Source organism: Lentzea sp. NPDC036949 (genome assembly GCF_055608075.1).
In genome coordinates this window covers 505,736-618,425 of sequence record NZ_JBVJRA010000004.1, presented here as the reverse complement: position 1 = coordinate 618,425, position 112,690 = coordinate 505,736, and the positions used below count along the sequence as shown (strand labels likewise).

Here is a 112,690-nt window from a genome sequence, read left to right as displayed (position 1 = left end):
TGATCGCGCGGTCGATGGTCAGCCAGCACATGACCTTCGAGTACACGTGGTGGCGCGGCGCGTGCCGTTCCTCCCAGATGCCGTGGTCGGGCTCGTGCCAGCGCCGCGACACCGCTTCGGCCATCGCCTGGACCATCGTCCAGTCGGCGTCCGACAACGACCCGCGGGCCGAGGCCAGCTGCACCACCAGGTCGACGACCGGGCCGAACACGTCGAGCTGCACCTGCTGGTTCGCGAGGTTGCCGACGCGCACCGGGCGGGAGCCCGCGTAGCCGGGCAGTGTGTCGATCACGGCCTCGGCGCCGAGTTGCGTGCCGTGCAGCGTGTAGAGCGGGTGCAGGCGCTCCGGGCCCGGGATGGTCTCCAAGACGCCGTGCAGCCAGCCCAGGAAGCCGTCGGCCTCCGCGAACGAGCCGACCGACACCAGCGCGGCGGCGGTCATCGCGCCGTCGCGCAGCCAGCAGTAGCGGTAGTCCCAGTTGCGGACGCCGCCGAGCTCCTCCGGCAGCGACGTGGTCGCCGCTGCCATGATCGAGCCGGAGTCCTTGTGCACCAGGCCGCGCAGCGTCAGCGCCGAGCGCAGCACGAGGTCCGTCTGCACCTTCGGCAGGTTCAGGCCCGCCGCCCAGTCCGACCAGTAACCGGCCGCGCGGTCGCGGCGGACCGACTCGCCCAGCGCGTGCTCGGAGATGTCGTCGGTGCCGCAGCGCAGCTCCAGCAGCACCGGGGCGCCCTCGCGGGGGCGGACCACGGCGCGTGCGGTCTCCTGCACGCCGTCCGAGGTGATCTCCCAGTCGACGCCGGGGGAGCGCAGCACCATCGGGTCGGAGGTGCCGACCACGCGCAGGCCGTCGCGTTCGCGGATGAACCTGACCGGCACCTGGCCGAACTCCGGGCGCGGGGCGAACGTGATCACCGCGTTCGTCGAGCCGGAGATGCGCCGCACCAGGTCGGTGCGGTGCGAGGCGAGGTCGTGCTCCAGGTAGTCCGTGACCAGCAGGCGCGACCAGCGGGTCTCCACGATCATCGTGCCCGGCAGGTAGCGCTGGCCCAGCGGCAGCGACCCGTGCTCCGGCTTGATCGAGAAGTGGCCCGCGGCCGGTCCGCCGAGCAGGTCCGCGAAGATCGCGGCCGAGTCGGGCTCCGGGTGGCACAACCAGTTGATCTTGGCGTCCGGGGTCACGAGGGCCACGGAACGCTCGTTGGCGAGCATGGTCAGGCGCTCGATCGGCACGGCCTGGTCGCCGTGCAGCCACGCGCGCCGTTCCTCCAGCAGGAACGCCAGCACCGTGGCCACGTCGGACGGGTCGTCGACCAGGTACTGGGCGAGCGACTCGCCGGCGCCGACGCGGATGCCCACGTCAGGGCCGGTCAGGCGGGCGAACGCCTTCTCGTCGGTGACGTCGTCACCGAGGAAGATCGCGGCGGTCGCACCGACCTGGTGGCGCAGGATGTCGAGGGCGTGGCCCTTGTTGGTCTCGACGACGGCCAGCTCGATGACGGCCTTGCCCTCGGTCACCTGCACGCCGTCCCACGTGCACGGGCCGGAGCGCACGGCGTCGAGGACGGCCTCGCCGATCTCCTCGGACGCGGCACGGCGGACGTGCACGGCGACGGAGGCCGGTTTGACCTCCAGCTGCACGCCCTCGTGGCCGTCGACGATCTCGTCGAGCTCGGCCTCGATGCGCCGCAGCAACGCCTTGGCGTCGGCGTCGAGCGCGTGCACGAAGCCGACGTCGAACTCGGAGCCGTGGGACCCGACGAGGTGGACCTCGCCGGGCAGGCGGGACAGGGTGGCCAGGTCGCGCAGTGCGCGACCGGAGATCACGGCCGACGTCGTCTCGTGCAGCGACGCGAGTGAACGCAGCGCGTTCACCGACTCCGGCAGCGGACGGGCCGCCTCCGGGTCGCTCACGATCGGCGCGAGTGTTCCGTCGTAGTCGCTTGCGACCAGCAGTCGCGGGGTACGGGCCAGCTGCACGATGGCGCGGCGCAGGTCGGCGGGGAGGGCCTCGGCGGTCAACGCCCCTCCTGGAGCACTCGATGGGTCAAGGGGATCTGAAAGGATTCAGACCGAGGTCTGCGTGCCCAGCGCCTCCAGGAACGACCTTGCCCAGCGGTCAACGTCGTGGGTGAGGACTTGGCGGCGCAGCGCGCGCATCCTACGGCGGCCTTCGGCGGGATCGATGTCGAGGGCGGCCTGCAATGCGTTCTTGACACCGTCCAGATCATGGGGGTTCACCAGGAACGCACTGGTCAGTTCAGCGGCTGCACCGGCGAACTCGCTGAGCACCAGAGCTCCACCAAGATCATATCGGCAGGCCACGTACTCCTTGCAGACGAGGTTCATGCCGTCCCGAACGGGCGTGACGACCATGACGTCCGCCGCGCTCATGAACGCGACGAGCTCCTCGCGGTTCACCGACTGGTGCAGGTAGTGCACGACGGGCTTGCCGACCCGCCCGAACTCGCCGTTGATCCGGCCGACCGACTGCTCGATGTCCTTGCGCATCGTCACGTAGTGGTCGACCCGCTCCCGGCTGGGCGTGGCCAGCTGGACCATCGCGACGTCCTCCGGGTCGACCCGGCCGTCCGCGATGAGCTCGTAGAGGGCCCTGATCCGGACGTCGATGCCCTTGGTGTAGTCGAGCCGGTCCACGCCCAGCAGGATGCGCTTCGGGTTGCCGAGGTCCTCGCGGATCTGCTTCGCGCGGGCCTGGGTCTCCTTCTTGCGCGCGACCGCGTCGAGGCCGGCGCTGTCGATGGAGATCGGGAACGCGCCCACGCGCACCGTGCGGTCACCGACCTGGACCACACCCGGCCGGGTGCGCACGCCGACGGTGCCGCGGCTCGGCTCCAGGCCCACCAGGCGCCGGGCCAGCCACAGGAAGTTCTGCGCGCCGCCGGGCCGGTGGAAACCGACCAGGTCGGCGCCGAGCAGCCCGCGGATGATCTCCGTGCGCCACGGGAGCTGCATGAACAGCTCGACCGGCGGGAACGGGATGTGCAGGAAGAAGCCGATCTTCAGGTCGGGCCGCTGCTCGCGCAGCATCGCAGGGACCAGCTGCAGCTGGTAGTCCTGCACCCACACCGTCGCGCCCTGGGCGGCCACCTTCGCGGTCGCGTCGGCGAACCGCTGGTTGACCTTCACGTAGGCGTTCCACCAGTGTCGGTGGAACGCCGGCTGCGCCACGACGTCGTGGTAGAGCGGCCAGAGGGTGCCGTTCGAGAACCCCTCGTAGTAGTCCTCGACCTCCTTGGCCGACAGCGACACCGGGTGCAGCAGCAGGCCGTCGTCCTCGAAGGGCGACACGTCGGCGTCGGCGACCCCCGGCCAGCCGACCCAGGCGCCGCTGTGTGAGCGGAGGAACGGTTCGAGCGCGCTGACCAGCCCGCCGGGGCTGTGCTTCCACCGTTCGGTTCCGTCGGGCAAGCGCTCCAGGTCAACCGGCAGCCGGTTGGCCACGACTACGAATTCCGCCCCGTTCTCGCCAATGTCCATGCTCACATTTCTGAGGCTAGTGCGGTCGCGCTCCCTCGGCGTGTCGTGTAACCCCCGTCACATCGGGTTTCACTCCAACCGACGCTTCGTGGGTTTGAGCGGACCGGACATGCGCGGACCAGCGAACTTGCGCTCCAAACGGCCCAGTCCGGTGCGCACCGGCTGCGCCAGGTACTCGCCGAACACCACCCCACCGGCCAGGGCGAGAGCAATGCCACTCGCGAACACGAGCGTGCTCAGCCCGGCCGGGTCGCCCTCCGCGGTCAGCTGGAACAGGCCGCGGTAGGTGGTCCAGCCCGGCAGCAGCGGCACCACGCCCGCCTGCACCACGACCAGCGTCGGAATGCGCAGCCTGCGGGTCATCGTCGCGCCGCCGAACCCGGTGATCGCGGCCGCCACCGCCGACGCGAGCAGCGCGTCCACCCCGAAGCTCGTGGCGAGGCCGTAGGAGGCCGTGCCGATCGCACCGGACACCGCGGCGGCCACCAGCGCACGCGGCCGGGCATAGCAGGCGAGCGCGAAGAACGCACTGGTCGCCGCGCCTGCCGCGAACTGCATCGGCACCGCCGAGATCAACGCGGGCAGCGGGTCGCTGAGCCGGATGGGCAGCCCGAAGTGGACGGCCGTGCGGATGGCCAGCGCGACGCCCGCGATCAGACCGGCGCTGAGCAGCACGGTCTCGACGGTGCGCCCGGCGGCCGTGACGTTGTAGCCGGAGATCGCGTCCTGCACGGTGCTGACCAGCGCCAGCCCGGACAGCAGCACCACGATCCCGACCGCGACCAGCAGACTCGGCCGCACCGCGGGCAGCAACCCGGTCCAGTACACGGTCAGCGCGGCCCCCGTGGCGAGCGCGCCGCCGACCAGCTGCTGGAAGAAGAACGGCAGCGCGCGCCGGTTCAGCACCCGGCCGACCCGGTCGATCACGGCCGTGACGACGGCCGCGGTGATCACGAGCGACAGCCCGCCGCCGACCAGGAACGCGACCGAGGCCGCCATGCCGGCCCACGCGGCCGTGGCGACCCAGCGCGGGTACGGGTGCGGGGCGTTGGTGATCTGCTCGAGCTCCGAGTGCGCCTCCTCGATCGGCCCGAGGTTGCGCACCAGGTGCTCGACGGCGGCGAGCCGGGTGTAGTCAAGGCTGCGCTGCCGCACGACGCGGACGGCGGTGATCGGTGGTGCGGCCGTTCCCCGGTGGCACGACACGCTGATGGAGGTGTAGATCACGTCGACCTCGGTGTGCGGGAGCCCATAGCTCTCCGTGACCGAGAGGATCGTGGCTGTCACGTCCGCCGCGCCGGCTCCGCTGGCCATCTGGACCTCGCCGATCTTGAGAGCGAGATCGAGTACCAGGTGAACCGTGGTGTCGTCGGGCAATGAGGGACCGTGCAGGTTGTTCGGGTAAATCGCGCGCACCTCCGTCGTGTGATCGTGGGAAGTTCTCGTGCCGTTGCTGTGGCGTCGGCCACCTCCGATCGGGCGACCCGAAAAGGAGGACATGATCACTGTCCGTTGGTTACCCTCCTGACCTGGTCAAGGCGAGCGGTTCGGCGCTTTGCGCCACTCAGTTGGTTGGTCCGCCTCCGGTCGGAGCAATCCGATCACACTGAGAGCAGACCGTTCGCCGCAGGTAGCTCCCGCAACGGGCGCTTACGATGTTCGCGAACACGAGCCAGGCCGGCGTAGCTCAATCGGCAGAGCACTCGCCTTGTAAGCGAAAGGTTAGGGGTTCGATTCCCCTCGCCGGCTCTTCGACAACGGGGGTTCGCCCAGGTGGGCGGGCCCCTGTCGCATTCACGGGAGGCACTTCACCGGCTATTGCGAGCGGGTTCGGTAATGGCTCCGGCACACAGCGTGGCGAACCGCCGATTGCGGTTCCGCATGCCGCCGACGGCCTGGTCCGTTCGCCAGTTCGGCGCCTGGTGTGCCTTCGGGGCGCGGGACGGGAATGGCGAGATCGGCCGCAAGACTGATCCTGTTCACCGGTGAACAGGCCGTGACCGCCCATTCATGTCCTGCTCCGTCCTACTGGGACGTGACATTGTGAGCATCATGTCCTACCTCGCGGATAGCGCGCGCTACGACCAGATGACCTACCGGCGCACGGGACGCAGCGGCCTCAAGCTGCCCGCCATCTCCCTCGGCCTGTGGCACAACTTCGGCGGCGACCGGCCGTACGAGTCCGGCCGGGGCATCGCGCGCAGGGCGTTCGACCTCGGTGTCACGCACTTCGACCTCGCCAACAACTACGGACCTCCCTACGGCTCCGCGGAGATCACGTTCGGGCAGATCCTGAAGGACGACCTCCGGCCGTACCGCGACGAGCTCGTCATCTCCACGAAGGCCGGCTACGACATGTGGCCCGGCCCGTACGGCGAGTGGGGCAGCCGCAAGTACCTGCTGAGCTCGCTCGACCAGTCGCTGACCCGCATGGGACTGGATTACGTCGACATCTTCTACTCGCACCGGTTCGACCCGGAGACGCCGCTGGAAGAGACCATGGGCGCGCTCGTGTCCGCGGTGCAGCAGGGCAAGGCGCTCTACGTCGGCATCTCGTCGTACTCGCCGGCCAAGACCCGCGAGGCGGCCGAGCTGCTGCGCAGCGCGGGTGTGCCGCTGCTGATCCACCAGCCGAGCTACTCGATGCTCAACCGCTGGATCGAGCCGGAGCTGCTGGACACCCTGGAGGAGGTCGGCGCCGGCTGCATCGCGTTCTCACCGCTCGCCCAGGGCATGCTGACCGACCGCTACCTCGACGGCATCCCCGAGGGCTCGCGCGCCACGCAGGGCAAGTCGCTGTCCACGGACCTGCTCTCCGAGGAGAACCTCGGCCGCATCCGGTCGCTCAACGAGATCGCGAAGTCGCGCGGCCAGTCGCTGGCGCAGCTCGCGCTGACGTGGACGATCCGCGACCCGCGGGTCACCTCGGCGTTGATCGGCGCGTCGTCGGTCGGGCAGCTGGAGCAGAACCTCGCCGCCCTGCAGGCCCCGCCGCTGACCGACGACGAGCTCGCCGAGATCGACAGGTACGCCGTCGAATCGGGCATCGACCTCTGGGCCCCTTCGTCACAAGCCGAGTGATCCCCCGGCACGCGGGACTCCCGCGTGCCCCTCTGGGCGCCGAGCTCCCAGGCCGAGTGACCGAACCGCACGCGGGGAGCTTTCGTACTCTCTGAGAGTGCGAAAGGGCCCCGCGTGCCGTCAGCGGTGGCGGGGGAGGCGGATTGTGAAGATGGTCGAGCCGGGGCGGCTGGCGAGGGTGATGGTGCCGCCGTGGGCGTGCACGAGCGACTGGACCACGGCGAGGCCGAGGCCGGAGCCGCCGCGCTGGCGGGTGCGGGAGTCGTCGACGCGGTAGAACCGGTCGAAGATCCGCGCCTGGTCCGCCTCCGGAATTCCGGGGCCGGTGTCGGAGACCCTGATCACCGCCGAGCCGTCCTCTGCCGTCACCCGCAACGACACCAGCGTGCCGGGCGGGGTGTGCACGGCCGCGTTGGTCAGCAGGTTGTCGAGCACCTGCCGCAACCGGGTCGGGTCGGCGGCCATGGTCACGGTGTCCGCGTCGACCTCCAGCCCGTGCGTCGGACGGGCCGCCCGGAACGCGTCGGCGGCCGCGTCCGCCACGACCGCCAGGTCAAGCTCCTCGACGCGCAACGGCGGCTCGGTCGCCGCGGAGTCCAGGCGGGCCAGCAGCAGCAGGTCGTCGAGCAGCACGCTCATCCGCGCCGCCTCCGACCGCAGCTTCTCCAGGTGCTGCTCGCGTTCGCCCGGCTCGTTGGCCGCCGCGTACCGGAAGAGGTCCGCGTAACCGCGCAACGACGTCAGCGGCGTGCGCAGCTCGTGCGAGGCGTCGGCGATGAACCGGCGCAGCCGCTGCTCGGCGGCCGTGCGCGCGGCCAGCGACGAGTCGATGTGCGCCAGCATCGTGTTGAACGCCTCGCGCAGCTCCTCGACCTCGACCCCGCCGCCGGCGCCGTTCACCCGCACCGCCAGGCGGTTCGAGTCGGTCAGGTCGTGCGAGGAGATGTCGTGCGCGGTGTCGGCCATGTCCGACAACGGCCGCATGCCCTTGCGGATCAACGCCTGACCGCCCACGACCAACGCGACCAGCGCGGCCAGGAACGCGATCACGCCGACCGTGATGAGCTGCGACAGCGTGCCGTCCCTGTCGTCCATCGGGGCACCGCTGACCAGCACGATCTCGTCCTTGACGATCTGGCACGCGCGCAGCCGGAACTTGCCGTCGCCGCGCAGGTACTCGGTCTCGAACGTGTCCCCGTCCAGCGCCTTCCGCGCGAGCGCGTCGAACTCCGCGCGGTCGGCGGGCTGCTGGTCACCGGGCTGGGGCCGCAGCTCGCCGTCCTGCTTCACGTAGACGACCGCGTACCAGTCCGGCGGGATCTTGCCGACCCGCCAGTGCGCCTTGACCTCGTTGGCAGCGCCCTGCTGGCTGATCGCCATCTGGTCGTCGAGCCGCCGGTCGAGGAACGTCTGCATCGAGGCGACCATGACCCAGCCGACGATCACGAACACCGTGAGCGCCAGCGCGCCGAGTGCGAGTGCGAGGCGGGTGCCCAGCCGCCACCGGCTCAGCGGCTTCATTCCGCTGCTCGGCGCAGCACGTACCCCACGCCGCGCACGGTGTGGATCAACGGTTCGCGGCCGTCGTCGAGCTTGCGGCGCAGGTGCGAGATGACCAGCTCGACCACGTTGGACCGGCCGCCGAAGTCGTACTCCCACACGTGGTCGAGGATCTGCGCCTTGGTCAGCACGGCGGGGGAGCGCCGCATCAGGTACCGCAGCAGCTCGTACTCGGTCGGCGTCAGCGTGACGAGCTTGCCGCCGCGGCGGACCTCGCGGGTGTCCTCGTCCAGCACCAGGTCGGCGACCTTCAGCACCGACCGCTTCCACGACGGCCCGGTGGAGCGCCGCAGCACCGCCCGCAGCCGGGCCATCAGCTCCTCGACCGAGAACGGCTTCACGAGGTAGTCGTCACCACCGCGGGTGAGGCCCGCGACCCGGTCCGCGGTGCCGTCGCGCGCGGTCAGGAACACCACCGGCACCATCGCACCGGCCGACCGCATCCGGTCCAGGACCGTGAAGCCGTCGAGGTCGGGGAGCATCAGGTCGAGCACGACGATGTCCGGCTGGAACTCGGCTGCCGTTCTGAGCGCGTCCTCGCCGTTGTGCGCCGTCGAGGCCGTCCAGCCCTCGTAGCGCGCGACCGTCGCGACCAGGTCAGCGATGTGCGGCTCGTCGTCCACGACGAGCAGTCGAACCGAGTTGCCCTTGTCCACGTGCTCATGGTGCGTCACCTGGTGCCCCGCCCGCTCGATCGACAGGAAGTCGACAGCCCGGGCAAAGCGGGGCCACAGCTCGGACGCTGAGGATCGAGGAAGACCACCGAGATCGACGAGACCGCCCGACCGAGGAGCCCACCGTGACGACCACCCTGCAGCCTCCCGCGCGGCCGGCCGCTGCCGGGCGTGCGACGCCGCACAGGGCGCTGGCCAAAGCCGGCCTCTACGTCTTCCTCCTGGCCAACGCGGCGTTCGTCACCTACCTGTTCAACGCGGCCGGCGTCGGCTCGAACAAGCTGGTCAACCTCGGCCGGCTGACCGGGCTGTACGGCGCGCTCGCGATGGCGTTCCAGCTGCTGCTGATCGCGCGGCTGCCGTGGCTCGACCGGCGGCTCGGCATGGACAAGCTCACCTCGTGGCACCGCTGGGTGGGCTTCACGATCTTCTGGATGCTCGTCGGGCACCTGACGTTCATCGCCTTCGGCAACGCGGGCCCGGACGGCCCGGTCGCGGAGGTCGTCCGGCAGGCCACCGAGCTCGAAGGCATCCTCCGCGCGCTGGTCGCGTGGGTGGTCATCATGGTCGTCGGCGTGGTGTCCGCCCGGTTCGCCCGGCGCCGGATGGCCTACGAGACCTGGCACTTCATCCACCTCTACACCTACGTCTCGATCTTCCTCGCGTTCACGCACCAGGTCGCGGTCGGCAGCACGTTCCGCAAGTCCGAGCTGGCCACCGCCTACTGGTGGGCGCTGTGGACGTTCGCGATCGGCGCCGTTGTCGCCGGCCGGCTCGTGCTCCCGCTCTGGCGCAACCGGCGCCACCGGTTCCGCGTCGCCGCCGTGGTGCCCGAGGCGCACAACGTCGTCTCCGTCTACGTCGAGGGCAGGGACCTCGACCGGCTCGGTGCGAAGGCGGGCCAGTTCTTCCTGTGGCGCTTCCTGACCAAGGACCGCTGGTGGCAGGCCAACCCGTTCTCGCTGTCCGCGGCACCGAACGGCAAGTACCTGCGCCTCACCGCGAAGGCACTGGGCACCGGCAGCGCCGACCTCCGCAACGTCCGGGTCGGCACCCGCGTGTTCGCCGAGGGCCCGTACGGCGCCTTCACGACCATGCACCAGACCAGGCCGAACGCGCTGCTCGTCGCCGGTGGCGTCGGCGTCACGCCGATCCGCGCGCTGCTGGAGGAGATCAAGGGCCACGTCGTGGTGCTGTACCGGGTGAGCGACCCGCGCGAGGCCGTGCTGCTGCGCGAGCTCGAAGGCCTCGCCCGCTCCAAGGGGGCGGTGCTGCGGCTGGTCACCGGTTCCTCCGGGACCACCACCGCCAACGGGCCGCTGCTCGGCCCGGAGAACATCGCCGCGCTGGTCCCCGACGTGGCCGACCGCGACGTGTTCATCTGCGGCCCGAACGGCATGACCGACGCCGTCGTCCGCAGCCTCGACGAGCTGGGAGTGCCGTCGGGTCAGGTCCACGCCGAGCGCTTCGCGCTGGCCGACTGAGAGGGTTGGACGTGAAGAGGGCGATCCCCGCACTGGTGCTCAGCGTCGCCGGACTCGTGCCGGTGTGGCTGTACCAACCCGGCGCGGCGCACGAGGGTGAGATCAACGAGGCCGCCGCCGCACCGGAGACCCCGGCGCAGGGCCAGGCCCCGCCGACGACGACCGCACCCCGGTCGACCGCGCCGCAGACCGGGGCGCCCAGGACCTCCGCCGCCGCGCCGACGACCCAGCCGCAGCAGCAGGACCAGGCCAGGACCGTCTCCGGGCCCGCGGTGCAGACCGACGAGGGCACCGTGCAGGTCCAGGTCACGTTCCAGGGCACGAGGATCACCGACGTGAAGGCGGTGCGGGCACCCAACTCCAACCCGACCAGGACGGCGCTGCCGATCCTGCGCCAGGAGGCGTTGAAGGCCCAGAGCGCCGACATCGACACGGTCTCCGGTGCCACCGCGACCTCCGAGGGCTACAAGCGGTCGCTGCAGGCCGCGCTCGACTCGGCGAGGTAGGGGTGCGAACCCTGCGACGCGTCGAGCAGATCATGGGCCTGCCGATCTCGGTGGACCTGCGCGACGGTGACGACGAGCTGGCCGAGCTGGTGTTCGCCTCACTGCGGGATGCGGACGCGCGGTTCTCGCCGTTCAAGCCGGACAGCGAGGTCTCGCGGCTCGACCGGGGCGAGCTCACCGCGCGGGAGCTCACCCCCGACCTCGTCGAGGTGCTCGACCTGTGCGACTGGTATGAGACCTCGACCGGCGGCGCGTTCACGGCGCGGGTGCCGGGCCGCGGCCTCGACCCGTGCGCGGTCGTGAAGGGCTGGGCCGTGCAGCGCGCCGCCGACCTGCTGCGGGCCGCCGGGGCCGGGCGGTTCTGCATCAACGCGGGCGGCGACGTCGTGGTCGCCGGCGAGCCGGAACCCGGAAAGCCTTGGCGCGTCGGCGTTCGGCACCCCGACCAGGCCGACGCGCTGTGCGCTGTGCTCGGCGTGCGCGACGGAGCCGTTGCCACGTCGGCGTTGTACGAGCGCGGGCAGCACATCCTCGACGGCCGCACCGGCGAGCCGGTGCGCGGGTTGCTTTCGGTCACAGTCGTCGCGGCCGACCTGGCGATCGCGGACACCACCGCCACCGCGGCGTTCTCCCTTGGGAGAGAAGGGATCGAGTGGGCTGCCGCGCAGCCGGACTGCGAGGTGCTCGTCGTCGACGAAGATCGGCGGGTGCACCGGAGTCCTGGACTTCCGGTACACATCTGTTAACATCCCGGCACAACGGGGCTTTGATCTCCGGGGCACATTTCGTTGATCAAGAGCTGACGCGGGGCTCGCGCTCGGGGTGAGACCAGGCCAGCTGTCGACCAACACTCGTGCGAAACGGTCTTGGGTACGCGCTATTCGGGAGCGCGCACCCAAGACCTTTTCTGTGTTCGTCGGCGCTCGCTCGCTCGCGCGGCGAGTTCGTCGAGAAGCCGGTCGTCCGCCCGACTCGCTCGCACCGAAATGGGCTTCGCCGATTCCGGCACGAGCGGGTGACCGGACGACCGGCACGAACTCGCACAACGTTTCCGGTCAGACGTAGCGGTGTTCGTCGAACTCGGCGTTCACCGCGGACCGGCCGAGGTCGCGGCCCATCGTGTCCAGCACGTCCACCAGCTCCAGCCCGACCAGCCAGTCCCGCGGCAGCGCGTCGGTGCCGTGCAGCGCGCCGAGGACGTTCCCGGTCAGCGCCGCCGTCGCGTCACTGCCGCCGGAGTGGTTGGCCGCGGCCCGCATCGCGTCGACGAACTGCACCGGCTTCGGGTGCGTCAGCACGGTGTAGACGGCGATGGCCAGCGCCTCGGGGCCGGTCCAGCCGCTGCCGAGCCGGTCGACCCGCACCGGGGTGGCGCCGTCGTGTTCCTCGGCCAGCACGACCGCGCGGGTCAGCACCGTCGCCGTGTACGTGTCGTCGCGCAGCACCCGGCCGATGACCTGGTCGATCGCCTCGCGCAACGGGCGGCCCTTCACCGCGAGCAGGTGCACCAGCAGCGCCAGCGCGCCACCGGAGACCCAGCCGCCGGTGCCGCCGTGGGTGAGCGCCGCGAACCGGCAGCCCAGGTCGTAGGCGATGGCCGCGGACGGCGCGAAACCGGCGGGCGCGGTGCGGGTGACGCCGTTGCAGCCGGAGGACTCGTTGTGCGGGTTCTCCGGAGTGGACGGTGTCTCGGCGGCCAGCGCGCGCAGGCACGTCAGACCGGGCGAGCGGCTCTCGTAGAGCCGTTCGTCCGCCAGCAGCCCCACCGCGTTGTGCTCGGGGGCCGGTTGCTGCTGGGTGACCAGCCAGCGCCGGTAGCTGTGCCAGACCATGTCCGACGGCTGCCACTCGCCGGTGTGCTTCCCGCGCACCCAGGCGCGCAGGTACCCGTCGGCGGTGAAGAGCGTCAGCTGGGTGTCGTCGGTGACCAGGGCGGGCTTCGGCGGCGCCAGTACGCCCTCGGTGCCGTGTTCGCGCTGGATGTCCGCCCAGCCCAGGTACTGCACCGGTGCGCCGAGCGCATCACCGAGAGCGCCGCCGAGCAGGCACCCGGCGCCGCGGTCAACCACGGAGTTCGGATCTCGCGGCACGGGTGAACAGTAGCGTCCCGCCGACTCGGGCCGCACTTGTATCTGAGACCAGCGGCGGCCCACCTGTACAAGCAACGAGGTCAGGAGCACTTGAGGGAGGGGCATGCGGAGCAAAACCGGACTCGAGTTCGGCGTGCTCGGTCCACTCCAGGTGCTCGCGGACGGCCGGGTGGTCACGCTCGGCCGCCGCGGCATGCGCGGTCTGCTCGCGATGCTGGTGGTCGAGGCGAACCGACCTGTCTCGATCGACCAGATCGTGGACGCGCTGTGGACGGACGCGCCGCCGGCCACGGCCCGCACGATCGTGCACGGCTACGTGTCACGGCTGCGCAGGGTGCTGGAGGAGGCCGACCCGTCAGGCTCCGCGAAGATCCGCACCACGCCGACCGGGTACCAGCTGACCGTCGACCCGTGGCGCCTCGACCTGCACCGCGCCCGGCAGCTCGTGGCGTCGTCGCGCGGCAAGCCCGCCGCCATCAGGGCGGGCTTGCTGCGCGAGGCCCTCGGGTTGTGGCGCGGGCCGGTGCTGGCGGACGTGCCGGGCGACCCGCTGACCTCCGACCTGGAGGAGCTGCGGCTCTCGGCGCTGGAGGAGCGCATCGAGGCCGAGCTGGAGCTGGGCCGCCACCTGGAGCTCGTCGGCGAGCTGCGCGGGCTGTGCACGGAGTTCCCGTTCCGCGAACGGCTCGTCGCGCACAGCATGCGCGCCCTCTACCGGTCCGGGCAGCGGGCCGACGCGCTGGAGGCGTACCAGCGGTTCCAGCGCCGCGCGGTGGACGAGCTCGGTCTCGACCCCGGACCAGAGCTGCGGCTGCTGCAGGAGCAGGTGCTGCGCGACGACCCGGCGCTCAGCCTCCTCGGCGCGGTCGACAGCCGGCCGGTGGCGCCCCGCGCGGGCATCGTCGCACCGGCGCTGCTGCCCGCGTCCGCGTCGCGCCTGTTCGGCCGGGACGACGACCGCAGGTGGCTCGACAACGTCTGCGCGACCAGGAACCTGCTCGCGACGACGGTGGCCGTGCTGACCGGTCCGCCCGGCGTCGGCAAGAGCGCCCTCGCGATCACGTGGGGGCACGAGAACAGCGAGATGTTCCCGCACGGCGTGCTGTTCGCCTCGCTCGGCGACGCCGAACCAGGCGAGGTGCTGACCCGGTTCCTGGTGGCGCTGGGCGTGCCCGCCGACGGCGTTCCCGTCGCCGTGGAGGACCGCATCGGGCTCTACCGCTCCCTGCTCAACCGCCGCCGCGTGCTCGTGGTCCTCGACGACGCGACCGGGTTCGACCAGGTCCTGCCGCTGCTGCCGCCGGGCTCCGGCTCGGTGGTGCTGGTGACCTCCCGCAGCCGGATGGAACGGCTCGTCGTCACCAACAGCGCGCGGGTGCGCAAGCTCGGGCCGTTGGCAGAGGAGGCCGCACGCGCACTGCTCGACGACGTGCTCGGCCGGCCGCTGTCGACGGAGGACCCGGTCGCCGCGCGCAAGCTCGCCGAGCTGTGCGGCGGTCTGCCGCTGGCGCTGCGGGTGGCCGCGGCCAAGCTGGTGATCAGTCCTGGGTGGACGGTCGAGGAGCTGGTGGGGGAGCTGGCCGACGACGGCCACCGGATGCGCGGCCTGGACCTGCCGGAAGCGGGCGTGGGGGTGTCGCGGGCGCTCGACCTGTCGACCCGCGACCTGCCCTCCGAGCTGAGCCAGGTGTTCACCTCCGTCGGCCTCGCGCCCGGCCGCTGGATGTCCTCGCACGCCGTCGCCGCGCTCACCCGCATCCGGGTCGAGTCGGCGCGGGACCGGCTGGAGCGGCTGGTCGAGGTCAACCTGCTGGTCGAACCGTGGCCGGACGGCTTCACGATGCACGAGCTGGTGCGCCTGTACGTGCGCGGCTCCGGCCGCGCGGACGTGGACTCGTTGCGGCGCCTGGTGAACTACTACCTCGTCGCCTGCGACCACGTCCGCCGCGCCATCCGGCCGGCCCGCGACGGCCTGGACTTCGCGCTGGGGGACAACGGGTCCACGTCGCTGCCCGGCTACGACGACCCGGTCGCGTGGTTCGACCGGGAGTGGCCGAACATCGTCGCGGTCGTGCACGCCGCCGCCGAGTCCGGCCTGCACGACCAGGTCTGGCAGCTGGTCCGGATGCTGCACCCCTACGCGACCGTGCGCGCGTTGACCGGCGAGTGGCTCGCGCTGGTCGGTTTCGGCACGGCCGCCGCCGAGGTCACCGGCAGCCGGCTCGGCCAGGTCCTCATGCTCGACACCACCTACGTCACGAACGCCCGGCTGGGCCGCCCGGTGCTGCTGCCCGACGCCCGCCGCGCCCACCGCCTGGCCACCGAGCTGGGTGAACGCCAGTACCTCGTGCTGACGCTCGCGCAGCTCGCGGACGTGCTGTTCCGGCTCAAGCAGCACGACGAGGCACTGCTGCACTTCTGGGAGTCCGTGCAGCTCGCGCAGCAGTCCGGTGACCTGGTCGGCGAGGGCCACGGCCTCAACAACGTCGCCCAGGTCGAACAGGCCCGCGGCCGCGTCGACGTCGCCCTGCGGCACCAAGCGCACGCCGTGGACGTCTACCGCCGCTCCGGCGACCAGCCCGCACTCGTCGACGGCCTCGCGAACCTCGCGGAGCTGCACCTGCAGGCGGGCCACCTCGACGACGCGGAGGCACTGGCCCGCCAGGCCGTTGACCTCGCCGCCGCCGCGGCGATGACCTACACCGAGGGCTTCGCCAGGCAGGTGCTGTCCGGGGTGCTGCTCCAGCGCTCGGAATGGGGTGCGGCCTCAGCGGAGCTGACCGCGGCGCTGCGGCTGTTCGCGCAGGTCAACTCGGCCCGCGTGGTGGAGGTGCGGGCCGCCCTGGACGCGTTGTCGTCCGAGGTTTAGCGGGCGTTTAGTCGACTGGTCCCAAAAAATGGGATGTTGGACGTGCAGGCCGCCGAGTGGGGGAATCACCGAGGGGGCGGCGCCTGCACCGAAGAGGGCCGACCGGCATTCGGGGGAGAGTGCCGGTCGGCCCTCGACGTCACTGCAGGTTCTCCTCGGAGCAGCGGACCAGCGGCAGCAGCTCCGGCCGCTTCGGCGCCAGACCGTCCCCCATGGACTCCCCGCGCAGCTGCCGCCCGATCCACGGCACGACGTGCTCCCGCGCCCACTTCAGGTCGGCCTTGCGCTGGGTCACCCAGTCCGCCTGCTCCAGCACCGGCCACGGCACGTTCCACGCGTGGTCGTCCGCGAGCCCCAGCACCTCGTACGCCTTGAGCGCCACCCGCTGGTGCCCCTCCGGTGACAGGTGCAGCCGGTCCGCGCTCCACGCGCGACGGTCGTGCAGCACGTGCATCGCCCACAGGTCCACCATCCGGCAGTGGTACCGCTCGGCGATCGACCACAGGTGCGTGTTGTAGATCGCGATCTTGCCCCGGATGCTGCGCAGCAGCGGGGTCGACCGCGTGTCGAACCCGGTGAAGATGACGACGTCGCTCCCGGCGGCCCGCAGGTCGGCGACGGCCACCTCGTACACCTCGGCCAGCGCGTCCGGGTCGCTGTTCGGCACGAGGATGTCGTTGCCGCCCCCGCAGAACGTCACCAGGTCCGGCTTGAGCGAGATCGCGAGCGGCACCTGCTCGTCCACGATCTCCTGCAGCATCTTGCCCCTGATCGCGAGGTTGGCGTACCGGAACTCCGGTGCCCGACGGGCGATCATCCCCGCCAACCGGTCCGCCCACCCGAGATAGGTGTCCCCTGGACCGGGATCGTCCATCCCCTCGGTGAAACTGTCCCCCAGGGACACCAGACTGTTCCAGCGCAGCACAACAACCCCCTTTCACCCGCGGCTCCCGTTCGCGGCGACTGGTCAGCATGCACAACCGGCCACCGGTTACGCCACCGTCGGTTGCGGCAGCCCGGGACTCGACGCAGTGGGTGATGATCCTTTTACCACTCGATCGAGCGAAGCTTGAGGCGGTTCAGGGGGATTCGTCTCTTCCGGTCGCTAGCTTCTGCCGGGTGCGTTCGGTTTTGCCGCTTCCGTCCGTCTCCCTGGGTGTCGCACTCATCACAGCCGCGATCTTCGCCGCAGCGGTGCTGAACCCGGCCCAGGAGACCGCCACACCCCCGTCCGCCCCGGAGGCCGCCGCACCGACCGAGGGCGGCACCCGGCCGCCGATGGAGTTCACGCCCTCACCGGCCGCGACCACGCGGCCCGCTCCCGCACAGCCCACCACCGCCCGGCGTGCCCCCGCGCGGCCCGTGACGCCGCCACCGCACTCCAACCCCGTGGTGCGTCCCGTGGCCCCCACCGCGCGCAGGGCCGTGCCCACCGTGCTGCCGTCGGTGGCGCTGCCGCCGCTGACCTCTCCGCCCGTCGCGCCCTGGCGGCGGACACCGGCTCCGTCGCGGCGCTGACCGTTCCCGCGGCCGGAGCCGGGAACGACGACGGCCCCCGCGGCGACATCGGCGCGTGACGCCGCTGCGAGGGCCGTGGGCCTTCCCGAGGAGAAGCGCCGCCGCCGTTGTCAGCTCCCCCTCGGGAAGGGGTCTTGGGACCGTCTCAGGGGGCGCCGCCGCCGGTCCGCCCCCTGAGACGGGGTCTAGTGGCCGCCCACCGCGACCGCGGAGTCCACCGCGGGCAGGTGGTCGTCGTACGCCGACCGGAGCCGCAGCTCCGCACCCGGTGAGGCGCCGATGGTGTCCAGTCCGAGCAACGCCGCCCCGACGACCGGCGGCAGGTCCACGACCCGCACCTGCGCGAGCGGCGCGACCTCCAGCACCCGCGACCGCACCGGCCCGAGCACCGCCTCACCGGTGCCTGTCATCACGCCGCCGCCGAGCACGACGTCGACGGGTTCGCCGAGCAGGTCGAGCTTGCGCAGCGACACCGTCGAGAGCAGCACGATCTCCTCGACCAGGCGGTCCACCACGGCCTGCGCCACGGCGTCACCGCCGCCCGCCACCTCGAACAGGATCGGGCAGAGGACGTGCGGGTCGAACTCGACCTCCTGGAAGTGCAGCTTCTCGACCACGGCGGCGATCGACCGCTCGCCGTAGTGCGCGAGCAGCGCGGGCAGCAGCTCCGTGCCGGCACCGCGACCGTCCTCTGCGCGCACCGCCAGCCACAGCGCCTGCTCACCCAGGTGACCGCCACCGCCCCAGTCACCGGAGATCTGGCCCAGCGCGGGGAACCGGTGCGTGCGGCCGTCGGCCGCGACGCCCACCGCGTTGATGCCGGCACCGCACACGACCGCGACACCGACACCGGAGGCCGTGCCGGAACGCAGCAGCGCGAACGTGTCGTTGCCGACGACGACGGACTGCGACCAGCCCCGCTCGGTGATCGCGCGGGTCAGGTCCTCCTCCTCGCGCGGCAGGTCCGCGCCCGCCAGGTAGGCGGCTGTGTGCGTGGCGATCGGTTCGTCGGGGTCGAGGCCCGCCAGGGCCGCGGCCTCGCGTGCCAGACCTTCGAACACGTCGAGTCCGCGTTTCATGCCGACGGTCTGCGGCGGCGCACCCGGCCCGCGCACCTGCGCGAGCACCCTGCCGTCCGCGTCGACCAGCAGCACAGCGGTCTTGCTGTTGCCGCCGTCGATCGCGAGCACCCGGTCCGTCATCGTCGTCAGGCTCCCTTCACCCACGGGAGCAGATCGCGGTTCTGCGCGATCAGCTCGTCGGCCAGCCGGTCCGCGATGGCGTGCTGGCCGATCAGCGGGTGGGCGAGCAGTGCGTTCGCCACGCGGTCGCGGCCACCGCGGACCGCGGCCTCCAGCGCCAGGTGCTCGTAGGCGGTCACGTGCGAGATCAGGCCGGAGATCGAGGGCTCCACCGGCCGCACCGGCAACGGCGTGCCACCACTGCCGTCCACAGTGGACGACACCTCGATCACGGCGTCGTCGGGCAGGAACGGCAGCGTGCCGCGGTTCTGCACGTTCACCACGTGCCTCTCGGCACCCGCGCCACCGGTCAGGGCGTGCACGAGCTGCACGGCGGCCTCCGAGTAGTACGCGCCACCGCGCTGCGACAGCTGCTCCGGCTTCGTCACCACCGACGGGTCGCCGTAGATGTCGAGCAGCTCCTTCTCCACCGCGGCAACGACCTCCGCACGCGGCGGCGAGTCGAGCTGCTTCTGCACCACCGCGTCGTGGTTGTAGAAGTAGTTCAGGTAGTACGACGGCACCATGTTCAGCCGCCGCATCAGCGCACCGTCGATGCCGATGTGCTCGGCCAGCCCGTCGACGTGGTCGGCGAGCAGCTCCGGCAGCCGGTCCACACCGTCGACGAAGACGCCGCGTTCCCACGTGAGGTGGTTCAGGCCGACGTGCTCCAGCTCCACGGTGGCCGGGTCCACGCCGAGCAGCGCGGACGTCCAGCGCTGGAACGTGATCGCCACGTTGCACAGGCCGATCGCCTTGTGACCCTCCTGCAGCAGCGCGCGCGTCACGATCCCGACCGGGTTCGTGAAGTTCACGATCCACGTGTCGGGCCCGGCGATGCGCCGCACCCTGTCCGCGATGTCCAGGACCACCGGCACGGTCCGCAGGGCCTTCGCGAGGCCTCCCGCGCCGGTGGTCTCCTGGCCGACGCACCCGCAGGTCAGCGGGAACGTCTCGTCCGAGGCCCGCGCCGTCTGCCCGCCCACCCGCAGTTGCAGGAGGACAGCCGACGCGCCCTCGACGCCTTCTTCGAGCGACGAGGTGGTGCGCACCTTCGCCGGGTGTCCCGCGTGCTCCAGCAGCCGCTGGCTGAACGGGCCGACGAGGCCGAGGCGGTGCTGGTCCGGGTCGACGAGGACGATCTCGTCCACCGCCAGGCTGGTGCGACGGCCGGCGATGCCGTCGATCAGCTCCGGTGTGTAGGTGGACCCGCCACCGACGACGGTGAGTTTCATCCCTTGACCCCCGTGAACGTGATTCCCTTGACGAACGACTTCTGGGCGAAGACGAAGAGGACGACGGCCGGGACCATCGTCAGGAACGTCACCGCCATCGACGAGTTCCACTGCACGATGTGCATGCCCTTGAACGTGGCCAGCGCCAGCGACAACGTCCACTGGTCCTTCACCTCGCCCGTGTAGAGCAGCGGGCCGAAGTAGTCGTTCCAGGTGAAGAGGAAGCAGAACAGCGCGGTGGCCGCGATGCCCGGCTTCGCCATCGGCACGATGATCCGCACCAGCGCCTGGAACTCCGAGCAGCCGTCCACCCGTGCCGCGTCCACGTAGGACTGCGGGATCGTGAGCATGAACTGGCGCAGCAGGAAGATGCTGAACGCGTCGAACAGGAAGTACGGCACGATCAACGGCCACAGCGTGCCCGTCAGGCCCAGCGACGACCACGTGTCGTACAGCGGCACGGCCACGACCTGCGGTGGCAGCATCATCGCGCCGATGACCAGGATGAACGCGACGTTCCGGCCGCGCCACTGCAGCTTCGCCAGCGCGTAGGCGGCGGGGATCGACGAGATCAGCATGCCCGCGGTCGCGAGCAGGGAGTACGTGAGGCTGTTGACCAGGTACTCCAGCAGCGGTGCCTTGTCGAAGACCTCGACGAAGTTCTCCCAGTGCCACTCGCGCGGCCACAGGTTCGAGGTGAACGCCTGGTCGTCCGACATCACGGCGGTGAGGAAGACGAACACGACGGGCGTGGCGAACATCAGGCCGAGCGCGAGACCGATCGCGTGGGTCGCGACCCAGTTGAGGAAGCCCCCGACGTCGCGCTTGCGGCGCGGCTGCTCCGGTTCCGCGGTGACGTCGACCGGCGGTGTGGCCAGTGTGGCGGTCATGCTCCCGGACCCCCTTCCTCAGCCGTGGAGTTCTTGCGCATCCGCTGGACCAGCACGATGGTCACGGCGAACGAGATGATGAACAGGACCGTGGCCATCGCGGCCGCGTAGCCCATGTCGAAGTAGCGGAAGCCCTGCGTGTACAGGTAGACCGGGAACGTCAGCGTGGAGTTGTCCGGGAACCCGAGGTACTTGGTCGACCCCGTCGCGTCCGCAGCGCCCGAGCCGGCCGACCCCGCGACGACCGCCTGCGTGAAGAGCTGCAGCGCGAGGATCACCGAGTTCACGACGCCGAAGAGCAGCACCGGGGAGATCGTCGGCAGCGTGACGTGCCACCAGCGCCGGACCGGGCCGGCGCCGTCGAGCTCGGCGGCCTCGTACTGCTCCTGCGGCACGTCGAGGATCGCGGCCAGGATGATGATCATCAGGTCGCCGGAGATCCACAGCATGATCGCGGTGATGCCGGGCTTGGCCCACGCCGGGTCCGAGAACCACAGCGGCGAGTCCAGGCCGAACCAGCCGAGGACGCTGTCCACCGGGCCGCCGTTGGGGCGCAGCACCATGAAGAACACGAGTGTCGCGGCCACCGGCGGCGCCAGCGAGGGCAGGTAGCAGAGCGTGCGGATCAACCCGACGCCCGACTTCAAGCGAGCGATGACCGACGCCACGCCCAGCGCGAACACGGTCCGCGCGACCGTGAGCACCACGACGAACCACAGCGTGTTCGTGATCGCCTTGACCAGCAAGGGGTCCTTGAACATGAACGCGTAGTTGTCGAGGCCGTTGAACTCCGGCGGGTTGATCAGGTCGTACTTCGTGAACGAGAACACGACCGTGGCGATCAGCGGGTAGCCGAAGAACAGGACGAAGCCGATGAGGGCCGGGGCCATGAACCCGAGCACGGCCAGACGGTGGCGGGCACGGGCCCGCCCCTTGCCGGGGGCGGGCCGGGCGCCGAGCGTGGCGGTCATCTCGTGGACCCCTACTTGCCGCTCTTGGCGATCTGGTCGTCGATGTTCTTGTCGACCTCCTTGAGGCCCGCCGCCAGGTCCGCGACCTTGCCGGACTGGTAGGAGACCGAGAAGTCGGTGACGGCCTTGATGTGCGCGTCACCGATGGGGGTGACGGGGTTGCCCTTGAGCTTGTCGCTCCTGGCGAGCTCGATGAACGTCTTGAACTGCTCGTCCACCTGGAGCTTCGGGCTCTCCATGGCGGCCTTGGTGCTCGGCACGTTCTTGATGGCGTTGGACAGGTCGACGATCGTGTCGGTGTCGAACGTCAGGTGCTTGATCAGCTCCCACGCGGCGCCGGGGTTCTTGGCGCCCTTGGGGATGCCCATGATCGTGCCGGTGGTGAACGCCGTGCCGTAGTCGGCGGGCTTCCACGTCGGGAACGGGGCGGTGCCGAACTTGATCTGCGGTGCCTGCGCCTTGAGGAACGCGGTGCGGTACTCACCGTCGATCATGATCGCGATCTTGCCCTGGTGGAACGCGTGGTCGGCCGAGTACTCCTGGCCCAGGCCTGCGCGGAACCGCTCGAGGGCGTCGTAGCCGTAGAAGTCGACGAGCTTCTTCTGGAACGTCATCATCTCGGTGAAGCCGGGCGAGGTCGAGAGCGCGGACTTGCCGTCCTTCTCCCACTCCGCGCCGAACGACGGCGCGAGGATGGTCGGGCGGTTGGCGTAGAAGCCCATGGTGGGCAGGTAGCCCGCGACCTCGATGTCGCCGTTGGGCGCCTTCTTGGTCGCCTTGACGGCCGCGTCGTAGAGCTCGTCGAGCGTCTTCGGCGGGTTCGTGACGCCGGCGTTCGCCAGCAGGTCCTTGTTGAAGTACATGGCGTACACGTCGGTGAGCATGGGCATCGCGCAGCGGTTGCCCTTGTACTCGGTGTACTCCTGGACCGCGGGGGAGAGCTGGTTCAGGTCGACCTTGTCGCGGTCGATGTAGGCCTTCAGCGGCTGGAACGCGCCGGAGGAGCAGAACTGGCCGATGTTGTCGGTGGTGAACGACAGCGCGACGTCCGGCGTGTTGCCCGACCGGATGCCCGCGGTGATCTTGTCGTCGTCCTGCGAGCCCTCGTGCTTGATCTCGATGTTCGGGAACTTCTTGTTGAACGTCTTGAGGGCCTTCGTGACTTCTTCGAGCTCGCGGTCGGAGTAGTTGCTCCAGACCGTGAGCGTCAGCTTGTCGTCCTTGCCGGGAGCAGCTGCGGCGTCGGAACCGGCGCCGCCACCCTTGCCCGCCGCACATGCGGTGAGGGTCAGCGCTGCGGCGACACAGAGCAAGGCAGCACGGGTGTGCTTGCGCATGTGCACTCCTTCTCGATCAACGTGGGGACCCGGCGACCACGGGGCCGCGGAATGGTGCGGTGGTGGCTGCCGGCAGGCCGAACACCTGCTCGCGCGCGACGGCCAGCGCCGAGTGCAGTGCGCCGGAGCGCACCGGCTTCCCGGTCACCAGCGCCAGCTGCACAGGGGTCCTGGGCACCACCAGTTGCCGCAGCTCCGCGGCAACGAGGTCGTTCAACGTGGTTCCGCCTGCCTGGGCGATGTCGCCGGACAGCAGGACGAGCTCGGGGTCGAGCACCGCGACGACACCGGCCACACCCGTGGCGATGCGCCTGGCGAGGTCGGCCAGGAACTCACGGCCCGCGGGACCGGCGGCCAGCGCCTTGCGCACGGCACCGTGACCGTTGCGCGCGGCGAGCCCGTGGGCCTTGGCGAGCTTGCAGATCGAAGCACTGCTGAGCAGTTCGCCGTACGTGCCGCCGGAGCGGTCGGTGTCGGTGTCGGCGGTCGCGCGGTCGGGGATCATCAACCCGTCGATCTCGCCCGCGCCACCGGAGGCGCCGCGCAGCAGCACCCCGTTGATCACGACGGCGGCACCGACGAGGTCGGCTGGCCAGATGACGACGAAGTCGCGCACCTCCGTGGCCCGCCCGGCGACCATCTCCTCCAGTGCGACGAGGTTGACGTCGTTCTCGACGCTCACCGACGTCCCGAGCCGCTCGCGCAGCCGGCCGGGCACGTCGAAGCCGTTCCAGCCGGGCAGGTGCGGTGCGTACGCGAGCTCGCCGGTCGCGGGGTTCACCGCACCCGGACAGCCCACCACGACGTGCAGCAGCTCCTCGGGACCCAGACCGGCCTGCGCGCACGCGGTGCCGACCGCGCCGGCGAACGCCTCCACGACGCCGTGCTTGGCGGGCATCGGCGCTTTGTGCTCGGTGAGCACGGCACCGGAGATGTCCGCGATGGCGACGTCGACCGACTCGGGGGTGAGGTCGACGGCGGCGATGTGCGCGAGGGTCCCGTTGACCGACCACAGCTGGGCCCGCGGCCCCCGCCCGCCCCCGCGCAGTCCGTTGCGGACGACGGTGTCGGCGGTTTCGAGCCGGGTGAGCAGCTGTGCGGTCGCCGGCTTGGAGAGACCGATGAGGCCCTCCAACTCCGACCGGGTCAGCGACCCGTTGCGCAGCAGAGCCTCGATGGCTGCGCGGTCGTTGATCTCCCGCAGCAGTCGTGGGCTTCCGGCACGCATTGGGTCAGCTCCTGTCTGTTAACTTTCCAGACGATTTCGTGGAGACGGTAGTGACCTGGTTCACCGCGGTCAATCCCCGATACAGCTCCGTTACCTGACTTAGGCTGACCTAAGGCAGTCTGGGAACATGACCGACGTGCGCCAGGAGTCGCTCGCATCACTGCTCGGAGGCCGAGGCGGCGCCCTCGACGCCTCCCTGCCCCCACTGGCGTTCGTCGCGGGCTGGCTCGTCTGGGGCCACTCGATCGGAGCAGGCGCTGTCGCCGCGGTGCTGTGCGGCGTCGTCATCGGCGTCATCCGCTTCGTGCGCGGCGAGAAACCCCGCGCCGTGGTGCTCTCCGTGCTGCTGGTCGTGGCCGCGGCCCTGATCGCCCTGTACACGGGCCGCGTCGAGGACTTCTTCCTGATCCAGCTGCTGTCGAACGTCGCGTCGGCGCTGGCGTGGGCCGGGTCGACAGCGGTGCGCTGGCCGTTGCTCGGCGTGGTGGTCGGCACCCTGCTGGGGCAGAAGACCCGGTGGCGGCGCGATCCTGCCCTTTTGCGCGCCTACTCGATCGCCTCCTGGCCGTGGGTCGCCCAGTACGTGCTGCGCGTGGCGGTGTTCACGCCGCTGTGGCTCGACGCCCAGGTGTTCTGGCTCGCCACGCTGCGCGCGGCGCTGTCGTGGCCGTTGCAGGTCGTGTGCATCCTGGTGTCGGGGTGGGTGCTGCGGAAGGCGCTGCCTTCGGGGCATCCGGGGTTCCGGCACCCGCAGGTGCCGGAACCGGGTGCTCAGCCGGGGTCGGGCAGTGACCGCGCCCGCAGGTAGGACGCGTGGAGCGGCTCCGCGCTCCGCACGACCTTCCCGGTGGGGGTGCGCGGGAGCGCGTCCATCACGTGGATGTGCCGGGGCAGCTTGAACTCGGCGAGCCTCTCCGCGCACCACTCCGACAGGGCGCGCGCGGTGAGCGTCGTGCTCCGGGTGCTCACGTAGGCGCGGATCTCCGGCTGGCCCAGCGCGATGGCCTCGGTCACCTGCGGGTGCCCGCACAGGACCTTCTCCACCTCGGTCAGGTCGACGTTGAAACCGCGCACCACGACCAGCGAGTCGGAGCGGCCGAGCAGGCGCAGTTCGCCGTCGGGCGTGAACTCGCCCCGGTCGCCCGTGCGGAACCAGCCGCCGGAGAAGCGCGACGGGCCGTCCTCGGACAGGTAGGGGGTGGCGGGCAGCGCCACCTCGACCAGGCCGTCGCGGACCCGTGCGGTGACGCCCGGCATCAGCGGGCCGACAGACGGGCGGACCGTACCGCCGACGGCCATGGTCAGCGCGCCGGTCTCGGTGGTGCCGAAGCACTCGCCGACCGGGATGCCGTAGGTGGCCTGGAAGCGGGAGGCGACGTCCTGCGGCATGAGCTCGCCGCCGGCGAACGCCCCGCGGGCCGTGCGCAGCGCGGAAGGATCGGGGGAGGCGGCGAGCAGGTCGAAGTGGAACGGCTGGCCGGTGACGAAGTCGACCTCGAAGTCCCGCGCCTGCCGGAGGATCGCCGCCGCGGTGGGCCTTTCCGCGAAGACGAGGTGCACGCCCGCCGCCAGCGAGTGCAGCAGGCCGCCGACCATGCCGAAGCTGTGAGCGGGGGAGTTCAGCAGCAGCAGGCGTTCACCGCGGCGCACCATGCCCTCGGCGGCCTCGAACCGCGCGACCTCGTCCGCCAGCGACGACGTGCTGCGCCCGATCACCTTCGGCCGGCCCGTCGAGCCGGAGCTGAACTGGACCAGCGGGTGGTCGGTGGCGGCGGGCAGGCCGTCCGCGCGGGTGGTCACCAGGTCGTACCGCTCCTGGAAGCCGGAGGCGGCCGCACCGCTCGGGTGCACGAGGAACTCCGGGCGGGTCAACGAGTGCAGGACGTCGGTCTCGGTCGGCGTCAGGCGGTGGTCGATCGAGATCACCTGCGCACCGGTGCTCCACAACGCGAGCACGGCTTCGAGCTGGCTGAAGCTCGGCGGCACCTGGACGGCGACCGCGCTGCCCTCCCCGATTCCCGCAGCGGCGAAACGACGGGCCTGAGCGGTGACATCGGCGCGCAACAACCCGTGCGTGACCGTGCTGCGGTGGCTGAGGAACGGCACCTCGTCGCCGTGGCGGTGCAGCAGGTCGGTGATGAACGCGCGCATGTCAGGACTCCTTGCAGAACTCGCCGATCGGCAGGCCCACGTGCCGTTGCTCGGTGGCGACGTGGCCGAGGAGTTCGTCACCGGGGCGGAGCTCGGTCACGTTCAGCACCTTGCCACCGGGGCCGAGGACGCGGACGTGCCAGTCGTCCTGGACCATCAGGTCGACCACGACGCCCTCCGGTGAGCGCGCGGTGATCGTGAGCATCGGGCGGGACTCCAGCTTGGCGCGGCCCACGGTCAGCTCGCGGGTGCGGCCGTCGGCGTTGACGGCGAGGACCTTGCTGCCGGACCGCAGCTCGGACAGGTAGTTCGTGCGGTTCGCCGGTCCGAGGACGTACGAGTGCAGCGCGCCCGCGTTGACGCGGAACGGTCGCGTCGGCATGTACGGCAACGGGTGCGTCTCGCTGCAGCACAGCACGAAGCCGGACGAGAAGGAGCCGACGAGGATGCCCTCGTCCTCGGCGAAGTGCGAGGCGGTGTCGACGCAGACGCGGTCGCCCAGACCGTTGTGGGTCAACGCCTCCACGGTGAGCGTGGTCAGCGTCAGCGGCGGGGACGTGGCTTCGAGCAGCCGGGCGAGCTTGAACACGTCGGTGGCGTCGGCGGGGGCCATCAGGACGCCGTCGGAGCCGTGTTCCAGGCATTCGAGGACGATCGCGGCCTCCACGAGGTCGGAGACCACCGTGACCAGCTTGCCGGGGGCGCCGTGCGCGGCCGCGATCACGATCTCCAGGGGGATCTTGGTCGGGTCGGTGAACGTGACGACGGTGTGGTCCAGGCGCTCCGCCGCGGCGCAGGCGAGCTTGAGCGTGCGGTCGTCGCCGACCGTGACGGACGCCGACCGCGTGGGCAGCCGGTCGAGCTCGTCCTGCTCGTCCACCGGCACGACCACGAGGTGCGGGCTCTCGACGGGCTCGTTCGCCAGCAGCACCCGCGTCATCGTGGGAGGGAGGTCGTCGAGCAGCGCGGGATCGTCCGCGACGACTCCGGCCACGCGGCTGTGCACGGCGGCGTCGACCACCGCGGTGCGCTGCGCTTCCGGGACGGTTCTGAGGTCGATCCAGGCGAACTTCACCGGTTCTCCAAGGCTGTCAGTGCGTCGATGAGGCTGGTGTCGGTGGGCGTGTGCACGATCGCCGCGAGCTCCGCGACGAGCTGCATCGGCGTCGGTGAGGCGAAGACCCGCCGTCCCACCGCGAGGCCCGCGCAGCCGGCGGCCATCGCGGCGCGCGCGTGCCCGGCGAGGCTGTGCGAGGAGGCGGCGCCGCCCGCGACGAGCACGGGGAGCGGGCAGTTCGCGACGACGTCCGCCATGTTCTCCGCAGGGTGCGCGAGGTTGGTCTTGACGATGTCCGCGCCCAGGTCCGTCGCGATGTTGACGACGTGCGCCAGCAGGGCCGGGTCGCGCGGGTCTCCGATGCGCGGTCCCCTGGCGTAGATCATCACGACCAGCGGGACGTTCCAGGCGTCGCACGCCGCCGCGACCGTGCCCAGGTCGGCCAGCTGACGCGCCTCCGTGTCGGAGCCGATGTTGACGTGCACGCTCACCCCGTCGGCACCGAGCCGCAACGCCTCGTCGACCTCACCGACGAGCACCTTGGCGTTGACGTCGGCCATGTGCGCGGTGCCCGCGCTGAGGTGCACGATCAACCCGCAACCGCCGAGCACGGCCGGGTCGATGGTGCGCACGCGTCCTTTGTGGACTATGACCGCGTCGGCGCCGCCCTGCACGACGGCGCTGATCAGGTCGTGCCACCGGTCCCTCGGCACGACCGGGCCGTCCGAGACGCTGTGGTCCAGCGGTACGAAGAGGTACCTGTCGTCTTGCTGACGGGAAAGGCGTCGCAGCCGCAACGCTTTCCTCATGGCCTCACCCCTGGTGTCATCCGGTGGTCGACAGCAGCCTGAGGCAGCCGGTGCGCGCAGCGGTAGGTGTGAGGTTCCGATAACTCCCGGTTTATCGGCCGAACGGAGCAATCCGAGGGTCGGCGCGGGCCGCAGAAAGGTCATTTGGTGACACCCGCGTGGCCGTGTTTGTCGCTCCTCCACTGCCCTAGGCTTCGTCAGTGCGAATGGAGCTCAGACATCTGCACGTGGTGCTCGCCGTGGCGAGTGCGGGCAGCATCACCAGGGCCGCCACGCAGCTGAAGATCGCGCAGGCCGGACTGACAGCCCAGGTGCGCAGGATCGAGGCGAGCCTCGGCGGGCCGTTGTTCCTGCGTCGCACCGACGGCGTCGAGCTGACCGAACTGGGCCGCCACGTCGTGCTGCGGGCTCAGGACCTGGTCGAACGCTTCGACGACCTGATCGTCACCTCGCACCGGCTGGTGCGGCGGGGTGACTCGGGCATCCGGCTCGGTGGCGTGGCGGGGTCGCCCACCGGGCTGCTCGTCGGGGCCGTGCGCGAGGTGCTGCCCGGCTTGCCGCAGACCACGCACGTCGAACGCGGCGGCGACACCGTGCTCGAGCTCGTGTGCACGGGCGAGCTGGACCTGGCCCTGGTGGTGGAGTTCCCGCGCAGCCCACTGCGGTTTCCCGAAGCGATCGGCCTGCGCGGTGTCGTGACGGAACGCATGCTGATCGGCGTCCCGGTGGGCCACCGGCTGTCGGGCCGCAGCGAGGTGCGGCTGTCCGAGCTGGCAGGGGAGGAGTGGGTCGTGCCGGACGAGAACCACGGCGGCCGGCTCAACCTCGAACAGGCCTGCGAGGCCGTCGGGTTCACGCCCCGGTGCGCGCACTTCGGTGCCGATGCCGCGGTGGCCGCCGACCTGGTGCGGTCGACCGGTGCCGTGGCGGGGTTCTTCCCCGGCCAGGACGCGCCGGGCGTGCTGCTCAAACCGATCACCGGCAACCCGCTGTACCGCCGGATCACGCTGGTGTGGAACGACGACGCCGCCGAGCACGTGGACGACGTGCACGCCGGGCTGCTCCGGGCCTACCGCGAGCGGACACCGCACTCGGGCAGGCTGCTGGCCTCATGACCGGCTGGGCCGCGGCGCGTCCGGGCCCAGCACGTCCACCGCCGCCAGCCAGGCCGCCCCCACGGCCCCTTCCGTCGCCATGATCACCTCTGCACCGCACCGCCCCTGCAGCTCCTGCTTCAGGTGCACCCCCACCGGTGTCTTGATCAACGAACCCACCAGCACGATCGGCGACGTGTCCTCCGGCGCGCGCACCGCCGAGGCCATGTCCGCCAGCAACCGCGCCGCCGACGCCACGATCGACAGCGCCGCCGGGTCCCCGTGGTGGTAGGCGGCCGACACCAGCGGGGCGAAGCGCGCGAGGGCGATCGGTGGCGAGGAGTTCACCGCGGTGATCAACGCACCGCGCCCGCGCACCCCCGCCGTCGTCAGCACCGCGGTGGCCAGCCCCTCCAGCGGCGCGTCCAGGTCCAGCAGGCGCACCGTGGCGCGGACGGCCTCGCGGCCCAGCCAGAACGCGGAGCCGTCGTCGCCGAGCAGCCAGCCGTAGCCGCCGGACTGGCCGACCATGCGGTGGTCCACGATGCGGCCCGCGATGGAGCCCGTGCCGGCGACCAGCACGGTGCCGTCGGCGGAGGAGGTGCCCGTGGCGAACGCCGCCTCGCAGTCGGTGACCACGCGCATCGGGCAGTGCAGGCCCGCGCGTTCCCAGGCCTCCTCGAACAGGGCCGACACCGCCGGGTCCGACATCCGGGAGGCGCCTGCCATGCCCAGGACGCCGGAGCGGACGCGGCGGGTGTCGAGGCCGTCGAGGGCCTCCTTCAGGGCCTCGCCGATGTGGGCCGCGGCGAGGGCGGGTGGGTGCGAGTTCGGGTTCGCGCCGCCGGCGAGGCCCTGGCCCAGCCGGGCGCCGCCGAGGTCGAGCACCACTGCCCTGGTGGACGTGCCACCGGCGTCCAGACCGACCACGAGATCCATGACGACCGAGTATGCCGAGGTCAGGCCACCGGTGGCACGCCCAACCGGGTGTCACCCGGCCAGTGCGCGGTCACCCGTCGCGTTGTGGTGGAAGAACACCAGGGTGCCCGGCGGAACTCGATCACCCGGATGGATCACAGTGGACAGTGAAGGGACCTCGGTCCCGTAGGCGAAGACGGCAGGCTCGGTCACGTCCACGAGCTCGTCGGCATCGGCGGGCGCGGGGTAGCGGCTGGCCACCGCCACCGTGTACGTCACCGGGCCGGTCGGCAGCACCGAGCGCGACACCGGCAGCACCACCACGTCGCTGTCGAAGAGGTTGGTGTCGGTGGAACCGGCCAGGCCGTTGAGGGGCTGTTCGTCCACCACCTCGTCAGAGGCGACGTCGGTCGTGCGCGCGAGCCACACGTCCGCCGTCACGGTGCCGTCCGCGGCCTCCTGCTTGACCGCCTCGGTCAGGAACTCCTTGCCGCCCACCGTGAACCGCACCCGCGGCCGGGTGTTGCCGCCCTGGTTCTGCCACGTGTCCCAGGTCGCGACGCCGAACGCCAGCAGCTCCGGCGTCGCGGTCGCGCCGGCGTACCGCAGGTCGGCGCCGCGGGCCGTCCGGTTCGCGGTGCAGCCGTCGCGCACCTCCGGGGTGCACGCGGGCAGCCGCGGTGAGCGCGCGCCCAGTTCCAGCACGGTCATGCGCGCGACGAACTCGCCCTGGTCCAAGCCCTGCCCGGTGACCCGGCCGGACGACACCGACAGCCGCGACACCGGCTTCGGCGCCGCGTAGACCGGTACCTGCAACGACCGGTCGCCGGTGAACCGCACGAGCCCGGACGCCTCCGCCAGGAACTGCCGGCCGTCGGCCAGCGACACGCTCGGGTCCGGTGTCTTGCGCAGCGCCGCCGGGTTCGTGATCCGCAGCTGCACCCGCACGGGCGCCGACCCGCCTGCGGGCACCACCACGAACGGCGACACGGAGAACGCCACCCCCGGCACCTTCGTGATCGGCTCGTAGAACGGGTTCAGCCGCACCGGTTCCGTGCCCTTGTTGACCACCCGCAACGTCCGCGTGGCCTGCACCGGCCCGTCCACCTCGACCGTGCCGAACGACGCGTCGCCCAGCACCAGCACGTCCGCGCCGAGCGCCGCCAGCCCGTCCACCCGGCCGGAACCGACCCGCATCGGCGCCTCCCGCACGCCGGACGCGGACCGGACCACCCCGGAGGCCGTGTTCACCAGCGCGGCGCGGATCTCCTCGACCGTCCACCGCGGATGCGCCTCGCGCAGCAGGGCCGCGATGCCCGCCACGTGCGGCGACGCCATCGACGTGCCACCCATCGACACACCGTCCGAGGCGGTTCCCGAGGCCGCGGAGAAGATCGTGTCACCGGGGGCGGCCACCGAGATCGCCGACCGCGACCGCGACGACGAGGGCGTGATCGTGTCCTCGATCTCCGGCGTCACCGACGGCACCGCGCGCTTCAGCGACGACGCCAGGCGCACCGTCAGCGTCCCGGCCTCCAGCGCGGGCCGCAGCGCCGTGGTCGCGGCCGCCGTCAGCTGGAACGCCGGGATGTGCGCGTTGCCCGCGATGCCGGCCGCGAACGCCGGCAACGTCGTCGGCAGCAGCACCCCGGCCGCGCCGGCCTGCCACGCGTTGTCCGTGCGCGGACCGGAACCGCAGGCGCGCGTCGCGTCGTCGTCGTCCCACTCCAGCCAGACGAGCTTGCCGGCCAACGGCTCGCTGATCGGCTCGCAACCGTCCACGCCGGACTTCAGCCGCACCACCGGCAGCGTCAGGTCGATCGGGTCCTTGTAACCGATGCTGTACTGGCCCGGCCACCGCTGTCCCAGCGCCTCGACGCCGTCGAGCACCTCGCCCGCGTCCCTGCTGTTCGCCACGGAGATCACGCCCGGCGCGTTGCCCGGCGACCCGGACACGTCGTAGAGGTCGCCGCCGTTGCCCGCCGCCGCCACCACGACCACGCCGTGCTCGACCAGCTTGCGCACGAACAGCGAGTCGGGGTCGTCCGGTGCGCCGAAGTTGCTGCCCAGCGACAGGTTCACCACGTCGAGCTTGTCGGAGAAGTCGCCGTCACCGTTCGGGTCGAGCGCCCAGTCCAGCGCCTTCGCGGTCAGTTCGGTGGAACCCCGGCAGCCGAACACCTTCAGCGCGTACAGCAACGCCCGCGGTGCCGTTCCCGGTCCGATCCGCATCGAGTCGAGGTCGACCGACGAGTACGAGCCGCGGTAGGTCGAGCCGTCGGCGTTCACGCCGAACCCGGCCGCCGTGCCGGCCACGTGCGTGCCGTGGCCCTGGCAGTCCAGCGGGTCCGCGTCCGGCACCGGCGGGGCCTTGCCCGCGGTGTAGGCGTCGCCCGCGAAGTCGTACCCGCCGACCACCTTGGCCGTCGGGAACGTGCCGCCGCCGAAGTCCGCGTGCCGGTAGTCGATGCCCGTGTCGATCACGCCGATCCGGACGCCCTCGCCGAGGCGGCCGAGCGACCGCCAGACGTCGGAGGTGCGGGTGAGCCGGACGGCGGAGGCGTTGGACGGCTCCTTCGGGACCATCCGGTGGACCGCGCGGACCTCGGGCATCCGCGCCAGTTCCGACAGGTGGGAACGGCCGACCGCGAGGACGACGCCGGGCACCGCGTTGGTCGTTCGCGCAACCTCCTTCCCACCGGACCGAGATACGACCCGCGACACGTGCTCCGAGATCCGCTCCCGTGCGGAACGCGCCTGAGAAGCGTCCCTCGACTCGACCGCCGGGGCCGAGGTCAGCTCGACGAAAACGGTTACATCCGGCGGCGAAGCAACGGGTGTCAGCAGCGCGCCCACCAGGAGTGACGCGATGGCCAAATTCATGATCAACCTCTCCTAGTCATCGGACGACTTCACGTCAGGGCCTAGACGCGAGTGCCTCGGCAGGGCTATACATCCGATGTATTTCGTGCGGTGTGAGCAGAGGAGGAACCGCCGTGCAGCTTCTGCGGCTCGGACCGGTCGGCGCTGAACGTCCCGCGGTGAGGACCGGCGACGGGACGACGTACGACCTCCTGCCGATCACCCCCGACATCGACGGCGGCTTCCTCGCCGACGGCGGTGTCGCCCGCGTCCGCGCCGCCCTCGACGCGGGCGAGCTCCAGGCGCTCGACACCGAGGGGGTGCGGGTCGGAGCGCCGCTCGCGCACCCCGGCAAGATCATCTGCATCGGCCTCAACTACCGCGACCACGCGGAGGAGACCGGCGCCGACATCCCCGGCGAACCCGTGGTGTTCCTCAAGACGCCGGACACGGTCGTCGGACCGTACGACGAGGTGCTCGTGCCCCGCCGGTCGGTGAAGACCGACTGGGAGGTCGAGCTCGGCGTCGTCATCGGGCGCACCGCCCGCTACCTGGAGTCCGAAGAGGACGGCCTGGCGTGCGTCGGCGCGTACGTGCTCTCGCACGACGTCTCGGAACGCGAGTTCCAGATCGAGCGCGGCGGCACCTGGGACAAGGGCAAGAACTGCGAGACGTTCAACCCGCTCGGCCCCTTCCTCGTGCCCGCAGACGAGATCGCCGACCCGCAGGACCTCGCGATGCGGCTCTGGGTGAACGGCGAGCTGAAGCAGAACTCCACCACCAAGAACATGATCTTCCCGATCGCGGAGGTCGTGCGCTACCTCAGCCAGTTCCTCGTCCTTCGTCCGGGTGACGTCATCAACACAGGTACACCCGCTGGGGTGGCGCTCGGCCAGCCCGAGCCCAAGCCGTACCTGCGCGCCGGCGACGTGGTCGAGCTGGAGATCGAGGGCCTCGGCAAGCAGCGGCAGACCCTCGGGCAGGCCTGAGCCCATGCCCACGATCACCGCACTGGACGTGCTCGACATCCGCTTCCCGACCTCGCGCGAGCTCGACGGCTCCGACGCGATGAACCCCGACCCCGACTACTCCGCCGCCTACGTCGTGCTGCGCACCGACGACGGACCGGAGGGCCACGGGCTCGCGTTCACCATCGGCCGCGGCAACGACGTGCAGGCCGCCGCGATCAAGGCACTGGCCCCGCACGTCGTCGGCAAGGCCGTGCCGGAGACCGCGCAGGCGCTGGGCGAGCTGTACTTCGAGCTGATCGGCGACTCGCAGCTGCGCTGGCTCGGCCCGGAGAAGGGCGTGGCGCACATGGCGATCGGCGCGGTCGTCAACGCCGCGTGGGACCTCGCCGCCCGCCGCGCCGGGCTGCCGGTCTGGCGGTTCCTCGCCCGCATGACACCCGAGGAGGTCGTCGGGCTCGTCGACTTCCGCTACCTCTCCGACGCGCTGACACCGGACGAGGCGCTGCGGCTGCTGCGCGCGGTCGAGCCCGGCAAGGCAGAACGCGCGGAGTCCGTTGCCCGCGACGGATATCCGGCCTACACGACGTCACCGGGCTGGCTCGGCTACTCCGACGAGAAGCTCGCGACGCTCGCCCGCCAGGCCCTCGCCGACGGCTTCGACATGATCAAGCTCAAGGTCGGCGGCAGCCTCGACGACGACGTGCGGCGGATGAAGCTCGCCCGCGAGGTCGTCGGCGACGAGGTGCGGGTCGCGGTCGACGCGAACCAGCGCTGGGACGTCGGCACCGCGGTCAGGTGGATGCGCGAGCTGGCACCGTACGACCCGTACTGGATCGAGGAGCCCACCTCACCGGACGACGTGCTGGCCCACCGCGCCATCGGCGAGGCGCTCGCCCCGATGAGGATCGCCACCGGCGAGCACGTGCAGAACCGCGTGGTGTTCAAGCAGCTGCTGCAGGCCGGTGCGATCGACGTGCTGCAGCTCGACGCCTGCCGGGTCGCCGGTGTGAACGAGAACATCGCGATCCTGCTGCTGGCCAAGAAGTTCGGTGTGCCGGTGTGCCCGCACGCCGGCGGTGTCGGCCTGTGCGAGCTGGTCAGGCACCTGTCGTTCTTCGACTACGTCGCCGTCTCCGGTGAGGTCGGCGAGCGCGTGATCGAGTGGGTCGACCACCTGCACGAGCACTTCCTCGACCCCGCCGTCGTCGAGAACGGCCGCTACCTGGCACCCACGGCGCCGGGGTTCTCCGCGCAGCTCAAGGACGAGACGCTCGTCGACTACGCGTACCCCGGAGGTCCCGTGTGGACGGAACTGGAGCGCGCGGATGACTGACTTCGAAGGCCTCGTCGCCGTCGTCACGGGCGGTGCGTCCGGCATCGGCCTCGCCACGGCGACCCTGCTGAGCAGCAGGGGAGCGACCGTCGCGGCGCTGGACCTCAACCCGGACGTGCCCGAGCCGCTCACCGGCATCCGCGCGGACGTCTCCGACGACGAGAGCGTGCGGGCCGCCGTCGACGAGGTCGTGCGGCAGTTCGGGCGCCTCGACGTGGTCGTGAACAACGCCGGCATCGGCGCCCAGGGCGACGTGGCCGGCAACTCCGACGAGGAGTGGCTGAAGGTCCTGAACGTCAACGTCCTCGGCATCGTCCGCGTCACCAGGGCCGCGCTGCCGCACCTGCGCAACTCGCCGGCAGCGGCGGTCGTGAACACCGGCTCGATCGCCGGGTGGTCGGGGCTGCCGCAGCGCGCCCTCTACTCGGCCAGCAAGGGGGCGGTGCACGCGGTGACCCTCGCGATGGCCGCCGACCACCTCCGCGAGGGCATCCGCGTCAACGCGGTCGCCCCCGGTACCGCGGACACCCCGTGGGTGGGCCGCCTGCTCGACTCGGCACCGGACCCGGCCGCCGAACGGGCCGCGCTGGAGGCCCGCCAGCCGCACGGCCGGCTCGTCTCCGCCGACGAGGTCGCGGGTGCGATCGCCTACCTGGCGAGCCCGCTGTCGGGTTCCACCGCCGGCACGGTCCTCGCCGTCGACGGCGGCATGTACGGCTTGCGCCTGCGTCCCCAGCAGCAATGAAAGGCAGCTCAACGATGAAGCGTCGCAACCTCACCGCCGCGGTGTGCCTCGCCCTCGCCGGTGCCCTGACACTGTCCGCCTGCGGCGGTGGCGGCGCCGGCGGTGCGGGAGCCGGTGGCGTCGGCCCGATCGGCGCCGACCACCCGCGCGCCGACACCGACTTCTGGAACTCCTACATCAAGTACTTCCCGGAGAAGGCCAAGGACCTCGGCGTCAACCTGCTCAACCCCACCAACTCGCAGAACAAGGTCGAGAACCTCGTCGCCAACGCCCAGTCACTGCAGTCGCAGGGCGCCAAGGCGATCATCATGGCCCCGCAGGACACCGGTGCCATCGCGTCCACCCTGGACCGGCTGGAGAAGGCGAACATCCCCGTCGTCACCGTCGACACCCGCCCGGACAAGGGCAAGACCTACATGGTCGTGCGCGCGGACAACAAGGCCTACGGCGAGAAGGCCTGCAAGTTCCTCGGCGAGAAGCTGGGCGGCAAGGGCAAGGTCGTCGAGTTCCAGGGCGCGCTGTCGTCGGTCAACGGCCGCGACCGCTCCGAGGCGTTCGCCGCCTGCATGAAGGAGGACTTCCCCGGCATCACCGTGTTCGAGGAGCCGACCGACTGGGAGGGCGCCAAGGCGTCCGCGGCCCTGCAGACCCGGCTGAACCAGCACCCGGACATCAACGGCATCTACCTGCAGGCCGGCGGCGCGTTCCTCACCCCGACGCTGCAGGTGTTGCGGCAGAAGAACCTCATCGTCCCGCCGACGGACCCCAAGCACATCTTCATCGTCTCCAACGACGGCATCCCGCAGGAGCTGGAGGCGATCCGCAAGGGCGAGATCGACGCGACCGTCTCCCAGCCGGCCGACCTCTACGCGCAGTGGGCGCTCTTCTACGCCAAGGCCGCGGTCGAGGGCAAGACGTTCCAGCCGGGCAAGACCGACCACGACTCGACGATCGTCGACACCGGCGGCGGCCGCATGGAGGACCAGCTCGCGGCACCGCTGATCACCAAGGACAACGTCGACGACAAGGCCTTCTGGGGCAACCAGATCGGCGGATGAGCGAGCTCGCAGCCACCGCGCGTGGCGTCACCAAGCGGTTCGGCCGCACCCTCGCCTTGGACGACGTGGGCATCGAGGTCCGCGCCGGTGAGTCGCACGCGCTCGTCGGGCGCAACGGCGCCGGCAAGTCGACGCTGGTCTCCGTCCTGACCGGCATGCAGGTACCGGACGCGGGCGAGGTCGCGTTCTTCGGCGAACCAGCGCCCCCGGTCGCCGACCGGGCGGCCTGGCGGCGGCACGTCGCGTGCGTGTACCAGAGGTCGACGGTCGTGCCGGAGCTGTCGGTCGCCGAGAACCTGTTCATCAACCGGCAGGACCTCGGCGGCGGGCTGATCAGCTGGAAGAGGCTGCGCCGCGAGGCGGCCGAGCTGCTGGAGACCTACGACGTGGCGGTCCACCCGGACGCGCTGGTCTCGGCGCTGACCGTCGAGCAGCGGCAGCTCGTCGAGATCGCACGGGCGCTGTCGATCGGCTCGCGGTTCGTGATCCTCGACGAACCGACCGCGCAGCTCGACGGCCCGGCGATCGAGCGGCTGTTCGCGCGGATGCGGTCGTTGCAGGCCAAGGGGGTGACGTTCCTGTTCATCTCCCACCACCTGCAGGAGGTCTACGAGGTCTGCCAGACGGTGACGGTCTACCGCGACGCGCGGCACGTCGTCACCGCACCGGTCGCGGAGATGTCGAAACCCGCCCTCATCGAGGCGATGACCGGTGAGGCGGGCGGGCTGAACGTGCCCAGCGGCGCCGACCGGCCGTCGTCGGCCGAAGCCGTGCTGACCGTGTCGGCGCTGAGCGGTGACGCGTTCTCGGACGTCACGCTGTCGGCGGCGCGCGGCGAGGTGATCGGCTTGGCCGGCAGCGCGTCGTCGGGCAAGCACGAGTTCGCCGAGACCGTGTACGGGCTGCGCAAGCCGTCCGGGGGAGCGATCTCGGTGGACGGAACCGCGGTGCGCGGCGGTGACGTGCCGTCGGCCCTGAAAGCCGGAATCGGTTGCGTGCCACGGGACCGGCACCACCAGGGGCTCGTGCTCGACCTGTCGATCGCGGAGAACGCGACGCTGAGCACCGCCGGCGCGTTCGTGTGGCCGCGGGCCCAGCGGGCGGCGGGGGCGACGGCGATCGCCTCCTACGACGTGAAGGCCGCGGGACCGGACCAGCCGGTGTCGGACCTGTCCGGCGGCAACCAGCAGAAGGTCGTGATGGCGCGGGCCCTCGCGGGCGACCCGGCTGTGCTGGTGCTGATCAACCCCACCGCGGGGGTCGACGTGAAGTCCAAGGAGTCGCTGCTCGGCGTCGTCGACGCACAGGCACGCCGGGGCAAGGCGGCGGTCGTCGTGTCCGACGAGCTCGACGACCTGCGGGTCTGCGACCGTGTTCTGGTGATGTTCCACGGCCGGGTGGTGCGGGAGTTCGCCCGCGGCTGGCGCGACCAGGAGCTCATCTCTGCCATTGAAGGAATGAGTGCGGAATGACCAAGGCCATGACTCCGCCCGTCCCGGCGCCCACACCGCCGGGGAAGCAGAAGTTCCAGTTCGCGCGGTACCAGGACCTGGCGCTGGTCCCGGTGATCGTGCTGCTGCTGGTCGTCGGCTCTGTCCTGTCGCCGATCTTCCTCACCTCCGGCAACCTGATCGCCGTGCTGACCCAGCAGAGCGAGCTCTCGCTGCTGGTGCTGGGCCAGGCGATGATCCTGGTCGTCGGCAAGATGGACCTGTCGCTCGAGTCGACCGTCGGCCTCGCGCCCGCGCTGGCCGTCGCGTTGATCATTCCGGCGTCGTCCGGCGGCCTCGGCGTCGGCCTGGCGGCCTGGCTGGCACTGCCGCTGTGCCTGCTGATCGGGGTCGTGATCGGCGGCCTGAACGGGTTCCTCATCCTCAAGGTCGGTCTGTCCGGGTTCATGGTGACCCTGGGCATGCTGACCATGCTGCGCGGCCTGCAGCTCGCGATCACCGAGGGCAAGTCGCTGATCGACGTGCCGGAGTCGTTCCTGTACCTGGGTTCCACGACGTGGCTCGGGCTGCCGGCGGCGGTGTGGATCTGCATCGTCTGCTACGCCGCGGGGATCTTCGTGCTGAAGTACCTGCGCGCCGGGCGGTCGCTGTACGCCATCGGCGGCAACTCCGAGGCGGCACGCGCGGCCGGCATCCGGGTCGACCGGGTGGTGTGGCTGGTGCTGGTCATCGGCTCCGTGCTCGCGGTCGTCGCGGGCATCCTGATGACCGGGCGCCTCGGCTCCGTCGCCGCGACCCAGGGAGAAGGCATGATCTTCCAGGTCTTCGCGGCCGCGGTGATCGGCGGGATCTCGTTGCAGGGCGGCAAGGGCACGCTGTTCGGCGCGCTGTCGGGCGTGCTGATGCTGGGGCTCGTGGAGCAGATCCTGCGGCTGCAGGGCGTGTCCGGGTTCTACATCAAGGCGTCGTACGGCGCGGTGATCATCCTCGCGCTGATCGTGACCAGGTTCGCCACCGGCCAGAAGCAGGAGTGACGCCCGTGAAGGTGCCCGTTTCCCGTCTCGGCTTCGGTGCCGCGCCGATCGGCAACCTCTACCGGGAGGTGTCCGACGCCGAGGCCTTCGGCGCGGTCGAAGCCGCCTGGCAGACCGGTGTCCGCTACTTCGACACAGCGCCGCACTACGGCCTCGGCCTGTCCGAACGCCGCCTCGGCGTGGCGCTGTCCGGCCGCCCGCGTGACGGGTACGTGCTCTCCACGAAGGTCGGGCGGGTGCTGGAACCGTTCGACGGCACCAGGATGGACGACGAGGGTTTCGCGGTGCCGCGCCACTTCCGGCGGATTCGCGACTACTCGGCCGACGGTGTCCTGCGGTCTCTTGAGTCCTCTTTGGAGCGTCTGGGGACCGACCGAGTGGAGATCGTCTACATCCACGATCCCGACGAGCACTGGGACGCGGCGTTCGGCGAGGCGTACCCGGCGCTGGAGTCGTTGCGGTCGCAGGGGGTCGTGGGTGCCATCGGCGTCGGCATGAACCAGTGGGAGATGCCGGAGCGGTTCGTCCGCGAGACCGACATCGACGTGGTGATGCTGGCCGGCCGGTACACGCTGCTGGAACAGCCCTCGCTGCCCACGTTCCTGCCGCTGTGCCTTGAACGCGGCGTGTCCGTGGTGGCGTGCGGTGTCTTCAACTCCGGGCTGCTGTCGAAGCCGGTCGTGCCGGCGGACGCCAGGTACAACTACGAGGAGGCGCCGCCGGAGCTCGTGGCCCGCGCCCGCGCCATCGCCGAGGTGTGCGGGCGGCACGGCGTGACGCTGCCCGAGGCGGCGATCCAGTTCGCCCTCGGCCACCCCGCCGTCGTGTCGGTCGTGATCGGCGCGCGCACGGCCGAGCAGATGACCGCGAACAGCGCGTACTTCTCGGCGTCGATCCCGGCCGGGGTGTGGGAGGAGCTGAAGTCCGCGGGCCTGCTCGGTGCCGAGGTGCCCACGCCGTGACCGGGTCCGCGCCCCCTAGGCGAACAACGCCTTCAGCTCGTCGACCAGCCGCGGCGTGGCCTCGGCGAGCGGCTCCCGCACCGGACCCGCGGGCAGCCCGAGCAGGGTGAGCGCCGCCTTGACCGCCACGGCACCCGGCTCGCGCGTCATGATCGCGGTGATCACCGGCAGCAGCGCCTGGTGCCGGCGCAGCGCCTCCTTGTTGTCACCCTCGTCGTAGGCGTCGAGCATCGCCTTGATCTCGTTGCCGACGACGTGCCCGACGGTGCTGACCGTGCCGACGCCACCGATCGAGTACAGCGGCAGGATCAGCTCGTCGTTGCCCGAGTAGTAGTCGAGCCCGGTCTCGGCGATGACCCTCGCGGTCGCCAGCAGGTCGACCTTGCAGTCCTTCACGCCCACGATCCGCGGGTGCTCGGCCAGCCGCAGCAGCGTCTCGGTGTCGATCGCGGTGGCCGTGCGACCGGGGATGTCGTAGAGCAGCGCCGGCAGCCCGGACGCGTCCGCCACCCGCCGGAAGTGGTTCTCGACGCCCTCCTGCGTGGGCTTGCTGTAGTAGGGCGTCACGACCAGCAGCCCGTGCGCGCCGTTCTCCTCAGCCTGCCGCGCGAGCTCAATGGTGTGGCGGGTGGAGTTGGTCCCCACACCCGCGATGACGTGCGTCCGGTCACCGACCGCCTCGCTGACGGCCCTGATGACCCGCGCCTTCTCGCTGTCGGTGGTGGTCGGCGCCTCACCGGTCGTCCCGTTGACGACCAGCCCGTCCGCACCACCCCTGTCGACGAGGTGCGCCGCCAGCTCCTGCGCACCCCCGAGGTCCAGGTCACCGTCCGGGGTGAACGGGGTGACCATCGCTACCAGCACTCGTCCGAACATGCCTCCAGCGTGGCTCTAGTTTTCGCGAAGTTCCAGTTAGAAGTTCTGCCCGGAACGTTAAGCTGAGCTTTGTGTTGGACGTACGGCGCTTGAGACTGCTCCACGCCCTGTCGGTCCACGGCACGGTCACCGCGGCCGCCGAGGCCCTGCACGTGACCTCGCCCGCGGTCTCCCAGCAGCTCGCCGCACTGGAACGCGAGGCCGGCGTGGCCCTGGTCGAACGGGCGGGCCGCCGGCTGACGCTGACCCGCGCCGGCCACGTGCTCGCCGCGCACACCCAGCTCGTCCTCGACCAGCTGGCAGCGGCCGAAGCCGACCTCGCCTCCCTGCGCACCTCGGTCTCCGGCGTGGTCCGCATCGGCGCGTTCGTGTCGGTGGCCGCGTTGCTCCCGCGCGTGATCCAGCTGCTGCGCTCGGCACACGGGTCCGATGTGGACCTGTTCGTGCACGAGATGGAACCCGAGTCGTCACTGCCCGCGTTGCGGCGCGGCGACGTCGACATCGCCGTCATCCACTCGTACAACATCATGCCGCGCACGCTGCCCGAGTCCTGCGAGTCCCACGAGATGTTCGTGGAACCGGTGAACGTGGCCCTGCCGCTGTCAGACCCGTTGGTGCAGCAGGATTCTGTGGACCTCGCACTGCTGGCGGACCGCCCGTGGATCATGCCGCGCACCGACGCGTCGTGCCACGAGCTGACCCAGCGGGCCTGCGGTGCGGCCGGGTTCGTGCCGCGGGCACAGGCCTACTGCGACGACTTCGGTGTCATGTGTGGGTTGGTCGAAGCCGGTCTCGGGGTGGCGTTGGTGCCCTCGGTGGCGCGGCGGCCCGGGGTGGCGTTGCGGCCGTTGAAGCAGCAGGTGTTCCGCACGGTGTCGGCGGTGGTGCGCAAGCGGGCGGACGGGCAACCGGCGGTGCGGGTGGTGCTGGAGCAGCTACGCCAGGTCTGACAGCCACTGCTCGACGCCGGCCACGTGCACCGTCGACCAGCTGCGCGCCAGCTCCGGCTGGTGCGCAGCGAGCGCGTCCACGATCGCGCGGTGCTCGGCGACCGTGCGGTCCACGGCGTTCGACTGGGTGATGCCGCGCCAGATCCGCACCCGGACCGTGGGACCGGCGAGGGTGTCGAGGAGCTGCGCGAGGTAGGCGTTGCCGGAGCACTGGGCGATGGCGCGGTGGAACTCCAGGTCGTGCTCGACCAGCTCCTCGACGGACTTCGCCTGCTCGGCGGCGTCGCACAGGGTCCGCAGCTTCACGACCTCGTCCGGGTCGATGCGCTGGGCGGCCATCGCGGCCGCGGCGGGTTCGAGGATGCGGCGGACCTGGAGGACCTCCAGCACCGAATCTTCGCCGCGGTGCAGGTCGAGCACGAACGAGAGCGCGCCCAGCAGGTCGTCCGCGCGCAGCGACGAGACGTAGGTGCCGTCGCCCTGGCGGACGTCGAGCACCCGGACGAGCGACAGCGCCTTGACGGCCTCGCGCAGCGAGTTGCGCGAGAGACCGAGGCGTTCGGCCAGGTCAGCCTCCCGCGGGAGACGGTCGCCCGGCTTCAGCTCGCCGGACACGATCATCTCCTTGACGCGCAGGATCGCATCGTCGGTGACTGCCACAGCACCCTCAACTCGTCGTAGACCTCGGATGTCTGACACCAGTATGCGTCACCTCCGATCACCCACACGGGTCCCGGTAAACATGACGCTCATTCACTCACTGTTTTGTGGGATGGTTATCTGCTAACGACACGTGACGCGGACCCCCGTTGTCGCCATAATGGTCTGGACCATTCAAGGAGGGATCTTGGACGCCGTTGTCGCAGCACCGCGCGCTTTGCTCGGTCGCACGATCGTCGGTCCTGCCTCGGTGCGGATCAGGGACGGCCGCATCGTCGAGGTGACCACCGGTGAAGCTCCACCCGGCGCGGAGGTCCTATCCGACGGCCTGCTCACACCGGGTCTGGTCGACGTCCAGGTGAACGGCGCCGTCGGCGTCGACTTCGCCGAGGTGGACGCCGCCGGCATGCGCTCGGTCGCAGCAGCACTGCCAGCCACGGGTGTGACCCGCTTCCTGCCCACGTTGATCACCGCACCGGTTGACGTGGTCATCCACCAGGCCCGCGCCGTGCTGGCCGCCTCGGCCGCACTGCCCGACGGGGTGGGCGCACGTCCCCTCGGCGTGCACCTCGAGGGGCCGTTCCTGTCACCGAAACGGGCGGGCGTGCACGACCCGTCGTTCATGGTCGAGCCTGGTCCCGACCAGATCGACGCGCTCCTGAACGACGACGCCCTGCGCAGGGCGCTGCGCATGGTGACCCTGGCACCCGAACAGCCCGGCGGCTTCGAGGCGATCCGCCGCCTGGTCGACGCCGGGGTGCTCGTGGCCGTCGGCCACTCCGACGCCACCGGCGAACAGACCCGCGCCGCCGCCGACGCGGGTGCCCGCATGGTGACGCACCTGTTCAACGCCCAGCGCCCCCTCGGCCACCGCGAACCCGGCGTACCCGGCGTCGCCCTGGTCGACGACCGCTTCACGCTGGGCCTGATCGCCGACCTGGCCCACGTGGGCCCGGACGTGTGCCGCCTCGTGTTCAACGCGGCCGGCGCACGGGTGGCCCTGGTGACCGACGCCGTGGCCGCGGCGGGCATGCCCCCTGGCCGCTACCACCTCGGCGGCGCGGACGTCCTCCTCACCGAGGACGGCGTGCCCCGCTCCCCCGAGGGCACGATCGCGGGCTCGGCGCTGACGCTGGACCGCGCCGTGCGCAACATCGTGTCCGTCGGCGTACCCGCGGCGGACGCGCTGGCCTCGGCGACGATCGTGCCGGCCGAGGCGATCGGCGAGTCCGGGCTCGGGCGGCTGGCGCCGGGGGCCGTGGCCGACCTCGTGTGGTGGGACGACGAGCTGCGGCCCAGGAAGGTGTGGGTCGACGGGGAGGTCGTGTTCGACGCCGCGGTGCCGGTTGCGCCCGTTGCTCCCGTCGGGGCGGTGGGGTACGCGACCGCTGGACAGTAGGCCCGGTTCGTAGCGGCTGGGTTCGTGGGCTGAGGGGGATCGTCTGCTGAGGCGGCGGTCCCCCTGGCCGTTTTCCGGGCCGGTTTCGAGGCGTGGAGCTCCGGCGCTTCTCACCTCCGGCGCTCCTCACCTCCGGCTCGACCCACGGGCAACGCCCCCTCCGCGCGCTTCCATACCTGCGGGCGCAGGAACGGGTGTGTTTCGGACACGTACAAGACGAGCCCAGGCGTGGATCAGGACAAGCTTCACCCGTTCGAGTGGTGCCGACCCAGGCCGCAAGCACGAAAAGGCCGCCCGGAGCGAAAGCCCCGGACGGCCGATCGAGCCAGCGGAACGAAGAACCCCTAGAGGGTGCGCGTCACCTTGTTCAGCCCCCGCGGGCTGTCCGGGTCACCACCGCGCGCCAGGGCCAGGCCGTGGGCCAGGCGTTGCACCGGCAGGATCTCCAGGACCGGTGCGACCTCCTCGGCCGTCTCCGGGATGGCGATCGACAGGGTCGCGCCGACCTTCTCGGAGGCGGAGCCCACGGCGACCACGTCGGCGCCGCGCTGGTGGACCACGTCCAGGGCGTCGCGCAGTGAGTCGCCGCCCCTGCCCAGCGAGGTGATCGCGAGGACGGCGGTCTCGCCGTCGACGGCGGCCACCGGGCCGTGCAGGAGGTCGGCGCCGGAGTAGGCGCGGGCGGCCAGGTAGGAGGTCTCCGCCAGCTTCAGGGAGGCTTCCAGGGCCGTGGCGTAGGAGTAGCCGCGGCCCGTGGTGAGCACGCGGTCGACGAAGCGGTAGCGGCGGACCGCCTCCTCCACGGTCGGGGTGGAGGCGTCCAGCGTCACCTGGGCCAGGTCGCCCAGGGGGGCCGCTGCCGCGCCGTTGCCGCCGCGGACGGCGTCGATCAGCAGGTACAGGGCCAGCAGGGTGGCCGAGTAGGTCTTGGTGGCGGCCACCGCGTGTTCGACGCCGGCCGAGACGTCCACCGAGAGCTCGGCGGCCGCGTTCAGCGGGGAGGTGGCGGTGTTCGTCACCGCCACGGTGAGGGCGCCGCGGCGGCGTGCGGAGGCGGTGACCTCCAGCAGGTCGGGGGAGCCGCCCGACTGCGACACCGTCACCAGCAGCACGTCGCGCAGGTCGGGCTCCGCGCCGTACAGGGTCGTGGTGGACGCGGAGACCAGGCCCGCTGGCAGCTGCAGCAGGATCTCGGTCAGGTACTTCGCGTAGATGGCCGCGTGGTCGCTCGAACCGCGCGCCGCGAACAGCACGAAACGAGGTGCGCGCTCCCGGATGACGGCGGCCACCTCAGCCACTGACGACCGGGACGCGTAGAGGGACGAGAAGATCGACGGCTGGGCCGCGATCTCCGCGGCCATGTGCTGGCCGGGCTGGGGCGTGGTCATGTCGTGCCTTTCAGGATCAGCTCGGCCGCGGCCCGGAGGCTCACCCGAGAACCGCCGTGGGTGTCGATGCGGGCGACGCTGCCCAGGTCGGGACCCGGCACGCCGGTTTCGACGTGCACCACGTCCAGGCCCAGATTAGTTAAGTTAGTTACCAGTTGTCGAGCGCTGGTGTGGCGGTGGGCGTCGCGCGTCACCACCACGATCGTGCGCTTGCCGGCGGCGCTCGCAACTTCTTCGGCCGAGATGTCGCGGGCCGCGATCACCTCGGTGCCCGGCAGGACCTCGCTCAGGTACGGACCGAGGCCCCACGGGACGTCGCCGACCGCGATCGACGGGTCCACCACCAGGTCGACGACGACCGGGTCCGCACCGACACCGACGCGACCGCGGACCGAGACAGCGCGTCGAGCGGCCGTGAGGCCGATCTCGGCGTCGTGCGCGTCCACGGTCGACGGCGGCAGGCCGAGTGCCAGCGACCGGGCCGCGGCCTGGGCCAGGCGCTCCTCCGACAGCTCACCGGACCGCACCGCGGCGACGATCGAGTCGATCAGCCACTGGATCTCCGCGTCGTCGAGCGGGATGCCGCCCAGGCACAGCGCGTCGACGCCCGCGGCCAGTGCCTTCACCGCACCCACCGCCAGGTCGCCGCCGACGGCCTTCATGTCCAGGCCGTCGGTGATCACCGCGCCGGTGAAGCCGAGCTCGCGGCGCAGCAGGTCGATCGCGTGCTTGTTCAACGTCACCGGCGCGCTGCCCCACTCGGGGATCACGAGGTGGCCGGTCATGATCGACCGCACCCCCGCGTTCACCGCCGCGCGGAACGGCACCAGCTCGACCTCGCGCAGCTGCTGCTCGGTGCGCGGCAGCACCGGGAGCTGCTCGTGCGAGTCCTCAGTGGACGCACCGTGACCGGGGAAGTGCTTGGCACACGCCGCGACACCGACGGCCTGCAGGCCCTCCACCCACGCGGCGACGTGCCGCGCGGCGAGCACCGGGTCCGAGCCGAACGCCCGCACGCCGATGATCGGGTCGTCGAGCGTCAGCACCAGGTCCGCCGACGGCGCCAGGTTCAGCGAGATGCCGCACCGGGCCAGCCGCGCGCCGATCGAGGCGGCCACGGACCGGGTCAGGTCGAGGTCGTCCGCCACGCCCAGGGCGTAGTTGCCGGGCACCTCGGACCCGTGGCCCGCGTCGAGGCGGGTGACGTCGCCGCCCTCCTCGTCGATGCCGATCACCACGTCCGGCCGCGCCGAGCGCAGCTGCGCGCACAGCGAGGTCACCTGGTCGTCGGAGACGACGTTGCGGCCGAACAGGACCACCCCGCCGAGACCGTCAGCGACCCGCCGCACCAACCAGTCGGGGGCGGTCGTCCCGTGAAAACCGGGCAGCAGAACGGCAGCGGCCAACTGATCCACGCGTCATCCCTTCACTGCACCGGCGGTGACGCCGGCGACCATCTTGCGCTGGACGATGAGGAAGAACACCAGCGCGGGCACCGTGAACAGCACGGAGGCGGCCATCGCGCCACCCCAGTCGGTGCCGAACGCCGTCTGGAAACCGGACAGCCACACGGGCAGCGTCTCGCTGTCCTGGCTGCGGATCAGCACCTTGGCGAACAGGAACTCGTTCCACGCCGTGATGAACGCGAACACCGAGGTCGCCACGAGACCGGGGCCGAGCAGCGGCAGCGTCACCTTCTGGAACGCCTTCCACCGACCGCAGCCGTCGACCATGGCGGCTTCTTCGAGCTCGATCGGGATGCCGTTGACGAACCCGCGCAACGTCCACGCGCAGAACGGCAGCGTCACCGCGAAGTACACGAGGACCAGCGACGACAGGTGTTCGTAGAGCTGCAGGTCCCGCATCATCAGGAACATCGGGATCAGCAACGCCTCGAACGGCGCCATCTGCGCGACCAGCATCAGCAGCACGAAGCCCTTGCGGCCGCGGAACGCGAACCGCGACATGGCGACCGCCGCGGTGATGCCGACGACGATCGCGGCGAGCACCGCGGTCAGCGTCACCAGGAGGCTGTTGCCCAGCGACGACAGGAACCCCGGCTTCGTCCACGCGGTGACGAAGTTCGTGAACGTCACCGCGAGCGGGACGAGGTCGTAGTCCGATGTGATCGTCGAGCCCTTGGGCTTCAACGCCGTCGTGATCATCCAGTACGTCGGGAAGAGGAAGAACAGGGCCAGCACGAGGCCGACGACGTTGGCCGCGGACTTCTTGAGCATCAGATCTTCCCCTCCTCGGTCTGCAGCAGCTTGCGCAGGTACTGGAACGTGATCAGGCCCAGGATGACCATCATCAGCACGGAGATCGCGGCCGCGACGCCGAAGTGGCTCTTCGCGATGCCCTCCAGGTACTGCAGCACCGGCAGCGTCGTGCTCTGCCCGCTGGGACCGCCCTCGCGGAACACCCAGATCTGGGCGAAGACCTTGAAGTCCCACAGCGTCGACAGGAACGTCACCATCATCAGCAGCGACTTGATCTCCGGCCACGTCACCGCGCGGAACGTCTGCCACGGGGAGGCGCCGTCGATGCCCGCCGCCTCGTAGAGGTCGCGCGGGATGCCGATGAGCCCGGCGTACAGGGAGAAGGCGAGGAAGGGGATCGCCTGCCAGACGATCAGCAAGCCGACGACGGACAGCGTCGACGAGCCGGAGGAGAACCACGAGTAGCCGGCGAACGAGTCGAACCCGAGCTGCACCAGCGTCTTGTTCAGGATGCCGTAGTTCTGGTCGAACATCCACTGGTAGACCGTGGTGGACGCCAGGATCGGCATCGCCCACGCGCAGAGCATCGCGATCTGCAGCGCGATCCGCACCCACGGCGTCAGCACGCGCATCAGCAGGGCGATGCCCAGGGCCGCGCCCACCGACGTCACGACGACGGACACGGTGAACACGACGGTGCGCAGCGAGACTTCCCAGAAGCGCTCGTCCTGCAGCACGGTCGCGTAGTTGTCGAGGCCGGTCCACACGATCTCGCCGCGGACCAGCTCACCGAGGTTGAGCTGGCGGAAGCTCGTCACGAACACCGAGACGACCGGCCAGCCGATCAGCCAGAGGATCGCGAGGAGTGCGGGGGCCAGCAGCAGGTAGGGCAGCGCCCGGTCGAAGGCGCCGCCCCGGTGGCGGCGCTCGCGCGCCCCACCCGTCACGGCAGGCGGCAGCGCCGGCGGGATGCTCCCGGCCGGCGCTGCCGTTTCGGTCGTCTTGACGGCCGTCATCTCGGCTGGGCTATCCCATGGCCTTGGTGACGGCGTCGCTCGCGTCCTTCGTCGCCTGGTCGAGCGACTTCGCACCCGTCAGGTACGCGGTGAGCGCGTCCTTCAGCGGGTTCTGGCCCGCCTCGACGGCCGCCCACTTCGGCGTCACCGGGGTGACCTTGCCGTTGGGGGAGGAGGCCGCCATGGCCTTGCCGATCGCGTTGGTCTCGAGCTTCGCGGTGTCCTTCGAGGTACCGGGGACCGCGCCGCCCTCGGCGAGCATGTCCTGGTACTTCTTCGACGACAGCAGCGCCAGGTACTTCTTCGCCGCGTCCGCGTTCTTGCTGGACGCCGGGATCGCGAGGTTCGAGCCGCCGAGGAACACGGGCGCGGCGGAGCCGGCCTTCTTCGACGGGATCGGGAACGCCGAGGTCTTGTCCTTCAGCTCCGGCTTGGCCTTGACGGCACCGGCGAGCTCCCACGGGAGACCGACCATCATGCCGACGTTGCCCGTGCCGAAGACCTCCATCTGCTGGGGCTTCGCCTCGTCGATGTCAGCCGGGACCTTCTTGACGGCCGAGGCGTCGTACAGCGCCTTGTAGGCCTCGAAGCCCGCCTTGGCCTGCGCGGAGTCGAGCGTGCTCGTCCACTTGCCGCCGTCCTGCTTGGCGACGTCGCCGCCCTCGTCCCAGATGAGCGAGAGCAGGAAGTACCAGGACTGACCCGGCAGGTACAGGGCCTGGAAGTCCGGGTTGGCCGCGTTCGCGGCCTTCAGCTTGGTGATCGCGTCGATCCACTCGGCCCGCGAGGTCGGCGGCTGCGCGATGCCGGCCGCCTGGAACAGGTCCGTGCGGTAGATGACGGTGCGGTTCGCGGCGTAGAACGGCACACCGTACTGCTTGCCGTTCATCGTGAGCGAGTCCTTGAGACCGCCGAGCCACTCGGCGTCGTTGAACTGCTTCGCGTCCGCGGTGAGGTCGGCCAGCGTGCCCTGGTCGGCGAAGCTCGCCGTCTGGGTGTTGCCGAGCTCGATGACGTCCGGGGGCGTGCTGCTGGCCAGTGCCGTGGTCAGCTTCTCCTGGATGCCGGTCCACTTCTGGACCTCGTACTTGACCTTGACGCCGTTCGCGCTCTCGAACTCCTTGTTCAAGGCGTCGGTCAGAGTTGCCGGCGCGGAGCCGTCCATGAGCCACACGGTGATCTCTTTGGACTCCGTGCCGCTACCGCTGTTCGTGCTCGTGCCACATCCGGACACGGCCACTGCCAGTGCGGCGGCACCAGCAGCGAGTCCTCTCCAGCCCTTCACAGTCGCGCCCTTTCAGCAAGCCCGGCCCCTCGGCCGGAACGCCCAAGTGGTGTAGACCAATGCGGAACAGCGTGTGCCGCGTCACCCCTCCTGTCAAGCGCGTTGCCAAAGCGTTGCGGAGTCCTCGGACCTTTTTTGAGTCGAATGGCGGGGGTTCGGACGCGCGGGAGGACCCGGACAGGGCATCCTTGTGGGGCGTGACATGGAGTGCGAGGAGGAGGCCATGCTGGAGACGACGCCTGCATCAGGCGTGGACGCCAGGACGCGTGCGCAACGCGAACCCAAGTACTGGGGTCTCAAGCGGCACCTGCTCGACCTGCTGAGGGCGCTGCCGCCCGGTTCACCCATCCCCACGGAACGGTCGCTGGCCGCGGAGTTCGACGTCTCCAGGACCACGGTCCGCCAGGCGCTCGCCGAGCTGACGGTCGAGGGGCGGCTGCTCCGGGTGCAAGGCAAGGGCACCTTCGCGGCCGAACCGAAGGTCGCCCAGAGGTTGCAGCTGTCTTCGTACACAGAGGACATGCGCGCCCAGGGCCGCGTGCCGTCGTCCAAGCTCATCGAGGCCTCGGAGATGCCGGCGGAGGCGGAGCTCGCCCGGTACCTGGGCGTGCGCCCCGGTGCCAAGGTGCTGCGCCTGCACCGGCTGCGCCTGGCCGACAACGAGCCGATGGCCATCGAGACGACCCACCTCGCGCTGGGCCGGTTCCGCGGCCTGCGCCGCTACCTGGCGCCCGGTGCCTCGCTGTACCAGGTGCTGTCCGACCGGTTCGGCGTCGAGATGGGCCACGCGGAGGAGACGATCGAGACGGCGCTCGCCTCGCCCGAAGAGGCAGAGTTGCTCGGGGCGGACATCGGCCTGCCGATGCTGCTGCTGTCGCGGCACTCGTTCGACACCGAGGGCAACCCGATCGAATGGGTGCGCTCGGTCTACCGGGGCGACCGCTACAAGTTCGTGGCCACGCTGAACAGGCCGTCTTGATCGGCGGGGCATGATCGCCTGGGGCACGCCGCGCGCCCGCGCGGTGCTGGCCACGACGATCCTCGGCTCCGGCATGGCGATGCTCGACGGCACGATCGTCAACGTCGCCCTGCCCCGCATCGGCGCCGAGCTCGACGCGTCCGTGACCGACCTGCAGTGGATCCTCAACGGCTACCTGCTGGCGCTGGCCTCGCTGATCCTCGTCGCCGGCTCGCTCGGCGACCGCTTCGGCCGCCGCCGCGTCTACGTGACCGGCGTCGTCTGGTTCGGCGTGGCGTCACTGCTGTGCGGCGTCGCCTGGAACGTCCCGGTGCTGGTCGAGGCCCGTGTGCTGCAGGGCGTGGGCGCGGCGCTGCTCACGCCCGGCGCGCTCGCGATCCTGCAGTCGTCGTTCAACCGGGAGGACCGCTCGCGTGCGATCGGCGCCTGGTCGGGCCTGTCCGGCGTGGCCACGGCGATCGGCCCGTTCGTCGGCGGGCTGCTGGTGCAGGCCTGGTCTTGGCGGCTCGCGTTCCTGGTCAACCTGCCGGTGGCGGCACTGTGCGTGTACCTCGCGCTGCGGTCGGTGCCGGAGTCGCGCGACGAGACGGCGGGGCACCCCCACTACCTCAGCGCGGTCGTCGGAGCCGCGGGGCTCGCGCTGCTGACCGGCGGCCTGGTCGAGCAGTCCTACCCGGTCGCGGCCCTCGGGCTGGTGGCCATGATCGCGTTCGGCGTGGTCCAGGCGCGCTCGCACGACCCGCTGGTGCCGCCGGAGCTGTTCCGCGACCGCACGTTCCTGGTCGCGAACCTGCTGACGTTCCTGGTCTACGCGGCACTGGGCGGCGTGATGGTGCTGCTCGTGCTCCAGCTGCAGGTGTCGCTGGGCTACTCGCCGACGGCGTCGGGCCTGGCCAGCGTGCCGATCACGATCATCATGCTGCTGGCGTCGTCGACCTCGGGCAAGATCGCCCAGCGGTACGGCCCGCGCGTGCAGCTCGTCGCCGGACCGGTCGTGGTGGGCCTGGGCATGCTGCTGCTGCGGGGCGCCCAGCCCGGTGCGGGCTACCTCACCGGCGTGCTGCCCGGCGTGCTGGTGTTCGGCCTCGGCCTGGCCGCCGTGGTCGCGCCGGTCACCGCGACCGTGCTGGCCTCGGCACCCGACCACCACGCGGGCGTCGCGTCGGGCGTGAACAACGCCGTGGCGCGCACCGGCAGCCTGCTCGCGATGGCCGTGCTGCCGGCCGCCGTGGGCATCACGGGCGAGGGCTACGCGGACCCCGCGGTCATGACCTCTGGCTGGCGGATGGCGCTCGTGCTGTGCGCGGTGGCGGCCATCGTCGGCGGCCTGCTCGCGCTCGGCGTGGACAACCGGGTGCTGGCCACCGACCACGAGCAGCCGGACAACCCGCACCCCGGCGACTGCCTGCACTGCGGCGTCGAGGGACCGCCGACGCACATCCGCTCAGGTGGCGAGAAGGCGAGCCAGTAGCGCGGGGTCGACGTTGCCGCCTGACACGACGGCGACCCCGCCCCCGCCCAGCCTGGCCTGGGCGGCCACGGCGACCGCACCGCTCGGCTCCGCGACCAGCCTGGCCCGCCTGGCCAGGTCCGCCACCGCCGCGAGGATCTCGTCCTCGGTCACCGTCACCACGTCGTCGACGTACCGGCTGATGTGCGCCCAGGTGAGCTCGGACGGCTCGTCGCGCAACGCGTCGGCGATCGTCTCCGCACGGGCCACGGGGTCCCAGCGCACCAGCTCACCGGCCCTGAACGAGTCCGCGACGTCCGCCGCGAGCGCCGGCTCAGCGCCGACCACCCGGACGTCCGGCTTGATCGCCTTCACGGCCGTCGCCACACCGGAGATCAGCCCGCCACCGGACATCGGCACCACCACGGTGTCCACCGACGGCAGGTCGGCGAGGACCTCCAGCCCGATCGTGCCCTGACCGGCGATCACGTCGGGGTGGTCGAACGGCGGGATCAGCACCGCACCGCGTTCGGCGACGAGCTCCCGCGCCCGCCGCACCCGCTCGGTGATCCCGACGATGAACACCTCCGCGCCCAGCGCCCGCGTCGCCGCGACCTTCACCTCGGGCGTGTTCGACGGCATCACGATCGCCGCGGGCACCCCGTGCAGCCGGGCGGCGTAGGCGACGGCCTGCGCGTGGTTGCCGCTGGAGTAGGCCACCACGCCGCGCGAGCGGTCCTCCAGCAGCGCCAGCGCGTTGAGCGCACCGCGCAGTTTGAAGGCGCCGATCGGCTGCAACGACTCCGGTTTCAGCCACCCCCGGCCGAACGGCAGCAGGGGCGTGCGCACCACGTGCGGTGCGATCCGCTCCGCCGCCGCCAGGACGTCTGGGAGCGCGATCATCCGAGGATCGACGCGAGCAGGGCCGGTTCGACGTTGCCGCCCGACACCACCGCGACGGTCTTGCCCTCCGGCAGCGACCGGTTCAGGTGGGCCGCGACGACGGTGGCACCGGACGGCTCCGCCACGGTCCGGGTGCGGCGCGCGATCTGCCGCACGGCGTCGCGGATCTCGTCCTCGGACACCGTGACGATGTCGTCCACGTACTCCTTGATGTGCGCCCACGTCAGCTCCGACGGCTCCGCGCGCAGGCCGTCCGCCGACGTGCGGGCACGGTCGTGCGCGTCCCACCGCACCAGCTCGCCCGCCTTGAGCGACGCGGCCGAGTCACCGGCCAGCTCCGGCTCGACACCGATCACGCGGGCGTTGGGGCACAACGCTTTCACGGCCACGGCGACACCGGAGACCAGCCCGCCGCCGCTCACCGGCACCAGCACCGTCGCCACGTCCGGCAGGTCCTCGCAGATCTCCAGGCCGACCGTGCCCTGCCCGGCGATCACGTCGAAGTGGTCGAACGGCGGGATCAGCGTGGCCCCGCGCTCCTCGACCAGCTCCGCCGCGCGCGACTCCCGTTCGGTGATGCCGACGACGAACACCTCGGCGCCGTGCGCGCGCGTCGCGTCGATCTTGAGCTGTGGCGTGTTCTCCGGCACCACGATCGCCGCCGTCATGCCGAGCGTCTTCGCCGCGTAGGCGACCGCTTGCGCGTGGTTACCGCTGGAGTACGCCACGACACCGCGCGCACGTTCCTCAGAAGGTATGCGGGACAACGCGTTCACCGCGCCGCGCTGCTTGAACGCGCCGATCGGCTGGAGGTTCTCCGGCTTGATCCACAGCGAGGAGTCGAAGGCCAGCAACGGGGTGCGGACGACGTGGGGGGCGATCGCGGCGGCGGCCGCGCGGATGTCCTCGATGGTCACCAGGCGCATGTGTCGATGATGCACGTCACCGGCGCACAACCGGTGAACTGTGCCCAACGTCCCACGTGTGTCATGGCTGATAAGGAGAAGATCACCCCCGTCAAGCTCGTCGCGAGCGTGCTCGCCGCCGTCACCGCGGCCGTGCTGAGCCTGCGCCTCAACGTGGTCGGCACGATCATCGGCGCGGTCCTCGCGAGTGTCGTCACCACCGTGGGAGCGGTGCTCTACCAGCGGTCCATGGAGCGCGAGAAGCGCTGGCAGGTCGTCGCCGTCGGCGGTCTGCTCGCGTTCGTCGTCGCGGTCCTCGCCGTCACGAGCGTCCAGCTCGTCTCCGGCACACCCGGCGGCACCGGTCCGGCGGAGCAGAAGGTCGAGCCGTCGACGTCCGCGGAACCGCAGAAATCGGTCAACCGCACCGAAAACAACCCGCCGCCGGCCACCGAGACGGTCACCGTCTCGCCGCCTCCGGGCACGTCCGGACGGTCGTCCGCCGAAAGCACCACGACCACTGCGCCGACCACCACGACGACAGGCTCGCCACCGCCCGCCGACGGCTCGACGCCTGTTCCAACGGGCGACCCCATTCGGTGATCACGTCACTACGTTGAGCGATAGTTAACTGTCAATTGCTACGCACCGCAGTTGATCTGTCGTGAGCTGTGACACACTTCGTCCACAGTCGGGTTCGGGCGTCATAGATAACAGGCCCGTAACGTCACTCGAACGGGCGAAAGTTTAGCTCCGAAAGAGACCGAAGGAGGGCGCGATGAGGCTCGTGGAAGGACCACTGGAGCGCAGTGCCCTCGGCCGAGAGGCCACGCGGAAGGAAGTGGGAGGGGTGGGGCGACCCCTGCCGCCGCCCCACCACCCGTCCCCCTAGAGCCCCCGAGAGAAGGTCCCTGCAACCGATCTCTCGGGTTCCCCTGCACCCGAAAGTGAGGGAGACGTCTTGATGAACCGCACGAGTGCGGCCCGTGTAACCGGTGCCGTTCTGCTCGCCACCGGAGTCGTGACTGCTCTCAGCGTACCGGCGTTTGGTGCGCCTGCCGCGCCGGTTGGCGGAACTGGTTCCGATACGGAGAGCTACCCGGCCGAGTTGCTCCAAGCGGTCGAGCGTGATTTGGGCCTGAACGCTGACCAGGCACGCGTCCGGTTGGCCTCTGACCTCAAGTCGAGCGAGATCGCCGAGCAGGCGAAGAGTTCGCTGGGCGACGCGTTCGGCGGAGCGTGGATCGACCAGGCGACCGGCAGGCTGACCGTTGCCGTGACCAAGTCCGGACTCTCCGTGACCGGCGCGGACACCAAGGTCGTGAAGAACTCGCTCACGCAGCTCAACGGGACCAAGTCGGTCCTCGACCTGATGAGCGCTCCCCAGTCGATCGCCAGCTGGCGCGTCGACGAGAAGTCCAACAGCGTCGTGGTCGAGGTCAACAAGACCAAGCGCGACGCCGCGGCGGAGCAGTTCATCGCCACCGCGAAGTCCGTCGGCTCGACCGTCACGGTCGAGGAGGTGACCGAGAACGCGACCCCGCTGTACGACCTGCGCGGTGGCGACGCCATCTACATGGGCAGCGGCGGCCGCTGCTCCCTGGGCTTCTCGGTGACCGGCGGCTTCGTGACGGCCGGCCACTGCGGCACCACCGGCACCTCGGTGTCCGGCTACAACCGCGTCGCGGCCGGTTCGTTCGCCGGCTCGGTCTTCCCCGGCAACGACATGGCGTGGGTCCGCACCAACTCCAACTGGACCCCGCGTCCGTGGGTGAACCGCTACAACGGCACCAACGTGACGGTGCAGGGCTCGACGGTGGCGGCCATCGGCGCGCAGATCTGCCGTTCGGGCTCCACGACCGGCTGGCGCTGCGGCACGGTCCAGGCCTACAACTCGACCGTGAACTACCCGCAGGGCACCGTCCGCGGCCTCACCCGCACCAACGCGTGCGCGGAGCCCGGTGACTCCGGTGGCTCGTGGGTGGCGGGTTCCGGCTTCGGCCAGGCCCAGGGCGTGACCTCCGGCGGTTCCGGCAACTGCACCTCCGGCGGCACGACCTACTTCCAGCCGGTCAACCCGATCCTGTCGCGCTGGGGCCTGACCCTGACCCGCGGCTAGGAGCTGCTCGCTAGCTGAACTGGACAGACCGTTTCGAGAGCCCGTACCAGAAGCCTTCAACGCTGGTACGGGCTTTCTCGTCGCTCGCGGCGCCCAGCGCGACGAAGAGCGGCGCGAAGTGCTCGGTCCGCGGGTGCGCGATGCCGGCCGCGGGTGCCTTCACCTGGAAGTCGAGCAATGCGTCCACGTCACCGCTCGCGAGCTGCCGGTGCGCCCAGTCGTCGAACTCCCGCGACCACGACGGCGGCGCGTAGTCCGGTCCGGCCGGGAAGTTCACGCAGCTCAGGTTGTGCGTCATGAACCCGCTTCCGACGATCAGCACGTTCTGCTCGCGCAACGGCGCCAGCTTCCGGCCGATCCCGTGCAGCGCGCGCGGGTCCAGCGTCGGCATCGACAGCTGCAGCACGGGCACGTCCGCGTCCGGGAACATCTCCTTGAGCGGCACGTAGGCGCCGTGGTCCAGCCCGCGCCGCTCGTCCTGCTCGACGTGGCCGAGCAGCTTGCGCACGTCCTCGGCCAGCTCCGGCGCGCCCGGTGCCGCGTAGGTGACCTCGTAGTAGCGCTGCGGGAAGCCCCAGAAGTCGTAGACCAGCGGGACGGTCGTGGTGGCGCCGATCGTCGTCGGTGCCTCCTCCCAGTGCGCGGAGACCACGAGCACGGCCTCCGGGCGCGGGAGCGTGGCGGACCAGTCCCTCAGCTCTCTGGTCCACGTGGCGTCGTCGGCCAGCGGGGGAGCCCCGTGGCTCAGGTACAGCACAGGTGCGCTCACGCCGTCGAGCGTACGCCGTTTTGTTCAAATTTCAACGATCAAGTTCAATTTTGAACGACCTGGCCGCGGCGCGCGGGTCCTCGGCGTCGGTGATGGCCCTGACCACGACCACCCGCGTGGCACCCGCGGCCATGACCTCGTGCAGGTTCCCCAGGTCGATGCCGCCGATCGCGAACCACGGCCGCTGCGAGCGGGTGGCGCGGACGAGGTCCAGCCCCGGAGCCGGGCGACCGGGCTTCGTCGGCGTCGGCCAGCACGGACCGGTGCAGAAGTAGTCGACGCCCGGCTCGCCGGCCGCCGCCCGCATCTGGTCCACGTCGTGCGTCGAGCGGCCGATCACCGGGCCGTCGCCGATGATCCGGCGGGCCAGCGGCACCGGCAGGTCGTCCTGACCGAGGTGCAGCACGTCGGCGTCCACGGCGTGCGCGATGTCCGCGCGGTCGTTGACGGCCAGCAGCTTCCCGTGGCGTTCAGCGGCTTCGGCGAGCACCTCGATCGCCGCGAGCTCCTGCCTGGCCTCCAGCGACTTGTCCCGCAGCTGGATGACGTCGACACCGCCGGAGAGGGCGGCGTCCGCGAACTCGGCCAGGTCGGGCCGGTCCGGGGTGCAGAGGTAGAGCGTCGCGTCGGCGAGTCGTTGCCTGATCAGGTTTCCGTCGAGTCCTGGCACGCACGCACGTTAACCGTTATGTTGAAGGCGGTCCGCACGGGAGCCTGGAGAAGACCGGGCTGAGAGGGAGCGTGGTTCGCTCCGACCGTCGAACCTGATCCGGGTCATGCCGGCGCAGGGAGCGTGAATGCCTTGAGCACTGTGGAAGTGACCGTCGTGGGCGGTGGTGTCATCGGCCTGTCCGTCGCGCTGTTCGCGGCACGGGCCGGCTACTCGGTCTCCGTGTCCGACCGCGGTTCCCCGCACGCGGGTTCGCGGGTCGCGGGCGGCATGCTCGCACCGCTCACCGAGGCGTGGCCGGGCGAGGAAGCCGTGGTGGCGCAGGGGGTCGAGGCGCTCGCGCTGTGGCCGGAGTTCGCCGCGTCGATCGGCGTGGAGCTGTTCACCGCGGGCACGCTGGCGGTCGGCACGTCCCCCGGCGACCTCACCGACCTGCGGCACGCGGGGGAGCTGCTGACCTCGCGCGAGATCCGCGCGTTCGAACCGTCGCTGGGCCCCGCCGTGCGCGGTGGGGTGCACACGAGCGACCTCGCCGTCGACAACCGGGCGCTGCTCTCCGCGCTGGAGAAGGCGTGCGCCGACGCCGGGGTGCGGTCCGATGTGGACGGCCGGGTCCGCGTGATCGCGGCCGGTGCGTGGAGCGCGGGGCTGCACCCGGCGCTGCGGGACGTGGTCCGGCCGGTCAAGGGCGAGATCCTGCGGCTCACCCACCGCCCCGGCGCGCTGCCACCGCCCCGGCACACGATCCGCGCGCTCGTGCAGGGCCGAGCCGTGTACCTGGTGCCGCGCACCGACGGTGTGGTCGTCGGCGCCACCCAGTACGAGGCTGGTTTCGACACCGACGTGACCGTGGCGGGCGTGCGGGACCTGTTGCGCGACGCGGAGGTCGTGCTGCCCGGCCTCGCCGAGTACGCGCTGACCGAGACCGCCGTCGGGTTCCGCGCGGGCAGCCCCGACAACGTGCCGGTCGTGCGGTGGCTCGAACCCGGCGTGATCGCCGCGACCGGCCACCACCGCAACGGCCTGCTGCTCGCCCCCCACACCGCACGCGAAGTGCTGCGGTTGCTCGAAGGAGGAACGTCGTGAAGGCGAAGGTGAACGGCACCTTCCGCGAGCTGTCCGACGGCACGTCGGTGGCCGCGGTGGTGTCGCTGGTGGGAGCGCCGGCCGCGGGCGTGGCCGTGGCGCTCGACGGTGCCGTGGTGCCCAAGGCGTTGTGGGACAGGACGATCGTGCCGGACGGCGGCGTGGTCGAGGTGCTGACCGCGGTCCAGGGAGGCTGACGTGGACGACCCGCTCGTCATCGCGGGCAAGGAGTTCCGCTCCCGCCTCATCACCGGCACCGGCGGTGCCGCGAACCTGTCCGTGCTCGAACGCGCCCTGGTGGCGTCCGGCACCGAGCTGACCACCGTGGCGATGCGCCGGGTCGACGCCGCCGGCCAGACCGGTGTGCTGGAGCTGTTGCGGCGCCTGGGCATCGAGGTGCTGCCGAACACCGCCGGCTGCCGCACCGCCGCCGAGGCCGTGCTGACCGCGCAGCTCGCCCGCGAGGCACTGGAGACGAACTGGGTCAAGCTGGAGGTCGTGCACGACGAGGAGACCCTGCTGCCCGACCCGGTCGAGCTCCTCGACGCCGCCGAACGGTTGGTGAACGACGGTTTCGTCGTGCTGCCCTACACCAACGACGACCCGGTGCTGGCGCTGAAGCTCCAGGACATCGGCTGCGCGACCGTGATGCCGCTGGGTTCGCCGATCGGCACCGGCCTCGGCATCCGCAACCCGCACAACATCGAGCTGATCACCGCCCGCGCCACCGTTCCGGTCGTGCTGGACGCGGGCATCGGCACCGCCTCCGATGCCGCGCTGGCCATGGAGCTCGGCTGTTCGGCGGTGCTCCTCGCCACCGCCGTCACCCGTGCCGGTGACCCGGAGCTGATGGGCGCCGCGATGCGCTGTGCCGTCGAGGGCGGCCGGCTCGCCCGGCTGGCCGGTCGCATCCCGCAGCGCTTCTGGGCGCAGGCCTCGTCACCGGGAATCTGAACGGCCCCAGGCAGTCGGTACCTCTCCTCCTCGGCGTTCGGGAACGGGGCCGTTCCCGAGGTCGTCTCCCTTCGCACGCGATAAAGCCGCGGTGGTGAACGCGCAGCCGCTACCGTGGGTGCACACGTGTTGGGGGATGATTGACCATTGCTGATTTCCGTCGAGGAGGACGACTAGCCGTGACGGCCCCCATTGACGCCGAGGTCGAGGACGCGACCGCGCGCCTGTACCTGGCGATCGGCCGGCTGGCCCGGTTGCTGCGCCGCACCGGATCGCCCGGACTCGGCCCCGGCGCGGTCTCCGCGCTGGCGACCCTCGCCCGCTGCGGCCCCATGCGCCTCGGTGACCTGGCGACGAAGGAGGGCGTGGCCCCGCCCACGCTGTCCCGCATCGTCGCCGCGCTGGTCGAGGCCGGGTACGTGAAGCGCGAACCCGACCCGCAGGACGGCCGCGCCTGGCTCGCCACCCCCACGCCCGAGGGCGAGACGATGGTGTCCGGTGTGCGCTCCGCACGCGTGCGCGAGCTGCAACGCCGCATCGAGCAGCTCACGCCCGAACACGTATCGGCCCTGGTCAACGCGCTGGACGCGCTGGAAACACTGGTCGGCGAAGAGTCGAAGTAGCGCCGTCGGTCCGCAACTCGACGAAATCGATCGTCACCGAGCCCGTTTTCGGTGCCCTCGCCGGGATAACCTCGCGGAGATCCTTCCGGCGAACATTGGGGCCACCGCATGAGTCGCCCGGTCGCGGTGCTGGACATCGACGGAACCGTCGCTGACGTCCAGCACCGCCTTCACCTGCTCAGTTCGGACTCGCCCGTCAGGTGGGCGAACTTCTTCGACGCGGCGGGAGGCGACGGGCTGCTGCGGCAGGGCGCGGCGCTGGCCCACAGGCTGGCGGTGGACCACGACATCGTGTGGCTCACCGGCAGACCCGTCCGGATCGCGGAGCTCACCCGGCGCTGGCTCGCCGAGTACGGGCTGCCGGCCGGCACGCTGCTGATGCAGCGGGAGGGGGACCGGCGACCCGCCCAGGTGGTCAAGCTCGAACGGCTCCAGGAGATCCGGCACCGCCGCACGGTCGTCATGGTCGTGGACGACGACCCGCGCGTGGTGAGCCACCTCCGCGAGGCCGGCCTGCCCGTCCACCACGCGTCGTGGTCGCACTGGACTCCGACGCAGGCCAACGAGGGCTGAGTCCCCACCCGGTCACCGGGACGGGTCGGCCGAGGCGGCGAACAGGTCGTGCAACGCCCGGTTGAAGGCGTCGAACTCCGCGACCAGCACCTCGCGCGTCTGCGCCGGCACGTCCGCGGCCATCGCCACCAAGGCGGGGGTTGGCCACCCTGCACACCGTGCTGCAGGCGGAGCACCTGGCCCGCGACGACGAGATCACCGAACGGTTCCGCCGCCGCAACCGGCTCCTGCGCGGCCACTTCGCCAAGACGCTGGGCGAAGCGGCCGCGACGGAGCTCATCGCGTTCCTCGAAGGAGCGCTCACGGTCTGGTTGCTCGACCCCGAGCAGACCGACCTGCGGGCGATGTGCGCCCGCTACCTGTCCAACCTCCACAGCGGCGACACCGGCCCGACCCCCGAACCCAGGGGGTAGGCCGCCGCCACGGACCTCACGATGAAGTCCTTGCCGAACCGCACCGCGTCCGGCACCGACGCCCCGTGCGCCAGCGCCGAGCTGATCGACGACGCCAGCGTGTCACCGCTGCCGTGCGTGTTCTCGGTGTCGTAGCGCGGGCCGGGCAGCTCCACGAACTCGCGGCCGTCGTACAGCAGGTCCAGGCACTCCGGGTCGTCCCACATGTGGCCGCCCTTGACCAGCACCCACTCCGGTCCCAGCTCGTGCAGCGCCTGCGCCGCAAGGCGCTGGTCCGCGCGGTCCTTCACCGCGATACCGGTGATCAGCCGCACCTCGTCGAGGTTCGGCGTCACCAGCGTCGCCCGCGGGAACAGCAGGCCCTTCAACGCCTCCAGCGCCGAGTCCGCCAGCAGCTGGTCGCCGTGCATCGACGCCGACACCGGGTCGACGACGAACGGCACACCACCGCGGCCGATCCCGGCCGCGTCCAGCGCCGGCGTGATCGCCTCGATGATCGCCGCCGACGCCAGCATCCCGGTCTTCGCCGCCTGCACCCCGATGTCGGAGGCCACCGACGCGATCTGCGCAGCCACGACGTCGGGCGGGATCTCGTGCACCCCCGTGACGCCGAGGGAGTTCTGCACGGTCGCGGCCGTCAGCGCCACGCACCCGTGCACCCCGCACGCGAACATCGTGCGCAGGTCCGCCTGGATGCCCGCACCACCGCCGGAGTCGCTCCCGGCGATGGTGAGGGCCCTCGGAGGTGTCACGAAGTCTCCACCACGGGCAGGTAGACCTTGTTGCCGGTGCCGGCGAACTCACCGGACTTCTCCGCCATGCCGGCCTCGATGGCCTCCACAGTGGACAGCCCGCGTTCCTCGGCGTAGCGCCGCACGTCCTGCGTGATCTTCATCGAGCAGAACTTCGGCCCGCACATCGAGCAGAAGTGCGCCGTCTTCGCCGGTTCGGCGGGCAGCGTCTCGTCGTGGAACGAGCGGGCCGTGTCCGGGTCCAGCGAGAGGTTGAACTGGTCCTCCCACCGGAACTCGAACCGCGCCTTCGACAGCGCGTCGTCCCAGTCCTGCGCGCCGGGGTGGCCCTTGGCCAGGTCCGCGGAGTGCGCCGCGATCTTGTACGTGATCACGCCGGTCTTCACGTCGTCCCGGTTGGGCAGGCCCAGGTGCTCCTTGGGCGTGACGTAGCAGAGCATCGCGGTGCCCAGCCAGCCGATCTGCGCCGCACCGATCGCCGACGTGATGTGGTCGTAGGCCGGTGCGATGTCCGTGGCCAGCGGCCCGAGGGTGTAGAACGGCGCCTCACCGCACCACTCCTCCTCCAGCCGGACGTTCTCGGCGATCTTGTGCATCGGCACGTGGCCGGGGCCCTCGATCATCACCTGGACGTCCTTGGCGCGGGCGATGTGCGTCAGCTCGCCCAGGGTGCGCAGCTCCGCGAACTGCGCCTCGTCGTTGGCGTCCGCGATCGAGCCCGGCCGCAGGCCGTCACCCAGCGAGAACGTCACGTCGTAGGCCCGCAGGATGTCGCACAGCTCCTCGAAGTGCGTGTAGAGGAACGACTCCCGGTGGTGCGCGAGGCACCACGCGGCCATGATCGACCCGCCGCGCGACACGATGCCGGTGACGCGCTTGGCCGTGAGCGGCACGTACCGCAGCAGCACGCCCGCGTGCACGGTCATGTAGTCGACGCCCTGCTCGCACTGCTCGACCACGGTGTCGCGGTAGATCTCCCAGGTCAGCGCCGCTGGGTCGCCGTTGACCTTCTCCAGCGCCTGGTAGATCGGCACCGTGCCGACCGGGACGGGGGAGTTGCGCAGGATCCACTCGCGGGTCTCGTGGATGCGCTTGCCCGTGGAGAGGTCCATGATCGTGTCGGCGCCCCAGCGGGTCGCCCACACCATCTTCTCCACCTCGTCCTCGATCGACGACGACACCGCGGAGTTGCCGATGTTCGCGTTGATCTTGACGAGGAACTTCTTGCCGATGATCATCGGCTCGGCCTCGGGGTGCTTGCGGTTCAACGGGATGACCGCGCGCCCGATGGCCACCTCGGCGCGCACGAACTCCGCGTCGAGGTTCTCCCGCGCCGCCACGTAGCGCATCTCCGGGGTGATGATCCCGGCCTTCGCGTACGCGAGCTGGCTGACGGCTCCGTTGATCGGTTCCCGTGCGGCGACCCACCCCGACCTCAGGTCGGGTAGTCCACTGTGGACGTCGATGGTCGCGTTGTCGTCGGTATACGGACCGGAAGTGTCGTACAGATCGACATGCTCGCCGTTGGTCAGCTCGACCCTGCGGTGGGGCACGCGGATGTCCGGGGACACCTCGCGGTACACCTTGCGCGAGCCCGAGATCGGGCCGGTGGTCACACTGGGCTTGACCGAACGGTCGTCAAGTGCCGTCACGACATTCCTCCCTACGCCGGCATTACCCGGTCAGGTTCAGGCGGTCGGTGACACCGGCACGACGGCCAGTCACCCTCTCAGCCCGCTCAGGCGCGAGCTCCCGCGTTGTGTTCAGTTGTCGAGACCCGACCATAGTCACGGTGCGCCGCGGCTGCCAAGGCCGCCTTTTGCCCCTAATCTTCTCCCCGTGGCTGATCACCAGCCGTTCCCGCCCGGCGCGCGGCGCGGTCAACGTCCCGCTGTCGTCTCCGCATGCCCTTCGTGCGGTGAGCTCGCGGGTCGCGGCTACCCCGACTGCGGGTTCTGCGCCGAGCTGCTCGACCAGTTCTGGCTCGCGGACTGGGAGGAGCTGCGGACGTCCTCGCAGCTCGCCGACCGGGAGCTGGCCGAGCTGGTCACCTCCGCCGACGTGGGCGTGTATCCCTGGACCTGCGTCGACTGGGCGATGACCCTGCTCGCGTGCTCCCGCTGCGGTGCCGAGCTCGGCACCGGGCCGGTCGAGTGCGTGCGCTGCGCGGTCACCGAGGAGCGCCGGTGGAACTGGGACCACACGGCGCACCCGGCGACCATGAGCGCGAACGAGCACCTGCTGCGCGTCGCGCGGTCGGTCCTGCGCGCCCCGCACCGCAAGCGCTCGGCCGTCGTGCAGGCGTGGAAGCTCGTCCTGCCGTTCCTCATCGTGGGCGAGGTGATCGACTTCGGCCGGCTCGACCGCGTCCGCGCCCACGTCCTGGCGGGTGGCTACGAGCCGCTGGCCCGCTGCCACACCCTCGCTGAGCTGGCCGGACTCCCCGAGCTGTTCTGGCGCCGCGGCGGCCCGACGTCAACGCGGGTCGAGTACCAGCCGGACTCCGAGCGCCAGCAGCACGCCGCCCGACAGCTTCTCCAGAGCCGTGCGCACCCGCGGCCGGGCGAGCCAGCCGCGGACGGCGTGCAGGACCGCGACGACGACCAGGTACCAGACGGTGTCGACCACGACCCAGCCGGCGGCCAGGAGGAGCAGAACCCCCTGGCCGGACTCCCCGGCCGGCGCGAACTGCGGTAGGAACGAGATCGCGAACACGCCCAGCTTCGGGTTCGCCAGGTTGACGACCAGCCCGCTGCGGAACGCGCGGCCGGGCGGTGGCGCCTCGGTCGGCAGGCTCCTGCTGACCAGCGCTTTCACGCCCAGGTAGACCAGGAAGACCGCGCCGCCGATCCGCAGCGCGTGGTAGGCGATCTCCGACGCCGTGAGCAGCACCGACAGGCCGAGCGCCGCGGCGACGGCCCAGCACGCCACGCCGACCTCCATGCCGAACACCGTCGCCAGTGCGGCCCGCCGCCCGTGCACCGACTGTCGCAGGACCACGGCCGTACCGGGTCCTGGCGACAGTGCGATGAGGAACGAGGCCGCGACGAAGGCGACGATGTTTTCCAGTGGCATGCCCCTGATGGTCGCCGACGGCCGCAAGCCGGTTTCTTGACCTGGAGCGCGCTCCAGGATGTTCGCTGACCGGCATGACGGATCTGGGGAAGCTGGGTTTCGGGACGTGGGCCATGGGTGGCCCGTACACCTTCGACGGCGAGCCGGTCGGCTGGGGACCGTCCGACGACGCGGAGTCGGTCAGGGCGCTGCGGCGGGCGCTGGACCTGGGCGTGACGCTCTTCGACACCGCCGACACCTACGGCTGCGGCCACTCGGAGACACTGGTGGGGCAAGCGTTTGCGGGCGTCCGCGACCAGGTCGTGATCGCCACCAAGTGGGGGTTCACGTTCGACGCGGAGACCCGCCGGATGACGGGGACGGACGGATCGGTCGGGCACCTGCGCCGTGCCGTCGAGGGGTCGCTGCGGCGCCTGGGCACCGACCGGATCGACCTGTACCAGCTGCACATCGGCGACCTGCCGCTCGACCGGGCGGCGCTGCTGCGCGACGAGTGCGAGGCGCTGGTCGCGCAGGGCAAGATCCGGTCCTACGGCTGGAGCACCGACGACCCGGAACGGGCCAGGTTCTTCACCGAGAAGCCGCACGGCATCGCCGCGCAGGCCGACGTCAACGTGCTGTTCGACAACCCGGAGATGTACGCGGGGGAGTACGCGGTCCTGTGCCGCCGTCCGCTCGCGATGGGTCTGCTGGCACGCGAGACGTTCGACGTGCTGCCGGCGGACGACGTGCGCGTCACCAACCCGGCGTGGCTGCGGTTCTTCGTCGACGGCCGCCCGTCACCGGAGTACTTCCGGGCCCGCGAGGCGGTCAGGGACGTGCTGACCTCCGGCGGCCGGACGCTGGTCCAGGGCGCGCTGGCGTGGTTCTGGGCGCGTTCTCCCCGGCTCGTCCCCATCCCGGGGGTGCGCACGGTGGCGCAGGTCGAGGAGAACGCGGCCGCACTGCGGTTCGGCCCGCTGACACCGGACGAGCTCGCCCAGGTCGAGTCCGTCCTGCGCTGGTCCGTCCTGCGTCAGTCGGTTTCTTCGTCGTCGAAGTAGTCGGGGTCGGCGGGGTCCCAGGACAGGCCCGGCTGGCCCCACTCGTTGTCGCGCAGCATCCGCTTCGACTCCCTCTTGTACCGGCCGACGAGGCGGTCGATGTAGAGGTAGCCGTCGAGGTGGTCGGTCTCGTGCTGGAGGCAGCGCGCGAAGAACCCGGTGCCCTCGACCTCGAACGGCTGCCCGTCGAGGTCCTGGCCCGTGCACTTCGCCCACCGGGCGCGTCCGGTCGGGTACGCCTCGCCGGGCACCGACAGGCAGCCCTCGAAGTCGTCGTCCGGGTCCGGCATGGTCTCGGGGACCTCGGAGGTCTCGATCCGCGGGTTCACGATCACCCCGCGGTGCTGCACGCCCTCGTCGTCCGGGCAGTCGTACACGAAGACCCGCAGGTCGACACCGATCTGGTTGGCGGCGAGCCCGACTCCGCGAGCTGCTGCCATCGTCTCGAACATGTCGTCGACGAGCGTCTTCAGCTCGGTGTCGAACTCGGTGACCTCACGCGTGGGGTTGTGAAGTACGGGGTCACCAGCGATCACGATGCGGTGCACGGCCATGGTCAGACTTTAAGCCGTCCAAAACTGTCGGTGTCGCGCGGTAGGTTGGAACGATCACGTGATTAGATTGCCCGCACCTGATTGGTGTGGCGACCGTGGGGAGCCAGATGGATCACGCCGAGACGCTTTCCTCCGCTGACGGGCTGACCAGCCGCGAGCGCACCATGCTCGCGTTCGAAAGCCAGTGGTGGAAGTACTCGGGGTCCAAGGAACAGGCCATCAGGGAACTGTTCGACATGTCCGCCACCCGCTACTACCAGCTGCTGAACGGCCTGATCGAGTCCGAAGCCGCGTTGGCTGCCGACCCGATGCTGGTCAAGCGGCTGCGGGGCGTCCGGACAGGCCGCCAAAGGGTTCGCGCCCGCGCCAGGAGCACCGAGGACTGATGACCTCCCCCGAGTCCGCAAGCCCGTCGCGCCCGGCCAAGGCCGCCGGGTTCGCCCTCCTCGGCGTCGCCGCCGTGGCCGCCGTGATCGGAGTCGTGAGCCTCTTCGGCGGCTCCGACGACACACCACCGGCCGCCGCCTCCGGCACGCCGACACCCCCGCCCTCCTCCGCCCCGTCGGAGCCCCAGTCGAGCGCCCCGGCCCAGTCGTCGTCGGCGACACCCCCGTCGTCGTCCGCACCCGCGGTCACGACGACCGCGGCACCGACAGCGCCCCCGATCACCACGTCCGCCGCGGCGCCGCCACCCCCGGTCACCCCGCCCGGCGTCGCCAAGTCCCCGGTGCGCGTCTACAACAACAGCACCGTCGCCGGCCTCGCCGCCCGCGCCTCCGACGAGGTGCGCGCGAACGGCTGGCAGGTCGCCGAGACCGGCAACTACTCGGGCGGCACCATCCCCACCACGACCGTGTACTTCCGGCCGGGCACCGACGAGGAGGCCTCGGCCAAGGAGCTCGCCACCGTGCTCAAGGCCCGCGTCGAACCCCGGTTCACCGGCATCGACCACGCGGCGCCCGGCATCATCCTGATCGTGACGAACGACTACCGGGGGCCGTCCGGCAGCAAGTAGAGCAGCCGGCGCCAGGCTTCGGCGGAGAACGCGAGCACGTCACCGCTCGCGTTCTTCGAGTCACGCACCAACGCGTCGTGGGCGAGAGACACCTCGACGCACTCGCCCTCGCCGTTGCTGTTGCTAGCGCTGCTCTTCCGCCAGGTCCGGTCCGGGGTCATGAGCGTCCTTTCGAAGTCCGCTGACGTACTCCGCCAGTCGGCGCTTCGATTGTTCCGCATCCAAGGCTGCGGCATCCAGCCGCTTGAACAGCTTCCTGCTGCGCTCGATGGCGCAGCCGTCCTGCACGAAGACGCCTGCCACGTCGCTCTCGGTGTAGACCACCGGCGTTGCCTTCTCGAACTCGTACAGGGTGCATTTTGACTGGACCGCGAGGTCCTTGGCCTCCGCAGGCACGATTCGCAGCATGTGCGTGCTGAAGAGCAGTCGCAGGTACTGGTCTTCCCTGATCCCCACATCGCCCAGCAGCATCTGAAGCGCGAGTTCGTGCAGGTAGAACATGAACTCAGTACGGTGCGAACGCCGCGTGATCGCTTGCCGTTCTATCCGCAACCGGACGTACTCCTTGACGGCTTCTTGGCCGTACGGTCCCTCTGAGATCAGGGCGTGCGCATAACCTTCCGTCTGGATGAGCCCGTTCGGCGTGAGGATGTCGTAGGCGGTGATCTTCGTTGCCATCGCCTCGGTCATTGCGATGGTGCGGAGGTTGCCGGGAAACTGCGCGAAGAACGGGTCAAACGCGTTGTGGTAGCGACTCCTGAACTTCTGCAGGTACTCCAGGTCCTTACCGCACGCCGTCATGATCTGTGCGAGGTCGACGTCGCTCGCCCGCGCCTTCCCGTGCTCGATGTTGGACACCTTGCTCGGGTCCCACCCGAGATGAACGGCGAACTGGCGGCCGTTCATCTTGGTCGTGGTCTCACGCAACAGCCGCAGCTCGTCGCCCAGGTCTCGGCTGAGCGCGGTGGAAGTGGTCGCAGACATGCTTCTGGACGCTATGACGTGCAATTAGTCCATGCCACTGGCTCGTTCGGGTGAAAACGTCAGCGTGCCGCCGCGTACGCCGCCAGCCCGGCGAGCTGTACCGGGTCGAGCGACGGCCGCACGACCTGGCGGGCCTTGGCCAGGTGTGCCTGCGTGACCTCCGCGGCCTCCAGGGACTCGCGCATGGCGGTCAGCGCCGCCTCGCGCACCAAGCCCGCGCAGTCGGCCGCGGAGTACATCTCCAGCTCCTTCGCCAGCTCGGCGAGGTCGACGTCGGCGGCGAAGGGCGTGTTCTTGGAAGCCGCCTTGAGGATCTCCGTGCGCGCGTCCGCGTCGGGAGGCGACACGTACACCAGCCGCTCCAGCCGGCCGGGGCGCAGCAGGGCCGGGTCGATCAGCTCAGGCCGGTTCGTCGCGCCGATGACCACGACGTCGCGCAGGGGTTCCACCCCGTCCAGCTCGGTGAGCAGGGCCGCCACCACCCGGTCGGCCACGCCCGCGTCCGAGGACTGGCCGCGGCGCGGTGCCAGTGCGTCGACCTCGTCGAGGAAGATCAGTGCCGGTGCGGCGTCCGCGGCGCGGCGGAACAGCTCGCGCACGGCGCGTTCCGACTCGCCGACGAACTTGTCCATCAGCTCGGCGCCCTTGACGGTCAGCACGTTCAGCTGGCCGGAGCCCGCCAGCGCGCGTACCAGGAACGTCTTGCCGCAACCGGGCGGCCCGTACAGCAGGATGCCGCGCGGCGGCGACACGCCGAGGCGCGCGAAGGAGTCCGGGTAGCGCAACGGCCACAGCGCCGCTTCCGTCAGCGCCTGCTTGGTCTCGACCATGTCGCCGACGTCGTCGAGGGTCAGGCCGCCGGTCTGGATGGTGTCGGAGGCGGACATGGAGATCGGCCGCACCGTCCCGAGCGCGCCGAGCAGGTCCTCCTGCCCGACCCGCGGCTCGTCGACGTTGCGCTGCCGCAGCGCCGCCCGCACCGCCGCCTCCCTGCGCAACGCGCACAGGTCGGCCGCCACGAACCCCGGCGTCTTCTCCGCCACCGCGCGGAAGTCCACATCGGACTCCACCGGCACGTCCTTCATGAGCACCCGCAACAGTTCCGCGCGGGTGGCCCCGTCGGGCAGCGGCAGGCTCAGCTCGCGGTCCACCAGGTCCGGCACCCGCAGCCGCGCGTCCACCGACTCGGCGCGCGCCGACGTGACGACCAGCGCCAGGTTCGGCCGCGACACCGCCGTCCTCAACATCTCCAGCACGACCGTCGCCACCGGCGGTGCCACCGCGGGCAGCAGCGCGTCGATGTCCGTGATCAGCAGCACCGTCGGGTGCTCCGGCACCGCCGAGATGGCGTCACCGAGCTGCTTGGCCATCGCCCCGGGCTCCAGCACCGCGATGCTGGGCGCGGCCAGCTCCACCAGCTCCGCCTCGACACCGGCCGCGACCGCCCGCACGAGCGTCGCCTTGCCGACGCCCTCCGGTCCGCTGACCATGGCCGCGAGCCGCGCCTGCGCCCCGAGCCTGGTGAGCAGCTCCGGCTGCCGGAACATCAGCTCCAGCCACTCGGTCAGCGTCCTGGCCTGCTCCTTCTGCCCGACGAGGTTCGCGACGGGCAACGCCTCGTGCTTCTCCTGCACCACCACCGGCGTCACCTCCTGCGCCGGCGCCTGCGCGGACCGCCACCCGACGACGCTCGACGGCCGCACCGCCACGGGCCCCGCCGGGTCGGTGGACGTGATGGTGATCAGCTCGTTGGTCCACGTCATGCCGATGGCGTTGCTGAGCTTGCGGCGCGTCTCGGACACGTTCGCCTCGGGCGGCGGCGCGAGGTCCTGGGGGAGCAGCGACACGTTGTCCCCGACCGTCAACACCTTGCCCGTCAACGCCATCCGCACGTGCTCGGGCGTCAGCGCCGTCGTCGCCAGCCGCGACCCCGCCACCGTGATGCTGCGCGCCGCCTCGACCTTCACCGGCGCGACCACGATCTCCGCGCCCTCGACCACGCCGAGGTTGGTGAGCGTGACGTCGTCGACCAGCACCACACCCGGCGGCTGCTCACCGGCCGCCGCCAGCGCCGCGCTGACCCGCGCGCCGGTCAGCCTGACCGCGTCCCAGGCCCGCAACCCGAGCGCGTCGAGCACCTCCGGGTGCAGCCTCACGACACCGCGACGGGTGTCCAGTGCGGACGGGGACAGACGAGCCGTCAGCGTGATCACGCCCCGACTCTAATGCGCCCGCCGACCGCCCACGGGGCGAAGCGCCTCGACCTCGCGGTCAGAACAGCGGAAAGCCCCGCGGGCGCGAACTCCCGCGGGGCTTCCCCGAACTCCTCACCCGGCGATCACGGCTTCTGCTGCCGCCGCAACCCCAGCCGCCGCCACGACCGCCGCCGTCCCGCCGGCGACGCCCCGTCGGCCACGCCGGAGTCACGCCGAGGCCGCCGCACAGCCCGCATCGCGGCCCCGGCCACCCGGCCGCGCAACGGCTGCCGCAACCCGAGCCGCCGCGCCGCCACCCCGTGCGCCCGCCGGATCGCCCGGCGCTCCACACCGGTCACGGTCCACGCCTCGGGGTGCTTCGACAGCCACAGGTACCGCCGCACCGAGTACGGCAGGTGCGCCAGGTACACGACCATCGCGATGATCAGCGCCACCAGCGGGAACGTGATCACCGCGGCCGCCAGCAACGCGATCAGCACCAACGACGGCGCCACGAACCGCGGCGGCACCTTCACGGTCTTCACGGACAGGGTGGGAATCCGCGACACCAGCAGCAAGGCCACCACCACGGTCCACACCCCGACCGCGACCGGCGAGTTCCACCAGCCGTTGGTGCGGACCTGCTCCTCGATGATCAGCGGGAGCAGCAGCAACAGGCCACCGGCAGGCGCCGGCACGCCCACGAAGAACTCCTTCGCGAACGGCGGCTGTTCCTTCTCCAGCAACGTGTTGAAGCGGGCCAGGCGGACCACCATGCACACCGCGAAGATCAGCGCGATGACCCAGCCGGCCCGGTTGCCCTCGAACTTCCACAGGTAGATGGCCAGCGCCGGCGCCACCCCGAAGGAGATGGCGTCGGCCAACGAGTCCAGCTCCGCGCCCATCTTCGACGTGGCGTCGAGCATGCGCGCGATGCGGCCGTCGAGCCCGTCGAAGACCGCGGCGGCCGCGATGGAGGCGATGGCCGCGCCCCACATGCCGACGTTCGCGAAGTGCACCGAGGACAGGCCGGCGCACATGGCGAGGACCGTGATCGCGTTCGGCAGGAGGCGAACGCCGGGCCCGCTGGGAGCCATCAGGCCTCCGGGAGCTCGGCGAGGACGGTCTCCCCGCCGATGGTGCGCTGACCGGCCTCGACCAGGACGCGGGAGCCGCGCGGCACGTAGGTGTCGACGCGCGAGCCGAAGCGGATGAGGCCGTAGGTCTGGCCGCGCTCGACCTTCTCGCCGTCGGCGACGTGGCAGACGATGCGGCGGGCGACCAGGCCGGCGATCTGCACGAAGATCAGGTCGTGGCCCTCGGTCGTGCGCATCCACACCGTGTTGCGCTCGTTCTCCTCGGAGGCCTTGTCGAGGTCGGCCGAGAGGAACTTGCCGGGGTGGTAGGAGACCTGGACGACCTCACCGTCGGCGGGGATGCGCTGCACGTGCACGTCGAACACCGACAGGAACACGCTGACGCGGGTCATCGGCTGGTCGCCGAGCCCGAGCTCCTTGGGCGGCACGGTGTCGACGACGTGCGAGACGGTGCCGTCCGCGGGCGCGATCGCGATGTTCGACCGGGCCGGCGTGACGCGCTTCGGCTCGCGGAAGAACCAGGCCACCCACGCCGTGAGCACGGCGCCGACGACGCCGAGGCGCTTGTTGAAGCGACGCAGGACGAACGTGAGGACCGCCGCGCCGGCCACGAACGGACGTCCGGCCGGGTTCATCGGCGGAACGATCCCGCGCGCGAGTTCGAGGAAGTGGGAGACGGGCTTTTCGCTGCTCATCGTGGTGTGGGATTCCGTAGCTTCCGTGGATGTCGGGCGGCAACACGCTACGCCAACACGCCAAACCGCCCACATGGACTGCCGAGAAAACAAGTGGCCGGTAGCCCCGTGCATCCCCCGACGAATGCACGGGCCCACCGGCGCCTCAAGCCAGTGTAATCCCGGTCACAGGGCGTCAACAACGCCGTGCGGTGAGCGTTCCGTCACAGTCCGTCGACGCCGAGCGCCCGCAGCCGCGCCCGCACCTCGCCCACCCGCGCCGGGTCCCGCACCGCCGGTGCGACCAGGTCTTCGGAGTGCACCGCAGCTCCGTCCGCCATCCGCACGACGGGGATGCCGCCCCAGTTGAGTTCCAGCACGCCCCGCCCGGTCGTCACGAGCTGGTCCGCGACCGCGCAGGCGAGCAGTTCCGTCACGCTCTCCACGGCCGCCTCGTGCACCTGCTCCTCGCTGAGCGAGCCGTCCACCGGCCGCCCGGTCAGCCGGTGCAGCTCGGCGCGTTCCAGGCACGCCAGCACGTCCCGCAGCGTCTCGCCGACCCCGCTGACCCGCCCCGCGTGCCGCAGCGCGTCCGCGTACCGCCTGACCAGCGCCGGACCGGTCAGTGGCGCCAGCTCCTCCCACGAGATCGGCGGCCCCTGCACGTCGAGCAGCGCCGCGAACGCCTCCGGCGGCGTCCCGTCGAGCAGCTCCTAGGCGGGCCGTTCGTCGACCGGCACCGAGTCGGCGGCCGTCATCGCCGCGACCCGCTCGCGCACCGGCGGGTGGCTGTCGAACACCGACGTCGGCTCCTGCTCGGCCAGCACCGCCTCCAGCGCCCGCAGCTGGTGCACCCGCCGCGGGTGCCCCAGGTAGGCGCGGAAGCCCTCCAGCAACGGCGGCGTCCGCCCCGCGAGCACCGCGAGCACCACGTACCAGCGCAGGTAGTCGCCCCAGCCCGCGCCGACCGGCCCGATCCGCAGCAACGCCCGCCGCGCCGCCGCCACCCCGGCCGCGGCCACCGACACCTCGTCGGCGAACCGCTCGTGCCGCCGGCTCTCCGAGGCCACCACCAGCGAGTACAGCCGCGCCCACCCGTACAGCAGCCGCATGAAGTCGCCCTGCTCGACGGCCAGCTCCAGCGCGAGCTTCGCCCGGAACCGCACCGCTGACACCCGCGTGTGCCCGCCGCCGTAGTGGCCCAGCTCGTGCGCCAGCACCGACCGCAGCTCACCGACCGACAGCCCGGCCACCAGCGGCACCCCGAGCTGCAGGTACCGCGTGCCGCGCCGTTCCCACACGCCCGCGTTCGGCTCCGGCACCAACCGGACGTCGTCGGGCGAGCGCGTCCCGGCGAGCGCCGCCAGCTCGTCCACGTGCCGCCACAGCTCCGGGTGCGCGGCCCGGCCCAGCGGCACACCGGTCGGCTCCGGCCGCGCGTACACGGCCCGCACCACCGCCCACAGCAACGGGAACCCCACCGCGGCCGCGATGAACCCGACCCAGCCGCCGCCCTGGAAGTCCCCGATCCGGAACCGCCACACCGACAGCGCGACCAGCCCCGCCGTGACCGCCGCGCCGAGCACGAAGAACCCGGCGAGCAGCACCAACGCCAGCACAGACCGCACAACCGCCACCGGATCGCCCGCTACCGCAGGTGCCGGACGGTGACCTCGTCGCCGGCCGCCAGCTCCGTGACGTCCTCCGGCACCTCGATCAGGCAGTTCGACAACGCCAGCGCCGACAGCAGGTGCGAACCCGGCCCCCCGACCGGCGTGACCACCTCGCCCGACGCCGGGTCGTACGCGCCCCGCCGGAACTGCGTCTTCCCGGCCGGTGACGTGAGCGGCGACGAAATCCGCGCGCGTGCGGTCAGCCGGTCGGTGCGGGTGTGGCCCATGGACGCCAGCAGCGCGGGCCGCACGAACACCTCGAACGACACCTGCGCGCTCACCGGGTTGCCCGGCAGCGTCAGCACCGGCACGCCCTCGTACCGGCCGGAGCCCTGCGGGCCGCCCGGCTGCATCGCGACCCTCGTGAACTCGACGTCGTGGCTCGCGAAGGCGTCCTTGACCACCTCGTACGCGCCCGCGCTGACCCCGCCGGACGTCATGATCACGTCCACCGACCCGAGGTGGGGCGCGAGCGCCCGGTGGAACGCCTCCACGTCGTCGGGCACGAACCGCAGCCGCACCGCCACGCCGCCCGCGTCGCGCACCGACGCGGCCAGCATCATGCCGTTCGACTCGTAGATCTGCCCCGGTCGCAACGGGGTGCCCGGCTCCACCAGCTCCGTGCCCGTGGACAGCACCAGCACCCGCGGCCGGCGCCGCACCGGCAGCTCGGGCAGGCCCAGCGCGGAGGCCAGCCCCAGCTGGGCAGGGCCCAGCACCGTTCCGGCGACCAGGACCGGATCGCCCTCGCGCACGTCGTCGCCCGCCACCCGGATGTTCGTGCCGGGTGCGACGGTCGCGTTCACCTGCACCTGCTCGGTGCCCGCGTCGGTCCACTCCACCTGGACCACCGCGTCCGCTCCCGGCGGCACCGGCGCGCCCGTCATGATCCGGTGGACGGTGCCGGGCTCCACCGGCCGCACGTCCACCTTGCCCGCCGGGATGTCGTCGGAGACCGGCAGGCGGACCGGGACCTGAGCCAGGTCACCGGAGCGGACGGCGTACCCGTCCATCGCGGAGTTGTCGAACGGCGGCAGGGACACCGGCGCGATCACGTCCGCGGCGAGGACCAGCCCGAGGCATTCCTCGAGCGGCAGCTGCAGGACCGGCATCTGCCCGACGAGCGAGGCGACGCGCTGGCGGTGTGCGGCGACAGAGGTGGGGGACACGACTGCATACTGCCAAGGTCGCGGAGGCCGTGACGATCTCCCGGCCCACTCGTGGACCGGTTCAACCCCTGGGGGTGCACAGCGTGCAGGTCCGGACCCGGCACACACCGAGCTTCGGCGTGGCGAGACTCGTGCTCGCACCCGCGGAGATGGTGCTGGTCGAACCGCAGTCGGTGCTCGCCACGAGCTACGGGCTCGCGGTCGAGCCGAAGGGCGGCGCCGTCACGCTGTGCACCGCCGGCGCCGAGGGCGGCTGGGTCGACGTCGCACCGGCGCTGCCCGGCGAGCTGCACACCGTCGACCTCGACGGCAGCAGCGGCTGGTGCATCTCCCGGCTCGGCTGGATCGCGTCCGGCAGCGCCGTGGTGATGAACCCGCAGGCGCCCCCGTTGCAGGCGCTCTTCGGCGGCGTCGAAGGATTCCTGAACTACGCACGTGGACAGGGGACGGTGCTGCTCGGCTGTTCTGGCGCACTCGACCTCGTGACCCTCGGCGAGGGTGAGGCGGTCACCGTGGACACCGATCACGTGCTCGCTTTCTCCGACACCGTGCAATGCCGGCTCCGCGCGTTGCCACCCGAGGGCACGCAGAACGTCCGTTCCGGTGAGGGCCTGGTGTTCGACTTCGCCGGTCCCGGTGCCGTCCTCACCCAGACGCGCGGACCCCGCCGGCTCGCCACCTGGTTGCGCGCCAACGGAGTCAGCTCGCGTTCATGACTCCGTAAGGAGGTATCCGAGTGAGTTTTCTTCTCCTAGCGTTGCGTTCTGCGCTTTGCGTGATCTGAAGGAGGACGCCTTGGCTCTCGGTACCGTCAAGTGGTTCAACTCCGAAAAGGGATACGGCTTCATCGCAACCGACGACGGGCCCGACGTGTTCGTGCACTACTCGGCGATCCAGATGGACGGCTTCCGGACGCTCTCCGAGGGCGACCGGGTGGAGTTCGAGGTGCAGGCCGGCCGGGACGGGCGCAGCCAGGCCTCGGACGTGCGCAAGGCGTAGAAGTCACTGTTTGAGCAACCCCGAGCAGCGCGATCCCGGCGGGCGTTAAGCTGCCTCGCGTGTCTGAGGACCTGAGCGGGCGGCGGATCGCGCACTACCGGATCGACGGTGTGCTCGGTCGCGGTGGCATGAGCGTGACCTACAAGGCCACGGACGTGAGACTGGGCCGGAAAGTCGCGCTCAAGGTCATCGGTGAGCACCTCGCACCCGACGCGGAGTTCCGCGAGCGGTTCGTCGACGAGGCGCGCAACACCTCCGCCATCGACCACGCGAACATCGTGCCGCTGTACGACTTCGACGAGGTCGACGGCCTGCTCTACATCGCGATGCGGCTGGTCGACGGCCAGGACCTCGCGGGCCACGTCAAGGAGGGGCCGCTCACCCCCGCCCGCACCCTGACGCTGCTGGCCCAGGTCGCCGAGGCGCTCGACATGCTGCACGGCAAGGGCCTCGTGCACCTCGACGTGAAGCCGGCGAACGTCCTCGTGACCACCAAGGAAGGCGTCCGCGAGCACGTCTACGTCGCCGACTTCGGCCTCACCCGCCGCGGCGCCACCGGCCACCGCACCCGAACAGGTGATTTCCTCGGCTCGCCGACCTACGCGGCGCCGGAGCACCTGCGCGGCGAGCCCGTCGACGGCCGCACCGACCAGTACGCGCTCGCGTGCATGCTCTTCGCCTGCCTGTCCGGGCGCCCGCCGTTCCAGGGCGGTGTGCAGGAGGTCATCCAGGGCCACCTCGCCCAGACCGTGCCCCCGCTCTCGCAGCTCGTCGCGCTGCCGCCCGCCATCGACGACGTCATCCGCCGCGGCACCGCGAAGGAGCCGGCCCAGCGCTACTCCAGCTGCGCCGAGCTGATCGCGGCCGCACGCGTCGCGCTCGCCGGGGTCGCGCAGGGGTCGAGCCCCGCTCAACTCGGGCCGCACTCCGGCTCGATCCCCGTGCAGTCGCCGCTGTCCGGTCCGACGCCGGTGCAGCAGCAGGGCGGCTACCAGGGCGGGTACCCGCAGCAGCAGCAGCTGTCCGACCCGGTCCGCCTGCGGCCGCCGAACCAGGTGGGCGTGAGTGCGTTCAACGCCACGTCCAAGGAACGTCCCGCCTGGCTGGCGCCGGTCATCGCGGCCGCGGTCGCGATCGTGGCGATCGTCATCGTGGTGATCATCCTGTCGCCCGGTGACGAACCGGCACGTCAGCCCAAGACCAACTCCTCGCCCACGCTCAACGTCGGCGACGACCCGACCTCGCGCAAGCCGCTGCCGACCTCCGTGCCGGTGCGCACGACGGGCTGACGCTCCACCCCGGCTGCTTGCACTCGCCGTGCCCGAGTGCTAAACACGTCTTAGCACTCGGCTCAGTCGAGTGCCAAAGAAGTGAGGCTGGGAAGGTGAGGCCCCCTTCGCGGGGTCGTCCGTCGCGGGCACCGAACCTGGCCAAGCGAACCGTGTTCCGCTGTGGGCTTTGCCGGCCCGCAGTGGCCCAGAATCCACAAAGGCGGAGGAACACACCGCAATGGCCAAGATGATTGCGTTCGACGAGGACGCCCGCCGCGGTCTCGAGCGGGGTATGAACACCCTCGCTGACGCCGTCAAGGTGACGCTCGGCCCGAAGGGCCGCAACGTCGTGCTCGAGAAGAAGTGGGGTGCGCCGACGATCACGAACGACGGCGTCTCCATCGCGAAGGAGATCGAGCTCGAGGACCCGTGGGAGAAGATCGGGGCCGAGCTCGTCAAGGAAGTTGCGAAGAAGACGGACGACGTCGCTGGTGACGGCACCACGACCGCGACCGTTCTCGCCCAGGCCCTGGTTCGCGAGGGTCTGCGCAACGTGGCCGCCGGCGCCAACCCGCTCGGCCTCAAGCGCGGCATCGAGCAGGCCGTCGAGGCCATCGCCGAGCAGCTCCTGAAGAACGCCAAGGAGATCGAGACGAAGGAGCAGATCGCTGCTACCGCGTCCATCTCCGCCGCTGACCCCACGATCGGCGAGCTCATCGCCGAGGCGATGGACAAGGTCGGCAAGGAAGGCGTCATCACCGTCGAGGAGAGCAACACCCTCGGTCTCGAGCTCGAGCTCACCGAGGGCATGCGCTTCGACAAGGGCTACATCTCCGGTTACTTCGTGACCGACCCCGAGCGTCAGGAAGCGGTCCTCGAGGACCCGTACATCCTGCTGTTCGGCTCCAAGATCTCCACGGTCAAGGACCTGCTCCCGCTGCTGGAGAAGGTCATGCAGGGCGGCAAGCCGCTGCTGATCATCTCCGAGGACGTCGAGGGCGAGGCCCTGGCCACGCTGGTCGTCAACAAGATCCGCGGCACCTTCAAGTCCGTCGCCGTCAAGGCCCCGGGCTTCGGTGACCGCCGCAAGGCCATCCTCCAGGACATCGCCACCCTCACCGGTGGCCAGGTCATCACCGAGGACGTCGGCCTGAAGCTGGAGAACGCCGACATCTCGCTGCTGGGCAAGGCCCGCAAGGTCGTCGTCACCAAGGACGAGACCACCATCGTCGAGGGCTCGGGCGACGCCGACCAGATCCAGGGTCGCGTCAACCAGATCCGCGCCGAGATCGAGAAGTCGGACTCCGACTACGACCGCGAGAAGCTCCAGGAGCGCCTCGCCAAGCTCGCCGGCGGCGTCGCCGTCATCAAGGCGGGCGCGGCCACCGAGGTCGAGCTCAAGGAGCGCAAGCACCGCATCGAGGACGCCGTCCGCAACGCGAAGGCCGCCGTCGAGGAGGGCATCGTCGCCGGTGGTGGCGTCGCGCTCCTGCAGGCCGCCGAGGCCGCGTTCGAGGGCCTGAAGCTCACGGGCGACGAGGCCACCGGTGCGAACATCGTCAAGGTCGCCGTCGAGGCGCCCCTGAAGCAGATCGCCGTCAACGCCGGCCTCGAAGGCGGCGTCGTGGTCGAGCGCGTCAAGTCCCTGCCCGCGGGCGAGGGCCTCGACGCCGCGACCGGCGAGTACAAGGACCTGGTCGCCGCCGGCATCATCGACCCGGCCAAGGTCACGCGCTCCGCGCTGCAGAACGCCGCGTCCATCGCCGCGCTGTTCCTGACGACCGAGGCCGTCGTCGCGGACAAGCCGGAGAAGAACGCCGCTCCGGCCGCGCCGGACGCCGGTGGCATGGACTTCTGAGTCCAGCCGCTGCTGTTCCACCTCGGAAGGCCCGGTCCCGCTTCGGCGGGGCCGGGCCTTCCGGCATTCCGGGAAGTCGGTGGTCAGTAGACCGGTTCGGTGACCTGCCACTCGACGCACGTCGGCCGGGAACCGGTCCGCTGGAACTCCAGGAGGGCGTCCCGGACCTGGTCGAGCCGGATCGCGGCGTTCCGGGGGAACTCCGTCTTGTTGTCCTTGTCGACGTAGAGGGTCGGTACGGCTGCCGGGGGTTCAGCACCCCGAGTCACCCAGTAGCCGATCTCGTCAGTGGTGCTCTCGGGGTCCGGGCCGACGAAGTGCAACGCGCCGAACCCGTGCCGCGCGTCCAGCTTGAACATCCGGTCCGGGATCTCGAGGACCCCGAACTTCGGCAGCTCCCTCGCGGCGATCTGCGCCGGGTGCGGTTGCGGGTGGTTCGCGACGTGGGTCAGGACTTCGTCCAACTCCGCCGCGGTGGCGACGGCGACGGGCTCGTCGGCGCGGTTGTCGCCGTGGTAGTACCAGAATTCGAGCGTGTAACTCACCGCACGTCCTTTCCGCGGAACTCCCGCGACCGTACTGGGTCGTGCACGGTCAACGTCTGCCCCGGCCCGAGCACGTGGGGGAGCAGCCGGGAGCAGGACAGGACTCCGTTGCAGAGTTCGTTGTTGACCACCAGTTCGACGCGGTTCATGCCGCTCTGCCGCATCCGCCAGGCGACCTTCACCTCGACGTGCTTGGACGCCTCCACGCTCGCACCAGGGCGTCCGATGCCGAGATCGACCAGGTGGTCGTTGATGCGGTCGTGCTCCCCATCCGGTTCACGCCCGCTCTGCACCAGGTCGGTGCGGCCGTCAGAGGACCGGTAGACGCCGCTCGTCCGTACCAGGGCAACCCGGCTCGCGTGCCCGCAACCCACGACTGCACGGCTGCCGGCGAGGCCGGTTCAGGACGGCTGTGGACCTCGAACCGGGCTCGGATTCGCGCGAGTCCCTCCAGAGCTGCTCGCAGCTCGCGAACTCGTTCGGCGACACCGTCCTGGACGGCTTGGAAGGACGCGATGACAGCGGCGGCATCGTCTTCGGCCGTGGTTCCGGCCAGCGCGGCCAGCAACTGAGACCGGCATTCGTCGACGAGGGCGGACGCCGCGACAACGTGCTGATCGCGGCTTCGCTCTTCTGCACGGCCTGGGTGAGAAGTGCGGCGACTTCACCGAACGTGCTCGGCACGCCGCCACCTCCCGCCGCGCGGGTCAGGGCCGCGAGTCACCGCCCCAGTTCAGCACCCCGGTGCGGGCGCGGCACGCCCCCGAAACCCCCTACCGCGCCAATCCCTGCAAAACCGTTCCCCGCACCGAAAACGGCTCAAAGCATGATCGTCGGCGTGACCACGGTCCGCCCCGGTTCCCCGTGCGAGTTCACCAGGTGCACGAGGATCTGCGTGGTCCCGGCCGGAACGTCCGGCAGCACGAACCGCCCGCCGTCGTCGGCACGGGTGCACGACGACTTGTGGTCGGCGACGCGCACCTCGACCGTGTGTTCGCCGGCCGGGACGAGCCAGCCGTCGATGCGGTGGCGGGAGCCGGTCGACGTGAAGTTCACCATCAGCGTCAGGTTGTCGACGGTGAACGTGATGGTGCCGGTCTGGCCGCCGCGCACGCCCGCGAAGGAGCCTGCGCGTTCCCAGCGGGCCACCTCCACGTCGAGGTCCTCCAAAGCGATCGCGAACTTCACGCGGTCGACGAGGTCTGCGGGAGGTGGATCGAGTTCGTCGACCAGCCTGTTCAGCTCGGAGAGGACTGCGGTGTCCTCAAGGCCCCTGCGGTCGTCGCGCGGGTCGATCTCGTTCACCGCGATCCTCCTTCCGTTTCCAGGTAGTTGCGCAGCAGGTTCAGGCACCGTCCCCTGGTCGGACCGATGCTGCCGTGGGGCATGGCGAGTGCTTCGGCGACTGCTCGGTACTCGGCGCGACCCGCGAGCACGGTGAGCCGGAGCAGTTCCTGGCACTTGGTGGTGAGCCGGCCGAACGCGAGCCACAGCCTGCGGTCGCGGTCGTCCATCAACGTCACGTCCTCTGGCAGGCCGGTGTCGGACTCCAGCTGTTCGGCGTACTCGTCGGACAGGTGGGTCTCGCGCTTGTTCGGCGTCCAGGTGCGGCGTGCTTCACGCCTGGTCGTCACGACCAGGTAGCCGACCAGGGCGCGCGGTTCCTTGATGGTGTCGATCTTGCGGAGGAAGGCGAGCCACACCGTTTGCACGACGTCCTCCGCCGCGGTGCGGTCGAGGCCTTGGCCGCGGGCGACGTGCCACACCAGCGGGGTCAGCTCGGCCACGAGGACGTCGAGTGCGTTGCGGTTGCCTTCGCGTGCGGCGGCGACGCAGACCGCATGCCGTTCGGTGCCTTCCAGCCCGTCCCACGGCGTTCGGTCATCCGCCGTGTGCAGCTCGTCCACGCAGCACCTCCGATCGGCCGCCACGTCAGCGCCGTTCGCCAGGTCAGGAGGCGTCGACTGGGCGGTAGATACAAAATTCACTCAATTGGAGCAGTCTCGCCCATCGTCCGCCCTCATCTTCCCCTGGGTGCACCAGCGGCCCGTGATTCCCCCTCCGCATCACGGGCCGCCCTGGTGGGAGCCGCGCCGGCCGGCACCCCTCGAACCGGCTGACGCTCGCTCCACGTCCTGTCGCTCACTGAACAAGAGCGGCGAACCAGGACCCAGATACGCACTCCGACGCGGGGATGCGAGAAATCGCTCCCGGATTTCCGAAAGCACATCGACTTGCGCACTATGGTCTAGACCATGCCGATTCTCGAAGTCATCGCACTCGACGCAAGGGACGCCGTTGCTGCTCAGGAGGGCGGCGCGCACCGCCTGGAGCTGGTCGCCGACATGGCCGCGGACGGGCTCACGCCGTCTGTCGCCACCTTCACGGAGGTGCGGAAGGCGTGCGACCTGCCCATCAGGGTGATGCTGCGCGACCGGAACGGGTTCGCGCCCGGCGACCTGAGGCAGCTGCGCCGGACCGCCGCCGAGCTGCGGGAGGCGGGTGCGACCGAGTTCGTCCTCGGGTTCCTCGACGCGGAGGGCGAGATCGACGAGGGCGTCACGCTCAACCTCGCCGCCGAGCTGGAGGGCTGCGCGTGGACGTTCCACCGCGCGCTCGACAACTCGAACGACGTGCGCAAGGGCTGGCAGACCGTCGCCGGCCTCGGCTGCGACACCGTGCTCGCCGCCGGTCACCGCAAGGGTGTCGAAGCGGGCAGGGAGGTCCTGAAAGAGCTGGTCAACGCCCAGCCGCCCACGCTGCTGGTCGGCGGCGGCCTCCAGCCCCACCACGTCGCGGAGCTCCTCGAAGCGGGCATCACCGCGTTCCACGTCGGCAGCGCCGTGCGGCCGGGCGGGTGGGACGAACCGGTCGACCCGGCATCAGTTCGGCAATGGATCAACCGTCTGGTCTAGACCCTTAGCGCGGACCGTTCTAGTCTCACGTTGCTTCCTGTGAAATGGCTGTTGCACTATATGCAATGCGGAGGGCGCGATGAGGCTGAAGGCACTCGTGGCCGTGCTGGGCGTGGGCGCGGTGGTCGCCTGCGCTCCGGTGCAGTCCGGACCGGCGAACACGGCGGGGGACGAGAAGACCGGGCAGCTGCGGGTGTGGCTGTTCGACGAGGTCAACCGCGGGCCCAAGGAGGCGGTGGTCAAGGAGGCCGTCACCGAGTTCCAGGGCAAGCACAGCGGCGTGACCGTCGACGTGCAGTACATCCAGGTGTCCAGCCGGGCGGAACGGTTCAAGGCCGCCTTCAGCGACCCCAAGAGCGCGCCGGACGTGGCGGAGTTCGGCAACACCGACCTCGCCGGCTACGTCTCCGCGGGCGGCTTCTCCGAGCTGGACCTCAGCGCGTGGAGCGAGTCCAAGGACCTGGTGCCGACGATCCTCGACACCGCCAAGGTCGACGGCAAGACCTACGGCGTGCCGTGGTTCGTCGGCGTCCGCGCGCTCTACTACCGCACGGACGTCTTCACCGAGCTCGGTCTCAAGCCGCCGGCGACGCTCGACGAGATCGCGACCACGGCCCGTGAGATCCGGCAGCGCAAGCCCGAGCTGATCGGCATCTCCGCCGGCGGCAAGTACCTGTTCGCCGCCCTGCCGTTCATCTGGGCCAGCGGCGGCGAGATCGCCAAGTCCGACGGCGGCAAGTTCACCGCCGCCGTCGACAGCGCGGAGGCCAGGGCCGGTGTCGCGAAGTACACCGAGCTGATCAAGGACGACATCTGCCCGCCGGCCACCTGCGCGGGCAACGGCGGTGACGCGAGCGTCGAGGCGTTCCGCGCGGGCAAGGCGGCCATGACCATCGGCGGCGACTTCAACCGCAAGTCGGTCGACGCCTCCAGCGCGGCCGGCAAGTACGCCGTCGTGCCGCTGCCCGGCAAGACCGCGGGCTCGATCGCGCCCGCGTTCGCCGGCGGCAACCTGCTCGGCGTCATGAAGGGCACCCAGCGCAAGACGCTCGCGACCGAGTTCACGCAGCTGCTCGCGTCGAAGGAGTACCAGCAGAAGATGTACGCGGCGATGGGCAACCTGCCGACGTTCACCGACGTGCAGAAGCAGGTCGCGGACTCGGACAAGTTCCTGGAGCCGTTCACCAAGACCCTGCAGGCCGGCACGAAGTTCGTCCCCGTCACCCCGGCGTGGGCGAAGATCGAGGCGCAGACCGTGCTGCCGACGATGATCCAGGAGGTCGTCACCGGCGCGAAGAACGTCGACACGGCCACCGCCGACGCCGCCAAGACGATGAACGCGGCCTTCACGTCGTGAGCATGACCGCCAAGGGCCAGGGGCGGACCGCGTTCGCCTACCTGGCCCCAGCGCTGCTGGTGCTGGGCGGCCTGCTGGCCTACCCGATCTACCAGCTCGTGCTCATCTCGCTCTTCGACTACGGCCAGGAGCAGGTGAGCGGTGGTGCGCCGCTGGAGTTCCTGGGCCTCGGGAACTACCAGAGGCTGCTGGGCGACCAGCAGTTCTGGACCGTGCTCGGGCAGACCGTCGCCTTCGCGGCGGTCTGCGTGGTCGGCACCCTGCTCGTGGGCGCCTTCCTCGCGATCCTGGCCACGCGGGTCAGGACGTGGGTCCGCATGACGTTGTTCCTGGCGGCGCTCGGCGCGTGGTCCACGCCCGCCGTCGCCGGCTCGACGATCTGGCTGTTCCTGTTCGACGCGAACTTCGGGTTCGTCAACGAGGTCCTCGGCATCCAGGGCTTCTCCTGGACGTTCGACAGGTGGACCGCGTTCGGGCTCGTCGCCGCCCAGGTGATCTGGTGCTCGTTCCCGTTCGTCATGGTCACGCTCTACGCGGGCATCAAGGCGATCCCCGGTGAGGTGCTGGAGGCCGCGGCGCTCGACGGCGCCTCGGCGTTCCGCACGGCGTGGAGCGTCATCCTGCCGCTGCTGCGGCCGATCATCCTCGTGGTGACGATCCAGTCGATCATCTGGGACTTCAAGATCTTCACGCAGATCTACGTGATGACCAACGGCGGCGGCATCGCCGGGCGCAACCTCGTGCTCAACGTCTACGCCTACCAGCAGGCGTTCGCGGCGTCGGAGTACGGGCTGGGCGCGGCCATCGGCGTCGTGACGACCGTGCTGCTGCTGGTGGTCACGCTGTTCTACCTGCGCGCACTGCGCCGTTCCGGGGAGGCCCTGTGAAGCGCTGGCTGACCGAGGGCTTCGTCCTCGTCATCGCCGCAGTCGTGGCGTTCCCGCTGTTCTGGATGGTGCTGAGCGCGTTCAAGCCGGAGGACGAGATCATCTCGGCCGACCCGGTGCCGTGGACGACGCGGCCGACGCTCGACAGCTTCACGCGGGCGCTCACGGTCGCGAACTTCGGGCGCTACTTCGTGAACAGCATCGTCGTGGCGCTGATCGTGGTGGCGCTGAGCATCCTGATCTCGTTCCTCGCGGCGACCGCGCTGACCCGCTTCCGGTTCCGCAGCCGCACCACGCTGCTGATCATGCTGCTGGTCGTGCAGATGGTGCCGGTCGAGGCGCTGACCGTGCCGCTGTTCTTCCTGATGCGGTCGGTCGGCGACACCGTGCCGGTGTTCGGCCTGAACCACCTGGGCTCGCTCGTGCTGGTGCACCTGGCGTTCAGCCTGCCGTTCGCGATCTGGATGCTGCGCGGCTTCGTCGCCGCGGTGCCGGTGGAGCTGGAGGAGGCCGCCACCCTGGACGGCGCCTCGCGGTTCCGGTTCCTCTGGCAGGTGCTGTTCCCGCTCGTCGCACCCGGACTGGTGGCGACGTCCGTGCTGTCGTTCATCCACGCCTGGAACGACTTCCTGTTCGCCAAGACGTTCATCATCTCCGCTGTGGAGAACCAGACCCTGCCACTGGCTCTCCAGGTCTTCGTCAAACCCGACCAGAACGATTGGGGCGCGATCATGGCGGGCTCCACCCTGATGACCATCCCTGTGCTCGTCTTCTTCATCTTCGTCCAGCGCCGGCTCGTGTCCGGTCTCGCCGGGGCGGTGAAGGGATGAACCTGCTGCCACGTCCGGTGTCCTATGTGGATGGCGGAAGACTCGTCGACTACAAGGGCTGGGAGACCGTGCTCGTCGACGGTCCGCCCGGCGGCTACCGGTTGCTCTCCTCCGACGACGGCGTGCTGATCGAGGCGCACGACGCGGCGGGCGAGATGAACGCGCTGCAGACCCTGCGGCAGCTGCTCGGCCCCGGCGCGTTCCGCGCGGCGGGCGACAAGCCGCGGGTCATCCCGGCCTGCGAGGTCGTCGACTTCCCGCGGTTCGCGTGGCGGGGCGTCATGCTCGACGTCGCCCGGCACTTCCTGCCCAAGCGGGAGGTGCTGCGGTGGGTCGAGCTGCTGTCCGTGCACAAGCTCAACGTCCTGCACCTGCACCTCACCGACGACCAGGGCTGGCGCTTCGAGGTGAAGGCCTTCCCGAAGCTCACCGAGGTCGGCTCGTGGCGGGAGGACTCGCGGTTCGGCGACCGGCGCTCGGGCGGGCTGACGGGCCGTCCGCACGGCGGTTTCTACACCCAGGACGACCTGCGCGAGATCGTCGCGTACGCGGCGGCCCGGCACGTCACGGTGGTCCCGGAGATCGACATCCCCGGCCACTCGCAGGCGGCGATCGCGGCCTACCCGGAGCTCGGCGTGCACGGCGGTGGCGTGTGGACCGACTGGGGCATCAACGAACGCGTGCTCAACACCGAGGAGTCCACAGCGGACTTCTACCGGGTGGTCTTCGACGAGCTGATGGACGTGTTCCCCGCGGAGGTCATCGGGCTCGGCGGTGACGAGGCACCCGGCCACGACGGCGAGCTGGTCCGCGAGATCGCGCGGCACCTGGTGCGCAGCGGGCGGCGGCCCTACGGCTGGGACGAGGTCCTCGACTCCGCCCCGCTGCCGGCGGGCACGGTCGTGGCGTCCTGGCGCGGCGTGGAAGGCGGTGTCACGGCGGCCCGCGAGGGCCACGACGTGGTGATGTGCCCCGAGGAGTTCGTCTACCTCGACTACCGGCAGTCCGGCTCGGACGACGAGCCCATCCCGGTGGGCACGGTGACGACGCTGGAGGACGTCTACGCGTGGGAGCCGGTCCCGGCCGAGCTCACCGGTGACGAACCGGGGCGCGTGCTGGGGGCGCAGGCGAACATCTGGACCGAGCACCTCGACTCGGCCCGGCGCGTGGACTACGCGGCGTTCCCGCGCCTGGCGGCGTTCGCCGAGGTCGTGTGGTCACCGGCGGAGAAGGACCCGGAGTTCGTGCGGCGGCTGCGCGAGCACCACCTGCCGCGGCTCGACGCACTGGGGGTGGAGTACCGGCCCCTCAACGGTCCCCACCCCTGGCAACGGCTACCCGGCGTTCCCGGTTTTCCACGGTGATCACATCGCGGCGTCTTCCTCGGGCATGAGGATCCACGCGGCGACGTAGAGGACGGCGCCGGTGCCGAAGCCGAGCAGCGTGGCGGCGACCAGGACGATCCGCAGCAGCGCGGCGTCCACGCCGATCATCTTGGCCACGCCGCCGCAGACACCGGCGACCATCTTGTCGCTCCGGCTGCGCCGGAGCTTCTTGACCTTCGTCGTCGCTTCGTCGAGCACGTTGTTGTTCATGGCTCAAGAATCGTCGGTTCCGGGCGGTCGCACATCGGTGACCACCCGGAACCCGACCCTGAGTCGTACTCTGGGGGTCATGGACTCCCCGGAGGCGGTACGCCGTGCGTGATGTCCTGTTCGAGCTGGCCGACCGGGTCGCGAACGGCGAGACCGTCGGTGTCGGGACGGTGGTCGCGACGTTCAGCTCGGCACCCCGGCCGGCCGGTGCGGCGATGCTCGTGACCGGGGACGGCCAGGCGATCGGCAGCGTGTCCGGCGGGTGCGTCGAAGGGGCCGTCTACGACCTCGCGCAGACGACCGGCGAGCCGGTGCTGCAGCGCTACGGCGTCAGCGACGACGACGCGTTCGCCGTCGGGCTGACGTGCGGCGGGATCATCGACGTCTACGTCGAGAAGATCGACGCGGAGACGTTCCCGCAGCTCGGCGAGGTCGTGGACACCGTTCGCGCCGGGGAACCCGTGGCCGTCGCGACCGTCGTCGAGCACCCGGACCGCATCGGGCAGCGGGTGGTCATCTGGCCCGATCGCCGCTCGGGCACGCTCGGGTCGTCCCGCGCCGACGACGCCGTCACGGACGACGCGCGCGGCATGCTCGCGAGCGGGCGGTCCGGCGTGCTCCGGTACGGCCCGGACGGCCAGCGCCGCGGCGAGGGCATGAGCGTGTTCGTGAACTCGTTCGAGCCGCCGCCGCGGATGCTGGTGTTCGGTGCCATCGACTTCGCCGCCGCCATGGCGAGGCTCGGCGCGTTCCTCGGCTACCGGGTGACCGTGTGCGACGCACGGCCCGTGTTCGCGACCCGCACCCGTTTCCCCGAGGCCGACGAGGTCGTCGTCGCGTGGCCGCACAGGTACCTGCGGGCCGAGGCGCCCAAGCTCGACGAGCGGACGGTGATCGCCGTCCTCACGCACGACCCGAAGTTCGACGTGCCGCTGCTGGAGGTCGCGTTGCGGCTCAAGGTCGGCTACGTCGGCGCGATGGGTTCCCGCCGCACGCACGAAGACCGCCTGCGGCGGTTGCGGGAGGCGGGGCTGACCGAGGGCGAGCTCGGCGCGCTGGCCTCGCCGATCGGCCTGGACCTGGGCGCCAGGACACCGGAGGAGACCGCGGTGTCGATCGCCGCCGAGGTCATCGCCCTGCGGTGGAGGGGAACCGGCCGCCGGCTCGTGGACCTCGGTGCACCGATCCACCACTGAACGGCCCGGTGATCGCCGAGGTCAGCGGCGAACTCGCCGGCCAGTTCGCGGAACACCTGGCGAGCACGGCGGCTTCCGGGGATGCTGACGAGGTGGCGCAACAGCAGCATCTCCGAGTGGTTCCCGACGAGCCGATCGACCTGATCGACACGGCAGGCGTTCCGGCGTTGAAGCGCGTGCTCCCCGTCGCGGCCGGTGTACTGGCCGTCGTGCTGTTACTGGCCCTGCGACGCAGGCGGCAGCGCTGAAGCGTGCTCACCGGTGGCCGGCCCTCGTGCTGGCCGCCGGTGTCGCGCTGTCCGGGTGCACCGGCTCACCGGTCGTGCTCACCTCGGCCCCGGTGCCACCGTCGTCCCCCTCACCGGTCCCGCCGCCGGCCCGCTCGTTCACCCTCACCGCCGGCGGCGACGTGCTGGTCCACCCGGCGCTGACCGACCAGGCGGTCGCCGACGGCGGTGCCGCGGGCCGCGACTTCCTGCCGTTGTTCTCCGGCATCCGCGACACGCTCAAGGCCAACCTGTCGCTGTGCCACCTGGAGGTGCCGCTGGGCAAGAAGGAGGGCCCGTTCTTCGGCTACCCGTCCTTCCTCGCCCCGCCGGAGGTCGCGAAGGGCCTGGTCGACGTGGGCTACGACGCGTGCTCGACCGCCTCGAACCACACCCTCGACCGCGGCGTCTCCGCGATCACGACGACGCTGGACGCGATGGACGCGGTGGGGCTCAAGCACACCGGCTCGTACCGCACGCAGCAGGAGTCGGCCACACCCCTGATCCTCGACGCGAACGGCGTGAAGGTCGCCCAGCTGTCGTTCACCTACGGCTTCAACGGCATCCCGCTGCCCCAGCCGTGGCGCGCGAACCAGATCGACGCCGACAAGATCCTCGCCGACGCGCGCGCCGCCCGCGCCGCCGGAGCCGAGGTCGTCGTGCTGTCCGTGCAGTGGGGAAACGAGTACCAGCACGCCGTCACCGCCGAGCAGAAGGCACTGGCCCGCCGGCTGCTGGCCGACCCGGCACTCGACCTGATCATCGGCACGCACGTGCACGTCGTGCAGCCGTTCGAGAAGATCGGCACCAAGTGGGTCGCCTACGGCCTGGGCAACGAGGTCGCCCGGCACGCGGAACCCCGCGGCGTCACCGAGGAGGGCGTGGTCGCCCGCTTCCGCTTCGAGCAGGGCCCAGCCGGCTGGTCCGTCACCGAGGCCTCCTACACCCCGACCCTGGTGGAGCTCGGCCCGCCGATCCGGCTGGTGGACCTGACGCGGGTGCCCGCGACGGAACGGCGGACGCAGGCGGTCAGCCGCACCGAGGAGGTCGTGTTCAGCCTCGGCGCCAACCAGCACGGGCTGGTCAGAGGGAAGCCCTGACCCGTTCGAACCGCTCGGTCCAGCGCCGGTCCACGACCTCGAACTCGCCGATCCGGTCCGGCACCGGCGCCTTCGCCGGCACGCGCAGGTAGCCGTTCTCCGGCTTCAGCGACTCGCTCGTCACATCGCCCTGGAACAGCTCCACCGTGGCGAGCCCGCACGCGTGGTCGAGCTCGGGCAGTGCCGCGGCCAGCGCGATGCCCGCGGCCATGCCGACCGACGTCTCCAGCGCCGACGACACCACGCACGGCAGCCCGCACGCCTCGGCGATCTCCAGCGCCCTGCGGACGCCGCCGAGCGGCGCCACCTTGATCACCGCGATGTCCGCGGCGCCCGCGACGGCCACCTTGAGCGGGTCTTCGGCTTTGCGGATCGACTCGTCGGCGGCGATCGGGACGGTCGTCCTCCTGCGCACCTCGGCCAGCTCGTCGAGCGTGCGGCACGGCTGCTCCACGTACTGCAGGCCGCCGGCCGCGCGGTCCATCGCCTTGATCGCCCTGACCGCCGTGTCGACGTCCCACAGCATGTTCGCGTCGACCCGGACGTGCCCCTGCGGCCCCAGCGCGTCCCGGACCGCCTCAAGCCGTGCGCAGTCCTCTTCGAGCGTGCTCTCGGCGACCTTCACCTTGGCCGTCGCGCACCCCGACCTCGTCACGATCTCGTGCGCCCGCTCCGGACCGACGACGGGCACGGTGCAGTTGACCGGCACCCTGTCCCTGAGCGGCCGCGGCCACCCCTCGTACGCCGCCTCCAGCGCGCACCGCAGCCACGGCGCCGCCTCCTCGTCGTCGTACTCCTCGAACGGGCAGAACTCACCCCACCCCGCCGGCCCCTCGACCAGCACGCCGGTGCGGGTGGTGATGCCGCGGAACCGGACGTTCATCGGGATCGAATAGACGTGCACCGCCCGATTCAACCGCACCGGCGCCCCTCCAGCGAATGCCCTCCGCCGCGCAGGTGCACCGTCCCCACCGCCTGCACGGCGAGCAACGTGCACACGATCTGCCTGACCGCGTTCCGGCTCAGCAACGACACGTCCGTCGACACCGTGACGTCCAGCCCGCTCTCCACCCGGTCGACCGTCGCGGGCGCCGCGTCGAACGGCACCTCCGTGCTCAGCCCGCGCTGCTGCTCGTCGCCGCTGGGCCCCTGCGCGAGCAACGCCACGACGTCGCGGCCGGTGAGGCTGCCCTGGTCGCGGGCGACGGGCACGACCTGGCCGGCCGCGACCCAGTAGACGAACGGGGAGGGGTTCTCGACGGGACCGCTCGGGGCCTGCAGACCGGGGATGACGCCGGTGGGGCGGATGCCGCAGGAGGCGAGGACCGCGACCGCGAGCACGGCCAGGATCGTCGGCGCGAGCTTGCGCAGGCGTCCCCTCGCAGGGGACCCCCGTTTTCCATTCTTCCAGCCGGCACCGACAGTTTTCGGGCTCACACCGGACTCCCAGCCGGCGGTTCCCCGGCTCACGCCGCACCCCCGGCCCGCAACGGCTCCCCGACCGGCAGCCGCAGCGTGAACACCGCACCCCCACCGGGCCGGTTCGCCGCCGTCAGCGTGCCACCGTGCAACCGCGCGTTCTCCCATGCAATCGCGAGCCCCAGCCCGCTGCCCTCCGACCGCCCCCGAGCCGAGTCGGCTTTGTAGAACCGCGCGAACACGTGCGGCAGCACCTCCTCCGCCAGTCCGGGCCCGGAGTCCGCCACCTCGATCACCAGCCACGACCCGTCGACCGCCAGCCGCACGGTGACGGGCGGGGCGCCGTGCCGCACCGCGTTGCCCACCAGGTTCGCCACGACCACGTCCAGCCGCCGCGGGTCGAGCCGGGCGCGCACCCCGTCGGGCAGGGTGGCGGTCACCTCGAAGCCGCGCAGCCGCAGCGTCGCCCGTACGACCTCGGCCACGTCCACGTCGTCGAGGGCCAGCGCGGCGGTGCCCGAGTCGAAGCGGGTGACCTCGATCAGGTCGTTCACCAGCCGCGTCAGGTTCTGCGTCTCCCGGTTCACCAGGCGCGCCGCCTGCCCGGCCACGCCCGGCAGTGCCGCGGTCTCCGCGTCCAGCACGTCCGTCACCGCCGTCATCGCGGCCAGCGGCGTCCGCAGCTCGTGCGACACGTCGGCCACGAACCGGCGGGCGTCGGCCTCCATCCGCCGCAGCTCGCCGACGTGGTGCTCCAGGGAGGCGGCGGTGCTGTTGAACGTCGAGGCCACGTCCGTCAGCTCGTCCCTGCCGCGGACCGGCACCCGTGCCGACAGGTCGCCCTGGCCGAGCCGGAACGCCGCCATCCGCAGCGCCCGCACCGGCCGCAGCACGCCCTGCGCGGCCAGCAGGCCCAGTGCCAGCGCCAGCACGAGGCCCGCGCCGCCGATCAGCCACGCGTTGCGGGCCAGCTCGTCGATCACCTCGGCCTCGCTGGTGAACGGGCGCAGCGCGTAGACCTCGATGCCGGACTCGCCACCACCGGACACCCGCAGCTGCATCCCGATGACCAGCCACACCCGGCCCGCGTGCGACACGCGCTGCCAGCCGACGTAGCCGAACGACACGTGCCTGCGCAGCTCCGGCGTGATCACCGAGGGGTTCATCGAGCCCGCCGTGACGCCGTGCGCCGTGGCCAGCGCGTCGCCCTCCCGGCCGGACACGCGGGCCGCGATGCGCTCCAGGACCAGCGCGTCCACCGGGCGGGCGGGCAGCGGGTAGAGCTGCTCGACCCGGTTCGTGGTCTCGGTGACGGCCCGGTCCTGCGCGCGTTGCACGATCGCGTCGCGGGCCCGCACGTACCCGGCGCCCGCGACCGCCACTGCGGTGAAGACGCTGATGAACGCGAACGAGAGCAACAACCGCAGGCGCAGCGTCACAGCGGTCCGAACCGGTACCCGAAGCCGCGCACGGTCTGCACGTACACCGGTGCCGCCGGGTCGTCCTCGACCTTCGAGCGCAACCGCTGCACGCACGCGTCGACCAGCCGCGAGTCACCGAGGTAGCCCTGGTCCCACACGCTCTCCAGCAGCTGCTGCCGCGACATCACCCGGCCCGGCGCCGCCGACAGCTCCAGCAGCAGCCGCAGCTCCGTCGGCGCCAGCGCCACGGGCCGGCCGAGCCGGGTGACCACGAGGCCGTCGCGGTCGATCGTCAGGTCGCCGTACCGCTCGGTCTGCACGCTGGGCTGGCTGACCGCGAACCGCCGCAGCACCGCCCTGATCCGCGCCTCCAGCACGCGGGCCTGCGCCGGCTTGGCCACGTAGTCGTCCGCGCCCGCCTCCAGGCCCGCGACCACGTCGATGTCGTCGTTGCGGGCGGTCAGCATGATGATCGGCAGGTCGCCCGCGGCCCGGATGCGGCGGCACACCTCGAACCCGTCCACGCCCGGCAGCATCAGGTCGAGCACGACCACGTCCGGGTTGTCGCCCCTGGCCAGGAGGTCGAGGCCCTCCTCGCCGGTGCGCACCGCCGTCACCGCGTGGCCCTGGTAGGTCAGGGCCAGCGACAGTCCTTCCCGGACCGCCTCGTCGTCCTCGATCAGCAGTACGCGCGGCATGTCCTCCAGCCTTCCGGACGGGTCTCATGAGGACGTCCGTGCGACGTCATCGTTGCGCAACGACCGCACGGGCGCAGCGGGCGCAGTGGGCGCAGTGGGCGCAGTGGGCGCCGATCAGTCCAGTGCGGCGGTGTGGCGCAGCTGTTCGGGGGTCGGGTCGGCCCGCAGCACGGCGAGCGCCGCCGCGAACCGGTCGAAGCGCCGGTCCAGGTCGGCGAGCTCGCGGGTCGGTTCCGCGACCAGCGCGGCCCGGCCCGGCTTCGCGGGTGCCAGTGCGAGCGCGGCGCGGACCGGCACCGAGCGGCGCAGTGCCACCAGCAGCGTCCACAGCCGCCGCTCGACCAGCGCCACCCGCACCGGGTCACCGGTCACGGCGAGGAAGTCGGTGCGGGCGGCGGTGGCGCGGCGGAGCTGTTCGGGGCACGTGAAGTCGGTGGACCGGACGACCTGGGCCTCGGGTGCGGCGGCGGCGAGCGACCGCTCCGACCGGAACCGGCCGCGGGGCGGGGGTGCGGCCGGGTTCCACATCCACCAGGTCGTCATCCGACCAGGTCGTCCGCGTCGACGATCTTGTACGCGTACCCCTGCTCGGCCAGGAACCGCTGCCGGTGCGCCGCGTACTCGGTGTCGAGGGTGTCCCGCGCGACCACCGAGTAGAAGTGCGCCTGCCGTCCGTCGCCCTTGGGCCGCAGCAGCCGGCCGAGGCGCTGGGCCTCCTCCTGGCGCGACCCGAAGGTGCCGCTGACCTGCACCGCCACCGATGCCTCCGGCAGGTCGATGGAGAAGTTGGCGACCTTGGACACGACCAGCGTGCGCAGCTCGCCCCTGCGGAACCGGTCGAACAGCTCCTCGCGCTCCTTGTTCTTCGTCGACCCCTTGATCACCGGCGCGTCGAGCTCCTCGCCCAGCTCGTCGAGCTGGTCCAGGTAGGCGCCGATCACCAGGGCGGGCTCGCCGGGGTGCCGCTCCAGCACCCGCCGGACCACCGGGATCTTCGTCCGCGCCGTCGAGCAGAGCTTGTACCGCTCCTCCGGCTCGGCCGTCGCGTACAGCAGCCGCTCGTTGTCCGTGAGCGTCACCCGCACCTCGGTGCACTCCGCGGGGGCGATCCAGCCCTGCGCCTCGATGTCGCGCCACGGCACGTCGTACCGCTTCGGCCCGATCAGCGAGAAGACGTCGCCCTCCTGCCCGTCCTCCCGGACGAGGGTGGCGGTGAGCCCGAGCCTGCGCCGCGACTGCAGGTCCGCGGTCATCCGGAACACCGGCGCCGGCAGCAGGTGCACCTCGTCGTAGACGATCAGGCCCCAGTCGCGCGAGTCGAACAGCTCCAGGTGCTTGTACTCGCCCTTCGACCTGCGCGTGATCACCTGGTAGGTCGCGATGGTGACCGGCCGGATCTCCTTGCGCTCACCGGAGTACTCGCCGATCTCCTCCTCGGTGAGGCTCGTGCGCGCGATCAGCTCCCGCTTCCACTGCCGCCCCGCCACGGTGTTCGTGACCAGGATCAGCGTGGTGGCCTGCGCCTCGGCCATCGCCGCCGCGCCGACCAGCGTCTTGCCCGCGCCGCACGGCAGCACCACGACCCCGGAGCCACCGGCCCAGAACGCCTGCGCCGCGAGCCGCTGGTAGTCGCGCAGCTTCCACCCGTCCTCGGCGAGCTCGATCGGGTGCGCCTCCCCGTCGACGTAGCCCGCCTGGTCCTCGGCCGGCCAGCCGACCTTGAGCAGCAGCTGCTTGAGCCGGCCGCGCTCGCTGGGGTGCACGATCACGGTGTCGTCGTCGATGCGCGCCCCGAACATCGGCGCGACCTTCTTGTTCCGCAGCACCTCTTCGAGCACCGCGCGGTCGGTGGTGGCGAGCACCAGGCCGTGCGCCGGGCTGTTGCTCAGCACGAGCCGCCCGAAGCGCCCCATCGTGTCCACCACGTCCACCAGCAGCGGCTGCGGCACCGGGTACCGGCTGAACCGCACGAGCGCGTCCACCACCTGCTCCGCGTCGTGCCCGGCCGCGCGGGCGTTCCACAACGCCAGCGGCGTCACGCGGTACGTGTGCACGTGCTCCGGCGCCCGCTCCAGCTCGGCGAACGGCGCGATGGCCGTTCGCGCCTCATCGGCCAGCGGGTGGTCTACCTCAAGCAGCAGCGTCTTGTCCGACTGCACGATCAGGGGGCCATCGGTCACCTGCCCAGTCTCCCTGACGGTGCCAAATGCGCTGCTGTCGCCATCACGGCGGACGCGGGAGCGGGCAACTGTGAGCCGACACACCGAGCCAACACCCCGTGTCGTACGTTCTCGCGCATGAGCACCGAGTCGACTGATCCCGTCGAGCCCACCGCGCAGCCACCCGCGGCCGAGGCGGAGTCCGACGAGTCGCCCAAGGGCAAGAACAGCTGGCTGAAGTTCGTCATCGTCGGCGTGCTGGCGGTGGTGCTGGTCGGCGGTGGCGTGTTCGTGTTCACGCAGATGGGCGGCCTGAACGCAGGCGACTGCGTGAGCGCGTCGCCGCAGGACGTGGACAAGCCGGACGGCGAGTGGAACGTCAGCTCGCAGGGCTGCGGCGACCAGGAGGCCACGCACAAGGTGGCGAAGGTGCTGGGCAACGCGGACGACCCGTGCCCGGACGAGGGCATCTACGAGCCGGTCAAGTCGGGCGGGGACTCGCTGTGCCTCATGCCGAACCTGGCCGAGGGCAACTGCTACACCTCCAGCGACGACGGCGCCTTCAAGAAGGAGGCGTGCACCGTCGAGTCGCCGGTGAAGATCGTGAAGAAGGTCGACGGGCTGCCCGAGGAGGGCACGGTGTGCCCGGAGGGCTCCAGCGAGCTGCGGTTCAGCGAGCCCGCGTCGGTCTACTGCATGGGTGTGCACGAGAACGCCTGATCCGGTGATCAGCCGGCTCGGACGGCTGCCGATACCCAGGCCATGAAGAAGGTCGGCCTGGGTGTCGCTGCCGTCGTCCTGCTCGCGTTCGGCGGCCTGCTGGTCGTCGACCAGCTCCAGTCCGGCCCGAGCGCGCACGTCGGCGACTGCGCGCGGATCTCCGGTGGTCAGGACGACCCGGTCTACCAGGCGCTGGCGTGCGACGAGGGCGGCGCGACCGTCAAGATCGCCAAGATCCTGCCGCGCGACGACGACAGCTGCCCGTCCGGCGGCATGGACTACTCGACGTTCACGGGCGAGTCGACCTTCTGCCTGATGCCCAACTTCCACGAGGGCGCCTGCTACGGGCAGGACCGCGAGACCGGCATCGCCCAGGTCGACTGCGCCACCAGGGACTCGGTCCGGGTCGTCAAGGTGCTCACCGGCAGGACCGACCGCTCTGCCTGCGGGGATGCGCGCGCGGCGGTGTTCCCGGAGCCCGCCACGACGTTCTGCCTCGAACGCGGCGACAAGCAGCCGTAACGTTTTCGCAAAGCGCCAGCGGTGTCCGCTTCCGCCTGGCAGCCTCTGCTCCGGCCTTGTCGGGGGGCACGGGCCGCCCGAGGTTGAGCGGAAGCGAGAGAACAGCACATGAGCACGGAGCAGGTTGCGCCCATCGCAGGGCCGCAGCCCGAGGCGAAGAAGCCGAGCGTTCTGAAGAAGATCCTCGGTTACGTCGTCGGTCTGGTCGTCGCGGCCGTCGCGATCTACGCGTTCAACTACTTCACGAACGACGACGCGCAGGCGAAGGTGGGGGACTGCGCCCACATCACCGGCACGACGAACAACCCGGACTACAAGGCGGTCGACTGCGCGTCCGCCGAGTCCAACTACGTCGTCGGCCAGGTGTCCGGGGTCTGCAAGGGCGACTACGTCGAGTACAGCCACTCGCAGCGCCGCGGCCCCAAGACCAAGCTGTGCCTGGCGCCGGTGCTCGTCGAGGGCACCTGCTACGCCGACGACGGCGACAACGTGAACCCCAAGGTCGTCGGGTGCGCGGAGACCGCCACGTTCAAGGTCACCAAGGCGGTCAAGGACGCCGCCGCACCGGAGTGCGCGGAGGGGGAGAAGGCCTACGCCTTCCCCGAGGCCAAGCTGAACTACTGCATCGGCACGCCCGCGTAGCAGCAGGCCGGACCACGGGGAGACCGGAGTCGCGACCGCGCGGCTCCGGTTTCCCTTTTGCGCGCCCCCGTCGGAGAGGAACCCAGTGACGACGCCCCACCACCCGCAGCAGCCGGGCCCGTACGGCCCGCCTCCCGGCGGCCAGCCCCCGCAGCCCTACGGCCAGCAGCCGTACGGGCAGCAGCAGCCCCATGGTCAGCAGCCCTACGGTCAGCAGCCCTACGGCCAGCCCGTCCACGGTCAGCAGCCGCCGCCGGGCTACGGAGCCGGCCCCTACGCGCAGCCCGGTCCGTACGGCCCGCCGCCCGGTCAGATGCCGCCCGGCATGCCCGGCCAGCCGATGCCGTACGCCCCGCCGCCCAAGCCCGGCGGTGCCGCGGGCAAGGTCATCGGCGCCGTGTTCGTGGTGCTCGTGCTGGTCGGCGGGTTCATGGTGCTGCGCGGCGTGTTCGGCAGCAGCGAGCCGTCGGCCAAGCCGGGCGACTGCGCGAACATGACCGGCACGACCATCAGCCCGAACTACAAGAAGGTCGACTGCGGGTCGCCCGAGGCGAACTACATCATCGCCAAGGCCTCGAAGGACACCTCCGACGCGTGCCCGAGCAAGGAGTACGCGTCCTACCACCAGTCCGGCCGGCGCAAGGAGACGCTGAAGCTGTGCCTGGTGGAGAAGCTCGAAGAGGGCCGGTGCTACGAGGACCCGATGGCGGGCATCAGCCTCGCGGGTCCGAAGGCGATCGACTGCTCCAAGGGGCAGAACAGGTACTCGACCCAGAAGTCCTACAAGGTCGACAAGGTGGTCAGGCAGGCCTCCGCGGACTGCGGCGAGAGCACGCCCGTGTCCTACGCCGAGCCGGCGCCGGGCCTGACCTACTGCCTGAGCGCACTCGCGGAGAAGTGACCGAACGACGGAGGGCGGGTCACCGGGGGTGACCCGCCCTCCGCCGCTGGGAGAAGCGCTAGTTGATCGTGCCCGGTGGCAGCAGCTGCTGCACGTCCAGACGACCGGACAGCACGTCCTCGGTGTCCATCATGTCCGCCACCCGCTGGAGCCGGACGGGGTTCAGCGACAGCGGGAACGTGCCCACCGACACGAGCGCCGCGGTCGGCGCGTCCACGTCGGCGTAGGTGGTCAGCGAGTCCTGCACGGCCAGCTTGTTGGCCTGCGCGCGCTGCTGCGCCTCGCGGAGCACCTCGCGGAACGCCTTGAGCGTCTTCGGGTTCGCCTCGGCGAACTTCTTGGTGGACGCGTACCCGGACATCGGGAAGTCCAGTGTCGGGCCGCGCGCGGTGTCGGTGAGGATCTTCGCGCCGATGTTGCGCTGCGCCTTCGTGATGAACGGCTCGATCATGAACGCCGCGTCGACCTTGCCCGACTTCAGCGCCTCCTCCATCGCGCCGAAGGGCATCGGGCGGAACTGGATCTTGCCCCGCTCGACCGCGGCGGTGCCGAGCACGGCCTTCGTGGTCAGCGAGCCGATGTCGGTCTCGCTGTTCACCGCGATGATCGGCGACGGCCGCTTGCCGGGGTCGTCGTAGTCCGAGTTGGCGGGCGTGACCAGCGCCATCGAGTTCGGGCCCGCCTGGTAGGCCTCGCCCTGCAGCTGCAGCTCGCGGTTCTTCTCCGTGGTCGAGGCGACGGCCGAGAAGAAGCTGACGTGCGTCGCCCACGTGAGGTCGAGCGTCGTGTCGAGCTGGCCGATGGCCTCGGACTCGTTGGTCTGCGGGACCAGCGTGACCTGCAGGCCGTACTTCTCGAACAGCTTGTCGGTCAGCGCGATCCGCAGCGGGGCCACGTCGACCACCTGCGCGACGCCGATGCGCAGCGCGGTGCGTTCCAGGTCCGCGCCACTGCCGCTCGACGAACTTCCGAAGAGGCTGCAGCTCGCGGTCAGAACGCATGTCATGAGCACTGCGACAAGCCGCAGAGCGTTGGCTCGGGTAGCCATGGCACCTCTCGCCGGTTGGCCTTGAGTAGCATCAAGTTGATCAGTGAGTGTCGCCACAGGCCGGCCGTCCGCAGTCCCAACAGGGCGTTCGGACGGTCATGAGGCATGCCGACAACCGGGGATGTTAACCACCTGAACGTATGAAACGACACCCCGTCTCGACACGGTGAGTGCTTCTGGAGACTTCCCCCGAGCGGGGGCTGACCATTACGCTCCCGGCCGGGTGGCACAGGTCGTGTAGACCGGGGTGTCTGTGGACGGGGTAGGGCGCCTCAGCGGGCGAACGACCTCTGTGCTGCAATTCCGCCCGTTTGACGAGTCCATGCTCGGTCCTGGGGAGAGACCGGGACACTGCTGCTGGAAGAGGAAGCCCAGAGTGGCCCGACGTGAGAGAGGTCCCAGCCAGTTTGGCGTGGGTGACACCACACGCTCCGAAAGGCCCGAATCGGGTGACGGACTGGCTGCACAGGGTGACGGCCTGCTGACTGCGACACCCGCCGTGGTGAAGCGGGACGTCGGAACCGGCCCCGGACCTGCCCGATCCGCGGGCTGGCGCCTGCGCAACTGGCGGCTGCGCACGAAGCTGCTCGCCGTCCTGCTCATCCCGACGATCTGTGCACTCGCCCTGGGTGGCTTGCGCGTCCGCACAGACCTCCAGGACGCGACGGAGTTCAACAACCTCGCGAACCAGATCCGCCTCGAGACGGCGGTCGCCGACCTGGTGCAGCAGCTCCAGCGCGAGCGCGACCTCTCAGTCAGCTACGTCGCCTCGAACAGGAAGCTCGACCGGGTCGTCCTGGACCGCCAGCTCCGCAGGGTGAACGACACCAGCCAGACGTTCAACAACCGGATCTCGGAGCTCGGCTCCGACATGAACCCGGCCGCCGTCGAGCGCTTCCAGGTCGCCTTCAAGCAGCTCGACCGCCTCAACAGCCTCCGCAACTCGGTGCGGGAGACGCTCTACCCCGCCGAAGCCGTCCAGCGGACGTACTCGGAGTCCATCGAGACGCTGATCAGCCTCGGTGAGCAGACGATCTCCGAGATCAACGACCCCGAGCTGGTGCGCCTGCACCTGACGACGAACGCCATCGCGCGCATCAAGGAGCAGGAGTCGCTCAAGCGGGCCATCCTCCTCGACGTCTTCCAGCGCAAGGCGTTCACGCCGTCCCAGCTGCGCTCCCTGCAGGCCGCGGACGCCGAGCTCGAAGCCGCCCGAAACGACTTCCGCAAGGCGGCGACGCCGGAGCAGGCCAAGATCTACGACGACACCGTCACCGGCCTGATCGTCGACACCGCGAACGACATGCAGGAATCGGCCATCAACCAGCAGGCCGGCACCAAGGACTTCACGACGCTGACGTCGGAGAAGTGGGACATCGCCGCCACGCTGACGGTCAACCTGACCCGCGACGTCGAGAACCTGCTCCTCGAACAGCTGCAGGACCGGACCGACGAGCTCACGGGCGCCGCACGCACCCGTGCCTACGTCGAGTCCGGCGTCGTGCTGGCGGTCCTCGCGCTCGCACTGCTGATGGCGCTGTTCGTCGCCCGCTCGATCCTCAGCCCGCTGCGCACGCTGCGCCGCACCGCCCTCGACGTCGCCGACCACGGGCTCCCCGACGCGGTCGAGCGCATCCTCGCCGACCCGAACCCGGAGAACGCGGCGAAGACCGCCGTCGAGCCGGTGCCGGTGCACACCCGTGAAGAGGTCGGCCAGGTGGCGCGCGCGTTCGACGCGGTGCACGGTGAAGCGGTGCGGCTGGCCGCCCAGCAGGCCCTCCTGCGCGACAACGTCAACGCGATGTTCGTCAACCTCTCCCGCCGCTCTCAGGCCCTGGTCGAGCGCCAGCTGAACCTGATCGACCGGCTGGAGCAGGACGAGCAGGACCCCGACCAGCTGGCCTCGCTGTTCGAGCTCGACCACCTCGCCACCCGCATGCGGCGCAACTCGGAGAACCTGCTGGTCCTCTCGGGCACCGACCTCTCGCGGCGGCTCACCCGCCCGGTCCCCGCGGCCGAGGTGCTCGGTGCGGCGGTCTCCGAGGTCGAGCAGTACGCCCGCGTGCAGGTCGGCCAGACCCCGGACCTCACGGTCCAGGGCCGCGCGGTCAACGACCTCGTGCACCTCATCGCCGAGCTGCTGGACAACGCCACGGCGTTCTCCGACCCGGTCACCAAGGTCACCGTCCGCACGGCGAAGACCCGCAAGGGCGAGCTGGCGATCGAGATCCAGGACCGCGGCGTCGGCATGGGCGACCAGGAGATCATCGACGCGAACGAGCGCCTGGCGGACCCGCCGGACGTCGACGTCGCCGTCTCCCGCCGGATGGGCCTGTACGTGGTCGCGCGGCTCGCCAAGCGCCACGACATCAAGGTCCGCCTGCGCGGCAACGAGGACATCGAGGGCGGCACGACCGCGCTCGTGATCGTGCCGGAGACGCTCATCGCGACGCCGGGCCAGCCGATGCCCGCCGCCCCGCCGTCGGGCTCCGGTGGCCTCGCCTCCGCGTTCGGCATGCAGCCGCAGGCGGAGCTCACCACCGAGTTCGGCGGCACGGCCCACACCGGGCCGACCGACTTCGGCCACACCCCGCCCCCCGCCTCGACGACCACGGCCAGCAGGGCCAGCGGCATCGCGGGTGCGTTCGGCGGTGCCACCGGTGCCGTGCCGCGCATCGATGACTCGAGCCCGAGCATCCCGGTCAGCTTCGTGCCCAGCTCGCTCACCGACACCGGTGCGGGCGCCACGGCGGTGCCGGTCTACCAGGACCCGCCCCCCGCGGAGGACGTCACGCCGTCGGAGCGCTGGCGCCGCGACCAGCTCGCCGCGGTGGAGCCGGAGGGCTCGTTCGGCGAGCCGACGCTCTTCACGGCCTACGAGGACCGCGACGAGGAAGACGGCGAGATCTCCTTCGAGCCGGGCTACGAGACGACGCAGTTCGTCCCGATCCCGCCGGTGGACGAGCCGCCGTCGACCAACGGCGTCTCCCGCGCCCCCGTCGAGCCCGAGCTCGCGCACCGCAACGGCACCTCGGAGCCGTCGCGCAGGGCGATCGAGCACGACCTGGACGCCCCGACCGAGCGGCTGCCGATCTACGAGGCGGTCCTCTCACAGTGGTTCCAGGCCATCGGCAGCGAGACGTCGGCGTCCACCGCCCAGCCGGTTCCGCCCGCGGCGGCCGGCGGGCCCGCGGCACCCGCGGGCAAGGTCGAGGCGAAGCTCAACGGCTCCAGCGCCGGCGGCGTCGAGTACATCGACGAGCCGCCGACGACCCCGCCTCTCTCGGACGGACCGGAACCGGAGCTCCCGACCCGTACCCGCAAGCCCGTCCCGGCGGTGGCACCCACCACCACGTCGGCAGCCGGTCTGCCCGTGCGCAAACCGCGCGCGAAGGTGCAGCCGCCGGTCGAGGAAGCAGTAGTCGCCCCCGCCGAGCAGGAGCGAGTTGTGGAACCGGAGCCCGTTGTGGAGGAGACTCCAGCGGCGGTACCCACTTCCGAGTCGGCTTGGCAGTCGCCTGCCGACGAGGGATGGCAGGCGGCTCAGGCGTTGTTGAACAAGACGCCGGAGTCGAAGACAGCGGCAGGATTGCCGAAACGGACACCGAAGGCTCAGCTCGTGCCAGGATCTGCGGCACCCACGCCGCAGGCCGTGTCACAGACAGCGCAGCGCCCGCCGCTGCCGCCCCGTTCCGCCGATGCGGTGCGCGGGCGCATGTCGAGCCTGCAAAGTGGTGTCCGGCGAGGCCGGCACGCATTGATCGAGGCATACGCTGGTGACCAGTCGAGCCGGCAGAACGAGGAGCAGGAGTGACGACCGCAGCGCAGCCAGGCAGCTTTGGTTGGCTTATCACCGACTTCGTGCGGAGGGTGCCCGGCGTGGCACATTCCGTCGTGGTGTCCGCGGACGGGCTGTTGCTCGCGGGGTCCCAGGGGCTGCCCCGGGACCGTGCAGAGCAGCTCTCCGCCGTCGCGTCCGGGCTGGTCAGCCTCACACAGGGTGCTGCCCGCTGCTTCGAGGCAGGCGGGGTCAACCAGACCGTCGTCGAGATGGAGCGGGGGTACCTGTTCCTCATGTCGATCAGTGACGGCTCGTGCCTTGCCGTCCTGGCGGCACCCAACTGCGACATCGGCCTCGTGGCCTACGAGATGACGCTTTTGGTCGAGAGAGTCGGTCAACAACTCACCCCGGAGCTGCGCGCGCAGCTCCAGGGTGTGGTCCGCCGCTAGACCTCACTGGTAGTACAGGGGTGAGATGAGATGGCTCGGAGACCTGGCGCCGGTGGTCGCCGCTTGGGTAGGAACTTCAACTACCAGGAGTGGGCGGCTGGTGGCTTTCAGTTCGAGGAGCCCGACGCGCCTCCCCCAGACTCAGAGGAAGCCGAGGACGCACCCCACGATGAGCGGGTTACAGGGCAAGGGCTAGGCGATATGTCTCAGCGTGAGGTGGATGACTCGTCGTCGTACCCGTACGACGACGTGCCGAACCGGTTCGACATAGACGGCGGGTACGGCACCGGGTTGTTCGGTGGCCCCGGCGCGGACCTGTTCGGCCAGCACGAGATGCCGGAAGCGGTGCCCGAACAGCTGCCGTACACCACCGGGCCGCAGCCGGTGTACAGCACCGGCGCACAACCGGCGTACAGCACCGGTGCACAGCCCGCTGTGCGGCCGGAGGAGAATGCGTCTGCGGACTCGGGTTCACTGGTGCGGCCTTACACGCGCACCGGTGGACGCACACGACCCGACTACGACCTCGCGATCGAGGCGCTGATCTCGACCAGCGAGCGTGGCCTCGAACGGGATGCCGCAGTACTTCCCGAGCACAGGTCGATCTGCGGGCTGTGTGTGGACACGCGGTCGGTGGCCGAGGTCGCGGCACTCCTACGCTTGCCTCTTGGCGTCGTGCGGGTGTTGATCGGCGACATGGCAAGCATGGGATTGGTTTTGATTCACCAGGGCGGTCTGGTCGTGGGGGACCGGCCTTCCATGGAATTCCTGGAGAGGGTGCTCAGTGGGCTTCGCAGGCTCTAGTCCCCAGGGCGCCGAGGGCGCACGGAAGCCGACTACGTCCGCCAAGATCGTCGTGGCGGGTGGCTTCGGTGTTGGCAAGACGACGTTCGTCGGCTCGGTGTCCGAGATCGTCCCGTTGACCACCGAGGCGGTGATGACCGAGGCCAGCGCGGGGGTGGACGACCTCTCCGCCACGCCGAACAAGGTCACCACGACGGTCGCGATGGACTTCGGCCGCGTGTCGCTCGACAGCGACCTGATCCTGTACCTCTTCGGTACACCGGGTCAGCACCGGTTCTGGTTCATGTGGGACGACCTGGTGCGGGGTGCCATCGGCGCCATCGTGCTGGTCGACACCCGCAGGCTCGCGGACGCGTTCGCCTCGATCGACTTCTTCGACGACCGGCAGCTGCCGTACGTCGTGGGCGTCAACTGCTTCGACGGCCTCCTGCACCACAGGCTGGAGGACGTGCGCGAGGCGTTGACGATCGACGAGTCGGTGCCGATCGTGACGTGCGACGCGCGGAACCGGCAGTCGACCAAGCAGACGCTCATCACGCTGGTGGAGCACGCGATGCGCCAGTGGATGTCCGTCCGCGCCGGCTGATCCCCGCAGCCTGAACGACTCGAACGAGGCGGGCCCCACCTCCGGGTGCGGCGCTCGCCTCGTCGTCGTGTCCGGGGTCAGTCAGTCCTCGTCCACCAGGGCGGCGGACGTGACGCGGTGCAGGGGGAACCGGAGCACCTCGCCGTAGCTGTGGTCGTAGCCCTCCAGCACGCCGCCGCCGACGACGTGCGGTTCGATCACGCGCTGCGCCGCCGTGCCGTGCGAGTCGACGAACCCGACCAGCACGCTGCGCCGCGCCCGTGCCGCCTCCTGCAGCAACGACAGCGTCGCCGACGGCCCGGCACCCAGGTTCCCGGGAACGGCGACGCGCTGACCCCGTGGCGTCGCCGCCGCGCGGTCACCGGCGCGGACCAGCTTCACGAGCTCGCCCAGCCGTTCGTCGGCGGGCACGGCCGGTGTCGCCGGTTTGCGCGCCGAACGCTGCCTCGGCGTGGTGCGCCGTCCACCCGGCCGCAGGTCCAGCACCTGCCCGTCGGGGCCCTCCGCCGCCGGGGCGAACCCGGCCGAGCGCAGCCCGTCCAGCACGTCCGCCAGCGGCAGCGGGCTCACGAGCACGGTCGGTGCGATCCGGCGCAGCTCAAGCCTCCCCGCCTCCGGGTGCGCCAGGACCTCGCTGACCAGCACCGGGTCGTCGCAGCGCAGGAACGACCCCGCGGCACCGCCGCGCAGCCGCCCGTGCCGGCGCGCGGCGTCGTCGACCAGGTAGGTCAGCGACTGCGGCACCGGGGTGCGCGAGCGGAGCTTGAACAGCTCGTGCAGGTCGTCGGCGGTGCGGCCCGCGTCGAGCGCGCGGCGGACCGTGGTCTCGCTGATCCGGTAGACAGTGGCGCTGCCCGCCGACTCGACGTCCGCGACCAGGGCCAGCTCGTCGGCCAGCTCCGGTTCGAGCCGGCCGGGCGCGACCACGGTGAGGTCGGCCTGCACCAGCACGTGGTCGAGCGGGTCCGGCAACGACTCGGCGAGCGCCTTCGCTGCGGGCCCGGCGCCCTCGTCGAGCAGCACGCGACCCGCACTGGTGACCGCACCGAGCGCGAGCACGCCCACGGCCGTGCCCTCCTCGACGGTCCAGCGCACCAGCTCGTCGCGTTGCCGTCCGCCCCGGCGCGGTGCCCGCCAGGCGAGCAGCGCGGCGAGCTCCGCGGCACCGCCGATCGCGGTGCCCTTCGGCAGCGCGGCGAGGCTGTCGAGCACCCAGCGGCGGTCGCGGGGCGCCTGGGCGCGGCGGATCTCGTCGGCGAGCGGGGTGAAGAGCTTGTCCTTCTCGTCGCGGCGGCCGACGAGCGCGGGCAGCCGCGGCAGCTCCAGCCAGGCGTGCGCGAGCGTGGCCCAGCGGACCTCGGTGGTCGCCGCGAGCCACACGTCGGCCTTGGTCGTCGGCACCCACTCCGGTTCGGTGGACTCGGTGTTCGCGGCCAGGTCGGCGCCGACCACCAGCTCGATCAGCAGGGCGGCGCGCTGTTCGTCGACACCCAGGTCCTTGGCGGCCCTGCGCAGGTCCCGCACGCCCAGCCCACCCGTGCGCAGCACCGCGGGCGGTTCGACCGACCAGCTCGCGAGCAGGTTCTCGACGTGCCGCACGAGCTCCAGCGCCTCACCGCCGCCGGTGGCGTCGACGTTCGCCGGGGCGACGGTGCCGGTGCGCGGCTTCGGCTCGGTCACCTGGACCGGCCCGAGTGGACGGTCGCCGCGCAGCCGCAGCGCGATCTCGCGGGGCAGCTCCACGGTGCCGGGATCGCGGCGCAGCAGCAGGCCGCGGGCGAGCAGCCGCTGGACCGGTGTCTCCGCCTTCTCCAGCGGCACGACCCGTGACGCGTCCTTCGTGTCGCCGATGGGCGGACCGGCGGCGAGCTTCTGCAGCACCCGCTGCTCGCCCTCGGTGATGCCGTCCAGGTCGTAGGTCTGCCCGGTGGCCCGGCCGAGCCCCGCCGGGTACGTGCCGAACGCCTCCCGCGTGACCGGGGGCAGCGACAGCGCCTCGTCGTCGCCCCAGACCAGCGCGAGCGACCGCAGCCGGGCCAGCGCCTGCTTGAGCGGCTTCGGCTTCACGTCCGGCCCGAGCACCCCCGCGAGTGTGGGCAACGCCACGGGCGCCGTGTCCGCGCCCACGACGACCAGGCCCTCCAGCACCACGAGCGTGAACGTGTCGAGGTCCTCGCAGGCGCGCGCGATCGACGCCCTGGTGCCGACCCTCGTCGCGAGCACGGACATGTCGGCTGGTGGGGGCGTTGCCAGGTCGGGACGGGCGCGCAGCAGTGCGACGAGCGCGTTGTCGTCCTGGCCGCGCAGCCAGTCGGCCAGAGTGATGCCGGACATTCTCACCACGGTATATGGGCCGCTGGAGATCTCCTCGTCCTCTGTCACACTTGTGGCGTCATCTGGCACCACCGAGGAGGAGAACGTGGCGAAAGGACGCCCTGAACGGGTCGACCCGCACTGGCCGGAGGGCCCGGAAGGCGGTCACCCCGTCACCGAGCTGACCAGCGACCTGCAGGGCGCGCTGTCGCCGTTCGGCACGGTCACGTTCCCGCTGCCGGTCGAGGACCTCCCGTACACGCACCCGGTGACCGAGATCAACAAGTCCTGAGTGGATTGTCAGACCGGTCTTAAAACTCGCCGAGTCGGGTGAGTACCGCAAAGGGGCCGGGGATAGGCTCGTTTCCCGCTTGAGCAGCACTTCGTGGGAGGAATGACGATGCCGGTCCCCGGCCCTGGTTACTCGATCACCGTTCGACTGGAGGCGCCGCCGTCAGCGAGCGCCGCGGGTGACCTCACCTCGGCCGTCGGCCGCGCGGGCGGCGTCATCACGGCGTTCGACGTCGTGGAGTCGCACAACGACCGCGTCGTCATCGACCTCACCTGCAACGCCCTGTCGGCCAACCACGCCAAGGACATCACCGACACGCTGGAGACGTTGCCCGGCATCGTCGTCCGCAAGGTGTCGGACCGCACGTTCCTCGTGCACCTCGGCGGCAAGATCGAGATCTCGTCCAAGGTCCCGCTGCGCAACCGCGACGACCTGTCCCGCGCGTACACCCCCGGCGTGGCCCGCGTGTGCGAGGCGATTGCGAAGAACCCGGACGACGCGCGCCGCCTGACCATCAAGCGCAACACCGTCGCCGTGGTCACCGACGGCTCCGCCGTGCTGGGCCTGGGCAACCTCGGCCCCGCCGCCGCCCTGCCCGTGATGGAGGGCAAGGCCGCGCTGTTCAAGAAGTTCGCCGGCGTCGACGCGTGGCCGGTCTGCCTGGACACCCAGGACACCGAGGAGATCATCCGCGCGGTCGAGCTCATCGCACCCGTGTACGGCGGCATCAACCTCGAAGACATCTCCGCACCGCGCTGCTTCGAGATCGAGGCCCGGCTGCGCGAGAAGCTCGACATCCCGGTCTTCCACGACGACCAGCACGGCACCGCGATCGTGGTCGTCGCCGCGCTGCGCAACGCCCTGCGCGTGGTGAACAAGGACATCAAGGACTGCCGCATCACCGTCTGCGGCGTCGGTGCGGCCGGGTCGGCGATCATCCGCCTGCTGCTCGCGCAGGAGCCCGGCGACATCATCGCCGTGGACGTCGACGGCATCGTGCACCGCGACCGCCCCGGCCTGGACGCGAACCTGAAGTCCATCGCCGCCTCGACGAACAAGGGCAACCAGTCCGGCCGCCTGCACGACGCGCTGGTCGGCTCGGACGTGTTCATCGGCGTGTCGGCCCCGAACCTCTTCGGCGCCGACCAGGTCGCGACGATGGCCAAGGACGCCATCGTGTTCGCGCTGGCCAACCCGGACCCGGAGATCGACCCGATGGAGGCCCAGCAGCACGCCGCCGTCGTCGCGACCGGCCGCTCGGACTTCCCGAACCAGATCAACAACGTCCTGGCGTTCCCCGGCGTCTTCCGCGGCCTGCTCGACGCCCACGCGAAGACCATCACCGACGCGATGCTGCTGGCCGCCGCCCAGGCCATCGCCGACGTGGTCGACGGCGACCGCCTGAACGCGTCGTTCATCGTCCCGTCGGTCTTCGACAACACCGTGGCCCCCGCGGTGGCCGAAGCCGTCCGCAAGGCCGCCAACGCCTGACCCCGCCCCCTCTTTCCGGTCACGCGGGAGTCCTACGTTCCCCTCTGGGGCACGCGGGGCCCCCGCGTGCCCGGCGTGCCGGGCGCGGCGGGCGGGGCGGGGCGGGGCGGGCGGAGGGGCCTTGGGCAGGGGGCGCGCACTTCGTGCGGGCTTACGATCGCGGTATGACCAAGCAGTTCACCCACCTGGACTCCCACGGCGCGGCCCGCATGGTCGACGTCTCCGGCAAGGAGCAGACCACCCGCACGGCCGTGGCCACGGGCGTGCTGCAGACGACCGCCGAGGTGGTGGCACTGCTGGGCGCGGACGGCCTCCCCAAGGGCGACGCGCTGGCCACCGCCCGCATCGCCGGCATCATGGCCGCGAAGCGCACCTCGGAGCTCGTTCCGCTGTGCCACCCGATCGCCCTGTCGTCCGTGGCGGTGGACCTGGCGCTGGCCGACAACTCGGTCCTCATCACCGCCACGGTCCGCACCACCGACCGCACCGGCGTGGAGATGGAAGCGCTGACCGCGGTCTCGGTGGCCGGCCTGACCCTGCACGACATGGTGAAGTCCGTGGACCCGGCCGCGACCATGAACGCGGTCCGGGTGGAACGCAAGGAAGGCGGCAAGACCGGCCTGTGGGAGCGCCCGTGAGGAAAGCAGTGGTCATCACCGCCTCGAACCGGGCGGCCGCCGGCGTCTACGCCGACCGCAGCGGCCCCCTGATCACCGCCTGGCTCACCGACCGCGGTTTCACCGCCGGTGACCCGGTGGTCGTCCCGGACGGCGACCCGGTCCGCGACGCCCTGGCCGCGGCCGTGGCCGACGGCGCCGACCTCGTCATCACGACCGGCGGCACCGGCATCAACCCCACCGACCGCACCCCGGAGGCCACCCGCGCGGTCCTCGACCACGAGATCCCGGGCCTGGCCGACGCCATCCGCATGGCGGGCTGGCCGGAGGTCCCCGGCTCGGTCCTGTCCCGCGGGGTGGCCGGGGTCGCCGGCCACACCCTGGTCGTCAACCTGCCCGGCTCCACCGGCGGCGTCCGCGACGGCCTGGAGGTCCTCGCCGAGGTCGTCGACCACGCACTGGACCAACTCCGCGGAGGAGACCACAGATGAGCGTCGTGCTGCGCGCCACCGTGACCGAGGAACCGCTGTCGGTGGAGGAACACGCCGCCCTGGTGACCTCCGACCGCGCCGGTGCGGTCGTCACCTTCTCCGGCGTGGTCCGCGACCACGACGGCGGCCGCTCCGTCCTGGAGCTGGAGTACCACTCCCACCCGTCCGCCGCGGACGTGGTCGCCGAGGTCGTCGCGTCACTGGCGGACCGCTACGAGGGCGTCCACGGCATCGCCGTCTCCCACCGGGTCGGGCCGCTGAAGATCGGCGACGTGGCCCTCGCGTGCGCCGTGGCGGCGGAGCACCGCAAGGAGGCCTTCTCGCTGTGCGCGGACCTCGTGGACGAGGTCAAGGCGCGGTTGCCGGTGTGGAAGCGGCAGGTGTTCTCGGACAACACCGATGAGTGGGTCAACTGCCCCTGATCGGGTGCAGATTTCCGCAACGCACGTGAGCCGCTCGGAGGGCGGTCGGCGCTCGCAATGAGGCTGCCGGGGCCGAGCGAGGCTGCCGCTCGGGCGCGGTCGGCGGGATGGGCGCGGCTGCCGCTCGGAAGTGTGGTGGGCGAGGCCGCCGGAGCCGAGCGAGGCGTCTCTCGCCGGACAACGCGTGGGTCCGTGCCCGCCCATCTCACGCCCGTGCCCGCCGACGCGAACAGGGACCTCACCGCCGGGGGGGCGCGGTGAGGTCCCTGTTCTTGCATCAGCCCGTCACGGGCCAACGACGTTCGACGCTCAGAGCGCCAGCTTGTGACCGGGGAAGATCAGGTCGGGGTTCGTCAGGAACCCCTTGTTCTTCTCCACGATCGCCTGCCACCCGCCGCTGACCTTCTGCTCGTCAGCGATCTTCGACAGCGTGTCGCCCGCCTTGATCTCGTAGGTGCCGTTCGGGTTCGACTTCGAACCCGCGACGACGACCGGGGCGACCGGCGTGGCGGCCTGGCGCTGCTGGGGCTGCACCTGGCGCTGCTGCTGCTGCTGCGGGGCGGGGGCGGCCTGACGGGCCGGAGCCGGGGCGGTCTGGCCGCCGAGGCCCTTCACGCCGCAGGTCGGCCAGGCCTTGTAGCCCTGGGTCTGCAGGACGCGCTCCGCGATGCGGATCTGCTCCTCGCGCGACGCCTGGGCGGGGTTGCCCTGGCCTCCGTGGCCTTGCCACGTCTGCATCGAGAACTGGAGGCCACCGTAGTAGCCGTTTCCGGTGTTGATGGACCAGTTGTTGCCGCTTTCGCACTTGGCGACGGCGTCCCAGTCCATCGAGGGGGCGGCGTTGGCGGTGCCAACGGCCAGGCCCAGAGGGGCACCGGCGATGATGCCGGCGACCGCGACCTTGGCGATGGTGCGAGCTGCGGAACCCTGCTTGCCCTGCGTGCCACGGTTGAAAGCCATGTGCCTCTCGGTCCACCACACCTGCGTCAGCAGCTC

108 protein-coding genes, 1 tRNA gene, 1 pseudogene and 2 riboswitches (1 of these 112 only partly in view) are annotated in these 112,690 nt (G+C 71.0%); of the genes and pseudogenes, 55 read left to right on the top strand and 55 right to left on the bottom strand.

Features of this window, described 5'->3' with window-relative positions; genetic code table 11:
- The 3 genes from otsB to ACZ7CD_RS15450 form a co-directional block, all read right to left on the bottom strand.
- Window positions 1-2,023 carry the 5' portion of a trehalose-phosphatase gene (gene otsB, locus ACZ7CD_RS15460; protein WP_360385313.1) on the bottom strand. 509 nt of this gene lie to the left of the window's left edge, so only the first 2,023 of its 2,532 coding nucleotides appear in the window; it begins with the start codon at window positions 2,021-2,023; its stop codon lies off the left edge, out of view.
- A gap of 45 nt (window positions 2,024-2,068) precedes the next feature.
- Window positions 2,069-3,502 carry an alpha,alpha-trehalose-phosphate synthase (UDP-forming) gene (locus ACZ7CD_RS15455; RefSeq protein ID WP_360386613.1) on the bottom strand — a complete coding sequence of 478 codons (1,434 nt, stop codon included), beginning with the start codon at window positions 3,500-3,502 and terminating at the stop codon, window positions 2,069-2,071.
- Window positions 3,503-3,571: 69 nt separating this feature from the next.
- Window positions 3,572-4,879 carry a threonine/serine exporter family protein gene (locus ACZ7CD_RS15450; RefSeq protein WP_470369589.1) on the bottom strand — a complete coding sequence of 436 codons (1,308 nt, stop codon included), beginning with the start codon at window positions 4,877-4,879 and terminating at the stop codon, window positions 3,572-3,574.
- Window positions 4,880-5,178: 299 nt separating this feature from the next.
- Here ACZ7CD_RS15450 and ACZ7CD_RS15445 point away from each other — a divergent pair.
- Both ACZ7CD_RS15445 and mgrA read left to right on the top strand, forming a co-directional pair.
- Window positions 5,179-5,251: transfer RNA gene (locus ACZ7CD_RS15445), tRNA-Thr, on the top strand.
- Window positions 5,252-5,554: 303 nt separating this feature from the next.
- A complete protein-coding gene (gene mgrA / locus ACZ7CD_RS15440; protein ID WP_458429608.1) occupies window positions 5,555-6,583 on the top strand; it encodes an L-glyceraldehyde 3-phosphate reductase in 1,029 nt (342 codons plus the stop codon).
- A 120-nt stretch (window positions 6,584-6,703) separates the two neighbouring features.
- On the opposite strand, the gene ACZ7CD_RS15435 is transcribed toward mgrA, so the two are convergent.
- Window positions 6,704-8,104, bottom strand: coding sequence for a sensor histidine kinase (locus ACZ7CD_RS15435; RefSeq protein ID WP_470379110.1), 1,401 nt, complete (start codon window positions 8,102-8,104; stop codon window positions 6,704-6,706).
- On the bottom strand, window positions 8,101-8,799 hold the full coding sequence (locus ACZ7CD_RS15430) for a response regulator transcription factor (RefSeq protein WP_360385321.1): 699 nt from the start codon (window positions 8,797-8,799) through the stop codon (window positions 8,101-8,103). The genes ACZ7CD_RS15435 and ACZ7CD_RS15430 overlap by 4 nt, the downstream gene beginning before the upstream one ends.
- Before the next feature lie 143 nt (window positions 8,800-8,942).
- On the opposite strand from ACZ7CD_RS15430, the gene ACZ7CD_RS15425 reads away from it, so the two are divergent.
- The 3 genes from ACZ7CD_RS15425 to ACZ7CD_RS15415 are packed head-to-tail and all read left to right on the top strand — an operon-like array spanning window position 8,943 to window position 11,553.
- Complete coding sequence (locus ACZ7CD_RS15425; protein WP_470379109.1) at window positions 8,943-10,301, top strand: ferredoxin reductase family protein; 1,359 nt, start codon at window positions 8,943-8,945, stop codon at window positions 10,299-10,301.
- A gap of 11 nt (window positions 10,302-10,312) precedes the next feature.
- The gene (locus ACZ7CD_RS15420; protein WP_470379108.1) at window positions 10,313-10,807 is read left to right on the top strand and encodes an FMN-binding protein; all 495 of its coding nucleotides are present in this window, start codon (window positions 10,313-10,315) and stop codon (window positions 10,805-10,807) included.
- Between the two features lie 2 nt (window positions 10,808-10,809).
- Window positions 10,810-11,553 (top strand): FAD:protein FMN transferase, encoded by a 744-nt coding sequence (locus ACZ7CD_RS15415; protein ID WP_360385325.1) that lies wholly within the window; start codon window positions 10,810-10,812, stop codon window positions 11,551-11,553.
- Window positions 11,554-11,862: 309 nt separating this feature from the next.
- Here the strand turns inward: ACZ7CD_RS15415 and ACZ7CD_RS15410 are convergent, their stop codons facing one another.
- Entirely contained in the window at window positions 11,863-12,897 is a 1,035-nt protein-coding gene (locus tag ACZ7CD_RS15410) for an ADP-ribosylglycohydrolase family protein (protein ID WP_470369583.1), read from the bottom strand.
- A 103-nt stretch (window positions 12,898-13,000) separates the two neighbouring features.
- Between ACZ7CD_RS15410 and ACZ7CD_RS15405 the strand changes: the two genes are divergently transcribed.
- On the top strand, window positions 13,001-15,766 hold the full coding sequence (locus ACZ7CD_RS15405) for an AfsR/SARP family transcriptional regulator (protein WP_360385329.1): 2,766 nt from the start codon (window positions 13,001-13,003) through the stop codon (window positions 15,764-15,766).
- A 139-nt stretch (window positions 15,767-15,905) separates the two neighbouring features.
- Here the strand turns inward: ACZ7CD_RS15405 and ACZ7CD_RS15400 are convergent, their stop codons facing one another.
- Entirely contained in the window at window positions 15,906-16,670 is a 765-nt protein-coding gene (locus ACZ7CD_RS15400; protein WP_458429603.1) for an SGNH/GDSL hydrolase family protein, read from the bottom strand.
- A 215-nt stretch (window positions 16,671-16,885) separates the two neighbouring features.
- On the opposite strand from ACZ7CD_RS15400, the gene ACZ7CD_RS15395 reads away from it, so the two are divergent.
- On the top strand, window positions 16,886-17,284 hold the full coding sequence (locus tag ACZ7CD_RS15395) for a hypothetical protein (protein ID WP_470379107.1): 399 nt from the start codon (window positions 16,886-16,888) through the stop codon (window positions 17,282-17,284).
- Between the two features lie 185 nt (window positions 17,285-17,469).
- On the opposite strand, the gene ACZ7CD_RS15390 is transcribed toward ACZ7CD_RS15395, so the two are convergent.
- Genes ACZ7CD_RS15390 through ACZ7CD_RS15365 form a run of 6 tightly spaced genes read right to left on the bottom strand, consistent with a single transcriptional unit; the run spans window position 17,470 to window position 24,186 of the window.
- Window positions 17,470-18,486 carry an N-acetylglucosamine kinase gene (locus ACZ7CD_RS15390; protein WP_360385333.1) on the bottom strand — a complete coding sequence of 339 codons (1,017 nt, stop codon included), beginning with the start codon at window positions 18,484-18,486 and terminating at the stop codon, window positions 17,470-17,472.
- A 5-nt stretch (window positions 18,487-18,491) separates the two neighbouring features.
- On the bottom strand, window positions 18,492-19,760 hold the full coding sequence (locus ACZ7CD_RS15385; RefSeq protein WP_470369579.1) for a 6-phospho-beta-glucosidase: 1,269 nt from the start codon (window positions 19,758-19,760) through the stop codon (window positions 18,492-18,494).
- Window positions 19,757-20,650, bottom strand: a complete 894-nt coding sequence (locus ACZ7CD_RS15380; RefSeq protein WP_360385336.1) for a carbohydrate ABC transporter permease — start codon at window positions 20,648-20,650, stop codon at window positions 19,757-19,759. Before ACZ7CD_RS15380 ends, ACZ7CD_RS15385 begins: the two co-directional genes overlap by 4 nt.
- Window positions 20,647-21,621: a carbohydrate ABC transporter permease gene (locus ACZ7CD_RS15375; RefSeq protein ID WP_470369578.1), complete on the bottom strand. Its 975-nt coding sequence runs from the start codon at window positions 21,619-21,621 to the stop codon at window positions 20,647-20,649. The genes ACZ7CD_RS15380 and ACZ7CD_RS15375 overlap by 4 nt, the downstream gene beginning before the upstream one ends.
- An 11-nt stretch (window positions 21,622-21,632) precedes the next feature.
- Complete coding sequence (locus tag ACZ7CD_RS15370) at window positions 21,633-22,958, bottom strand: ABC transporter substrate-binding protein (RefSeq protein WP_360385340.1); 1,326 nt, start codon at window positions 22,956-22,958, stop codon at window positions 21,633-21,635.
- Window positions 22,959-22,974: 16 nt separating this feature from the next.
- Complete coding sequence (locus tag ACZ7CD_RS15365; RefSeq protein ID WP_470374240.1) at window positions 22,975-24,186, bottom strand: ROK family transcriptional regulator; 1,212 nt, start codon at window positions 24,184-24,186, stop codon at window positions 22,975-22,977.
- A gap of 127 nt (window positions 24,187-24,313) precedes the next feature.
- On the opposite strand from ACZ7CD_RS15365, the gene ACZ7CD_RS15360 reads away from it, so the two are divergent.
- Window positions 24,314-24,994: a DUF3159 domain-containing protein gene (locus tag ACZ7CD_RS15360; protein WP_360385344.1), complete on the top strand. Its 681-nt coding sequence runs from the start codon at window positions 24,314-24,316 to the stop codon at window positions 24,992-24,994.
- Here the strand turns inward: ACZ7CD_RS15360 and ACZ7CD_RS15355 are convergent.
- Genes ACZ7CD_RS15355 through ACZ7CD_RS15345 form a run of 3 tightly spaced genes read right to left on the bottom strand, consistent with a single transcriptional unit; the run spans window position 24,958 to window position 28,203 of the window.
- Window positions 24,958-26,337, bottom strand: a complete 1,380-nt coding sequence (locus ACZ7CD_RS15355; RefSeq protein ID WP_470379106.1) for a class I adenylate-forming enzyme family protein — start codon at window positions 26,335-26,337, stop codon at window positions 24,958-24,960. The genes ACZ7CD_RS15360 and ACZ7CD_RS15355 overlap by 37 nt on opposite strands.
- 1 nt (window position 26,338) lies before the next feature.
- A complete protein-coding gene (locus ACZ7CD_RS15350) occupies window positions 26,339-27,412 on the bottom strand; it encodes a 3-dehydroquinate synthase II family protein (protein ID WP_470379105.1) in 1,074 nt (357 codons plus the stop codon).
- Complete coding sequence (locus ACZ7CD_RS15345; protein ID WP_360385350.1) at window positions 27,409-28,203, bottom strand: 2-amino-3,7-dideoxy-D-threo-hept-6-ulosonate synthase; 795 nt, start codon at window positions 28,201-28,203, stop codon at window positions 27,409-27,411. Before ACZ7CD_RS15345 ends, ACZ7CD_RS15350 begins: the two co-directional genes overlap by 4 nt.
- Window positions 28,204-28,409: 206 nt before the next feature.
- On the opposite strand from ACZ7CD_RS15345, the gene ACZ7CD_RS15340 reads away from it, so the two are divergent.
- Entirely contained in the window at window positions 28,410-29,318 is a 909-nt protein-coding gene (locus ACZ7CD_RS15340; protein ID WP_360385352.1) for a LysR family transcriptional regulator, read from the top strand.
- Here ACZ7CD_RS15340 and ACZ7CD_RS15335 read toward each other — a convergent pair.
- Window positions 29,313-30,236, bottom strand: a complete 924-nt coding sequence (locus ACZ7CD_RS15335) for an N-acetylglucosamine kinase (protein ID WP_470379104.1) — start codon at window positions 30,234-30,236, stop codon at window positions 29,313-29,315. The two genes, ACZ7CD_RS15340 and ACZ7CD_RS15335, sit on opposite strands and share 6 nt — an antisense overlap.
- Window positions 30,237-30,287: 51 nt before the next feature.
- Entirely contained in the window at window positions 30,288-33,098 is a 2,811-nt protein-coding gene (locus ACZ7CD_RS15330) for a S8 family peptidase (RefSeq protein WP_470379103.1), read from the bottom strand.
- 113 nt (window positions 33,099-33,211) lie between these two features.
- Between ACZ7CD_RS15330 and ACZ7CD_RS15325 the strand changes: the two genes are divergently transcribed.
- Genes ACZ7CD_RS15325 through ACZ7CD_RS15295 form a run of 7 tightly spaced genes read left to right on the top strand, consistent with a single transcriptional unit; the run spans window position 33,212 to window position 40,631 of the window.
- Window positions 33,212-34,066: a fumarylacetoacetate hydrolase family protein gene (locus tag ACZ7CD_RS15325; protein WP_360385358.1), complete on the top strand. Its 855-nt coding sequence runs from the start codon at window positions 33,212-33,214 to the stop codon at window positions 34,064-34,066.
- A gap of 4 nt (window positions 34,067-34,070) precedes the next feature.
- Complete coding sequence (locus ACZ7CD_RS15320; RefSeq protein WP_470374243.1) at window positions 34,071-35,381, top strand: enolase C-terminal domain-like protein; 1,311 nt, start codon at window positions 34,071-34,073, stop codon at window positions 35,379-35,381.
- On the top strand, window positions 35,374-36,126 hold the full coding sequence (locus ACZ7CD_RS15315; RefSeq protein ID WP_470379102.1) for an SDR family NAD(P)-dependent oxidoreductase: 753 nt from the start codon (window positions 35,374-35,376) through the stop codon (window positions 36,124-36,126). The genes ACZ7CD_RS15320 and ACZ7CD_RS15315 overlap by 8 nt, the downstream gene beginning before the upstream one ends.
- A gap of 14 nt (window positions 36,127-36,140) precedes the next feature.
- Window positions 36,141-37,184, top strand: a complete 1,044-nt coding sequence (locus tag ACZ7CD_RS15310; RefSeq protein ID WP_360385364.1) for a sugar ABC transporter substrate-binding protein — start codon at window positions 36,141-36,143, stop codon at window positions 37,182-37,184.
- Window positions 37,181-38,656, top strand: coding sequence for a sugar ABC transporter ATP-binding protein (locus tag ACZ7CD_RS15305; protein ID WP_470379101.1), 1,476 nt, complete (start codon window positions 37,181-37,183; stop codon window positions 38,654-38,656). Before ACZ7CD_RS15310 ends, ACZ7CD_RS15305 begins: the two co-directional genes overlap by 4 nt.
- The gene (locus ACZ7CD_RS15300) at window positions 38,653-39,669 is read left to right on the top strand and encodes an ABC transporter permease (RefSeq protein ID WP_360385368.1); all 1,017 of its coding nucleotides are present in this window, start codon (window positions 38,653-38,655) and stop codon (window positions 39,667-39,669) included. Before ACZ7CD_RS15305 ends, ACZ7CD_RS15300 begins: the two co-directional genes overlap by 4 nt.
- Window positions 39,670-39,674: 5 nt before the next feature.
- Window positions 39,675-40,631 carry an aldo/keto reductase gene (locus ACZ7CD_RS15295; protein ID WP_470379100.1) on the top strand — a complete coding sequence of 319 codons (957 nt, stop codon included), beginning with the start codon at window positions 39,675-39,677 and terminating at the stop codon, window positions 40,629-40,631.
- A gap of 15 nt (window positions 40,632-40,646) precedes the next feature.
- Here ACZ7CD_RS15295 and dapA read toward each other — a convergent pair whose 3' ends face one another.
- Window positions 40,647-41,507: a 4-hydroxy-tetrahydrodipicolinate synthase gene (gene dapA / locus ACZ7CD_RS15290; protein ID WP_360385372.1), complete on the bottom strand. Its 861-nt coding sequence runs from the start codon at window positions 41,505-41,507 to the stop codon at window positions 40,647-40,649.
- Between the two features lie 89 nt (window positions 41,508-41,596).
- On the opposite strand from dapA, the gene ACZ7CD_RS15285 reads away from it, so the two are divergent.
- The gene (locus tag ACZ7CD_RS15285; protein ID WP_360385374.1) at window positions 41,597-42,457 is read left to right on the top strand and encodes a LysR family transcriptional regulator; all 861 of its coding nucleotides are present in this window, start codon (window positions 41,597-41,599) and stop codon (window positions 42,455-42,457) included.
- Here the strand turns inward: ACZ7CD_RS15285 and ACZ7CD_RS15280 are convergent.
- On the bottom strand, window positions 42,443-43,117 hold the full coding sequence (locus ACZ7CD_RS15280) for a FadR/GntR family transcriptional regulator (protein WP_360385377.1): 675 nt from the start codon (window positions 43,115-43,117) through the stop codon (window positions 42,443-42,445). The genes ACZ7CD_RS15285 and ACZ7CD_RS15280 overlap by 15 nt on opposite strands.
- Window positions 43,118-43,304: 187 nt before the next feature.
- Here ACZ7CD_RS15280 and nagA point away from each other — a divergent pair, with 187 nt between their 5' ends.
- A complete protein-coding gene (gene nagA / locus ACZ7CD_RS15275; protein WP_470379099.1) occupies window positions 43,305-44,516 on the top strand; it encodes an N-acetylglucosamine-6-phosphate deacetylase in 1,212 nt (403 codons plus the stop codon).
- Between the two features lie 344 nt (window positions 44,517-44,860).
- Here the strand turns inward: nagA and ACZ7CD_RS15270 are convergent, their stop codons facing one another.
- From ACZ7CD_RS15270 to ACZ7CD_RS15250, 5 genes are read right to left on the bottom strand one after another with little or no spacing between them, the layout of a single operon-like run.
- A complete protein-coding gene (locus ACZ7CD_RS15270; RefSeq protein WP_470379098.1) occupies window positions 44,861-45,904 on the bottom strand; it encodes an SIS domain-containing protein in 1,044 nt (347 codons plus the stop codon).
- Entirely contained in the window at window positions 45,901-47,319 is a 1,419-nt protein-coding gene (locus tag ACZ7CD_RS15265; RefSeq protein WP_458429589.1) for a glycoside hydrolase family 3 protein, read from the bottom strand. Before ACZ7CD_RS15265 ends, ACZ7CD_RS15270 begins: the two co-directional genes overlap by 4 nt.
- Before the next feature lie 3 nt (window positions 47,320-47,322).
- Entirely contained in the window at window positions 47,323-48,141 is an 819-nt protein-coding gene (locus tag ACZ7CD_RS15260) for a carbohydrate ABC transporter permease (protein ID WP_458434263.1), read from the bottom strand.
- Entirely contained in the window at window positions 48,141-49,139 is a 999-nt protein-coding gene (locus ACZ7CD_RS15255; protein ID WP_470379097.1) for a carbohydrate ABC transporter permease, read from the bottom strand. The genes ACZ7CD_RS15260 and ACZ7CD_RS15255 overlap by 1 nt, the downstream gene beginning before the upstream one ends.
- A 10-nt stretch (window positions 49,140-49,149) precedes the next feature.
- Window positions 49,150-50,424, bottom strand: a complete 1,275-nt coding sequence (locus ACZ7CD_RS15250; protein WP_360385389.1) for a sugar ABC transporter substrate-binding protein — start codon at window positions 50,422-50,424, stop codon at window positions 49,150-49,152.
- 223 nt (window positions 50,425-50,647) lie between these two features.
- On the opposite strand from ACZ7CD_RS15250, the gene ACZ7CD_RS15245 reads away from it, so the two are divergent.
- A complete protein-coding gene (locus tag ACZ7CD_RS15245; protein ID WP_360385391.1) occupies window positions 50,648-51,403 on the top strand; it encodes a GntR family transcriptional regulator in 756 nt (251 codons plus the stop codon).
- A 10-nt stretch (window positions 51,404-51,413) separates the two neighbouring features.
- Window positions 51,414-52,874, top strand: coding sequence for an MFS transporter (locus tag ACZ7CD_RS15240; protein ID WP_470379096.1), 1,461 nt, complete (start codon window positions 51,414-51,416; stop codon window positions 52,872-52,874).
- Here ACZ7CD_RS15240 and ACZ7CD_RS15235 read toward each other — a convergent pair.
- Entirely contained in the window at window positions 52,848-53,756 is a 909-nt protein-coding gene (locus ACZ7CD_RS15235; protein ID WP_458429586.1) for a threonine ammonia-lyase, read from the bottom strand. The genes ACZ7CD_RS15240 and ACZ7CD_RS15235 overlap by 27 nt on opposite strands.
- Window positions 53,753-54,682 (bottom strand): threonine ammonia-lyase, encoded by a 930-nt coding sequence (locus tag ACZ7CD_RS15230; protein WP_360385397.1) that lies wholly within the window; start codon window positions 54,680-54,682, stop codon window positions 53,753-53,755. Before ACZ7CD_RS15230 ends, ACZ7CD_RS15235 begins: the two co-directional genes overlap by 4 nt.
- A gap of 63 nt (window positions 54,683-54,745) precedes the next feature.
- Between ACZ7CD_RS15230 and ACZ7CD_RS15225 the strand changes: the two genes are divergently transcribed.
- The gene (locus tag ACZ7CD_RS15225; protein ID WP_458429585.1) at window positions 54,746-55,264 is read left to right on the top strand and encodes a hypothetical protein; all 519 of its coding nucleotides are present in this window, start codon (window positions 54,746-54,748) and stop codon (window positions 55,262-55,264) included.
- A gap of 562 nt (window positions 55,265-55,826) precedes the next feature.
- Window positions 55,827-56,780, top strand: a complete 954-nt coding sequence (locus tag ACZ7CD_RS15220; RefSeq protein ID WP_360385401.1) for a S1 family peptidase — start codon at window positions 55,827-55,829, stop codon at window positions 56,778-56,780.
- A 10-nt stretch (window positions 56,781-56,790) separates the two neighbouring features.
- Here the strand turns inward: ACZ7CD_RS15220 and ACZ7CD_RS15215 are convergent, their stop codons facing one another.
- Both ACZ7CD_RS15215 and thiE read right to left on the bottom strand, forming a co-directional pair.
- The gene (locus ACZ7CD_RS15215) at window positions 56,791-57,549 is read right to left on the bottom strand and encodes a dioxygenase family protein (RefSeq protein ID WP_470379095.1); all 759 of its coding nucleotides are present in this window, start codon (window positions 57,547-57,549) and stop codon (window positions 56,791-56,793) included.
- A gap of 31 nt (window positions 57,550-57,580) precedes the next feature.
- A complete protein-coding gene (thiE, locus tag ACZ7CD_RS15210) occupies window positions 57,581-58,219 on the bottom strand; it encodes a thiamine phosphate synthase (protein WP_458429583.1) in 639 nt (212 codons plus the stop codon).
- 26 nt (window positions 58,220-58,245) lie between these two features.
- Window positions 58,246-58,357: riboswitch (TPP riboswitch) on the top strand.
- On the opposite strand from thiE, the gene ACZ7CD_RS15205 reads away from it, so the two are divergent.
- From ACZ7CD_RS15205 to ACZ7CD_RS15180, 6 genes are all read left to right on the top strand, one after another.
- Window positions 58,343-59,305, top strand: a complete 963-nt coding sequence (locus ACZ7CD_RS15205; RefSeq protein WP_470379094.1) for an FAD-dependent oxidoreductase — start codon at window positions 58,343-58,345, stop codon at window positions 59,303-59,305. (Overlaps the previous riboswitch by 15 nt.)
- Window positions 59,302-59,502, top strand: coding sequence for a sulfur carrier protein ThiS (gene thiS / locus ACZ7CD_RS15200; RefSeq protein WP_458429581.1), 201 nt, complete (start codon window positions 59,302-59,304; stop codon window positions 59,500-59,502). Before ACZ7CD_RS15205 ends, thiS begins: the two co-directional genes overlap by 4 nt.
- A gap of 1 nt (window position 59,503) precedes the next feature.
- Window positions 59,504-60,259 (top strand): thiazole synthase, encoded by a 756-nt coding sequence (gene thiG / locus ACZ7CD_RS15195; protein ID WP_360385409.1) that lies wholly within the window; start codon window positions 59,504-59,506, stop codon window positions 60,257-60,259.
- Window positions 60,260-60,438: 179 nt separating this feature from the next.
- Entirely contained in the window at window positions 60,439-60,882 is a 444-nt protein-coding gene (locus ACZ7CD_RS15190; RefSeq protein ID WP_237048146.1) for a MarR family winged helix-turn-helix transcriptional regulator, read from the top strand.
- Between the two features lie 108 nt (window positions 60,883-60,990).
- Window positions 60,991-61,455: a phosphatase domain-containing protein gene (locus tag ACZ7CD_RS15185; RefSeq protein ID WP_360385412.1), complete on the top strand. Its 465-nt coding sequence runs from the start codon at window positions 60,991-60,993 to the stop codon at window positions 61,453-61,455.
- 158 nt (window positions 61,456-61,613) lie between these two features.
- A complete protein-coding gene (locus tag ACZ7CD_RS15180; protein ID WP_360385414.1) occupies window positions 61,614-61,868 on the top strand; it encodes a hypothetical protein in 255 nt (84 codons plus the stop codon).
- Here ACZ7CD_RS15180 and thiD read toward each other — a convergent pair.
- The 3 genes from thiD to ACZ7CD_RS15165 form a co-directional block, all read right to left on the bottom strand.
- Entirely contained in the window at window positions 61,811-62,620 is an 810-nt protein-coding gene (thiD, locus tag ACZ7CD_RS15175; protein WP_458429580.1) for a bifunctional hydroxymethylpyrimidine kinase/phosphomethylpyrimidine kinase, read from the bottom strand. The genes ACZ7CD_RS15180 and thiD overlap by 58 nt on opposite strands.
- Window positions 62,617-64,272, bottom strand: a complete 1,656-nt coding sequence (gene thiC, locus ACZ7CD_RS15170; RefSeq protein ID WP_360385418.1) for a phosphomethylpyrimidine synthase ThiC — start codon at window positions 64,270-64,272, stop codon at window positions 62,617-62,619. The genes thiD and thiC overlap by 4 nt, the downstream gene beginning before the upstream one ends.
- Window positions 64,262-64,386: riboswitch (TPP riboswitch) on the bottom strand. Its footprint overlaps the gene before it by 11 nt.
- A gap of 709 nt (window positions 64,387-65,095) precedes the next feature.
- Entirely contained in the window at window positions 65,096-65,695 is a 600-nt protein-coding gene (locus tag ACZ7CD_RS15165; RefSeq protein WP_360385420.1) for a LysE family translocator, read from the bottom strand.
- Between the two features lie 74 nt (window positions 65,696-65,769).
- On the opposite strand from ACZ7CD_RS15165, the gene ACZ7CD_RS15160 reads away from it, so the two are divergent.
- Window positions 65,770-66,738, top strand: coding sequence for an aldo/keto reductase (locus ACZ7CD_RS15160; RefSeq protein ID WP_470379093.1), 969 nt, complete (start codon window positions 65,770-65,772; stop codon window positions 66,736-66,738).
- Here ACZ7CD_RS15160 and ACZ7CD_RS15155 read toward each other — a convergent pair.
- A complete protein-coding gene (locus ACZ7CD_RS15155; protein ID WP_470379092.1) occupies window positions 66,711-67,292 on the bottom strand; it encodes a peptide deformylase in 582 nt (193 codons plus the stop codon). The genes ACZ7CD_RS15160 and ACZ7CD_RS15155 overlap by 28 nt on opposite strands.
- A 107-nt stretch (window positions 67,293-67,399) precedes the next feature.
- On the opposite strand from ACZ7CD_RS15155, the gene ACZ7CD_RS15150 reads away from it, so the two are divergent.
- Window positions 67,400-67,678: a DUF3263 domain-containing protein gene (locus tag ACZ7CD_RS15150; protein ID WP_360385426.1), complete on the top strand. Its 279-nt coding sequence runs from the start codon at window positions 67,400-67,402 to the stop codon at window positions 67,676-67,678.
- Entirely contained in the window at window positions 67,678-68,307 is a 630-nt protein-coding gene (locus tag ACZ7CD_RS15145; protein WP_470379091.1) for a LytR C-terminal domain-containing protein, read from the top strand. Before ACZ7CD_RS15150 ends, ACZ7CD_RS15145 begins: the two co-directional genes overlap by 1 nt.
- Here the strand turns inward: ACZ7CD_RS15145 and ACZ7CD_RS15140 are convergent.
- The 8 genes from ACZ7CD_RS15140 to moeA form a co-directional block, all read right to left on the bottom strand.
- The gene (locus ACZ7CD_RS15140) at window positions 68,280-68,468 is read right to left on the bottom strand and encodes a DUF397 domain-containing protein (protein WP_458429575.1); all 189 of its coding nucleotides are present in this window, start codon (window positions 68,466-68,468) and stop codon (window positions 68,280-68,282) included. The two genes, ACZ7CD_RS15145 and ACZ7CD_RS15140, sit on opposite strands and share 28 nt — an antisense overlap.
- The gene (locus ACZ7CD_RS15135) at window positions 68,431-69,291 is read right to left on the bottom strand and encodes a helix-turn-helix domain-containing protein (protein ID WP_470379090.1); all 861 of its coding nucleotides are present in this window, start codon (window positions 69,289-69,291) and stop codon (window positions 68,431-68,433) included. Before ACZ7CD_RS15135 ends, ACZ7CD_RS15140 begins: the two co-directional genes overlap by 38 nt.
- 59 nt (window positions 69,292-69,350) lie before the next feature.
- Window positions 69,351-71,504 carry an AAA family ATPase gene (locus ACZ7CD_RS15130; protein WP_360385434.1) on the bottom strand — a complete coding sequence of 718 codons (2,154 nt, stop codon included), beginning with the start codon at window positions 71,502-71,504 and terminating at the stop codon, window positions 69,351-69,353.
- Window positions 71,505-71,629: 125 nt separating this feature from the next.
- Complete coding sequence (gene pssA / locus ACZ7CD_RS15125; RefSeq protein ID WP_458434262.1) at window positions 71,630-72,583, bottom strand: CDP-diacylglycerol--serine O-phosphatidyltransferase; 954 nt, start codon at window positions 72,581-72,583, stop codon at window positions 71,630-71,632.
- A complete protein-coding gene (locus tag ACZ7CD_RS15120) occupies window positions 72,583-73,278 on the bottom strand; it encodes a phosphatidylserine decarboxylase (RefSeq protein WP_360385438.1) in 696 nt (231 codons plus the stop codon). The genes pssA and ACZ7CD_RS15120 overlap by 1 nt, the downstream gene beginning before the upstream one ends.
- A gap of 203 nt (window positions 73,279-73,481) precedes the next feature.
- Window positions 73,482-73,922 carry a hypothetical protein gene (locus ACZ7CD_RS15115; RefSeq protein ID WP_470379089.1) on the bottom strand — a complete coding sequence of 147 codons (441 nt, stop codon included), beginning with the start codon at window positions 73,920-73,922 and terminating at the stop codon, window positions 73,482-73,484.
- A gap of 48 nt (window positions 73,923-73,970) precedes the next feature.
- On the bottom strand, window positions 73,971-74,885 hold the full coding sequence (locus ACZ7CD_RS15110) for a M48 family metallopeptidase (RefSeq protein WP_470379088.1): 915 nt from the start codon (window positions 74,883-74,885) through the stop codon (window positions 73,971-73,973).
- 20 nt (window positions 74,886-74,905) lie between these two features.
- Complete coding sequence (gene moeA, locus ACZ7CD_RS15105) at window positions 74,906-76,099, bottom strand: molybdopterin molybdotransferase MoeA (protein ID WP_470379087.1); 1,194 nt, start codon at window positions 76,097-76,099, stop codon at window positions 74,906-74,908.
- Between the two features lie 83 nt (window positions 76,100-76,182).
- Between moeA and ACZ7CD_RS15100 the strand changes: the two genes are divergently transcribed.
- The 4 genes from ACZ7CD_RS15100 (at window position 76,183) to groL (ending at window position 80,227) form a co-directional block, all read left to right on the top strand.
- Window positions 76,183-76,815, top strand: coding sequence for an AIM24 family protein (locus tag ACZ7CD_RS15100; protein ID WP_360385444.1), 633 nt, complete (start codon window positions 76,183-76,185; stop codon window positions 76,813-76,815).
- A 79-nt stretch (window positions 76,816-76,894) separates the two neighbouring features.
- Window positions 76,895-77,098, top strand: a complete 204-nt coding sequence (locus tag ACZ7CD_RS15095) for a cold-shock protein (RefSeq protein ID WP_360385446.1) — start codon at window positions 76,895-76,897, stop codon at window positions 77,096-77,098.
- A gap of 59 nt (window positions 77,099-77,157) precedes the next feature.
- Window positions 77,158-78,387 (top strand): serine/threonine-protein kinase, encoded by a 1,230-nt coding sequence (locus tag ACZ7CD_RS15090; protein WP_470379086.1) that lies wholly within the window; start codon window positions 77,158-77,160, stop codon window positions 78,385-78,387.
- Between the two features lie 220 nt (window positions 78,388-78,607).
- Window positions 78,608-80,227, top strand: a complete 1,620-nt coding sequence (groL, locus tag ACZ7CD_RS15085; RefSeq protein ID WP_360385450.1) for a chaperonin GroEL — start codon at window positions 78,608-78,610, stop codon at window positions 80,225-80,227.
- Between the two features lie 83 nt (window positions 80,228-80,310).
- Here the strand turns inward: groL and ACZ7CD_RS15080 are convergent, their stop codons facing one another.
- From ACZ7CD_RS15080 to ACZ7CD_RS15065, 4 genes are all read right to left on the bottom strand, one after another.
- Window positions 80,311-80,772: an Imm1 family immunity protein gene (locus ACZ7CD_RS15080; protein ID WP_360385452.1), complete on the bottom strand. Its 462-nt coding sequence runs from the start codon at window positions 80,770-80,772 to the stop codon at window positions 80,311-80,313.
- Entirely contained in the window at window positions 80,769-81,146 is a 378-nt protein-coding gene (locus tag ACZ7CD_RS15075; RefSeq protein ID WP_470379085.1) for a DddA-like double-stranded DNA deaminase toxin, read from the bottom strand. Before ACZ7CD_RS15075 ends, ACZ7CD_RS15080 begins: the two co-directional genes overlap by 4 nt.
- Window positions 81,147-81,591: 445 nt before the next feature.
- Window positions 81,592-82,068 (bottom strand): carboxypeptidase regulatory-like domain-containing protein, encoded by a 477-nt coding sequence (locus ACZ7CD_RS15070; RefSeq protein ID WP_458434261.1) that lies wholly within the window; start codon window positions 82,066-82,068, stop codon window positions 81,592-81,594.
- A gap of 5 nt (window positions 82,069-82,073) precedes the next feature.
- Window positions 82,074-82,679: an RNA polymerase sigma factor gene (locus tag ACZ7CD_RS15065; RefSeq protein ID WP_360385458.1), complete on the bottom strand. Its 606-nt coding sequence runs from the start codon at window positions 82,677-82,679 to the stop codon at window positions 82,074-82,076.
- A gap of 348 nt (window positions 82,680-83,027) precedes the next feature.
- Here ACZ7CD_RS15065 and ACZ7CD_RS15060 point away from each other — a divergent pair, with 348 nt between their 5' ends.
- The 5 genes from ACZ7CD_RS15060 (at window position 83,028) to ACZ7CD_RS15040 (ending at window position 88,125) form a co-directional block, all read left to right on the top strand.
- A complete protein-coding gene (locus ACZ7CD_RS15060) occupies window positions 83,028-83,687 on the top strand; it encodes a copper homeostasis protein CutC (RefSeq protein ID WP_360385460.1) in 660 nt (219 codons plus the stop codon).
- Between the two features lie 79 nt (window positions 83,688-83,766).
- The gene (locus ACZ7CD_RS15055) at window positions 83,767-85,044 is read left to right on the top strand and encodes an extracellular solute-binding protein (RefSeq protein ID WP_470379084.1); all 1,278 of its coding nucleotides are present in this window, start codon (window positions 83,767-83,769) and stop codon (window positions 85,042-85,044) included.
- 2 nt (window positions 85,045-85,046) lie between these two features.
- On the top strand, window positions 85,047-85,931 hold the full coding sequence (locus tag ACZ7CD_RS15050; RefSeq protein ID WP_360385464.1) for a carbohydrate ABC transporter permease: 885 nt from the start codon (window positions 85,047-85,049) through the stop codon (window positions 85,929-85,931).
- A complete protein-coding gene (locus ACZ7CD_RS15045; RefSeq protein WP_360385466.1) occupies window positions 85,928-86,761 on the top strand; it encodes a carbohydrate ABC transporter permease in 834 nt (277 codons plus the stop codon). The genes ACZ7CD_RS15050 and ACZ7CD_RS15045 overlap by 4 nt, the downstream gene beginning before the upstream one ends.
- Window positions 86,758-88,125 (top strand): beta-N-acetylhexosaminidase, encoded by a 1,368-nt coding sequence (locus ACZ7CD_RS15040; protein ID WP_360385468.1) that lies wholly within the window; start codon window positions 86,758-86,760, stop codon window positions 88,123-88,125. The genes ACZ7CD_RS15045 and ACZ7CD_RS15040 overlap by 4 nt, the downstream gene beginning before the upstream one ends.
- Here the strand turns inward: ACZ7CD_RS15040 and ACZ7CD_RS15035 are convergent, their stop codons facing one another.
- The gene (locus tag ACZ7CD_RS15035) at window positions 88,126-88,356 is read right to left on the bottom strand and encodes a PspC domain-containing protein (protein ID WP_360385470.1); all 231 of its coding nucleotides are present in this window, start codon (window positions 88,354-88,356) and stop codon (window positions 88,126-88,128) included.
- A 104-nt stretch (window positions 88,357-88,460) separates the two neighbouring features.
- Between ACZ7CD_RS15035 and ACZ7CD_RS15030 the strand changes: the two genes are divergently transcribed.
- Genes ACZ7CD_RS15030 through ACZ7CD_RS15020 form a run of 3 tightly spaced genes read left to right on the top strand, consistent with a single transcriptional unit; the run spans window position 88,461 to window position 90,918 of the window.
- The gene (locus tag ACZ7CD_RS15030; RefSeq protein WP_470379083.1) at window positions 88,461-89,552 is read left to right on the top strand and encodes an XdhC family protein; all 1,092 of its coding nucleotides are present in this window, start codon (window positions 88,461-88,463) and stop codon (window positions 89,550-89,552) included.
- An 8-nt stretch (window positions 89,553-89,560) separates the two neighbouring features.
- Window positions 89,561-89,800 (top strand): hypothetical protein, encoded by a 240-nt coding sequence (locus ACZ7CD_RS15025; protein ID WP_458429564.1) that lies wholly within the window; start codon window positions 89,561-89,563, stop codon window positions 89,798-89,800.
- 26 nt (window positions 89,801-89,826) lie between these two features.
- On the top strand, window positions 89,827-90,918 hold the full coding sequence (locus ACZ7CD_RS15020; protein WP_470379082.1) for a CapA family protein: 1,092 nt from the start codon (window positions 89,827-89,829) through the stop codon (window positions 90,916-90,918).
- On the opposite strand, the gene ACZ7CD_RS15015 is transcribed toward ACZ7CD_RS15020, so the two are convergent.
- The 6 genes from ACZ7CD_RS15015 to ACZ7CD_RS14990 all read right to left on the bottom strand — a co-directional run bounded on the left by ACZ7CD_RS15015 (window position 90,902) and on the right by ACZ7CD_RS14990 (window position 96,636).
- On the bottom strand, window positions 90,902-91,822 hold the full coding sequence (locus tag ACZ7CD_RS15015) for an o-succinylbenzoate synthase (RefSeq protein WP_470374259.1): 921 nt from the start codon (window positions 91,820-91,822) through the stop codon (window positions 90,902-90,904). The two genes, ACZ7CD_RS15020 and ACZ7CD_RS15015, sit on opposite strands and share 17 nt — an antisense overlap.
- 8 nt (window positions 91,823-91,830) lie before the next feature.
- Window positions 91,831-92,355 carry a GerMN domain-containing protein gene (locus ACZ7CD_RS15010; protein ID WP_470369557.1) on the bottom strand — a complete coding sequence of 175 codons (525 nt, stop codon included), beginning with the start codon at window positions 92,353-92,355 and terminating at the stop codon, window positions 91,831-91,833.
- A 29-nt stretch (window positions 92,356-92,384) separates the two neighbouring features.
- Window positions 92,385-93,776: an ATP-binding protein gene (locus ACZ7CD_RS15005; protein ID WP_470379081.1), complete on the bottom strand. Its 1,392-nt coding sequence runs from the start codon at window positions 93,774-93,776 to the stop codon at window positions 92,385-92,387.
- Window positions 93,773-94,456: a response regulator transcription factor gene (locus ACZ7CD_RS15000; protein ID WP_360385488.1), complete on the bottom strand. Its 684-nt coding sequence runs from the start codon at window positions 94,454-94,456 to the stop codon at window positions 93,773-93,775. Before ACZ7CD_RS15000 ends, ACZ7CD_RS15005 begins: the two co-directional genes overlap by 4 nt.
- Window positions 94,457-94,570: 114 nt before the next feature.
- On the bottom strand, window positions 94,571-94,999 hold the full coding sequence (locus ACZ7CD_RS14995; protein WP_360385490.1) for a hypothetical protein: 429 nt from the start codon (window positions 94,997-94,999) through the stop codon (window positions 94,571-94,573).
- The gene (locus ACZ7CD_RS14990; protein WP_360385492.1) at window positions 94,996-96,636 is read right to left on the bottom strand and encodes a DNA repair helicase XPB; all 1,641 of its coding nucleotides are present in this window, start codon (window positions 96,634-96,636) and stop codon (window positions 94,996-94,998) included. Before ACZ7CD_RS14990 ends, ACZ7CD_RS14995 begins: the two co-directional genes overlap by 4 nt.
- A 117-nt stretch (window positions 96,637-96,753) precedes the next feature.
- On the opposite strand from ACZ7CD_RS14990, the gene ACZ7CD_RS14985 reads away from it, so the two are divergent.
- From ACZ7CD_RS14985 to ACZ7CD_RS14970, 4 genes are all read left to right on the top strand, one after another.
- Entirely contained in the window at window positions 96,754-97,335 is a 582-nt protein-coding gene (locus ACZ7CD_RS14985) for an LppU/SCO3897 family protein (RefSeq protein WP_458429561.1), read from the top strand.
- Between the two features lie 42 nt (window positions 97,336-97,377).
- Window positions 97,378-97,857: an LppU/SCO3897 family protein gene (locus tag ACZ7CD_RS14980; protein WP_360385496.1), complete on the top strand. Its 480-nt coding sequence runs from the start codon at window positions 97,378-97,380 to the stop codon at window positions 97,855-97,857.
- Window positions 97,858-97,965: 108 nt separating this feature from the next.
- A complete protein-coding gene (locus ACZ7CD_RS14975) occupies window positions 97,966-98,499 on the top strand; it encodes an LppU/SCO3897 family protein (RefSeq protein ID WP_360385498.1) in 534 nt (177 codons plus the stop codon).
- An 85-nt stretch (window positions 98,500-98,584) separates the two neighbouring features.
- Window positions 98,585-99,400 carry an LppU/SCO3897 family protein gene (locus tag ACZ7CD_RS14970; RefSeq protein WP_470379080.1) on the top strand — a complete coding sequence of 272 codons (816 nt, stop codon included), beginning with the start codon at window positions 98,585-98,587 and terminating at the stop codon, window positions 99,398-99,400.
- Window positions 99,401-99,458: 58 nt separating this feature from the next.
- Here the strand turns inward: ACZ7CD_RS14970 and ACZ7CD_RS14965 are convergent, their stop codons facing one another.
- Entirely contained in the window at window positions 99,459-100,406 is a 948-nt protein-coding gene (locus ACZ7CD_RS14965) for an ABC transporter substrate-binding protein (protein WP_360385502.1), read from the bottom strand.
- 544 nt (window positions 100,407-100,950) lie between these two features.
- Between ACZ7CD_RS14965 and ACZ7CD_RS14960 the strand changes: the two genes are divergently transcribed.
- The 4 genes from ACZ7CD_RS14960 to ACZ7CD_RS14945 all read left to right on the top strand — a co-directional run bounded on the left by ACZ7CD_RS14960 (window position 100,951) and on the right by ACZ7CD_RS14945 (window position 106,068).
- Window positions 100,951-104,262 carry a sensor histidine kinase gene (locus ACZ7CD_RS14960; RefSeq protein ID WP_470379079.1) on the top strand — a complete coding sequence of 1,104 codons (3,312 nt, stop codon included), beginning with the start codon at window positions 100,951-100,953 and terminating at the stop codon, window positions 104,260-104,262.
- The gene (locus ACZ7CD_RS14955) at window positions 104,259-104,678 is read left to right on the top strand and encodes a roadblock/LC7 domain-containing protein (protein ID WP_030470879.1); all 420 of its coding nucleotides are present in this window, start codon (window positions 104,259-104,261) and stop codon (window positions 104,676-104,678) included. Before ACZ7CD_RS14960 ends, ACZ7CD_RS14955 begins: the two co-directional genes overlap by 4 nt.
- A gap of 216 nt (window positions 104,679-104,894) precedes the next feature.
- Entirely contained in the window at window positions 104,895-105,482 is a 588-nt protein-coding gene (locus ACZ7CD_RS14950) for a DUF742 domain-containing protein (protein WP_470379078.1), read from the top strand.
- Window positions 105,463-106,068, top strand: a complete 606-nt coding sequence (locus ACZ7CD_RS14945) for a GTP-binding protein (protein WP_030470877.1) — start codon at window positions 105,463-105,465, stop codon at window positions 106,066-106,068. Before ACZ7CD_RS14950 ends, ACZ7CD_RS14945 begins: the two co-directional genes overlap by 20 nt.
- Before the next feature lie 81 nt (window positions 106,069-106,149).
- Here the strand turns inward: ACZ7CD_RS14945 and ACZ7CD_RS14940 are convergent, their stop codons facing one another.
- Window positions 106,150-108,402, bottom strand: coding sequence for a helicase-associated domain-containing protein (locus tag ACZ7CD_RS14940; RefSeq protein ID WP_470379077.1), 2,253 nt, complete (start codon window positions 108,400-108,402; stop codon window positions 106,150-106,152).
- A gap of 85 nt (window positions 108,403-108,487) precedes the next feature.
- Here ACZ7CD_RS14940 and ACZ7CD_RS14935 point away from each other — a divergent pair, with 85 nt between their 5' ends.
- The 4 genes and pseudogenes from ACZ7CD_RS14935 to ACZ7CD_RS14920 all read left to right on the top strand — a co-directional run bounded on the left by ACZ7CD_RS14935 (window position 108,488) and on the right by ACZ7CD_RS14920 (window position 111,694).
- Window positions 108,488-108,673, top strand: a complete 186-nt coding sequence (locus ACZ7CD_RS14935; protein WP_360385510.1) for a hypothetical protein — start codon at window positions 108,488-108,490, stop codon at window positions 108,671-108,673.
- Between the two features lie 108 nt (window positions 108,674-108,781).
- The gene (locus ACZ7CD_RS14930; RefSeq protein WP_360386624.1) at window positions 108,782-110,164 is read left to right on the top strand and encodes an NAD-dependent malic enzyme; all 1,383 of its coding nucleotides are present in this window, start codon (window positions 108,782-108,784) and stop codon (window positions 110,162-110,164) included.
- Window positions 110,165-110,328: 164 nt separating this feature from the next.
- Window positions 110,329-110,802, top strand: a complete 474-nt coding sequence (moaC, locus tag ACZ7CD_RS14925) for a cyclic pyranopterin monophosphate synthase MoaC (RefSeq protein WP_360385513.1) — start codon at window positions 110,329-110,331, stop codon at window positions 110,800-110,802.
- Window positions 110,799-111,694, top strand: a pseudogene (locus ACZ7CD_RS14920) (molybdenum cofactor biosynthesis protein MoaE). The gene moaC and the pseudogene ACZ7CD_RS14920 overlap by 4 nt, the downstream one beginning before the upstream one ends.
- Window positions 111,695-112,003: 309 nt before the next feature.
- Here the strand turns inward: ACZ7CD_RS14920 and ACZ7CD_RS14915 are convergent.
- Window positions 112,004-112,654 carry a transglycosylase family protein gene (locus tag ACZ7CD_RS14915; RefSeq protein WP_360385519.1) on the bottom strand — a complete coding sequence of 217 codons (651 nt, stop codon included), beginning with the start codon at window positions 112,652-112,654 and terminating at the stop codon, window positions 112,004-112,006.
- Window positions 112,655-112,690: the final 36 nt, after the last annotated feature.

What these genes read in the sequence shown, in the direction of transcription:
- ACZ7CD_RS15145 (WP_470379091.1), top strand. Translation starts at nt 67,678, where the DNA reads ATGACCTCCCCCGAGTCCGCAAGCCCGTCGCGCCCGGCCAAGGCCGCC.
- ACZ7CD_RS15055 (WP_470379084.1), top strand. Translation starts at nt 83,767, where the DNA reads ATGAGGCTGAAGGCACTCGTGGCCGTGCTGGGCGTGGGCGCGGTGGTC.
- ACZ7CD_RS15380 (WP_360385336.1), bottom strand. Translation starts at nt 20,650, where the DNA reads ATGACCGCCACACTGGCCACACCGCCGGTCGACGTCACCGCGGAACCG.
- ACZ7CD_RS15260 (WP_458434263.1), bottom strand. Translation starts at nt 48,141, where the DNA reads ATGCTCAAGAAGTCCGCGGCCAACGTCGTCGGCCTCGTGCTGGCCCTG.
- ACZ7CD_RS15365 (WP_470374240.1), bottom strand. Translation starts at nt 24,186, where the DNA reads ATGCGTGCCGGAAGCCCACGACTGCTGCGGGAGATCAACGACCGCGCA.
- ACZ7CD_RS15225 (WP_458429585.1), top strand. Translation starts at nt 54,746, where the DNA reads ATGGCTGATAAGGAGAAGATCACCCCCGTCAAGCTCGTCGCGAGCGTG.
- ACZ7CD_RS15320 (WP_470374243.1), top strand. Translation starts at nt 34,071, where the DNA reads ATGCCCACGATCACCGCACTGGACGTGCTCGACATCCGCTTCCCGACC.
- ACZ7CD_RS15255 (WP_470379097.1), bottom strand. Translation starts at nt 49,139, where the DNA reads ATGACGGCCGTCAAGACGACCGAAACGGCAGCGCCGGCCGGGAGCATC.
- ACZ7CD_RS15405 (WP_360385329.1), top strand. Translation starts at nt 13,001, where the DNA reads ATGCGGAGCAAAACCGGACTCGAGTTCGGCGTGCTCGGTCCACTCCAG.
- moaC (WP_360385513.1), top strand. Translation starts at nt 110,329, where the DNA reads ATGACCAAGCAGTTCACCCACCTGGACTCCCACGGCGCGGCCCGCATG.
- ACZ7CD_RS15060 (WP_360385460.1), top strand. Translation starts at nt 83,028, where the DNA reads ATGCCGATTCTCGAAGTCATCGCACTCGACGCAAGGGACGCCGTTGCT.
- ACZ7CD_RS15360 (WP_360385344.1), top strand. Translation starts at nt 24,314, where the DNA reads ATGACCGACGTGCGCCAGGAGTCGCTCGCATCACTGCTCGGAGGCCGA.
- ACZ7CD_RS15185 (WP_360385412.1), top strand. Translation starts at nt 60,991, where the DNA reads ATGAGTCGCCCGGTCGCGGTGCTGGACATCGACGGAACCGTCGCTGAC.
- groL (WP_360385450.1), top strand. Translation starts at nt 78,608, where the DNA reads ATGGCCAAGATGATTGCGTTCGACGAGGACGCCCGCCGCGGTCTCGAG.
- ACZ7CD_RS15140 (WP_458429575.1), bottom strand. Translation starts at nt 68,468, where the DNA reads ATGACCCCGGACCGGACCTGGCGGAAGAGCAGCGCTAGCAACAGCAAC.
- ACZ7CD_RS15050 (WP_360385464.1), top strand. Translation starts at nt 85,047, where the DNA reads ATGACCGCCAAGGGCCAGGGGCGGACCGCGTTCGCCTACCTGGCCCCA.
- ACZ7CD_RS14930 (WP_360386624.1), top strand. Translation starts at nt 108,782, where the DNA reads ATGCCGGTCCCCGGCCCTGGTTACTCGATCACCGTTCGACTGGAGGCG.
- ACZ7CD_RS15390 (WP_360385333.1), bottom strand. Translation starts at nt 18,486, where the DNA reads ATGACGGACCGGGTGCTCGCGATCGACGGCGGCAACAGCAAGACCGCT.
- ACZ7CD_RS15040 (WP_360385468.1), top strand. Translation starts at nt 86,758, where the DNA reads ATGAACCTGCTGCCACGTCCGGTGTCCTATGTGGATGGCGGAAGACTC.
- ACZ7CD_RS15315 (WP_470379102.1), top strand. Translation starts at nt 35,374, where the DNA reads ATGACTGACTTCGAAGGCCTCGTCGCCGTCGTCACGGGCGGTGCGTCC.
- ACZ7CD_RS15000 (WP_360385488.1), bottom strand. Translation starts at nt 94,456, where the DNA reads ATGCCGCGCGTACTGCTGATCGAGGACGACGAGGCGGTCCGGGAAGGA.
- ACZ7CD_RS14915 (WP_360385519.1), bottom strand. Translation starts at nt 112,654, where the DNA reads ATGGCTTTCAACCGTGGCACGCAGGGCAAGCAGGGTTCCGCAGCTCGC.
- ACZ7CD_RS15300 (WP_360385368.1), top strand. Translation starts at nt 38,653, where the DNA reads ATGACCAAGGCCATGACTCCGCCCGTCCCGGCGCCCACACCGCCGGGG.
- ACZ7CD_RS15235 (WP_458429586.1), bottom strand. Translation starts at nt 53,756, where the DNA reads ATGATCGCGCTCCCAGACGTCCTGGCGGCGGCGGAGCGGATCGCACCG.
- ACZ7CD_RS15240 (WP_470379096.1), top strand. Translation starts at nt 51,414, where the DNA reads ATGATCGCCTGGGGCACGCCGCGCGCCCGCGCGGTGCTGGCCACGACG.
- ACZ7CD_RS14940 (WP_470379077.1), bottom strand. Translation starts at nt 108,402, where the DNA reads ATGTCCGGCATCACTCTGGCCGACTGGCTGCGCGGCCAGGACGACAAC.
- ACZ7CD_RS15385 (WP_470369579.1), bottom strand. Translation starts at nt 19,760, where the DNA reads ATGAAACTCACCGTCGTCGGTGGCGGGTCCACCTACACACCGGAGCTG.
- ACZ7CD_RS15135 (WP_470379090.1), bottom strand. Translation starts at nt 69,291, where the DNA reads ATGTCTGCGACCACTTCCACCGCGCTCAGCCGAGACCTGGGCGACGAG.
- ACZ7CD_RS15035 (WP_360385470.1), bottom strand. Translation starts at nt 88,356, where the DNA reads ATGAACAACAACGTGCTCGACGAAGCGACGACGAAGGTCAAGAAGCTC.
- ACZ7CD_RS15340 (WP_360385352.1), top strand. Translation starts at nt 28,410, where the DNA reads ATGGAGCTCAGACATCTGCACGTGGTGCTCGCCGTGGCGAGTGCGGGC.
- ACZ7CD_RS15355 (WP_470379106.1), bottom strand. Translation starts at nt 26,337, where the DNA reads ATGCGCGCGTTCATCACCGACCTGCTGCACCGCCACGGCGACGAGGTG.
- ACZ7CD_RS14995 (WP_360385490.1), bottom strand. Translation starts at nt 94,999, where the DNA reads ATGACGACCTGGTGGATGTGGAACCCGGCCGCACCCCCGCCCCGCGGC.
- ACZ7CD_RS15330 (WP_470379103.1), bottom strand. Translation starts at nt 33,098, where the DNA reads ATGAATTTGGCCATCGCGTCACTCCTGGTGGGCGCGCTGCTGACACCC.
- ACZ7CD_RS14975 (WP_360385498.1), top strand. Translation starts at nt 97,966, where the DNA reads ATGAGCACGGAGCAGGTTGCGCCCATCGCAGGGCCGCAGCCCGAGGCG.
- ACZ7CD_RS15160 (WP_470379093.1), top strand. Translation starts at nt 65,770, where the DNA reads ATGACGGATCTGGGGAAGCTGGGTTTCGGGACGTGGGCCATGGGTGGC.
- ACZ7CD_RS15370 (WP_360385340.1), bottom strand. Translation starts at nt 22,958, where the DNA reads ATGCGCAAGCACACCCGTGCTGCCTTGCTCTGTGTCGCCGCAGCGCTG.
- ACZ7CD_RS15455 (WP_360386613.1), bottom strand. Translation starts at nt 3,502, where the DNA reads ATGGACATTGGCGAGAACGGGGCGGAATTCGTAGTCGTGGCCAACCGG.
- ACZ7CD_RS15165 (WP_360385420.1), bottom strand. Translation starts at nt 65,695, where the DNA reads ATGCCACTGGAAAACATCGTCGCCTTCGTCGCGGCCTCGTTCCTCATC.
- ACZ7CD_RS15345 (WP_360385350.1), bottom strand. Translation starts at nt 28,203, where the DNA reads ATGAGGAAAGCGTTGCGGCTGCGACGCCTTTCCCGTCAGCAAGACGAC.
- ACZ7CD_RS14985 (WP_458429561.1), top strand. Translation starts at nt 96,754, where the DNA reads ATGAGCACCGAGTCGACTGATCCCGTCGAGCCCACCGCGCAGCCACCC.
- ACZ7CD_RS14965 (WP_360385502.1), bottom strand. Translation starts at nt 100,406, where the DNA reads ATGACATGCGTTCTGACCGCGAGCTGCAGCCTCTTCGGAAGTTCGTCG.
- ACZ7CD_RS15150 (WP_360385426.1), top strand. Translation starts at nt 67,400, where the DNA reads ATGGATCACGCCGAGACGCTTTCCTCCGCTGACGGGCTGACCAGCCGC.
- ACZ7CD_RS15120 (WP_360385438.1), bottom strand. Translation starts at nt 73,278, where the DNA reads ATGAGCAGCGAAAAGCCCGTCTCCCACTTCCTCGAACTCGCGCGCGGG.
- dapA (WP_360385372.1), bottom strand. Translation starts at nt 41,507, where the DNA reads ATGTTCGGACGAGTGCTGGTAGCGATGGTCACCCCGTTCACCCCGGAC.
- ACZ7CD_RS14980 (WP_360385496.1), top strand. Translation starts at nt 97,378, where the DNA reads ATGAAGAAGGTCGGCCTGGGTGTCGCTGCCGTCGTCCTGCTCGCGTTC.
- pssA (WP_458434262.1), bottom strand. Translation starts at nt 72,583, where the DNA reads ATGGCTCCCAGCGGGCCCGGCGTTCGCCTCCTGCCGAACGCGATCACG.
- ACZ7CD_RS15155 (WP_470379092.1), bottom strand. Translation starts at nt 67,292, where the DNA reads ATGGCCGTGCACCGCATCGTGATCGCTGGTGACCCCGTACTTCACAAC.
- ACZ7CD_RS15335 (WP_470379104.1), bottom strand. Translation starts at nt 30,236, where the DNA reads ATGGATCTCGTGGTCGGTCTGGACGCCGGTGGCACGTCCACCAGGGCA.
- ACZ7CD_RS15245 (WP_360385391.1), top strand. Translation starts at nt 50,648, where the DNA reads ATGCTGGAGACGACGCCTGCATCAGGCGTGGACGCCAGGACGCGTGCG.
- mgrA (WP_458429608.1), top strand. Translation starts at nt 5,555, where the DNA reads ATGTCCTACCTCGCGGATAGCGCGCGCTACGACCAGATGACCTACCGG.
- ACZ7CD_RS15270 (WP_470379098.1), bottom strand. Translation starts at nt 45,904, where the DNA reads ATGACCACGCCCCAGCCCGGCCAGCACATGGCCGCGGAGATCGCGGCC.
- ACZ7CD_RS15435 (WP_470379110.1), bottom strand. Translation starts at nt 8,104, where the DNA reads ATGAAGCCGCTGAGCCGGTGGCGGCTGGGCACCCGCCTCGCACTCGCA.
- ACZ7CD_RS15305 (WP_470379101.1), top strand. Translation starts at nt 37,181, where the DNA reads ATGAGCGAGCTCGCAGCCACCGCGCGTGGCGTCACCAAGCGGTTCGGC.
- ACZ7CD_RS15375 (WP_470369578.1), bottom strand. Translation starts at nt 21,621, where the DNA reads ATGACCGCCACGCTCGGCGCCCGGCCCGCCCCCGGCAAGGGGCGGGCC.
- ACZ7CD_RS15310 (WP_360385364.1), top strand. Translation starts at nt 36,141, where the DNA reads ATGAAGCGTCGCAACCTCACCGCCGCGGTGTGCCTCGCCCTCGCCGGT.
- ACZ7CD_RS15230 (WP_360385397.1), bottom strand. Translation starts at nt 54,682, where the DNA reads ATGCGCCTGGTGACCATCGAGGACATCCGCGCGGCCGCCGCCGCGATC.